We start from the raw sequence: 115,343 nt of genomic DNA on the forward strand, positions 1-115,343 counted from the left end.
GCAATCGATCGACGAATCCAGAGGTCATGTCGTTCGCCACCGACAGCGAGGTCGAGGCTGCACCGAAGCCGGCGCAGGTGAGTACGATTCCGGGGACCACATAGTTGACGTAGTCACCGCCAGGATCGAGCGCACCACCGAACACGAACGTGAACATAAGCATCAGGAGAACTGGCAGTGCAATCGCCATGAGCATTGATTCGACATCGCGGACTGCGTGGCGCAGGCTGCGCCCGATGAGGACGACTTCTGCGCTGGCCCCCGGCGCTCGGCTGCGGGTTCTGACTCGGTGCGGCTGGATAGGGGCCGAAGAAGGAGCTGGAGAGGCTTCATCGTTCGCAGCGATGGTCCGGTGGTCGGTCATGATGGTCCAATCTCAGTTGTGGGTCGATGGGAGGTGAAGCCCTGTGATGGGTGGGGGAGTCAGTGATCGGGTGCGGGAATCAGCGGTTGGGATTGTCATCGGTTGAGGTGAAGGCCAGAAAGACGTCGTCGAGGCTCGGGGTGCGGAGTGAGACGGAGGCCCCGGGGGAGGCGTCGAGGAGCGGAGTGAGCACTGCCGCGATCCCACGTACGGTTCCGTCTGTCGGTTCCTCTGCCACCGTCGAACCCTCCTCGTCGTGAACGGCGACGGTGTCCTCTCCGACTCGTGCCTTCAGCTGTGACGGCGTTCCCAGCCCCGTCAGCCGCCCTCGATCGAGCAGTCCGATCCGATCGGCTAAGGCATCGGCCTCTTCCAAATACTGTGTTGTCAGGAACACCGTGGTGCCTTCGGCAGACAGCCGTTCAATTTCGGCCCACAGCTCACGGCGTGAGCGGGTGTCGAGCCCCGTGGTCGGCTCGTCAAGGATGAGCACGTCGACGGGCACGACGAGACTGAGAGCGAGGTCGAGTCTGCGTCGCATTCCTCCCGAGAGCGATCCCACCCGACGATCCATGAATGAGTTCAAGCTCAGGCTTAAGGCGAGCTCTTCACTCCGCGCCTTCGCTGCGCGTCGGGAAAGACCGGAGAGCCGACCGAGAAGGACGAGGTTCTCTGCGGTCGAAAGGTAGGTGTCGACAGCCGCGGACTGCCCGGTGACGGCGAAGCGACGCTTCGCCTCGGCGGGATCGGTGCGCACATCGACTCCCATGACGTGCACTGCTCCGGAATCCGTGTTCTCGAGCGTCGTGAGAATGTTGATGACCGTGGTTTTGCCAGCGCCATTGGCGCCGAGCAGGGCGAAGACCTCACCTCTGTGTACGGAGAGGTCGAACTCCTGGAGAACGGTCTTGTGCCCGAATGACTTCGTCACCCCGGCGAACGTGATTGCTTCAGCTGCGCCGCCGACCTTCGCCTCAGCGGACACTGATCCGAGTCCCGGAGTCGAAGCTGGAGCCGAGGTCGATCCTGAGCCTGTGGAGTCCATGAGGTCTGCCTTTCGACGTGTAGAACATACTGTGTAGCACTTAAACTGTATATGACAGTAACACGCAATATATGCCATACACAATATAAGATGAAGAGATGGACAGTGAAGAACCGATTGAGCAGCTTCCGCGCGGAATCGCTTTGGCCTGGGGAGTGGCAGCAACGCCGCAGCGTGGGCCCAAGCGGGAGATGAGCGTTGAGAGAATCGTCGATGCTGCAATCGAGATCGCTGACCAGGAAGGCATCACCGCAGTCTCGATGTCTGCTGTGGCCAAACGTCTCGGATACACACCGATGTCGCTCTACCGCTATGTCAGCGCTAAAGACGACCTGCTGCTGCTCATGCAAGAGGAGGCCACAGGCCTGCCACCCGAGATCAGTGCTGAGGAACCTGCATGGCGAGCCAGACTTGAGGAACTCTACGAGGCACAGACGGAGGTCTATCGCCGCAAGTCATGGTTGCTGACAATGCCGATCACCGGCAGTCCGATCACTCCCAACAGTTCCGCATGGCTCGAGGCCAGTCTCGAAGCGCTGGATGCGACGTCACTGACCGAGGATGAGAAGATGGCCGCGTCTCTGCTGGTGACCGGGGCCGCACGCTGGAGGGGATCCATTCTTGCCGGATATCAGCAGCAGGGACGTGCGAAGGGCTTGAACGACGCCGAGGTGTCTGAGCAGGAATCTCGACTGTTCGACACGGTCATCACAGAAGATGGCTACCCGTTCCTACGTCGGGCTATTGACGCTGGAGTGTTCACCTCGGAATCTGACCCATTCGTCTTCGGCTTCGAGCGAGGACTGGACGGGCTTGCCGACTACATCGAGCTAGTCGGGCGTGAGCGCGCTGGGGAGGCGACCGATACTCATGAAGACACCGAGGCGGTAGGTTCTGCTGGTGAGGCGTCGGGGTCTGAGAGAGTCGCGGCTGAGGGGTCGGAGGATATTCCCGACGGCGACCCGACTGTCATGGCCGACAAGAAGTATCGCGACGCGCAGAAGGCGGTTAAGCAGGCACAGAAAGTCCTCGCAGAGGCGCGAAAGCGCGAACGTCAGACTCTTCGCGAGGCCAAGGAACGGGCTGCCAAACGGCGCTGACGGTGAATACACCGGTGGCGCCGGGCTGAGCCCGACGCCACCGAAGTTTGGAGCTATGCTGCTGCGCTTGGTTGCGAGATCTGTCAGTACCGAGGACCTGAAGGGTTCTTCACCGCGCGCTTGACCGAAGCGACCAGAGACTTGGCCGAACCGATCGCTGTGCCCGGAACCGGGTTGCCCTTCTTGAACAGGGGCAGGGCAATCAGAACGAGGATGATGGCAAGCACCGCGAGGATGCCGAAGACAATGAGGAAGCTTCCCCACCACGGCCAACCCAGTCCTTCGTGGAATGCTGCGGCCCCGGCGAAAATCACCATGAACGATGACAAGAACAAGAAGAACAGGGCGACGACGGCAAGCGCCGAACCGATGCCCAAGTTCTTCGCACCAGCGGTGGCCTCTGCCTTGGCCAGCGCAATTTCTTCCTCGGCGATCGCTTTGGAATCGTCGCCGATGCCTTTGATCAGTTCGCTGATCGACCTCTCAGCCATGAGTGCTCCTTATCGACAAAAACTTGGACAATCTTTCTTAAGAGTAGTCTGAACGTGCCTGGTGACCAAAGAGATACGGTCAGTAAAATGAGAAAAACCCGCCAGATGAATCCCGAACGGCTCACTTGGAGCATCCGTTCTCACCGGCGGGTTCGTCTCAGCGCAGGATCAGGACTTCGCCACCGATTCCTCGATCTGGTCCATGACCGAAGCGTCGGCCAGGGTTGAGGAGTCACCCACCTTGCGGTGCTCAGCAACGTCCTTGAGCAGACGACGCATGATCTTGCCTGATCGGGTCTTCGGCAGTTCGGACACGATGTGGACCTTCTTCGGCTTCGCGATCGGTCCGATGTCCTTGCCGACGTGCTGACGCAGCAGCTCAGACGTCTCAGGAGAGTCTTCGACATCGTTGCCCACGATGACGAACGCAACGACGGCCTGACCGGACGTATCGTCGGCGGCACCGACGACAGCCGCCTCGGCGACATAGGGGTGGGCAACCAAGGACGACTCGATCTCGGCCGTCGACAGACGGTGCCCGGACACGTTCATCACGTCATCGACCCGGCCGAGGAACCAGATGTCGCCATCCTCATCGCGCCTGGCACCATCCCCTGCGAAGTAGGTGTTCTCGAACCGTGACCAGTACGTTTCCTTGAAGCGCTCCGGATCGTTCCAGATACCGCGCAGCATGGACGGCCATGGTTGGCGAATGACGAGGAGTCCGCCTTCGGGTCCCGCTGGGCTGTTTCCCTCATCGTCGACGACGTCGACGGAGATGCCGGGGATCGGACGCTGCGAAGAGCCGGGCTTCGTCGACATGACGCCGGGAAGCGGAGCGATCATGTGTGCGCCGGTCTCGGTCTGCCACCAGGTGTCGACGATGGGGCAGCGCTCGCCGCCGACGACGCGGTGGTACCAGCGCCAGGCCTCGGGGTTGATCGGTTCGCCGACGCTGCCGAGCAGACGCAGGCTGGAGAGATCGTATTTGGCCGGAATCTCCTCGCCCCACTTCATGAACGTGCGGATCGCCGTCGGTGCGGCGTAGAGGATCGTGGCCTTGTACTTCTCGATGATCTCCCACCAGCGGCCCTGGTGCGGCGTGTCAGGCGTGCCCTCATAGACAATCTGAGTGACGCCGGCGGCCAGCGGGCCGTACGTGACGTAGGAGTGTCCGGTGACCCAGCCGACGTCGGCGGTGCACCAGAAGACGTCGGACTCGGGCTTGATGTCGAAGACGGCCTTCATCGAATACAGAACCTGGGTGAGGTAGCCGCCCGAGGTATGCAGAATGCCCTTCGGCTTACCTGTCGTTCCCGAGGTGTAGAGGACGAACAGCGGATTCTCGGAATCGAAGAATTCACATTCGTGCTCGGGGCTCGCCTTATCGACGGTCTCATGCCACCACTGATCACGGCCCTCGACCATCTCGACGTCCTGACCGGTGCGGCGGACGACGAGCACGGTTTCGACGGGAGTGTCTCCATGCGACAGGGCCTCGTCGACGGCGGGCTTGAGGCTGGTGGCCTTGGTGCGGCGGTAGCTGCCATCTGCAGTGATGACCACTCGTGCGTCGGCATCGATGATGCGTGAGCGCAGTGCATCGGCGGAGAAGCCGCCGAAGACGACAGAGTGGGCGGCGCCGAGGCGGGCGCAGGCCAACATCGAAATCATCGCTTCCGGGATCATGGGCAGATAGATCGCCACACGGTCTCCGGCCTTGATTCCGAGGTCGGTGAGCGTGTTGGCTGCCTTGGACACCTCGGCGAGAAGCTCCGCGTAGGTGAAGGACCGGGAGTCGCCGGGCTCCCCTTCGAAGTTGATGGCAACGCGATCACCATTGCCGGCGAGAACATGGCGGTCGAGGCAGTTGTAGGCCACATTGAGTTTGCCGCCGATGAACCACTTCGCGAAGGGCGGGTTGGTCCAGTCGAGCACTTCGCCGAAGTCTTCCTTCCAGTCGACGAGGTCTCGAGACTGCTCGGCCCAGAAGCTCAGGTAGTCGGCATCGGCACGGTCGTATTCGTCGGCCTTGACGTTGGCGGCAGCAACGAACTCTTCAGGCGGGGCAAAGGATTCGGTTTCTGCAGTGCTGTCGGTCATTTTTCCCTCCGGCTTCTTTGATGGATCGAAAATTCTAGTTGCACTGTATACCCGAGCCAGGGGCTCAGGTCACCGTCGTCCGTTCGATGAACGGTGGTGTTCGGGGGTAGCAATCACTCTGCGGGTGTGCTACAGAACACACTCTATGCATCGACCCAGAACAGGGGGAGGCGTTTTCGGTGATTCACTCTTATCTGACAGGCAGCACAGAAGGAGTGCGCAGGGGGTCCTGTTCTGCAAGGATGGGGTCGGAGTCTGTCAGGATGGAAACTAGACTGACACATGGTATTTGACGACCCTGTCCCCAAACGCGACTGGAGTAAGCGATGAGTTCGCCGCAGCACCCAACTGGATCAGGTCCACAGCAGTGGCATGATCCGCACTCGCAGAATCCCGGGCCGAACAACCAACCACCCTTCGGTCAGGGGCCGGCATATGGATCGGGCCCCGCATTCGGTGCAGGACCTGATCAGCATTCATCCGGACCCGGCGGGTACGGTGGCGGACCTGTTGGTTCGGGAGGACCAGGACCTTACGGTTCGGGCCCTGGTCCGCAGAACTCAGGACCAGGACCATACGGTTCGGGCCCCGGCCCACAGAACTCAGGACCGGGACAATACGGTTCAGCACCGGGTCAGTTCGGCTCCGCGGGTCCGGCAGCACAGAAGAGTCCTCGTACCGGTCCGGGACTGCTCGGGCCGCTGACGCTGCGTGATCTGTTTCTGCTCTTCGCCGGGCTTCTCTCGTTGGTCGTCCTCTTTGTGCCGTTCAAGTCAGACGGATTCCTTTCGTGGTCGCTGTGGCATTGGACCGTCGACTCAATGGGCACTCTGACATTCGACGTGTTCGGTATCTGGTTGATCGTGGCGGCGGTCTTCGTCAGCAAATTCGGCAATGGCGGACTCAAAGTGGGTTCGCTGAGTCTTGATCAGGCGATCTCGGTCCTGTCTGGCGCCGCATTCACCTTCGCTTTCGTCCACCTGTTGACCTCGGTCCAGTTCTGGCACGTCGGGGCATACCTCGCCTTCTTTGCAGCCCTGATCGCCTTCTTCGCAGGCGTATTCACGATGCTTCCCTTCTTCAACAAGGAATTCGCGATTCGTGATGAGGTTGCCGCGCACCCGAAGGCGCGCCCTGTGACCAAGCACGTACAGCATCCCGCTCCTGTGGCGAACATGCCCGGCGGACACAACGGCCCAGGCGGATTCGGCGCCCCTTATGGCAGCCAGCCCAACGGAGGCCAGCCCAATGGGGCTTTCGGTTCGCAGGGCCAGCCAGGAGCGCCTGCGCATCCAGGTCAGCCAGGTGGCCCGGGCCAGTTCGGTGGACAGAGCCAGTTCGGTCAGCCAGGTGGACCGGATCAGTTCGGACAGCCAGGCCAGCAGGGTCAGCCGGGACAGTTCGGTGCTTCCGGAGGCTCGGGGCCAGCAGATCAGTTCAACCAGCACAACCAGGTCGGCAGCGCCGGTCAGTTTGACGGAGCAGGTCAGCCCGGTGGACCGGGCCAGGTCGACGAATTCGGCCAGAATGGCCAGCCTGATGGCCAGGACCAGTTCGGCCAGCCCATCGGGTCTGAGCAGAACAGCCCTTATGCTCCACCAGAGGAACAGGCACAGGGATCGTCGTTCGAATCCGCACCGGGGGCAGGTGAATCGGCGGATCAGGCAGTGCAGAGCACCGGGTCAGGTCAGACCTACCTGGGCGCTCAGCACTCACAGGACCCGAAGCATACGCAGAGTGAACCGACGCAGACATTCGGCTTCGGCGCTCATCGTGAAGAATCCCCGTGGAGCAATGACGGTGAGACTGCAGTGCAGGCTCCTGTGCCTGCTGACAGCTCGGGCTCCAGCGATGCTCGTATCTCGAGCGACCCAAGTGATGCGAGCGCAGACAGTTCAAATGTCAACAGCTCAAATGCAGACAGCTCGAGTGCCACCGAGTCGAAGGTCGAGAGCGGCAATGACGATTCTTCGAATGCAGGCACGGCCGCAGCCGTTGCTGGTGCGGGTGCTGTCGGCATCGGGGCAGCCGCTGCCGGAGTCGCCTCAGCCCACTCGGATTCTGACAAGGGATCGGAATCTGACCGAGGTTCAGGTTCCGACCGAGTTTCCGACACCGATCGCGGTTCGGAATCCGATCGTGGATCGGATTCGGCACTGATCTCGGATTCAGAACGTCGTCGTGGACGCCACGCCGCGCCCAACGCGGACACCGACCCCGAGTCGGAAGGCGGACCGATTGCCAGCGGGGCCGACCGAACAGCGGGCGGCTCAGACCGCACGGTGAATGCTGACCGTGAGGACACCGTCGGCCGTGGCGATCGTGCACACAACGATTCAGGTGCAGCTGTGACTTCAGACCAGGATGACTCCTCGGCGCTGACCGGTGACGATTCCGTGACTCCTGCAGAGTCCAGCTCGTTCGCCTCGAAGGTCAACGCTCATGACTCGGACACCAATGTTCGTGCCTCTGACGGAGTTGCGCTCAAGCCTGACGATGACTCGGCTGACTCCGAAGTTTCGGCCAACTCGGCCAGCCCAGCCGACTCTGCGCACGATGATCGGTCCGAGGCACGCTCGGATGCCGATGACGTTCGCCGAAACGACTCCCGCGTTGATGGCTCCCGCCCCGGGGCAACCGATGACGACGCCACTGTCGTCAACGGTCCCGCTGCAACAGGCGCTGCTGAGTCCGGGTCGGAAAGAACTGCTCACCCGGAAGCCGACGAGCCGACGCAGTATGTGCCTGTGGCCAGCTACGGCAACAGGGACTCGGCGCCTGAGCAGGCGGAAGGCCGCGGCGGAGACAACGCACGGAACGCACCTTCGGCCCCTCAGTTCGGAGGCGGCAACGCCTCATCGAATGCTGTGTCGAACGACTCCGCGGTTGATGAAGATGAGACCGTCGTCCAGAGCGCGGTTCAGCCGGGCGGCAGCCCGGACGAACGTTCGGATCGCCGGGATGAGAATCAGAACGACTCCGGTCAGGATGGCTCCGACCGCGGCTCGGGCCAGAGTGTCATCCAGGCGTTCTGGTTCGCCGTTCCCGAACCGCGCGAAGCCGTTGACGCGACCACCGGTATGCCGGTGTTCACGATCTACCCCGGTGACTGGTTCCTCGGCCTCGAAGACAACGGTTCGTGGTTCAAGGTCCGCGACTCCGACGGTCGCGAAGGACTCCTGCGCAACACCGAAGGCGTCCAGCGAGGCTGAACCCACAACGGTCGACTCGTGCGCTCGGGCTGTGGACAACACTCCGAGCGCACGCCGTCCGACCAGCTGAGCTGATTCCCTCAGCCTGAGCCCGCAAGGGTTTTGAACAGGGGAGACGCTCACGCCGACCGAAAAGGGGCGGCTCCTGTGACTTAAGTGCACAGGAGCCGCCCCTTTTGCATTCTGTCCACAGGTTCCCCTCCGGCACTGTCCTCATCCCGGGCCGGATGTCCAGGCTGTCATCATGCAGGTAGCACTCATCACCGACCTCGGCGCCATCACCGACGAATGCGCACGAGTCGCCGAAAGCATCGGCATCTCCCTCAAGGTCCTGCCTCCCGACTCGGGCGGCTGGCAGAACGCGTCTCTCATTCTCCTGGGCGAGGATGTCCGCGAAGCTCCGGCCACGGACCATGCTGATCGCATTCTCGTCGTCCTTGACGGGGATGAACCCAGCTCGGCATGGAAACGAGCGGCCCACCTCGGCGTCGAACAGTTGGCAGTCCTGCCCTCCGCAGCGGAATGGCTGAGCGGCCGCATGATCGCAGCCGTCGAACCCCCGGTGGCACCCGGTGTCACCGTCGGAGTCGTCGCCGGATGTGGAGGGGCCGGTGCCTCGGTGCTCTCCTGCGCACTCGCTCGCCGCGCAGGACCAGATGTGAGCACGGTCCTCGTCGATGCCGATCCGCTGGGCGGAGGACTCGATCTGGTGTTGGGCGCCGAGCAGGTTCCCGGACCGCGCTGGGCCGATCTCAGCGCCTCACGCGGTCAACTTCGTCCCTCGACGCTGAGCCAGGCACTGCCTCGCCACGAGGGCCTGGCGATCCTGTCATGGGGGCGCGATGACATCCTCGAGCTCGATCCCGATGTCTTCGACGACTTCCTCGCCGCCGCCGGACAGGCCTTCGACCTCGTCATCGTCGACCTGCCACGACACGCCCCACCTCAGTGGACGCGCCGCTGCCATCACGTCCTCCTCGTCTCCCCGGCACGGGTCCGCTCCGCAGTCGCAGCATCCCAAGTCGCCAAACGTCTGTCCCAATCTCACCCCGACGTTCGTCTCGTCGTGCGCGATACCGGCGCCGGAGGCCTCGACGCCGAGCTGCTTGCCGATTCCATCGGACTCGATCTTGCTGGCAGCATCCGCGACGATCGCGGCCTGTCCGCAGCAGTCGATCGAGGAGAAGGCATCCCCGGCGGGGCACGACTGGGCAAGCTCGTCGACCGGCTTCTGGGGGAGTGGGTGGAATGAGCGAATGGCTCGACGCCTCGCTCGTGGCTGAGGTCCGCAAGACTCTGCTCGACAATCCTGGGCCCGTGACGACGGCAGCCGTCGCCGAGGCGGTCCAACGTACCGGTCGGGTGCTCGGTTCCAGCGCCCTCCTCGAACTCGTGAACAGGTTGTCCGCGCAGCTGTCCGGAGCTGGACCCCTCCAATCCGTGCTCGAAGTTGCTGACACCACTGACGTCTTCGTCAACGGTCCGCGAGAGATCTTCGCCGACGTCGGCACAGGGCCCAGGCTGCTCGACCTGTCCCTGGGCTCGGAAGACGAAGTGCGCTCGCTGGCCGTGCGTCTGGCGGCACTGGGCGGTCGGCGTCTCGACGATTCGAGTCCGTTCGTCGATGTCAGACTGCCCGACGGAGTACGCATGAATGCGATCGTGCCGCCCATCTCCGGAGACCACACGACGATCTCTTTCCGCGTTCCCCGCCACGCCGGCTTCACCTTCGAACAGCTGCGCACTGGCGGGTTCATCCCTGACGACGTCCACGAAATTCTCAGCACAGCGGTACGATCCCGTGCCAACATCCTCATCTCCGGCGGTACAGGAACCGGGAAGACGGTCCTCCTCGGCGCGCTTCTGGGTCTTGTCGATTCGGATCATCGCATCGTCATCGTCGAAGACTCCCGTGAACTCATCGTCGGACACTCCCACGTCGTCCAGCTCGCCGCCCGCCAGGCCAATGTCGAAGGCGGAGGCGAGGTGACACTGACCGACCTCGTGCGCAACGCCCTGCGGATGCGGCCGGACCGCCTCGTCGTGGGGGAGTGTCGAGGTGCCGAGGTCAGGGACATGCTCACGGCGCTGAACACCGGTCACGAGGGTGGCAGCGCCACGATCCACGCGAACACCGCTGAAGCTGTTCCCAGCCGTCTCGCGGCGCTGGGAGCACTGGCGAACATGAGCCCACAGGCCGTGTTCTCACAGTTCTCGACCGCCATAGACCTAGTCATCCACTTGCGACGGGTCGGCGCGGACCGAGGAATCACGGAACTGGCGATTCCCACCCGGGAGAGCAGCAGCGGAGTGACGATGGAGCCTGTGTGGGGTCGACCATCTCCGCTGTCCGAGGGGACTTTCAACCGTCGGGCCTTGAGTCGGTTCGAAGCCGTGCTCGAGCAGAAAGCCGCCTGATGGTCACCGTCATCGCAGTGCTCGTGGCGTTGAGCGTCATTCTCAGCGCACCGCTGGACCCGGCTTCGCGACTCCGGGATCTGCTCCGCACCCGCACCACCAGCAACGAGCCCCGCCGAGCTGGGCGGCGTGCCAAGGAAGATCCTGAGCAGGAGAAGCTGTGGGCCATCTCTGCGGTGGAGAACTGTGCACATCTGCTCAAGGTGGGAATGACTCCGCAGGCAGTGATGGCGACCCTGAGCAGGCAGAACGCGCAGCTGGCACCGATTTCGCGAGCGATCTCACTGGGCGAGGAACCCGGCCGAGCCATCGCCACCAGAGGAGCCGACCTGCCGGGCGCAGCCGCCGAGGTGTTCGCCGGCATGTCATCCGTGTGGACCGTGTCTGAACGATCCGGGGCACCCGCCGCCGACATGATTCTGCGCTATGCGCGGGCACAGCGCAGCGCTCTGGACGCCGATCGGGAGAGACACATTGCGATGGCCGGGCCCAAGGCGACAGTCCGAGTCCTCAGTTGGCTGCCGCTGATCGGCGTCGGTCTCGGTCTGCTCATAGGCGTCAAACCAGCAGAGCTGTTCTCAGGACTGCCCGGCCAGCTGAGCATCGGCGGCGGCATCGTTCTCTACCTCCTTGGACGCTGGTGGATGAGACGGATGATGGTACGAGCGGAGGCCTGATCGGCATGGTTGCACTCCTCGTGGGAGTCCTCATCGCATTCGGAGTTCTGCTGTGGTCGGGCAGATCCGATGGTCGGCTGCGGCGTCTGTTGGACGTGCCGGGACAGCGTCGGCGACATGGTGTTGAACTGTCCAAGGCGGAACTGCAGAGAGAATCTGGCGCCTCGCCGCGGGTGGTTGATGACCTGCTCGCCTTCGACCTTGATCTTGTGGCTATCTGCCTCACCTCCGGACTGCCGATCCCGGTCGCCCTGGCGTTGACCGCAGAGGCGACAGGGGACCGGTCGGGCCTGGGCCGGGCCGCACGGTCCATGACGATCGGAGGTCAGGAGCTCTCAGCTGATGACCGACTCCTGCCCGTCCTCGAGGTCTTCGAATTCTCCGAGCACACCGGAGTCGGGCCCGCCCCACTCATCGAGTCCGTCGCGAAGGAGCTGCGGGATTCCTCCCGTCGACGCAGGCAGGAAGCGGCTGCGGCTCTGGGCGTGAAACTCGTCGTGCCGCTCGGAGTCTGCATCCTTCCGGCCTTTCTGCTGCTCTCTGTCGTTCCCGTGGTCATATCACTGCTGTCGGACCTGACGACTGTGTTCTTCTGACCGATCCCGCCCTGCGTTCCGGTCGACTCAGGCATTTGCTGACTGAGCGTTCAGCCGGCCTTGGTAAAGTCGAGGAATGGCACCGGTTACGCCCTTCAATCAACTGTCCAACGTCGAACAAGCCGAAGAATACGCCGAAAACCTCTTCACAGGTCGACACGTACGGCTCCGTCCACTGCAGGAAGACGATCTTCCCTACCTTGAACAGTGGTGGTTCGACCCCTCGATCGTGGTCCTGCAGAATCACACTGTCCTTCCACGTCCCGAAGGCGGCGTCTCCGAACAGTTCTCACTGTGGAGCGCAAACAAGGACACCGACGCCGTCGGCTTCAGCATCGAGCTGCTCGAAACCGAGGAGTTCGTCGGCCACGTGACACTCTTCGCGCGGAGCTCGGTCAACCAGTCTGCCACCCTGGCAATCGTCCTCGGCCCGGAATTCCACGGTCGCGGCTACGGCTCCGATGCTGTGAGGCTGGGCATCAAGTACGGTTTCCTGCAGCTGGGACTCAATCGTATCGAGCTGCAGACCTGGGCATTCAACACCCGAGGCATCGCCTCCTACACCAAGGCCGGATTCGTCGAAGAAGGACGCCGTCGTGAGGCTGTCTTCTTCAACGGCCGCCGTCACGACGAGGTCATCATGGCGATCCTCAAGGAGGAGTGGGCCGGGCGAGGCTGACGCTCTGACCCACACGCTCGCGGTCTCATGGGCCGAGCAGGCTGCTTCGTGAGCCGTGCCGAGCCGAGAGCCGACTCGAGTGCGCAAGCCTGTTGATTTCGGCACCACTCGAGTGCGTTTGAGCTGTGGACGGTCACTGTCTATCCACAGCCCGATTGTCGACTCTCGACGTGGGTGTGCGTCTCATCCAACACTGAAACTCCCTTCGCAGACCGCGAATGGGGGCTTCAATGAGGAGGAGACTATGAGCATAGGAACAACGACGAAGGACTGCGACGGTCCGCCCTACCCGCAATGGGGTGAGGCACGCCGCGTCGACACCAAGGACATCGACTCGGATTCCGATACTGGTGCGGTTGACAGCAATGCTGAAGAACCGTTGCGCGGCGACGGGACTCCGGAACAGTGGGGCCCAGATGCGGGAGCGACGACCGCAGAGTATGCGATCACCACGCTTGCCGCCTGCGGGTTCGCCGCACTGTTGGTCGTCATCTTGAAGTCGGAACCGATCAAGGAACTCGTCACCGGCGTGATCCAGACGGCCCTCGGCCTCGGAGCCTGACATGACGACCGGATGCTCCTGTGAACCGCGACGATCGAAGCGGCACCGGGACGCGGGAACGGCCACCGCAGAGTTCGCCGTTGTCATGCCCGCCATCGTGCTTCTCATCGTCGTGCTTGCAGGGGCAGCCGCCGTCGGCTTCTCACAGCTGAGAGCCTTCGACGCAGCCAGATCTGCGGCCAGGGAGATCGCCCGCGGGGAACCACAGGCAGCGGTCGTCACCGAAGCCAAGAAGCACGCCGGGCAAGCCTCCGAGGTGTTGGTGCGCTCCGAGGGCGGATACTCGACGGTGACCGTGACCATCGAACTTCCCGCAGCGATCATCTTCCTCAACGAGGTCGAGGCGGCTGCAACGGCGCGAACAGAGGGAGACCGCTCCTCCACCAGTGAGGCTCAGAGCCTGCCTGCAGCAGGAGCCCTGTCGTGACGAACATCGTTGTCGGCCTGTGTTCAATGATCCTGGTCCTCGTCACCGCCATCGGCGGACTCAGCCAAGCCTTCGCCGCCCACAGCACCGCGCAGAGTGCGGCCGACCTTGCGGTGCTCGCGGCAGCCGACGCGGTTCGCGGACTTGCCACGGGCGAACCCTGCGACATCGCCAAGCAGGTCGCTCGGCGCAATGGTGCAGTCGTGAGCGACTGCCGAGCATCAATGTCAGAACAGAGCGCCTATGTTCAGGTCGAGGTTGAGATCCCAGGACCGCTGCCGAAAGTGAAGGAGAAGGCCGTGGCCGGGAAGTAGAACGGGCCGTCAGCTCCGAGGGAGAGCCTCAGCCCAGGACTGCTCTCAGCAGTCGCAGGGCCGCATCCTTCTCCAGGGGTTCATTGCCGTTGCCGCACTTCGGTGACTGCACGCACGAGGGACAGCCGTCGACACATTCGCACGCGGCGATCGCATCACGGGTCGCTGACAGCCACCCCTCGATGACCTCATATCCGCGCTCGGCGAATCCAGCCCCACCGGCCAGGCCGTCGTAGACGAAGACGGTGGCCATGCCGGTATCAGCGTGCAATGCGGTGGAGACACCGCCGATGTCCCACCGGTCACAGCCGGCGAACAGCGGCAGGAGACCGATCGAGGCATGCTCGGCCGCGTGAACGGCACCGGGCAGATCGGCGTGGATAATCTCAGCCTCGTCCAGCAGCGTCTGCGGAATCGTCCACCACACAGCCTTCGTCTGCAGATTGCGTTCGGGCAGATCGAGCTCGTGCTCGGCGATGATCGCACCACCGCGCTTGGCTCGCATCCGGTAGGCGATGACGTGGTCCTTGACGTCGACGGTTCCGCTGCACACAGTCACCCCAGAAGACAGAGTCCGCTGCTGATCGGTGTCAACAATGTCGATCTCGGTCTGTGACCTGGCCTGCGTCGTGTAGTCGACGTCGGTCCGCTCGACGAGCGCAACATGATCCTCGAGATCAAGCTCAAGGACAGTGAAGTCCGCGCCCTGATGTGTATAGACGGCCCCTGGGTGAGCGCCGGTGAAGGCCCCGGACTCGTCAACGGTTCCCAGCAGTGCACCGGTGCTGGCCTCGACGAGACGGAACTGACCGCCCCCGCTGCCACGGATATCGGACATGTCCGCCGCGGACGAGTCCTTCGCCCAGAACCACCCGGTGGGCCGGGCTCGCAGAAGCTTGCGTTCGACCAGGTCTGCGAGAACCTCGGTGGAGTTCTCGGGGAAGTGGACGAGATCCGATTGCTGCAACGGAACTTCCGCGGCCGCGGCGCACAGGTGCCCGCTCAGCACGTGCGGATTGCCGGGATGGATGACTCCCGCATCGACGGGAGCATCGAAGATGACCTCGGGATGGTTGACGACGTAGGTGTCCAGCGGGTCGTCACGGGCGATGAATACCGCCATCCACCGCTGTCCCGCACGCCCGGCCCGACCAGCCTGCTGCCACAGCGATGCCAGGGTTCCTGGCCACCCGGAGATGATGACGAGGTCGAGGCCGGAGATGTCGATCCCGAGCTCCAGTGCATTCGTCGACGCCACCGCCAACAGTCGACCTGAGCGCAGTGCGGACTCGAGCAGCCTGCGCTCCTCGGCGAGGTAGCCCCCGCGATAGGCCGCAACCTTGTCCTTCAGTGAGTCATCGACCTGGCCCACCTGGTCTCGGACCGTTGATGCCAGAGCCTCGGTGCCCCGGCGGGAGGCGATGAATGCGATCGACCGGTACCCGGCGCACATAGCGTCGGTGAGGATGTCAGCGGCTTCAACCAAACCGCTGCGGCGCTCGCCTCCAGGGGAGACCGGGGGCTCCCACAGTGCGAAGCTGCCCGAAGCGCGAGGAGAGGAATCCTGGCTCACCGCGTGGACGCTGCGTCCGGTGAGTTTGGAGAACGCCTGATCAGGGTTCGCCATCGTCGCGGAGGCCCCGATGACCACGGGATGAGCCCCATAGTGGGCGGCGATGCGCAGCAGGCGGCGCAGGATCAGTGCGACGTGGGAGCCGAAGACTCCGCGGTAGCGATGAGCTTCGTCGATGACGATGTAGCGCAGCGATTTGAAGAGCCGGGAGAAGCGTTCGTGCTGCGGCAGGATCCCGCGATGAAGCATGTCCGGATTGGTGAAGATGATGTTCGCATGCCGCCTGGCCCAGTCCTTCGACTCCTGCGAAGTATCCCCGTCATAGGTGGCCGGGCGCATGCCTTGGACGATGAGCTTCTCCAGATTCGCCAACTGGTCTGCCGCCAAAGCCTTGGTCGGTGCGATGTAGATCGCCGAGGAGGTGCGCAGCTTCGCTCGGGTGGCCTGAATGGATTCGAGGACCGGCAGCCAGAATCCCAGGGATTTCCCCGAGGCGGTCGGAGTGGCGATGACGACGTCGGAGCCTTCGCGCGCGGCCTGTGCGGCTTCGAGCTGGTGATCCCACAGCTGATCCACGCCGATGGCGTGGCAGGCATGTTTGAGTTCCTCGTCGATCCAGTCCGGCCAGGCCGACTCATGTTCGAAGCGCTGTGGAATATCGCGCACGTGGACGATCCGTTCATCCCTGGCACCGAATCCGGTGACGATGTCGAGAAGAGCAGAAGAGGCCATGGCCTCAATTATGGCGCAGTCGGGGTCATCGGGGTGCAGTCGTTAGGATTTGGGTGTGAGTGAACTAGACATGACCCTCGTGGCAGACCGTCTCTATCGGGCCGGATACACCGTGCCCCGACTGCGCCAATTGTGGGGCGAGCCCATCGCCTCGGCGGTGGTACGCAACAATGCGGCACCGGCGATCCACTACTGCCAGAAAGTGCTCAACTCCGCGGAGGCGCAGGAGCCATTCGACCAGAATCTGGCGGCCCTGGCCCTGCTCTTCCACTTCCATCGTGACGTCAGCAACGAAACCGCCCGTGCCGCTCTCGGCGACGATGCGTTCGACGTCGCCGTCGACCGGGGACTGCTCGTGGCCGGCACGCATGACGCCACCGACAAATATGAGGTCGCCGAGGTGGGGGATGCAGGATCCGTGTCCGCGCCGTTTGCGATCACTCCCTATGATCTGCCGGTCGGAGTTCCGCGCGGCTTTCGGCCCGGTGACGAGAATCTCTATCTGGTCAGCGACCACGGGACACTCATCAATCCCGATGTCCTCGACGGCGACTTCGTACTCGGACTCGGTGGGGCAGGACGCACCCTCGTATCACTGACACCTCGCGACCAGGTCAGTGTCTCCGCCGACATCGGCACCGGGTGCGGGATCCAGGCCCTGCTTCTGGCCCGCCACAGCGACCGCGTCATCGCCACCGACATCTCGGAACGGGCCCTGCACCTGACGGGGCTCAGCGCAGAACTCAACGGGGTGGGCAATATCGAACTCCGGGCGGGATCCATGCTCGAACCACTGCACGAACAAGTGGATCTGCTCGTATCCAACCCGCCCTTCGTCATCACCCCGCGCACCAACGTCACCACCTTCGAATACAGAGACGCAGGGATGACCGGCGACCGGCTGGTCCGGTCTCTATTCACTGCGATTCCCGACTCTCTCCAACCGGGCGGACGCTCAGTATGCCTCGGGAACTGGGAGACCACCTCGGCGAGGGAAGCAGGGCCAGAATCCTGGGTCATGGACCCGGACACCTCGGTGCTCGTCATCGAACGGGAGGGACTTGACCCCATCGCCTACGCGGAGACATGGATCCGCGATGGGGGCATCCCACGTGCCAGCGAGGAATGGAACGCTGCGACCGCAGCATGGATGGACGACTTCGCATCCCGAGATGTGAGCGAGGTCGTCTTCGGCTATGTCATCATGCATAAGCAGTCGGCCTCGGCTGAGGACGATCACGGCGACGAAGCTGCGCAGGCGACAGGTAACGATGTCCCAACGATTGCCGACCACGCGGGTGCCGGTGACTCTTCACCGTCGTCCTCAACGTTCAAGACCACGGTCAGGACCACCTCGGCGATTGCGAACAACCCGCACGGGCTCGGACAGTTCGTCGCCACCACGTTCGCGCTGAGGTCATGGCTGGCAACCGCCGGGGCCGAGGAGATCGCAAACACCGTATTCACCCGTTCCCCGGACCTCGTCGAGCACCGCCACCATGTGCCCGGAGAATCGGATCCGAGCTCGATCACCTTGGAGCAGGGGATCGGATTCGGGCAGGTCTTCGACCTCGACACCGCCCTGGCAGGATTCGTCTCCGTCGCCGACGGCAGCCTGAGCCTGAGGCAGACCGCGGTGGCTCTGGCCCAGCTGCTCGACGTCAATCCGACCGCGCTCGAAGACCAGCTCATCGCCCAGGTGAGGCAGCTCGTCGCCGCCGGTGCGCTGCTGCCCGTGAACGGTGGAAACCTGGAATAACGGTAGTATCGAAAACCGTTGCCGTTGAGGTTCACTGCATCAACCCGATGCAGGTAGAGCACGAACATCAGTGTTACATTGGGCCGGATCGTCCGTTTATTCGATCAACCGGCGCCGTGAGAGGAATGTGAAAGCGTGACCACAACCGAGAAGCAGCCCCGCCGTCTCGTCATCGTCGAGTCTCCGACGAAGGCGCGAACGATCGTTGGGTACCTCGGAGAGGGTTACGACGTTGAGGCGTCGGTCGGCCACATCCGCGACCTTCCCACCCCGTCCGAGCTCCCGGCAGACATGAAGAAGGGACCGTACGGCAAATTCGCCGTCGACGTCGACAACGACTTTGATCCCTACTACCGGGTCGACCCTGGCAAGAAGAAGAAGGTCACCGAACTCAAGCGCCTCCTCAAGGACGCCGACGAACTCTATCTCGCAACAGATGAGGACCGCGAAGGTGAGGCCATCGCCTGGCACCTTCTCGAGGTTCTCAAGCCGAAGATCCCCGTCAAGCGCATGGTCTTCCACGAGATCACTCCCGAGGCCATCGAACGGGCTCTGGAGAACACTCGTGAGATCGACACCGCTCTCGTCGACGCACAGGAGACCCGCCGCATCCTCGACCGCCTCTACGGCTACGAGATCTCGCCCGTCCTGTGGCGCAAGATCCGCGCCGGCCTCTCCGCCGGACGTGTCCAGTCTGTGGCAACCCGCCTCGTCGTCGAACGCGAACGCGAACGCATGGCCTTCGTCTCCGCCGACTACTGGGACCTCGATGTCGACCTGGGGCTGCCCGACGGCACCAGCCCGTTCGCAGCGAACCTTGCGACCCTTGACGGTGCTCGCGTGGCCTCCGGCCGTGACTTCAACGACAAGGGTGAGCTGAAGAACTCATCGGCCACCGTCGTCGACCAGGCCAGGGCTGAAGCATTGGCCACAGAGCTCAACGGCACCGCGAAGGACGCGCTGACGGTCACTGCCGTCGAGTCGAAGCCCTATTCGCGCAAGCCTGCGGCACCGTTCACGACCTCGACCCTGCAGCAGGAAGCCGGCCGTAAGCTGCGCATGAGTGCGCGTCAGGCCATGCGCACTGCCCAGTCGCTGTACGAACACGGTTACATCACCTATATGCGTACCGACTCCTCGGCGCTGTCGGGCCAGGCGATCTCCGCGGCACGGAAGCAGGTGACCGAACTCTACGGTCCCGAATTCGTTCCGCAGTCGCCTCGCACCTACTCGGGCAAGCAGAAGTCGGCGCAGGAGGCCCACGAGGCGATCCGTCCCTCCGGTGACTCCTTCCGCACCCCGGCCCAGGTCTCGAAGTCACTCAGCGGCGACGAGTTCCGTCTCTATGACCTGATCTGGAAGCGCACAGTCGCCAGCCAGATGGCCGACGCCAAGGGCAAGACCGCAACCATCAAGGTCCGTGCCGACCTCGCCGACGGCCACGAAGCCGGCTTCAGCGCCAGCGGCACCGTCATCACCTTCCGCGGATTCCTCGCCGCCTACGAAGAGGGCACCGACGCCGGACGCTACGACACGAAGTCCGGCGAATCACGCCTGCCGCAGGTCGACGAAGGACAGTCGCTGTCGGTGGTCAAGGCCGAAGCCGACGGTCACACGACAGCCCCACCACCGCGCTTCACGGAAGCCAGCCTGGTCAAGCAGCTCGAAGAGCTCGGCATCGGCCGTCCTTCGACCTACGCTGCCACGATCTCCGTCATCCAGGACCGCGGCTACGTCACCTCCCGCGGCAACGCCCTGGTGCCCAGCTGGTTGGCGTTCTCCGTGGTGCGACTCCTCGAGGAGCACTTCACCGGTCTCGTCGACTACGCCTTCACCGCCGATCTGGAATCCGAACTTGACCGGATCGCCATGGGCGAAGAAGATCGCAAGGCCTGGCTGGCCCGCTTCTACTTCGGCGACAAGTCTCAAGATCGCGATGGGCTCAAGGAAGTCGTCGATGACCTCGGCGACATCGATGCCCGCGAGGTCAACACCGTTCGCATCAGTGAAGGCGTGAACCTGCGCGTCGGCCGCTACGGTCCATACCTCGAAGTCCCGGCCTCCGAAGAGGGTGCAGACCCGAAGCGCGTATCTGTGCCTGAGGACTTGGCCCCGGACGAGTTGACTGCGGCCAAGGCCGCTGAACTCATCGAATCCCAGGGCGACGGTGACCGTGAACTGGGAGTCGATCCTGAGAGCGGACACACGATTGTGGCGAAGAACGGGCGTTTCGGCCCGTACGTCTCCGAGGTTCTGCCTGAGCCTGAAGAGAAGCCCAAGCGTGGGGCCAAGAAGCCGAAGCCACGCACCGGCTCCCTGTTCAAGTCCATGGACCTGAACTCGATCGACCTCGAGACTGCGCTGACTCTGCTCAGCCTGCCTCGCGTCGTCGGCCAGGACGAAGAGGGCACCGACATCACCGCTCAGAACGGCCGCTATGGTCCGTATCTGAAGAAGGGCACCGACTCACGGTCGCTGACCGAGGAAGATCAGATCTTCAACATCACCCTCGACGAGGCGCTGAAGATCTACGCCCAGCCGAAGCAGCGTGGTGGGCGTCAGGCAGCGGCACCGCTGAAGGAACTGGGCGAGGACCCCATTTCGAAGAAGCCGGTCGTGGTCAAGGACGGTCGCTTCGGCCCCTACGTCACCGATGGCGAGTTCAACGCAACCCTGCGCAAGGACGATTCGGTCGAGTCGATGGACATCAGCCGTGCCGCCGAGCTCCTCGCGGAGAAGCGTGCAAAGGGACCGGCAAAGAAGAAGGCGCCGGCTAAGAAGACTGCGGCTAAGAAGGCTCCTGCGAAGAAGTCGACCGCAGCCAAGACAAGCACAGCGAAGAAGACCACGGCGAAGGCTCCGGCTAAGACCGCTGCCAAGTCGACTGCTGCGAAGTCGACAACGGCGAAGAAGACGACTGCTAAGTCGACAACCGCGGCCAAGAAGTCCACGACTGCGAAGCCGAAGACTCCCTGAGGCCGGTGTCCCAGCTCTGAATCGAGGAACTTCTGGTTCGATTTCTCTACGGTGAATCGTTCCAAAAGTTCCTCGATCTTCGTTTTCCGCCGGGAACACCTGGCTTCAACGCCTGTCAGAGGCAAACAGCTTGAGAAATTGACAGCTTGTGGAATTGAGCGAGCTACGCGCCCGCCGACTCTGCTGCGAACGAGCGCAGCGCCTCACCATCGAGACGGAAGGTCTCCCATTCGTCCTGAGCCTTTGCACCCAGCGAACGGTAGAAGCCGATTGAGGGCTCGTTCCATTTGAGAACGCACCACTCGAGTCGAGTCAGACCCCGTTCCTGGCAGATCTGGGCCAAGTGACCCAGCAGCGCCTTGCCCGCCCCATTTCCGCGGTGATCGGGATCGACGAATAAGTCTTCGAGCCAGATCCCATTCTTCCCAGTCCAGGTGGAGAACGAGTGGAACCAGATCGCGATGCCGATGATCTGTCCGTCCACCTCGGCGACGAGGCCATAGGTGTTCGGATGCCCATCGGCGGGAAACATCACCGCAGCGAAATCGTCTTCGGTGGCCTCGACCGCATCGGGCTCCTTCTCATACACGGCCAGGGCTTGGACCAGCCGGAGGATGTCGGGCAGATCGTCCTTCGTCGCCTCGCGCACATTCATCGGGTCATCGTCTCCAATTGCTTCGGTGTCGCAGTACAGGGTCGCAGTGCAGGGGTCGTCATGGAGTAGGTGCCGTCACAGCACGTGGGTGCCGATCTTGTCGGGCAGCGCTGCGAGTTCGGCGGCTGTGGGCTCACCGGGCGTGTGCGGATCGGCGTGGGCATAGTAGGAGGCGAACGCCTCGGCGACGGTGTCGATCGTGACCTCGGGGTGGACTTCACTGATCGACCCACCAGTGGCCGGATCCCACTCGATGCCCAGGGCCGCCTCGACGTCGGTGAGGACGGAACGGATGGGATCGGGATCCTCGACGATCACGGATGAGGAGAACAGCCACGCGCCCGAGACCACTCGCTGTGCGGTTCCGATCGCCTTGATCCGACCGGCCACATTCACGCTGTGCTCACCGGGGCAGTACTCCCCAGGAATCTCGCCGAGGCGGGCGTCGACTCCGATGCCACGCAGAACCTCGACGTAGTCCTGCCCAAAGGCGGAGAACCTCGCCGTGGTGTCTTTGATGAACGCATCACTGGGTTCGATGTGATCGATGACCAGCGATCCCCGATGATAGGCGGCAGCTCGCCCGCCGAGGCTGCGCAGAGCTGGCGTGAAACCGTGATCCTTCGCCGCTTCGATTGCTGCGGGGAACCCGGGAAGGAACCGATCTCTGGCCCCGAAGGCCAACGTCGGTGCTGGCCTGTACATCCGCAGCGTTGCTCCTCGGGTGCCGTGCTTGACCGAGTCGAGGAGGACCCTGGCAAAGGCAAGTTCCTCGATCGGACCCAAGCCGGTCGTTGCTACTGCTGACATCGATGTTCGCGTTATGTGCACGCAATCAAGAGTAGAGGATCAGACATCGGTGAGAAGAGATCCGGTCTGTTCCAAGAGATATGTCAGTCGCGGCAGATATTGTAGGTCTGTGAGTATGTTGACGACTACAGGACATCGACTTCCCGGAGCCCCTGGCCGGTTGGTTGCCGAGACCGCAGCCTGGGGCGCATTGATCGTACTCGTGGCGATCAGCTATGTCGTGGCGGGCACCAGCGGTTTCTTCGCCACGATCGGCGGGCGAGCCTTCACCGCGATGGCCGACAGCCTGGCTGCGGGAGGCTTCGACAACCAGCTGGGAAGCCTGTCTCTTCTCATCGTCTTCGTCCTCGCCGGAGCCGGACTCTTCATCCCGCAGAAGATCTTGGCGAGCAAAGGGCCAGCCGTCCGCAAACTCGCCCTCAGCATCGCCGCTGTCGTTGAGGCCGGACTGCTCATCGTCCTCAGCCTTGCCCCGAGCGCCTGGCTGACCTGGGTTACCGCTCTGTTCCTGGGTGCCGTCGTCGGCCTGCTGATGAGCATCAACCCCTTCACCAACGAGAAGCCATGGCGTCGGGTCGGCATTCCCGCGGCACTCCTCGTCTTCGTCTCCTTCTCTTTCCAGATCATCGGCGGCTCTGCCGCAGGCACACAAGCGCTGGGCTGGACGAGCCTACTGGTGGGCATCGCCATGGCTGTCGGTGCCGTCATCATCTTCCTCACCCCCGAGCGAGCCCTCCACGCGGAATCGGCGACGACGGGCGCATTCCCTTCGATCAAGGCCCGCGTGGCCAGACCGGCCGCGAATATCGCGATGCCGTGGGTGTGCATCGCCCTCTTCGCGGTGCTGGGAACCACATTCATCCTGGCGCAGCCCACCGCCGTCGAGCACAGCTTCGGTCAAGCCGGATTCGCCTTCATGCTTGCGTCATGCCTGGTCGGGTGGGCCATCGGTTTCGAAATGGGCCCCACCTTCGCACCGGGTATGTCGAGGCCGCGCGTGTCTGCGTTCGCACTGACCGTATCGGGCATCCTGCTGATCGCCACGGGCGCGATCAATGAGCTCTCAGGCAAGGTCGTCCTGGCGGCTGTCATCGCCTTCCTCGTCGGAATCGGTGTGCGCTCACAGCCCTACAACTTCTCTCGTCGCATCGGCGCCGTCGGCGGTGCCGTGGTCGCCCTCATCCTCAACGCCCTCGACTTCGGCATCATCATCCCTGTCGGCTCCGCAATGGATTGGGCGCTGGCCCCCAGCGACGTTGCATTCGCAATCATGGGACTGGCCGCACTTGTCGCTGGAGTCATCGGACTCTTCATCTTCGACCCGCATGGTCTGCAGGGACTGTCCGTGGACATCGTGCACGGATTCCGTCCGCCCAGCGCCGCCGAGAACGGTGCGAACGACGGCATCGGAAACTCCGCGGAACGCCTCGGCGCCGGATTCTTCATCGCCATCGAAGGCGGCGACGGCTCGGGCAAGAGCACACAGATCAAACGGGTCTCACAGATCCTCGCCGACGAAGGTTACAGCGTTGAGGCGACCCGTGAACCGGGTGGAACCGAGCTCGGACGACAGATCCGTTCGGTGCTCTTCGATTCCGAGCCACCCAGCCCCCGGACCGAAGCACTGCTCTTCGCCGCAGACCGCGCCCACCACGTGGCCTCCTTGGTGGACCCGAGCCTCGACAGCGGCAACATCGTCATCACAGACCGGTACATCGATTCGACCATCGCCTACCAGGCCGCGGGCCGCAACTTCGACCCGAAGACCATTCTGGCGTTGAGCAAATGGGCGACTCAGGGGCTCGTTCCGCACCTGACCATCGTCCTCGACATCGATCCAGAGGTCTCGGCGACGCGGATGGGTAAGCGCGGCGAGAACAACTACCTCGATGAGGAGAACCAGCAATTCCACCAGCGGGTCCGCCAGACCTACCTGACTCGTGCCCACAAAGAGCCCGACCGCTACATCGTCCTCGATGCCTCGGTGTCCGAGGAAGACCTGACCGCTGAGATCCTCACCGCCATCCGCACCCGGCTGCCACGGCAGATGGGCGGCGCGTCTGCCGCTCCAGCAGGCACCGCCACCGCAGGTGCCGTCACCGGTGCCACCGGTGCTTCGACGGATACCACCGAAACTTCGCCCGACGCCGAGGTGGTCGAGAGTCATCCGTCCGAGGAAGCCGATGGTGCGGTGTCCAAGAAAGCCCGCGAAGCACAGTCATCAGACTCGGCTGCGAGCTCTGCACCTGCCGACGATGAGGACATCACGCCGGAGCCCGGGGTCCGATTCGTGCCGCTCACAGGCGAACGATTCATCCCGGAATCGGCCGGCCGTCGGGAATCCGAGGACCGTAATGACGGAGTGGAGACGGAACGAGTCGATCTCGGTGCCGATCTGCGAGAGTCCGACGAGGCAGACCCGACATCAGCCCAGCGGTCACCCCACAGCTCTACTCAGCGTCCAGACCAGCCGTCGGTCCGGGCCTCGGAAGACGCCCAGGCTGCCAGCGCCGAGCCCGAGGCAGAGACCGGGGTCGAGCACGAGACCGACGAGGAAGCCGCAACCACGGTTCTGCCGGCGCGTGGTTTCACCCCGAGCGCTGCTGCGGCACAGGCCCATGACAGCGGCGATTCGGACGACGGTGACGATGACAGTGATCCGACGGACGTGATCGAGACTCCGTCTTCCGAAGAAGCCCAGACTCGTGTCGTCAAGCAGGTCGAGACTCCCAACCAGGACGATTCCCGCCGGGACGACGAGGATGCCAAGACGACGGTCCTGCCCGTGCGCAATGCCCGGCAGATGAGTCGAGAGCGACTGCAGGCTCAGGCTGAAATCGAGCGTCAGGCACGGGAGCGGCTGCGCAAACAGCGAGAACGCAACCACCAGCGCTTCAACAACCCGGAAGGTCACTGAGTGAGCGTCTTCAACGAGCTCGTCGGGCAGGACGATGTCATCACCCAGCTCAAGCACGCCCTGTACTCACCGGGAGCGATGACCCACGCTTGGCTCTTCACCGGACCTCCCGGATCCGGGAGGTCAAACGCAGCTCGCGCCTTCGCCGCGGCTCTGATCTCCGGCGGCGAAGAACAGGGTGACGTCACGGCGCGTGTCCTCAAAGGCCACCACGAATCACTGACGATCATGTCGACTCAGAAGTCGGTCATCGCCATCGACGAGGTGCGGGAACTGGTGACGAGAGCACAGTCAGCCCCGGTCAACTCCCCATGGCGAGTCGTCATCATCGAAGACGCGGACCGGATGAGCGAACGCACGGCCAACGTCCTGCTCAAGGCGATCGAAGAGCCACCTCCGGCCACAGTGTGGCTGCTGTGCGCGCCGAGCCCCATCGACGTGCTCACCACGATCCGTTCCCGGTGCCGCCCCGTGCGTCTGCGTATCCCCTCCCGGGACGCGGTGGCGCAGCTCCTCATCGAACGCGACCATGTCGATCCTGACAGAGCGAAGTGGGCGGCGGCCGTAGCGCAGAACCACATCGGCCGGGCCAAATACATGGCCCTCAACGAGTCCGCCGATGAGGAACGCAGACAGATCCTCGCAATCCCGGGCAAACTGACCTCGGTCGGCGCGACGATCCGCCTGGCGGGCCGCATCGTCGACGAAGCAGCGGAGACCGCGAAGTCTCGGGTCGAGGAACGCAATGCCTCGGAGCGCAGCGATCTCATGGCGACCTTGGGCATCGAATCGGAGAAGTCCATTCCGCCCTCGGCGAGGTCTCAGATCAGAAAGCTCGAAGAGGAGCAGAAGCGCCGGTCAGTCCGGGCCCGCAACGACGAGCTCGACCGGATCTTCCTCGAGCTGATGAGCCTCTATCGCGATATCCTCATGTACCAGTTGGGCATCCGTGAGGGGTGGATCAACGCCGGCGAAGTCGACCTCATCTCCGAGCAGGCCAACAGGGACGGACCCGATACGACTCTGCTGCGGATCGACGCCATCACCGAGGCGAGACGACGACTGCAGACGAATATGTCTCCCGTGCTCATCGTCGAATCGGCGTTCGTGCTGCTGTCGAACCCCTGGCTGCTCGACGACCGTACCGGCGCGCTCTGAAGTTCAGTCCTCGGTCAGGCTGAGGTTCAGTCTTCGGCCAGGAGCTCGCCGACCAGAGCGGTGGTGAGCTCAACGCGGCGTGGGATCCACACCTGCAGGGCATGTTCGGTCCTGGCATGCGAACCGCCGCCGACCGTGCCCAGACCGTCAATGGTCGGTGTTCCGACTCCTGCGGTGAAGTTGCCGTCCGATCCGCCGCCGACAGCCACGGACCGCAGCGGCGGGTGCCCGAGGTGAGCGCTGAGTCGTTGAGCTCTGGCGTAGAGTCCCATCGCCATCTTCTCTTCCAGAGGGGCACGGTTAATCCCGCCTCTGACGTCGACCTTTGCTCCGGCCACGGTGGGGGAGAGGTCGCTGAGGATTGCGTCGATGCGTTCCTGCTCGGCCACCGAGGCAGCCCGGGAGTCGACGCCGACGACGGCCTTGGCCGGCACGGTGTTCGTCGTCGAACCACTGTGCATGACGGTCGGCACGACCGAGGTCCCCACCGACGGGTCATGCAGCGCAGCGATCTTCACGACCTGGTTGGCCACCTCGATCGTGGCGTTGATGCCCTTCTCCGGCTCCACCCCGGCATGGGCGGCCAAACCGGTGACTTCGAGGGAGTAGATGGCGACACCTTTGCGAGCGATCTTCACAGCTCCGTCAGGCGCACCGCTTTCGAAGACCAGCGCCGCCTTGGCACCGCGGGCCTCATCCTCGATGATCTGACGAGATCCGGGCGAGCCGAGCTCTTCGTCCCCGGTCATGAGGATACTGACACCATCGAGGTCCCCGCGCTGTTCGCGCAGCCGCGCCATCGCATAGAGTGCGATGAGCAGACCGCCCTTCATATCGTCGGCTCCGGGACCGCGCACGACACCATCGGCGACTGAATAGGGAAACTCACTCAAGGTGCCCGTCGGCCACACGGTGTCATGATGACCGATGAGCACGACCTTGCGGGGACCGGTCCCGAATCGCCACAGCACATGGGGATGCGAATCGGTTTCGATGATGTGCGGAGCCGCACCCAGCAGCCCGGTGCCGATCCGAGAGACCAGCTGAGCGCTGCGGGCCAGTGATTCGGGATCCTGGGAGAACGACTCACATTCGATGAGCGCCTTGAAATCGCTCATGAAATCCTTCGAGTCGAACTCGACCACGTGCGTCACCCTCTACTCTGTTGAAATGTCTGTTGTCACCAGGTTAACGGTTGAGCTGGGTCGAAACCGTCAGCGCACGGATCTTCACCCGTCTCGCCGAAGATCCCTCACCTCGGCGCCGGGAACATATCCAGCGGATGTGTAGGCGGCGACAGCAGCCGTATTCGCGCTGGGCGTCGCGACTGCCGCCGACGAGGATCCCAGCCGCTGCAAGCTTCGCGCCGCTGCGAACGCTATCGCCTTTCCATAGCCGTGGCCCTGCTGGTCACGGTCGACGGCCAGCGGTTCGATCAGCCCAGGTCGGTCCGGTCCTGCGGACCACACTGTGGTCGCTGCGACCGGCAGCCCGGAATCGTCATAGCCCAGCAGGCTCTGCGCCTGTGAGTAGAACGGGCCAGACATCATCTCGTTCCACCGCTCGACGAACCGCTGTCTGTCGTCTGCGGTGTAGGGCACACCACGGAACGCCGACCAGTGAATGGCGGTCCAGACCTCCGCATCGTCGGACTCGGCGATCTCCACTCGGATGCCGGGGTCCTCCACCGGCAGACTCAGATCTCGGCTCATCGTGGTCCAGGGCTCGTCCGCATCCCACCCGCGAGCCTGCAGACGATCACAGAGTCGGATTGCACCCCGAGCCTCGAGTACTGCCGCTCCCGGACCGAAGACTGCAGTGCTTGCCGCAATGACGTCGGATTCGATCTGTTGTGCCAAAGTGTCGTCATCGCTGAGGTCCGGGTCGATGGACAGGCGCAGAAGATCCTCACCATCAAGCAGGCCGATGGCGGCGATGTGCTCGCCGAATCGCCAGACTCGCAGGGCCTGCGCCGTTGGCTGCGCACCTCGGAGCGAATACCAGCCCAGGTCTCCTGTGTGGAGGTGGAGAGGGCCGGAATCGGACTGCCACGAATCGAGTACGGCACCGATCTCGGGAAGTTCTGCGGCCTGCGGGACGGACAGCGAAACGGTAGTCATGTGTCTCCTGAGCTGCGGAGGGAACGCACTGAGAAGTCCAGCATATGTGAGCTGCATAACGGAGTCTGGTTTCGGCCGTGCTCCTTTTGACCAGGAGTCCAGGTTTTGGCTAGAGTTAGCTCGGTTGCCGCCTTAGCTCAGTCGGTAGAGCGATTCACTCGTAATGAATAGGTCGCGAGTTCGATTCTCGCAGGCGGCTCGGCATGTCCCCCCTCACCAGGCTCAACGGCCTGGGGGAGGGGATTTTTTAATGCCTGAGAGCGCAAATAATGCGGTTACGATGCGCTTTGCAACCAATCATCGAGCACGCCGACAACGCCCGAAGGGCCAATATTGAGGCGCTGAACGTAGTGTTTCGCGGTCACACCAACCTCAGAATGCCCCAACTGCTGGGACGCATTGTCGAGCCCGTCGGCGCTATAGATCGCCGTCGCCACCGTCTTGCGAATCGTCTTCGGACTCACCCAATCGAGCTTCGCGATCTTCCGTACCTGACGGAAATGTGCACGGTAGTTCGACGGATCCCGCCACGTCCCAATCTCGGATGGAAAGATCGCCTCGGACTCTGCCCGGAACTCCCGGTCGTCGAACTGCCGGCGCAGCGCATCGACCGCGATCGCCGGGAGGTAGAGGACTCGCTTCGACGTTTCCGACTTCGGGGCCGGCTGGTAGATCATCCCTTCACCGTCAGCGCCCCGCGTCACCGTCCCCATCACGGAGACGGTGGGGAGGTCGGCGTCGAGGTCGACGTCGTGCCAACGGATGCCGAGGAGCTCGCCGGTGCGCACGCCGGTGCCGAGCATGACGTCGATGCTGTCGGCGATCTCGCGGCGGACGGGCTTGTTCGCGGTGACGGGTGTCGCTTCCCACGTTCGGGCCGCGGTGCGTAGTGCTTGCACTTCCTCGGCGGTCATTGCTCGTACTTCCTGCGGTCGCTCCTTCACGGTCGAGATCCCGAGCGCCGGGTTTGCTGTCAGTGCGTCAAGGCGCACGGCATCAGCGAATATCCTGCGGAGCACGGAGCGGGCCTGCTTCGCGGTCGCTTGGCCGTGAGCGTCACTGATACGCCCAATTCCTTTTTCGAGGCGTCCTGTGGTGCATTCTGTGAGTCTGAGCATTCCGAGCTCGTCCCGGATCCACCTCACCGCGGCGCGGTACGTGCGTACGGTCGATGCGGGTGGCTTCGATGATTCGCGCCACCGGGTGAACCATTCGTCAGCGAATGATCCGACTGTGGTGGCTCCGGACACTTCACCCGCGATTGCCTGTTCGCGTAGCTCGGTGAGGTGCTCGAGGAGTGCGTTGCGTGCTGCTTCCTTCGTGGCGCCGCCTCGGAACCTGGGCACGGTTTTGCCGTTCGCGAGACGGAATCGTGCGGTTGCACGATAGTCGCCGCGTGTTCCGGAGATGCTGATATTGCCCCATGCGCCCACGGGGATGGGTATGCGTGCCATTGGTTGTCTTTTCTATCCGTGCCTGCTGGTTCCGATGATGCGCAGCAACTGCTTCTCGTGTGGGTGGAGGAATCGCAGACGGTCTTCGAGCACCTCGGGTATGACATTAAGCTCGTCGGCCGCTTCATGGGCCGTGTGAGCCCATCGGAAGACGTCGACGAGATCGTCCCAGTCGATAAGCTTCCTGGCCGTCAGCCGGCGTGCTGATTGTTCTTCTTTCGGGTCGTCACAGTTCGTGTGCCCGAGGTCGATATGTGCTTGCTCGTGTTGGACTGCGCAGCGTCTCTCGACTTGCAGTAGGTCGGCGTCGAGCCAGATGGCGTTGTTGCCGTTCGTGGCGGCTATTCGTGTGTCGTTGAACTTGGTGCGGTGCAGGACAACGCCGTCCCCGCGCTCACGTAGTTCTCTCCATGGATGGTGCATGCCAGTGACCATATCGAGGGCCGCTGACACGACGGACGTGGTTAGTCGTCGTCTTGAGAGCCGTCGTCCGGATCCTGTGACCCTTCAGCGTCCTCGTCCTGTTTGTCCTTCTGCGTCTTCCCCCGGTTGGGTGCACGGTACGCAGCGGTGTCGCTTGCCGGCGGGGGAGGGACGAGGGAGTAGACGTTGTCGCCGTTGCCGTCGTTGAGGTCTTCGTGGTCGAGGTCTCCGCGAGCTCGGCCACCGAATGCACCGAGCTCGTCGTCCTCACCTGTTGCCGGACTCACTCCGGCGCGTGATGTGGGGGTGGCTTCTGCATCACCATCACCTGCCTTCTTCTGCCTGGCCATCACCCGCACAGCGCCTACGACAACCGACACGTCAGCGAGGAAGTCTCTGCAGCCTGGTACGACCTCGTAGTTGAGCAATTAGGTTCAGTGGTGGACCCCATCGCCTATCATGGCCTCATGGCTGCGGCACGTGAGATTTCTAAGTCTCGAGCAAAGAAGATCGGAAAGGTTCTCCGGCATGCTCCTGGAACAATGGAGGAAGTCGAAGACTATATGGCCGCAATTGATGACCTTGACGCTTATCGGGCATCTTTTCAAAGTCCTCTGGTGAGGATCAACAATGGTATTCGACACTACGCTCGGCAAGCTGGTGTGGAGGCTCGTGTCACTCAACGGCTGAAACGGCTACCTACTATCGTTGACAAATTGAGCCGTGTTGCCGGCCTCGATCTTTCTCGAATGCAGGACATTGGCGGCTGCCGAGCCGTGACTGAGGACATCCATGAACTCCAAAAGCTCCGCACCGTTCTAGAAAGAGCATGGGGCGCAGACATGCCCCGGCAGACTGACTACGTCGCCGAACCTCGTGAATCTGGGTACCGGGCAATCCACCTGGTAGTGAAGCGCGACGACAAGCCGATTGAGATCCAGCTTCGTTCGGCACAGATGCATTCCTGGGCTGAGTTCATCGAAGGTCTGTCTGGCGCTTTGGGGGAGAACTACAAACAGGACGGGTCGAGTGTGGTGCAGGACCTAGGGAAATCGCTGTCAGTAAGGTACCGTTGCGAAGAAGAGAGCCTGCCTGAGCCGGAAGGCTTGGACGCTACCATAAATCAACAACTCGCGGACGTAAACGCCGCACTTAAGGCCCACCGAACGAGGAGGGACAATTAGATGCCAAACGAAACTAGCTCGATCAATCACTTTTTGCTCGTATTCGACCATGCCAAAGACAGGCTAGTCGAGGTCAAGGAATTCGGGCACGACTCCGAGCTCGCAATGACGGAGTATGCCGCGAGAGAGCGAAAGTTCAAAGACTCGCATGCTATCGACATCGTTCTTGTTGGTTCTGATTCAATTGAAACGGTCAAGGTAACTCATGGCACCTACTTCAACGAGGAGCCAGAGGAACGTACTGCCGAAGACTTTCTGCGAGCTGTCCTCTGACAGCTTCACCAATGGCCCCGCTGGTTCATACCAGCGGGGCCATTTCGTGTCCGTGCCCCAGCGCACAATCACCCCATGACCGAATCGCACGTCCACTTCACTGGCAGCACACCGCACTACCAACACGTCCTCAACAGCCTCCCCGCCAGAGACCGCCCAGCCCGGGCAAAGATCCCCGTCCAAGCTCGTCTCGAATGGGAGCGGGACGGGGAGGAGTGGAAGGACGGTCACGCGCTGCGGTTGGATCCTGCGGGTCCGGCGATCTTCGTTGAGCTCTCGGACCCGCGGTGCAAGTTCACTGGTGTGTGGTTGCACCCTGACGATGTGTGGTGGCCGGGGAAACGATGATGCGCTTACGATGCGTTTTGGGCCGAAGTCGACGACCCGCGTCAACGCTGAGCGAACGGGCCGCGGTCAGGCATACACCCAGGTCAGACACATTGCCGCAGTCACGTCCAGTAATCCTCAGTCATCTACTGTCCGCAGGTTGCCAGAATGAATAGGTCGCGAGTTCGATTCTCGCAGGCGGCTCGGCAACGAACCCCTGTGCCCGGTGAGAATACATCGGACACAGGGGTTTTCTCGTACTTGTGATGGCCCTGCGGAACCGTTCGATGAGGTCTAGGACCGATCGATGAGAGTGCTGAACTTGCGGTCGAAGGCCCGTGTGGCTGCGAGACTACCGAAGAATGCTGCGGCAAGAGCGACCAGCAAGACAATGGCCGTCGGTACCGCTTCGGCAACCGACTGACTGTTTCCGCCGATGAGCACCCGGGCGTCGGCCCACAGGAAAGAGCGGTTCGGGTCGAGAAGGCCGGACACAGTGAACCAGATGGTTCCGCAGGCAATGACACCGATCGCAACCACGGCTCCGGGCACCACACCCAGGGTGTCGGTGACGGCGAGGACCACGATAGCCACAGTCAGGCAGATGAGGCCGAGTAAACCGATTATCGCGACCATTCGCAGGCCTGGGTACGCGCCGAGGCTGTCGACGATGGATCTCGTCGGCCAGATCGAACTGATCCCGGCCCCCAACGTCAGTGCCAGAGTTCCGGCGGTGGCCAGGCCGAGCTTCTGGGTCAGCAGTAGTCTTCGAGAGAACGGTCTCTGCGGTGACAGTGACCGCCATGGGCCGATGATGATGACCTGCAGCCCTGCTGCTCGGTTGACGACCACCGACGACAATGTCGCCAGGGTGACCGCAGCGAGTACGAGTGCACTGATGATGGCAGAGGTCGTGGCATGCATCGACGGCTGTGTCGCGTCGGGTTCGGCGGCAATAGGATCGGCACCACTGTTCACCGTGTCCAGTCCAGGAGTTGCAGCATTCGACGCGGGGCTGGCGTCGTCGGACGCCTCACTGAAATAGTCGACAGGTGGTGGCCCGCTGACATCCTCGACCTTGGTGGCGAAGGGCCTCTCGAAGGCACGTTCGGCCTCGTCCTGCGAATGTGAGCAGTCCTGGCTGCTGCCGGATTCGCACCCGAATTTCCGGGCCACGATGCGGATCTGCTCGGAGATATGCTCTTCGGCTTGGCGGATGACCTGGTCGCGATACTGGCTGAGGATGAACTTGTCTTCGTTGAGCGCCTGCGGACTTGCCAGGACCGTGATCTCATAGCGTGGGGCGTCGATATCGCCGCGATAGTAGGCCCTGATGTCGTCGATGACCTGAGGGGTGAGGTCTTTCGGCAAGATGACTGCGAGCACCGACGTCCCGTCCTCCACCTGAGCGAGGGCGGACTCGGGTGAGAGTTCGCGCTCAGTCGTGGAGAAATCAGGTGCAACCGCACCCTGCTCGAGTCGCGTGAAGAACTCATCGGAGAACGACAGGTAATCCGTCATTGCACTCTGGATCGCCGGCATCTCCTGCGGCTGATCGTGTGTGCCGACCGCAATTGAGAAGTTCGGCGGTGCGCCCGCAGGAGGTTGTGTTGTCGTCGGGGCAGGGGACGGTGTCGGACTTCTGTCGTCGGCTCCCGCCCGCTCGACAGCACCGAAGAGGGGCATAAGGACGGACAGTGCAATGACATACACGCATACCGAAGCGAAGATCGGCCAGAAGTACATTCTGCCGGTGCGTCCCCGAGACAGAATCGAGGTCACCGCAAAGAAGCGACGCATATCTCTTCCTCCTGCCCACCGACGATTCTCATCTGGTTGAGGTCAGCCTACTTCTTCTTCGGCGTGAACGACGTTGAGCGCAATGGAGCCGACAGGCAGGCCGAAGCCCAGGAACAATGCGAGGAGTTTCGACCTCCTGTGGGCACGCATCAGGCTCCCCGGTCCCACGGTCTGGTTTTCGTGTTGACCATCACAGTCAACTGGTATTGAATGGTGACGTGAATGTTACTGAACGATCGATCAGCCGCCGAGGTTGAACGGTCGTCATTGACGTAGCCACGGCCGAGGTCACCAGGGTGATCGTCGGCCGCTCCCTAGGACTGTGAGGAACAGATGAGCGAAGCGTACATCTACGACGCAGTGCGCACACCGCGCGGGAAGAACCGCGGTGGTGCCCTGCACAGCGTCAAGCCAATCGATCTCGTGACAGGGCTCATCGATGCCCTGCGCGAGCGCAATCCCGATCTCGACGACAAAGCGATCGACGACCTCGTCCTCGGCGTCGTCTCACCCGTGGGCGAACAGGGCGGCGACATCGCCCGCACCGCAGCCCTCGTGGCCGGACTCGACGAATCCGTCGCCGGCGTTCAGGTCAACCGTTTCTGCGCCTCCGGACTCGAAGCGGTCAACATCGCCGCACAGAAGGTCGGCAGCGGATTCGAGAACCTCGTCCTGGCCGGCGGCGTCGAATCGATGTCGCGCGTTCCCCTCGGCTCCGACGGAGGCGCATGGGCACAGGACCCGACGACGAACTTCGACACCTACTTCGTGCCCCAGGGCATCAGCGCCGATCTCATCGCGACCACCGAGGGATTCAGCCGCACCGATATCGACGAATTCGCCGAGGAGTCGCAGAAGCGCGCCGCCAACGCCTGGGAGAACGGCTACTTCGAGAAGTCGATCGTCCCCGTCAAAGACATCAACGGTGTGACCCTGCTCGACACCGATGAGCACATGCGTCCCGGTTCGACCGTCGAGTCGCTGGCGAAGCTGTCCCCGGCCTTCACCAAGGTCGCAGCGCAGGCAGGCTTCGACGAGGTTGCTCTCCAGAAGTACCACTGGGTCGAGGAGATCGACCACGTTCACACCGCAGCGAACTCCTCGGGAATCGTCGACGGGGCCAGCCTCGTCATCATCGGCGACGCCGAGGTGGGTCAGACGATGAATATGAAGCCGCGCGCTCGCATCGTCTCCACTGCCGTCACAGGATCCGAGCCGACCATCATGCTCACCGGTCCCACACCCGCGACGCAGAAGGCGCTGGACAAGGCCGGACTGACCGTCGAGGACATCGACCTGTTCGAACTCAACGAAGCCTTCGGTGCAGTGGTCCTGAAATGGATGAAGGACCTCAACATCCCGCATGACAAGGTCAACGTCAACGGCGGAGCCATCGCCATGGGCCACCCCCTGGGTGCCACCGGTGCCATGATCCTCGGCACCGTCCTCGACGAACTCGAACGTCGCGATCTCAAGCGTGGCCTCGTCACGTTGTGCATCGGCGGCGGAATGGGTATTGCGACGATCATCGAAAGGGTCTGACATGACGAACACTGAAACGACTTACTCCAAGTCCACTGACTCGGACGGAATCGTCACCGTCGTCCTCGACGACCCGGATTCCAAAGTCAACACGATGAACGACCATTTCAAGGATGCCTTCGAAGCATCGTGGACTGGCTCGAAGCAAACGTCGATGACATCACCGGCGTTGTGCTCACCTCGGCGAAGAAGACCTTCTTCGCAGGCGGAGACCTCAACAAGCTGCGCGCAGCCGACCCTGAGAACTCGGAAGCCGAAGCCGCACTGACCAACCACATGAAGGCGGTCATGCGCCGCCTCGAGACGCTGGGCAAGCCCGTCGTCGCAGCCATCAACGGCGCCGCACTCGGAGGTGGCCTCGAGGTTGCACTCGTCGCACATCACCGCATTGCAGCGGAGGACGTCTCCAGCCTGCGGGTCGGATTCCCCGAAGTCTCCTTGGGCCTCCTGCCCGGCGGTGGCGGTGTCGCCAGAGCTGTACGCCTCATGGGCATCCAGAATGCACTGCAGAAGGCCATCCTGCCGTCGACGAAGTTCAAGGCAGCCGAGGCTCTCAAGCTCGGCCTCATCGACGAACTCGCCCCCGTGGCCGAGCTCGAAGATCGTGCCAAGGACTGGATCAAGGCCAACCCCGAGGCGACTCAGCCCTGGGACGTCAAAGGCTTCAAGATCCCAGGCGGATCACCCACCTCACCGTCACTGGGCGCGATGCTGCCCGCGCTGCCGGCGCTCCTGCGTCGTCAGACCAAGGGCGCACCGATGCCCGCTCCGCGCGCGGCGATCGCTGCCGCCGTCGAGGGTGCCTACGTCGACATCGACACAGCACTGGCAGTCGAAACCCGCTACTTCGTCCACCTCACCCACACTCCGGTGGCGAAGAACATGATCAAGGCGTTCTTCTTCGACCTCGGACACATCAACTCCGGCGGCTCGCGACCCGATGGCATCGAACCGCGTCAGGTGAAGAAGCTCGGCGTCCTCGGTGCCGGAATGATGGGCGCCGCGATCGCCTACACCGCAGCCAAAGCCGGCATCGACGTCGTCCTCAAGGACGTCAAGATCGAAGCCGCGGACAAGGGCAAGGCCTATGCGCGCAAGCGTGAGGAATCAGCCCTGGCCAAGGGCAAGACGACGGCTGAGAAGAGCAAGGCCGTCCTCGACCGGATCACCCCGAGTGCTTCGGCTGATGACTTCGCCGGAGTCGACTTCGTCATCGAAGCCGTCTTCGAATCGGTGCCGCTGAAGCAGCAGGTGTTCCAGGAGATCCAGGATGTCGTCGACTCCGACGCAGTGCTCGGCTCCAACACCTCGACTCTGCCGATCACCGACCTGGCCACCGGGGTCAAGCGCGATTCCGATTTCATCGGCGTCCACTTCTTCTCGCCCGCGGACAAGATGCCCCTGGTCGAGATCATCCGTGGTGACAACACCTCAGATGAGACTCTGGCACGCACCTTCGACCTCGTGCAGCAGATCAAGAAGACCCCGATCGTCGTCACCGACTCCCGCGGATTCTTCACCTCCCGTGTGATCGGCACATTCATCGCCGAGGCGGTCGCCGCAGTCGGCGAGGGAGTGGAGCCGGCAACCGTGGAGCAGGCCGCACTGCAGGCCGGGTACCGACCGGTGCCCTGCAGCTGCTCGATGAGCTGACGCTGACTCTGTCGCAGAAGATTCGGAAGGAGACCGAAGAGGCCATCGAAGCCGCCGGAGGAAAGCGGGAGAGCCACCCCTCCGATGCGGTCTTCGACTGGATGGTCGAGGAGGCTAAGCGCACCGGCCGCAAGGACGGCGCCGGATTCTACGAATACGACGAGGACGGCAAACGCGGCAAGCTGTGGCCCGGCCTGCGGGAGAAGTACAACTCCGGCTCCGCCACCCAGCCCTTCACCGACCTGCAGGAGCGGATGCTCTTCGCCGAGGCGATCGAGACGATCAAATGCCTCGACGAGGGTGTGCTCACCTCGGTGCCGGATGCCAACATCGGATCGATCTTCGGCATCGGCTTCCCAGCGTGGACCGGTGGCGTGCTCCAGTACGTCAACCAGTACGAAGGCGGCCTGGCCAACTTCGTCGAACGTGCCAAGGAACTCGCCGCAACCTACGGTGACCGGTTCACTCCGCCGGCCTCACTCGTTGAGCGGGCGAAGTCGAACAACACCTACGAATAGGAACAACACCTACGAATAGGACCTGCCCGCAGGAATAGCTCGGCGGTCTTTCGGTGTTCATCAACTATCCACTGATGACTACCGGAAGGCCGCCGTTATGCGTGCAGCAGTCTATGACCAGTACACCGACGACTTCGGTGACATCACCGTTCGCGAGGTCGACGATCCGAAGGTCCCGCCGGCATCGGTGCTCATCGAGGTCCGTGCCGCCGGAGTGAACCCGGTCGACTGGAAGCTTGTGGGCGGTCACCTCGATGCGATCATGCCCGTCCAGTTCCCCGTCACCCCAGGCTGGGACGTGGCCGGAGTCGTCATCGGCCTCGGCGCGGACACCCCGGAATTCCAGATCGGCGACGAGGTCATCGCCTACGCCCGCAAAGACGTCCTCGGCGCCGGCACGTTCGCGCAGAAGGTGGCCGTGCCCGTCCACTCGGTGACCGCGAAGCCTAAGAGTCTGAGCTGGGAGCAGGCGGGTGGACTGCCTCTGGCAGGTGGCACCGCGCTGCGCACCCTCGAGGCACTGGGCGACATCAACGGCAAAACCGTACTCGTCCACGGAGCATCCGGGGGAGTGGGCAGCTTCGCGGTGCAGATCGCGAAGTCCTTCGGAGCCCGGGTCATCGGCACCGCCTCGGAGGCCAACCACGAATACCTGCGCGGCCTTGGAGCAGAGCCTGTGACCTATGGCGAAGGACTGGCCGACCGCGTCCTCGAGGTCGTGGGCGGCCCGGTCGATGGCGTCGTCGACTTCGTTGGAGAGGTGCTCGACACGACTCTTGCGGTGCTGGGGGACGGCGGGACACATGCCTCGGTCGCAGATCCTTCGGTGGCCGAGCACGGTGGCCGCTACATCTGGGTGCGCCCCTACGGTTCGCAGACCGCGCGAGTGGCCGAGCTCGTCGATTCAGGTGAGCTCACCGTCGAGGTGGCGCGCACCTTCAGCCTCGACGAGGTGCCCGAGGCCTTCAACACCAGCGCAACAGGACACACACGAGGAAAGCTCATCATCGTCCCCTGATGTTTCGTGCGGCTGGCTGAAGCGTCAGCCGATCCCCAGTGCTGCCCGAGCGGCGGCACGCAATTCGACCCCGACCACCTCGGCGCTTGAGTGCCTGGCCTGGTACGGGGTCGAATTGATCATGCCGAAGACCGCGTGCACACGCACCGTCGCCGCATCCAGCGACCAGTCCGGATTGGCCTGCGCCACGACCTCGGCCCAGTGACTGACATAGCTTCTCTGCAGGCGACGCACAGTGCGCCTCGATGCCTCGGGCAGTGCCGCAAGGTCCCGATCCTGAATCCGAATCAGCTCGGGCTCACTCATGGCGAAGGCGACATGGAAGTCGATGAGCTCGATGAGCGCCGAGGTGGCCCTGTCGTCCTCGTGGCGCGTGATGATCGCGTCCCCGCCCGAGTTCAGATACTCAGAGATTCCGACGAGGAGCTCTTCGAGGACGGCTTCCTTGGACTCGAAATGTCGATAGACCGCCGGTGCGGAGATCCCGGCGCCCTTGCCTAAGTCATCGAGGCGAACACCATGGAATCCGTGTCGGGCATAGAGGTTCTTCGCCACCGACAGCAGCTGTTCGCGACGTGCTGCCTTCGCCGCAGCGCGGGTGGTCCCGGCGGTTCCCGAATCAGCCGTCGTTGAGCGCGCAGGCGCCTTCGGCTCCATCTCCGTCACCTCATCTCCTTGGCTCGCACCCGGCTCGAAGTCCGTTCCATCGTGCGCATTGTCACATTGGGCTTTGAGCAGTATCATAGCAGTCAGTTAACCAATATTAACTGAAATGGGGAGTGGAATGAGAGCAGTGGGAACTGCGGTCAGTCCGGCAACGGGGCAGGCGAACGCCGAGGCCCATGCCGAACTCATCGCTGAACTCCGGGAACGGATCCAGGTCACGGCCCTGGGTGGATCCGAGAAGTCCAGGCAGCGCCACATCGACCGGGGCAAGCTGCTGCCACGCGAACGCGTCGAACACCTCCTGGACCCTGGTACGGCCTTCCTCGAGCTGTCTCCGCTGGCCGCCAACGATATGTACGACGATGCCAGCCCGGGAGCAGGAATCATCTCCGGCATCGGCCGCGTCAACGGACGCGAATGCGTCATCGTGGCCAACGACGCCACTGCCAAGGGTGGAACCTACTACCCGGTGACGGTCAAGAAGCACCTGCGCGCCCAGGAAGTGGCGAAGGAGAACAGCCTTCCCTGCATCTACCTCGTCGACTCGGGCGGCGCCAACCTGCCCAACCAGGACGACGTCTTCCCCGACCGCGAGCACTTCGGCCGGATCTTCTACAACCAGGCCACACTCTCGGCCGCAGGCATCCCGCAGCTCGCAGCCGTGCTCGGCTCCTGCACCGCGGGCGGTGCCTACGTGCCGGCAATGGCCGACGAATCGATCATCGTCAGCGAACAGGGCACAATCTTCCTCGGCGGCCCACCCCTGGTCAAGGCCGCTACTGGTGAGGAAGTCAGCGCAGAGGATCTCGGCGGTGGAGCACTCCACTCACGCGTCTCCGGCGTCACCGACCACCTCGCGGCCAATGACTCCCATGCCCTGGAGATCATGCGCGACATCGTCTCCACTCTCGGGCCCAAGCCCCAGCCCAACTGGGACGTCGTCGAAACTCGGGAGCCGCTGCACTCGCCGGAGGAACTCACCTCGGTCGTGCCCGTCGACTCACGCACGCCCTACGATGTCCACGAAGTCATCGCCCGCCTCGTCGATGGTTCGGAATTCCACGAATTCAAGGCCGAATACGGCACCAGCCTCATCACCGGCTTCGCCCACCTCGACGGACACCCGGTGGGGATCGTTGCGAACAACGGCATCCTCTTCGGCGAATCCGCGCAGAAGGGCGCCCACTTCATCGAACTCTGCGACCAGCGCAGCGTGCCGCTGGTCTTCCTGCAGAACATCTCCGGCTTCATGGTCGGACGCGACTACGAAGCAGGCGGCATCGCCAAGCACGGAGCGAAGATGGTCAACGCCGTCGCCACCGCCCGCGTTCCCAAATTCACCGTCGTCATCGGCGGCTCCTTCGGCGCCGGCAACTACTCCATGTGCGGCCGCGCCTACTCGCCCCGCTTCCTGTGGATGTGGCCCAACGCTCGCATCTCAGTCATGGGCGGCGAACAGGCAGCCAGCGTCCTCTCGACGGTCAAGCGCGACCAGATCGAAGGCCGCGGCGAGACCTGGAGCGCCGAAGAGGAAGACACTTTCAAACAGCCCGTCCGCGACCAGTACGAAGCTCAGGGCAACCCCTACTACTCGACGGCCAGGCTCTGGGACGACGGAATCATCGAACCCACCGACACCCGCCAGGTGCTGTCCCTGGCACTCGAACTCGCCCGTTTCGGACCGATGGAACGCCCGCTGAATGCCAGCGGCTACGGCGTTTTCAGAATGTGAGCTCATCCATGTTCAACACAGTACTCATCGCCAATCGCGGCGAAATCGCACTCCGCGTCATCCGCACCTGCCGTCGACTGGGCATCAGAACAGTCGCCGTCTACTCCGATGCCGACGCCCAGGCCGCACACGTCAAGGCCGCCGACACCGCCGTGCACCTGGGACCGGCCCAAGCCTCCGAGTCCTACCTGCGCATCGACAAGGTCATCGCCGCAGCCAAGACCACCGGCGCCGAGGCGATCCACCCCGGCTACGGATTCCTGTCCGAGAATGCCGACTTCTCCGACGCGTGTGAAGAAGCTGGCATCGTCTTCCTCGGCCCCGGCGCCGAAGCGATCCGGACCATGGGCGACAAGATCACGGCCAAGAATGCCGTCTCCCAGCGTGGAGTGCCTTTGGTGCCCGGCACCAAGGACGCGGCCATGTCGAACGAATCGCTGGTCACCGCGGCCGATGACATCGGCTTCCCGGTGCTCATCAAACCCTCCGCCGGTGGCGGCGGCAAGGGCATGCACGCGGTCTTCGAACCCTCTGAGCTGGCCACTGCTCTGGACACGGCCCGCCGTGAGGCCGCGAGCTCCTTCGGTGACGACACGCTGTTCCTCGAACGCCTCGTCGCGACCCCGCGTCACATCGAGGTCCAGGTCATGGCCGACGCACACGGAAATGTCATCCACCTCGGCGAACGAGAGTGCTCCCTGCAGCGCCGCCACCAGAAGGTCATCGAGGAAGCACCCTCGGCGCTGCTCGATGAGGCGACCAGGGCGCGTATCGGCCAGGCCGCCTGCGAGACCGCGAAGTCCGTGGGCTACCGCGGTGCCGGCACCGTCGAATTCATCGTCGGCGCCGACCGCCCCGACGAGTTCTTCTTCATGGAGATGAACACCCGGCTCCAGGTCGAACACCCGGTGACCGAGGAGGTCACCGGCATCGACCTCGTCGAACTCCAGCTGCGCGTCGGCGCCGGCGAGGAACTGCCGCTGAGCCAGGACGACATCACGATGACCGGGCACTCGATCGAGGCCCGCATCTACGCGGAGGACCCCTCTCGCGGATTCCTGCCCACCGGCGGCCGGGCACTTGACGTCGTCTTCCCGGAAGGCGAGGGCATCCGCATCGACGCCGGACTCGAAGCCGGTCAGACGATCGCCTCGGACTACGACCCGATGATCGCCAAGCTCATCGTCCATGCTCCCGACCGTGCCGCGGCGATCGCTCGTCTCGATGCCGCACTTGCGGCTTCGGCTGTACCCGGGATCGTGACGAACATCGATTTCCTGCGCACCCTGATGGGCCTCGACGAGGTGGTCTCGGGCAACCTCGATACCTCACTCATCGACCGCCTCGGCGAGGACCAGCTGGCACACGCACCCGGCGATCTCGACCGTCAGCTGGCTGCCACGGCCGTGCTCGTCACCGGCGGCCGTGCTGGAACCGAACTGACCGGAGCACTCACGGCAGCACACCTGCCGCAGAACTCGGCCACCGCCTCGGCGTGGGGGAGGCCCTCTGCCTGGCGGACCTCACGACCGGACTTCCGACCCAGCGTCGCGCTGACCTCCGGCGGGGAGAACGTCGACGTCGAAGCACAGGTCGATGACGTCACAATCGATGACGACGGCCTCTGGCACCTGACCATCGACGGTGTCCAGACCACCGCCCGGGTGTTCTCCGATGCCCGCGATCGCAGCATCTGGGTCAGCAGCGACCAGGGCGTCTACACGTTCACCCGTCCCCAGGCCGATACGTCCCTGACACCGGGGCTCGACGGCGCCGAGGTGCTCGCACCGATGCCCGGATCCGTCGTCGCGGTTCGGGTCGAGTCCGGAGACCACGTCGACCAGGGTGATCCGATCGTCGTCGTCGAGGCGATGAAGATGGAACACGTGCTCACCGCACCTGCGGCAGGCATCGTCACCGTCACCGCCGTCCAAGGCGCCCAGGTCGGACTCGACGAGGTGCTCGCCACCGTCGTCGACGAGGCCGCAGCCGAAGCCGCCGACTCAGCCGCCGCGGACACAGCCAACTAGGCAAACAGCCAACTGATCACGCAATCAACTGACCACTGGAAACTCACTGACCACGCATTCAGCGGGGAGGAAATCATGACAGCTTTCGTTCCGGGCATGCTGCCCGAAGAATACGAAGACCTGCGAGCCGGCGTCGCGAAGTTCGCCGACGAAGAGGTCGCACCCGTCTCAGCCGAACTCGACGCCAAGCACGAGTTCCCCTACGACCTCGTTGCGAAGATGGGCGAGATGGGACTCTTCGGCCTGCCCTTCGACGAAGAGTACGGCGGCATGGGCGGGGACTACTTCGCCCTGACCCTGGCCATCGAGGAGATCGCCCGCGTCAACCAGTCGCTGGCCATCACACTCGAAGCCGGCGTCTCCCTGGGCGCAATGCCGATCTACCGCTTCGGCACCGAAGAGCAGAAGCGCGAATGGCTGCCCAAACTCACCGACGCCTCCGGCCTGGGCGCTTTCGGTCTGACCGAACCCGAGGCAGGCTCGGACGCCGGAGGAACGAAGACCAAGGCCACGCTGGAGAACGGCACCTGGACGATCAACGGCAGCAAGTGCTTCATCACGAACTCCGGAACCGACATCACCCGCCTGGTCACCGCCACCGCCGTGACCGGAACCCGGACCTCGAAGTCGGGTCGCGAAGTTCCAGAGATCTCGACGATCATGATCCCCACCGGCACCCCCGGCTTCACCGCCGAACCGGCCTATGACAAGGTCGGCTGGAACTCCTCGGACACGCACCCGCTCACCTTCGACAACGTGCAGGTGCCCGAAGAGAACCTCCTCGGTGAACGCGGACGCGGCTACGCGAACTTCCTGCGCATCCTCGACGAGGGACGCATCGCCGTCGGCGCCCTGTCCGTCGGCGCTGCCCAGGGCTGTGTCGACGAATCCGTGAAGTACGCGAAGGAGCGCCAGGCCTTCGGTCAGCCGATCTCCGACTTCCAGGGCATCTCCTTCAAGATCGCCCGCATGGAAGCCCGCGTCGTCGCCGCCCGGTCGGCGTACTACCTCGCGGCTTCGCGGATGCTCGCCGGACTGCCGTTCAAGAAGGAAGCCGCCATTGCGAAGATGATCGCCGGCGAAGCAGCCATGGACAACGCCCGCGACGCCACACAGATCCACGGCGGCTACGGCTTCATGAACGAATACCTCGTCGCCCGCCACTACCGCGACTCGAAGATCCTCGAGGTCGGGGAGGGCACCACCGAGGTCCAGCTCATGCTCATCGCCCGCGAACTCGGGATCTGAGCTCACCGAGACCAGCACACCGCCCGCCGAGGTGGTTCCACGCTTCCGTACGGAAGTGCAGGGCCACCTCGGCGGGCGGTGCTGTCATCTGCTGGGAACAGGCTCAGTTAGTGTGGAACACAGAATCAGTCGAGGACAGAGAGGATGTACGTGGACTACAGCGTCGTGGCGTCGGTCCTGGGCGCGAGCTGGATCGTCATCGAATACGTGGTGAAGATCATCGCCGTCGGCGTCGTCCCCGAGGACCGCAGGCCCTCCTCGTCCTCGGCCTGGCTGCTGCTCATCCTGTTCGTCCCCATCGTCGGGATCCCGCTGTTCCTCATGCTCGGCAGCCCCTACATCAATCGGCGTCGGGCACGCATTCAGGCGCAGGCCGATGAGCTCATGCACGAGGGTGCCGACGACCTGCCCGACGTGCCCCCGTCGCTGCAGACTGCCCCCGGGTTCGTGTCGATCGCTCAGCTGGGGCGCAGGCTCACGGCTCTGCCGATGGTCACCGGCGACAGCCACGGTGTCACCAGCGACTACGAGGCCAGCATCAAGCGGATGTCAGAACTCGTCGATGAGGCGCGCGAATACGTGCACGTCGAGATCTACATCATGGCCTGGGATTCGACGACCGACGTCTTCTTCCGCGCACTCGAACGTGCCGCTGACCGGGGTGTGAAGGTCAGGGTCCTCTTCGACCACATCGGCTCGCGGAAGTATCCGGGATTCCACCGCCTCGGCAAGCGTCTGACCAAGGGCGGAATCGACTGGCACCTCATGCTGCCCTTCATCCCTTGGTGTGGGAAGGCCCGGCGCATTGACCTGCGCAACCACCGCAAGCTCCTCGTCGTCGACGGGAAGAAGGCGATGATGGGGTCCCAGAACATGATCGACTCCTCGTACCTGAAGAAGTCGAACGTGAAGATCGGCCGGGCCTGGCACGACATCATGGTCGAACTCTCCGGGCCCATCGTCGCCGCCGTCGAGGCCGTGTTCGCCACCGACTGGTACACCGAATGCGATGAGGCCTTGGGGATCAGGACCTATGATCGTGATGCCTACCTACCGGACGTGGGTGGGCAGACGAGCGCCATGCAGCTCGTTCCCTCGGGCCCGGGCTTCACCACCGAACCCAACCTCAAAGTCTTCACCTCGCTGATATACCTGGCGCAGAAGCGTCTGGCGATCGTCAGCCCGTACTTCGTGCCCGACGAGTCCCTGTTGGCCGCCGTCGTCACCGCCGCCGAGCGCGGCGTCGACGTCGAACTCTACGTCAGCGAACAGGCCGACCAGTTCATGGTCGACTTCGCCCAGGCCTCGTACTACCGGTCGCTGCTGGAAGTCGGAGTGCGGATCTTCCGCTACCCGAAGCCGCAGGTCCTGCACACCAAGTGCCTCATCGTCGACGATGAGTACGCGGTGATGGGCTCGTCGAACCTGGACATGCGCTCATTCGGCCTCAACTACGAGATCAGCCTGCTCACGACAGGCGGTGACCTCGTCCACGACATCGCCGAGGTGGTCGCCGAGTACCAGGCCGAGAGCAGTGAGCTCTCCCTCGACGAATGGGAGCAGCGACCCTACATCCGCCGCTACCTGGAGTCAGTCATGCGCCTGACTTCGTCACTGCAGTGAGTCGAGTTCGCTGAGGCGAGTTGGCTCGGTGTCCCGCGGGGCGCCTCAGGCGGAGCCGGTGGCGTCGGGTCCCAGTGAATCCCGCTGATCGAGGGGGACGTCGAGGAGGTCATGGACTCCGTTGACGATCTCGTTGGGGCGGAAGGGGAAATGGCGCACATCCTCGGCGGTGGAGATGCCTGAGAGAACGAGCACCGTGTGCATGCCTGCCTCCATTCCCGCAATGATGTCGGTGTCCATTCGGTCGCCGATCATTGCGGTGCTCACCGAGTGCGCGCCGATCTGATTGAGTGCAGAGCGGAACATCATCGGGTTCGGCTTGCCCACGACATAGGGGTCACGGTTCGTGGCCTTCGTGATGAGGGCGGCGATGGCGCCGGTGGCAGGGAGGACACCTTCAGGGCTGGGGCCGGTGGCGTCGGGGTTGGTCACGATGAAGCGCGAACCCCCCTGGATGAGGCGGATCGCCTTGGTGATCGCCTCGAAGGAGTAGGAATGGGTTTCGCCGACGACGACGAAGTCCGGATCCTTCTCGGTCATGATGAACCCCGCCTCGTGGATGGCGGTGGTCAGTCCCGCCTCACCGACGACATAGGCGGTGCCGTGCTCGACCTGGTTCGACAGGAAGTCTGCGGTGGCCATCGCCGAGGTCCAGATCTTCGACTCGGGAACGTCGAGGCCGTTCGAGCGGAGCCGAGCAGAGAGGTCTCGGGCGGTGTAGATCGAATTGTTCGTCAGCACCAGGTAGGGAATGTCGGCCTGACGCCACTGCGCGAGGAGCTCGGCCGCGCCGGGCAGGGGGTTGTTCTCCTTGACCAGGACACCGTCCATGTCGGTCAACCAGCATTCGATCGAGTCGCGGTCCATGTCTCTCCTGAAGATAGTCGGCGAGCCCTTACGGCTGTCTCCTAGCCTAGTCGGGTTTGAGCGAAAACCCTTGACAGCTCATCACACCGGCGTATTGTAGTAATCCCTTAATTAAGGAAGTGCTGAAATGAACTTGAATGCTCTGTTCGGTGCTCTGGCCGATCCGACCAGGCGGGCGATGGTCGATCGTCTGCGCGACGGTGACCTCAGCGCCGGAGACCTCGCCGAACCGCTGCCGATCAGCCGATCGGCGGTCTCACAGCATCTCAAGGTGCTCGAGGACGCGGGGCTGATCACCCGGGTCAAGAGCGCACAGCGACGAATCGTGCATCTCAACACTGGGCCGCTGTCGGCCGCAAACGAGTGGCTGATGGCAGCACACGAGGACTGGCAGCAGCGATTCGACAACCTCGACCAGGTATTGGCCGAGGAGAAATGATCGACTCAAGGAGGAGAACCATCATGAACCACAACAGCACAGCCGCCGACACCGCGCAGCCGACGACGGAGGAGCCCGGCTTCACCATCGTGAGAGACTTCGCCGCACCACGAGACCGTGTCTGGGAAGCCTGGACCAATCCCGATGTCATTGCCCGCTGGTTCCATCCGGAAACATTGGTCACGCCACGAGAGTCCGTCAGCGTCGACCTGCGCGTCGGCGGTCTCTACACCTACACCATGCGCATCGAGGAGACAGGACAGGAATTCCCCACCGCGGGCAAATACCTGGTAATCGACGCGCCTCACCGGCTCGACTTCACCTGGGGAAGTCCCGACGATGTCGACGACGCTCCGCAGGTCAGCGTCGTGTTCGAGGAGATCGATGCGAACACCACCCGGATGACGTTCGCTCTGACCGGCATTCCCAACGACTCCGGCTCCGACGCCAGCGCCTACGACGGCTGGAACTCCGCCTTCAACGTATTCGAGGCCGAGATCGCCAACTGAGATCGCCAACCGTGCTGCTCGGGTGAAATCGGCAGCTAAGCCGGCCGCAGGCAGTCAGGATCCCACGCAGGGACCCTGACTGCCTGCCGTCGGGCGGCAGACGATAAGCTCGCATCACGACAAGTGGTCAGAGACACACGTGACACAGAGGAGTGACGCATGAGTGAGCAGAAGGTCATCGAACAACGAGGTCTGTGGCTGGACGAGATGGAAGTCGGCGCGATCTACAAGCATGCACCGGGCCGGACCATCACCGAGGCGGACAACACCTGGTTCACCGCCGTGACCATGAATACGCAGGCCCTTCACCTCGACGCGGCCTTCGCAGCGACAGAGCCCTTCGGCCAGCGCCTCGTCAACTCGATGTTCACACTCTCCACCCTCATCGGCCTCTCGGTCACGCAGCTGACGCAGGGCACCATCGTCGGCAATCTCGGCTTCTCCGAGGTCGCCTTCCCGGCCCCGCTCTTCCATGGCGACACCCTGTATGCGGAGACGACGATCCTCGACAAACGCGCGTCGAAGTCCCGTCCCGGCCAGGGCATCGTGACCTTGGAACACCGCGGCTACAACCAGGACGGAACGCTCGTGGCCAAGGCCGTGCGCCAGACCATGATGTTCGACTCCAGCCACGCAGAGACAGCGCCCGAGACAGGAAAGTGAGCACGACGATGACATTGGAATTCAAACCGGCCTGGCTCTTCGTCCCCGGTGACCGCCCCGACCGCTACACAAAGGCCGCCGAACGCTCCGACATCGTCATCCTCGATCTCGAGGACGCCGTCAACGACGGTGACAAAGCCGCTGCCCGCGAGTCGATCATCGACTACCCCTTGGACCCCACCCGTACGGTGGTGCGCATCAATGCTCGAGATTCGGACCACCTCGGCGAGGATCTGGCGATGCTGGCGAAGACCGCCTACACGGCCGTCATGCTGCCGAAGGCCGAGCACGCCTCCGACCTCACGGTCCTCGCCGACTACCAGGTCATCGCCCTGATCGAGACGGCACTGGGTGCCGTCAACGTCGCCGAGATCGCCGCCGCTGCCAACGCCTACGCACTGATGTGGGGATCCGAAGACCTCATCGCCGACCTCGGCGGGGGATCCTCGCGCACCGCTGATGGCAGCTACCGCGACGTGGCCAAACACGTGCGCAACTCGACCCTCTTGGCCGCCCGCGCCCACGGCAAGTTCGCCCTCGACTCGATCTGGGCCGACATCCCGAACCTCGAGGGCCTGGCTGAGGAGGCCGAGGACGCCGTCCAGTCCGGTTTCAGCGGCAAGGTCTCCATCCACCCCAACCACGTCCCCGTCGTCCGCGATGCCTTCCGCCCCAGCGAAGAGCAGCTGACCTGGGCGAAGGCCGTGCTCGAACTCGCGAAGTCCGAGAAGGGTGCGTTTGCCTACGAGGGCAAGATGATCGACGCACCGCTGCTCAAGCACGCCGAGCTCATCGTCGCCCGCGACGTCTGATTGAGCTGACAGCGTCATGCCCATGAACGATGCCGATGCCCACGTCGCCGCCCAGATCCGCGCCGTCCTCGCCGCCGCTGAAGCAGGCGGGGGAGTGGCCCCGATCGTCGAAGCCGGCGATCCGATCCTGCGGCAGACCACCCGTCCCTTCGACGGGCAGGTCGACGACGCGGAACTGGCCCAACTCGCCGAGGTGATGCGGGCAACCATGCTCGCCGCACCTGGCGTGGGGTTGGCCGGGCCGCAGGTGGGCATCGGTCTGTCGATGTTCGTCGCAGAGGATCCCGGCAGCCTCGACCCGGAGACCGCCGAGGTGCGACAGCGGTCCCCGATGCCCCTGCGCGTCGTCCTCAACGCCGAATACACCCCCGCCACCTCGGAGAACGTCGCCTTCTTCGAAGGCTGCCTGTCGATCCCCGGCTACCAGGCGGTCGTCGCCCGGCCGCGCTCGATTGAGCTCACCGGCGTTGATCTCAACGGCACGCCCATCGCCGAGGTGGTCGCCGGATGGTCGGCACGCATCGTCGCCCACGAGACCGATCACCTCGACGGCATCATGTACCTCGACAAGGCAGAGATGCGATCCCTGTCGACGAACACCTCGGTGGCAAAATTCTGGAACCAACCCTCGACCCAGCAGGCGGCCAGCGAGCTCGGATTCACTCTGCCCAGTTCGATGCTCCTCTGAGACCGGAGAACTCGCCTTCCGGGGCGATTCCCATGATCGGCACAAGCAGCCATGTTTCGATTGACGCATGCATCTTCCCGATATCTCGCCTCGTCATCGCAGTCTTGTCCGTGCCATCGCCGTTGCCGGAACCAGTGCCCTCGCTCTGGTGCGCAGCCGTGACTTCGCGCCTGAACACGATCGTGCGGCCCGCTTGGGCAATGCGGTTGCCAATGCGGGGCTGACCTGGATCGTTGGAACGAAGGCCTTCGCGGGACCGCTCGACGGTGAGTTCGACTTGGGTGCAGTGTGGGGGCCTGGCGAGGAGGACGAAGGACAAGCCGTCCGGTACTCGACGGTGGACCCGAGGGAGCAGGCGGAGAAGGCTCAGTCCTTTCGCAATCTCACCACCGCGTTTGCCTCCGGTGCCTTCAGCTGGGCACTGTGGCACCCGACCCAGAACTTCGCCGATACGATTGACGCCAAATTTCCTACCGGTTTCGGGCGAGGACTGGGCGCAGCGGCCAGCGGCACGTTCGTCGCCGCTTGTGCGGCCCTCCTCGACAAGTTCGAGGAGCACGACCAGATCGAGGACCTGGAGTACGCTCCGGTCGAGATCGAACTGCCGGAGCATATCCGCGGAGCAGTCAATCAGCTGCTCGCACAGCCGCATCCGGTCTCTGCCGAAGCCGCCGATACGGCGCGAGCACAGTTCAAATCCGCACGATTCTTCGTGTGGGTGACCTATTCGCGCACACAGCATCCGGGCGATGAACCCATCACCCTGGATGCGCGGCAGCTCGCCGAACTGCTGCGCGACGAGGATGTCTCGAACATCGACGTCTACCCAGAGGCGTCGTCCGCACTGATCGTCCCGGCACAGCAGACTTACCCCGTCGTCGGCACCCAGGACGCAGATGCGTCGGCGCGACTGGAGCTCACGCTCGACATCGTCGATGGTCGTCTCAGCAGTCTCAATCTCTTCGGCACCGATGCCGACTCACCGCCCCGGACGACCGCCGAACTGTCGACTGCGGCGAAGTCAGGGACGCTGCATCCGCTCGGTCTCGGCGGTGACGGGGTCGGCTATTCGAGCAGTTTCGAGGTCGAGGATGAGGAATTCGACGACGGGCCACTGACTCTCGCCCAGTGGCCTGAGCCCAATCAGCTGACCTTCGTCGCTGACCGCACCAACTGCCACCACGAGCACCAGCAGCAGGCACCGGGTGCGGAAGCGGGAATAACTGGCACACATCATGGTTGTACGGAATATGAGTGAACTTCGTACCCTGACTCTGGGCGCCGGATGCTTCTGGTGCCTCGACGCCGTCTACCAGCGGACCACTGGAGTCACCTCGGTGATCTCCGGATACACCGGAGGCCATACGCCGAACCCGCACTACCGCGAAGTATGTTCCGGCACGTCTGGCCACGCCGAGGCGCTTCAGGTGACGTTCGATCCCGAGATCGTGCCCGAAAGCGTGATCCTGGGCCTCTTCTTCACCGGGCACGACCCCACGAGCCTCAACGCTCAGGGCTATGACGTCGGCACCCAGTACCGGTCGGCCATGTTCTACGCCGACGAGGAGGAGAAGGCGCGCTTCGAAGCCGCCATCGCCGAGGCACAGGGACTCTTCGAGGCTCCGATCGTCACGACCCTTGAGCCTTTGGGTGTCTTCCACACCGCCGAGGCTGTCCACCAGGACTTCTACACCGAGAACCGCAACAACGGGTACTGCCGTGTCATCATTGATCCGAAGCTGTCCCATGCACGGGAGGCGTTTGCGGAATGGGTGAGCTGAATGTCGAAGAAGGCGGGCAAGAAGAGGCGTCAGAAAGACGTCGGCGCCTGTGATGTGACGAGGGATCGCGTGCGCGCGCACTTCCTCGACGGCCAGACCGGCCCCTGGGCGAGGAAGCTGGGCGCAGAGCCGTCGGCGACGGACTCTGCGCCATCGACCGACGCTGAGGCTTCGGCATCCTCTTCATCAGAGACAGCGGCGTCGGCGGCGTCCCGTCCGGTGGGCCCGGACTATTCTGTGCCGAGTTCGATCGACATCGTCGCTGACCCCGTTCTGCACGCGATCTCCACTCGTCGGTCCATCTCGAAGCTCGGTCCGGAGACTCCCAACGACGCCGATCTGCGAGAACTCATCCATGCAGTCTCCTCGGTCGCCGACCACAAAGGGCTCAAGCCCTGGCGGTTCATCATCATCCGCGGACACGATCGGAACCGCCTCGGCGAGGCCCTCGACGAAGCAGGAAACGTCCAGCGCAAGACCGGTGAGATCAACGAGAAGCCGCTGCGGGCAGAACTCCTCTTGGCCCTCGTCGCCTCCCCACAGGACAACCCGAAGGTCCCCGAATGGGAACAGCACGCCACGGCCGCCGGGGCAGGTCACCTGCTCGAGCTTGCCCTGTGGCAGGCCGGCTGGGGCGTCATGTGGCGCAGCGGAAACCTCACCAACGAACCTGCCGTGCGCAGACTCCACCGACTGAAAGAGAGCGAACTGCTCATGGGCTGGCTCTACATCGGTGCGGTCCCCGAACGCTACCGACAGCGTCTGCCCAACAGCACTCGGCCGCTGCCGGACCCCGAGCAGTTCCTCGATACCCTGTGACAGACAACGATGACGCGCAGTTAGAACCGACTGCTTCCTCACGCAGACTCCCGAAGGAGATCTACGTCCTCGTCGCCGCGGCCTTCATCGTGGCGTTGGGCTACGGCATCATCGCCCCTGTGCTTCCGCAGTTCGCCGCGAGCTTCAACTTCGGAGTCACCGCCGCCACGATCGTCGTCTCCTCCTTCGCCTTCTTCCGGTTCGTCTTCTCACCCTCCTCCGGTCGCCTCGTCGACGCCTTCGGAGAACGCCGCATCTACATCTCCGGCCTCCTCATCGTCGCCGCCTCCACCGCGGCCGTCGCCTTCGCCCAAAGCTACTGGCAGCTGCTCGTCTTCCGCGGACTGGGTGGAATCGGGTCCACGATGTTCACCGTCTCCGCCATGGCCCTGATCATCCGGTTGGCACCGATCGACGCGAGAGCCAAGGCCTCGAGCACCTATGCCACGGCCTTCCTCGTCGGCAATATCGCCGGCCCCGTCCTCGGCGGAGCGATGGCCGGGTGGGGCATGCGCATCCCCTTCATCATCTACGCCGTCGGTCTCCTCATCGCCGCCATCGTGGTGCGCATCTTCCTCGCCTCCACTGCCTCGGAAGGCTCCTCGACCAAACTCGGTCGCGCTCGCCTGGAGGCGACGAAGGACGAGACGCAGATGGAGGTGATGACGTTCAAACAGGCGTGGGCCGACTCTGCCTACCGCGCTGCTCTGATCTCCGCGTTCGTCCAGGGCTGGTCGGCCATGGGCATCCGTGTGGCCATCTACCCGCTCTTCGCCATCCAAGCGCTGCGGGCAGACACCGCGGTCGCCGGTCTGGCGCTGACCATGTTCGCGATCGGCAACGCCTCAGCAGTCACCGTCGTCGGCAGATTCGCCGACACCTATGGGCGCAAACCCTTCATCCAATGGGGGCTGCTCGTCCTCGGTGTGAGCACCTCCGCCCTGGCGTTCACCGACTCGATCTGGCTGTTCTTCATCCTCTCCGTCGTCGCCGGCATCGGTTCGGGGCTGGCCAACCCCGCTCAGCAGGCCACGGTCGCCGATGTCATCGGCCGCGATCGCAAGGGCGGCCGTGTCCTGGCGAAGTATCAGATGGCCCTCGATGCGGGAGCCATCCTCGGACCCATCATCGCCGGAGTCGTCGTCGATCACTTCGACTACTCCTGGGCGTTCATGCTCACCGGAATCCTCGGTATCTTGGCCGCTGCCTACTGGTTCACAGGTCGTGAAACCCGGCCCCGCGTGGTGCGCAAAGCAGAGCAGAACGAGCGGATCGACGACGATCTGAGCTGAGTCTCACGGCACGCGTACACGCTGCTTATCAGCGCGCGGGTAATCAGTTCGTCTGCACAGGTACACGCTGCTCGTCGGCACGCAGGCACTCAGGGTCTGCTGACGTGATTTGGATAGTGTGAATCACTAGTATTGGTTCACGGAGCACCATCCCCCTGCAGTCGATCTCTGCGGGTGCACACCGACTAGAGAGTCACCACGTGAGTTTTCTGACCCGTTTGAGTCTGCGAAATCGTGCGCTCATTGCGCTCATTTCCGTCGTCGCCATCATCTTCGGCATCATCGGGGCGGGAGCTCTCAAACAGGAGCTCTTCCCCTCCCTCGAAAACCCCCAAGCCACGGTCACCTCCTCGTACGAGGGCGCAACCCCGGAGGCCGTCGAACAAGAGGTCACCGACCCCCTGGAAGGTGCGCTGACGGCGCTGCCAGAGGTCGAGGACATGACTTCGACGTCCTCGGCGGGCAGTTCCTCGATCACCGTGAGCACCAAGTACGGCGAGGACTCCGACGACGTCGTCAAGTCCCTCCAACGCGCGGTTTCGCAGGTCCAGGCCACGCTGCCCGAGGGTGTCGAACCCACCGTGAATACGGCCGGAACCGATGACATTCCCGTCCTCGCGCTGTCCGTGACCTCGGACGCCGATGAGGACAAGCTCGCCGCCAACCTCGAGGACATCGCCGAACCCGAGCTGAAGAAGGTCGACGGCGTCTCACAGGTCATGATCGCCGGTGCGAAGACCAAACAGGTCGAGGTCACGATCCGTCGTGACGACCTCGAAGACGAGGGAGCCAACCTCGACGAGATCGCCGGCATCCTCCAGTCCAACGGCATCCCCACCTCGGCGGGCGAGCTGAAGAGCGATGAGGGCACGGCACCGGTCGAGGTCGGAACCCGCATCCGCTCCGTCGATGCCATCAAGGATCTCGTCATCAGCGGCAAGGACGACCCGATCAAGCTCTCCGACGTCGCCGACGTCAAGATCGAGAACCAGCCCGTCGAATCGATTTCGCGCACCAACGGCCAGCCCTCGCTGTCGGTGTCGATCATGAAGGAATCCGACGCCAACACCGTCGACGTCTCCGCTGCCGTGTCCGAGAAGCTGCCCGAACTCGAGAAGTCGATGGGGGACAACACCGAGTTCGTCTCCGCCTTCGATCAGGCACCATTCATCGAACAGTCGATCCACGATCTGCTCGTCGAAGGCGGACTGGGACTGTTCTTCGCGGTCCTCGTCATCCTCGTGTTCCTGCTCTCGGTCCGCGCCACCATCATCACAGCGATCTCGATCCCGCTGTCTCTGCTCATCGCCATGGTCGGTCTGTGGATGGGCGGGGAGACCCTGAACATGCTGACCCTGGGTGCGCTGACGATCTCGGTCGGACGCGTCGTCGACGACTCGATCGTCGTCATCGAAGCCATCCGACGACGGCACGCCTCGGGCGGTGAGAAGTTCGCGAACATCCTTGCCGCCGTCTCCGAAGTCTCCGGCGCCATCACCGCATCGACCCTGACGACCGTTGCCGTGTTCCTGCCGCTGGCCTTCGTCTCCGGCCAGACCGGCGAGATGTTCCGCCCCTTCGCCCTGACCGCGACCATCGCCCTGCTCTCGAGCCTGTTCGTGGCACTGACCATTGTGCCCGTCCTCGCCTACTGGTTCCTGCGGCAACGTGAGGCCAAGGTCAAGCTCACCCGCGCGGAGAAGAAGGAGATCCGGCGCAGCCGCAAGGGGATGCTCTCCGAATGGCGCAGCGAGAAGAAGGCCGCAAAGAAGGCCTCCAAGAAGCAGGACATCCTCACCGCCGGCCGTCACGATGAGCCGAGCACCGAGGCGACCACTGCCGGTGCCGCCACCGCCTCGGCGGAGCCCCACTACGGTGCTACCGATGAGGAAGCAGACGAGGTCGATGAGCTTGCCGGCATGCATTCTCCGGTGACACGGCTGCAAAAGACCTACATGCCGGTCATCTCGTTCTCCACCAAACATCCTGTCGTGATGATCCTGGTCGCCGTCCTCCTCCTCATCGGGACGGGAGCGATGGTCCCGCAGCTGAAGACCGAGCTCTTCGGCGATACCGGTCAGGACAGTCTGCAGGTCTCGCAGACCTTCGACCCCGGCACCGATCTCGATGAGGCCTCGCAGCAGGCCGAGCCGGTCGAGAAGATCCTCGAGGACAACAGCGACGTCGAGTCCTATCAGCTCTCCGTCGGTGGAAGCACCTTCGGGTTCACTGACGACTCGTCGATCACCGGCACCTACATCATCACCTCCAAGTCGGGAGTCTCGGCGCAGTCGATCTCCGACGAGCTGCAGAAGGAGTTCGACGATCTCAGCGACGTCGGGCAGGTCGAGGTGCAGAGCCAGAGCTCGACGCCCGGAGCCCAGACGATCGACGTCACCCTTTCGGCCTCGGATGTCAAAGAGCTCGACGACGCCACCAAGACCGTCACCGACAAGCTCGAAGGCGTTCCCGGGACTCAGTCGGTGACCAGCGACCTCGAAGCCGTCCAGCCCGTCATCGAGGTCAAGGTCGATCATGAGAAGGCCGCCGAGGAGAACCTCACGGAGGCCTCGATCGGTCAGTACGTGCAGCGGGCGATGCACGGCCAGAACATCGGCGAAGTCGTCATCGACAACGTCTCTCACTCGGTGCTCCTCTTCGACCGCAACGCCGACACAGTCGATGAACTGCGCGTCCTCAAGATCCCCGGCAAACCGGAGGAGACGGCGCCCGCTGGTGGCGCTGCCGGTGCCGCTGGTGGAGCAGACGGTGGTGCCGGAGCTGCGGGCGGTGCCGGTGGAGCCGAAGGCGGCGCGGATGCGTCCGGCGGTGCTGGTGGTGCCGGTGGAGCCGGTGCCGGTGGTGACGCTGGCGCGGCCGGTGATCCGGGCGCCATGGCAGGTGCTCCGGCGCTGACGTCTGAGCCTCGGTTCATCGAACTCAGTGACGTCGCCGAGGTGAAAGAGGTCAAGACCGCACCGACGATCCGTCACACGGACTCGCAGCGTTCGACCACGGTATCGGTGACCCCTGCAGGCGATGACCTGGGAACGGTGTCGGCCGATGTGCAGTCGGCACTCAACGACGTTGATATCCCCGACTCGGTCAGCGTCGACACCGGCGGTGCCACGCAGGAGCAGAACGAAGCGTTCTCCCAGCTGGGACTTGCGATGCTCGCCGCGATCCTCATCGTGTTCGTCATTATGGTCGCCACGTTCAAGTCGCTGCTGCAGCCGCTGATCCTGCTGGTTTCGATTCCGTTCGCGGCCACCGGCTCCATCGCGCTGTCGCTGCTGACTGACACTCCGCTGGGTCTGACCTCGATGATCGGTCTGCTGATGCTCATCGGCATCGTGGTCACCAACGCGATCGTGCTCATCGACCTGATCAACCACTTCAGGGCTCGAGGCGTTGATCTGCGGTCGGCGATCGTCCACGGTGCCCGGTTGCGTTATCGTCCGATCCTGATGACCGCGGCAGCCACGATCTTCGCGCTCGTGCCGATGGCGCTGGGTCTGACCGGCGGGGGAGTGTTCATCTCGAAGCCGCTGGCGATCGTCGTCATCGGCGGCCTCATCAGCTCGACCCTGCTCACGCTCATCCTCGTGCCCGTCCTCTACCTCCTGCTCGAAGGAGCCAAGGAACGACGAGCGGAGAAGAAGCACGTGAAGAACATGGCCCGTGGCCAGGTGCTCGACGTCGCCGAGGCGAGAGCCGGGCAACGCTCGGACGCGACGGATCGTGCCCGCTCAGGCACACAGGCGGACACCACCGCCGAGGCAGGATCCGTGGCAGTGGCCGAACGTGACGAGTCAGCTTCGTCGGCTACGGACGCCGCCTCGGCCACGGACGGCTCAGCGTCGGACGCCTCGCCCGAGCGCCGCGACACGGGTGATGAACCGAAGCACTGATTCCACGCCCATTACAGTGGGATCCATGAGAAACGAGCTCGAACCACAGGAGAAGAAGCGCCTGTGGTTCGAGCTCGGTCTCGTTGCGGCACTCTCTCTGGGCCAATCCGCGGTCTATGCGATCGTTCGCTTGGTCGACATCACGACCAGGGGCCCGATCAGCGAAGCCCAGGCGAAGCTCAACACTTCGATGTCGCCACGGCCCGGCTTCGACCTCGTCTACCAGATCCTCGACATCGGATTCACTCTCGTGCCGGTGCTCCTGGCTCTCTACCTGTTGACCCGGGACACCGATGCACCGCCCCTGAGCACCCGGCTAGGCGTGAACGGTCAGCGAGCCAAGGACCTCGGTCGCGGAACACTCATCTTCACCATCATCGGCATCGGCACCCTCGGCGTCTACGCGGGCGGCAGGGCACTGGGGATCACCGCCGAGATCCAGCCGGCCAACCTCGGCGATCATTGGTGGACGATTCCCGTGCTCATCCTCGCCGCGGCGAAGAACGGCATCGTCGAAGAGGTCATCATCTTCGGCTTCGGTGCCGAACGCCTCCAGCGTCTGGGCTACGGGATGTGGCCGATCATCATCAGCCTGGCAGTCTTCCGAGCCAGCTACCACCTGTACCAGGGCATCGGGCCTTTCATCGGCAACGTCGCCATGGGCATCATCTTCGGGTGGTACTTCATGCGCCGAGGCAGACTGATGCCGCTGGTGTGGGCGCATTTCATCATCGACGCCGTTGGCTTCCTGGTGCCGGGGATCCTCACTCTCGTCGACGCCGGCTGAGCAGGAATTCTCTTCCAGGCGAGCGGGATCCTTTTAGGTACGTTTCGTTTGACGTAATGCACTGATGTTCGCGGGTTCATTTCCAGTTCACCAAGCGGTAGGGCTGGGGCCAAGTCATGGTGGAATTCTCGTTCGGGTGAGTTCCCCTTCGTGTGGCGAGGTGGGAATCGAAAGTCCCGATCCGAGGAGATAACCGAACCGATGGCACCCCTACGCGAACTTCTGCCCATGGCCGGACATGTCGTGGCAAGCGAAGCCCCGTCACCTGCGCACTCAAATGCGACAACGCGTGCAGCAAGGCAATCTGCAACACGTCATCGAACAGCTACTTCCGCGACATCGTGGGAACCCAGCTGACTCGACGGGCCGCGCTCGGTGCTTCAGCCGCCGGAGCCCTGGCGATCGCAGTGACGACGGCGCCCAGCCCCAGTGCCAGCAGCGCAGCAGCCAAGGGGAAGAGCCTCGCGTTCAAGGCCATCGACCCGGTGCACCACGAGGTCGACGAATTCATCGTCCCCAAGGGCTACTCCTGGCACCCCATCGTGCGGTGGGGCGACGCGCTCTTCCCCGACTCGGAACCCTTCGATCCGGAGAACCAGTCGGTCAAGAAGCAGCGCCGCCAGTTCGGGTACAACAACGACTTCCTCGAGATCCAGGTCGATCGCAGCGGAGACGGCAACCGGGCACTGCTCTTTGCCAACCATGAGTACAGCAACGATGCGATCATGTACCCCGACTCCATGGACGAGAAGACGAAGCGGGCGATCAGCCGCGAAGCACACGGACTCACCGTCGTCGAGCTTGAGCGCAGGAACGCGAAGACTCCGTGGAAGGTCGACGTCAACGGTGCGAACAACCGTCGCTTCCTCATCGGCACAGAATACGAGTTCACCGGGCCTGCCGCCGGTTCGGATCTGCTCCGGACGCGGGACTATCCCAAGGGTGACAAGGTCCAGGGCACCCTGGGCAACTGCTCCGGCGGCCTGACCCCGTGGGGAACGCTGGTCTCCGGTGAAGAGAACTTCAACTCCTACTTCAGGGCGCAGGGACAGTCGGACGCCGATAGGCGCTACGGACTGACCAATGACGCCTCGGCCTACGGGTGGGAAGACGATCTGCAGCGTTTCGACACGAACAAGTCCGGTTACGGCAACGAAGCGAACCGCTTCGGTTGGATCGTCGAAGTCGACCCACGGGATCCGGAATCGACTCCGCTCAAGCACACCAGCCTCGGCCGGTTCAAGCATGAGGGAGCCAACATCACGATCGCGGACTCCGGTCACGCGGTCGCCTACATGGGCGATGATGAGAAGTTCGACTACCTCTACAAGTTCGTGTCCAAGGGCAAGTACATCGAGGGTGATCTGTCCCATAACCTCACCCTCCTGTCCGAAGGCGATCTCTTCGTTGCGAAGTTCACCGGCAACTCACCGAAGAACGAGATCGACGGCAGCGGCGCAGTGCCTGCTGACGGAGAGTTCGACGGCAGCGGACAGTGGCTGCCGCTGATCAAGGACGGTACGTCCCAGGTCTCCGGAATGGCGATCGACGAGGTGCTCATCAACACCCGTCTGGCAGCGGACAAGGTCGGACCCACGAAGATGGACCGCTGTGAGGACGTCGAGCCGAACCCAGTCAACGGGAAGATCTACGTCGCCTGCACGAACAACTCGGACCGCGGCACCGACGGCAAGGCAGCAGCCGATGAGGCCAACCCACGGACCGAGAACCGTGACGGTCACATCGTGGAGCTGACCGAACGCGATGGCGACCACACTGGCACCGAATTCGACTGGACCCTGCTGATGGTCTGCGGCGATCCGAAGCAGGGTGACAAGACCTACTTCTCCGGCTTCCCCGTTGACCAGGTCTCACCGATCTCCTGCCCCGACAACGTCACCTTCGACAGCGCCGGCAATCTGTGGATCTCCACCGATGGCGCCCCCGATGGAATCGGGTACTGCGACGGACTGTTCAAGGTCACGATCGAAGGCAAGCAGAGGGGCCGCGTCGAGCAGTTCCTCTCCGTCCCGCGTGAGGGCGAGGTCTGCGGACCGCTGGTCCACGATGAGGACAAATCAGCCTTCGTCGCCGTCCAGCACCCAGGTGAGGACGGAAGCTGGGCCAACCAGCACTCACAGTTCCCGGACTTCGTCGATGCCACTGATGTCGACGCGGGAGTCGCCGCGATTCCGCGCCCATCCGTCGTCCAGGTCCTGCGCGGCAAGGGCAAGGACAACGGCAAACCGCCGAAGAAGGACAACAACGGCAATAACGGCAACAACGGGAATAACGGGAACGGCAACGGGAACAACGGCAACAATGGTCGGGGCAACGGCAACGGCAACGGCAACGGCAACGGCAACGGCAACGGACTCGGCCGGGGCAACTGACCTAAGCATCGAAGACTGCGCCAAGGTCTGATCTAAAGGTTCCAAAGCAGAAGAGCGGGCATTCGTACTGAATGCCCGCTCTTCGGCTGTCCGGCTACTTGTCGAAGCGGCGCAGCGCCCGCGCGAGCATGCGGTGGCCCTGGTCTTCGAATCGTTGGTCGCCAACCTGATATGCCCACACTGCGGTGCCGATGGCCTCTCGCAGGAGATAGATCAACCAGACTTCCTCATCCCGCGGGTCGGTCTCGTACCCTTCGATGAAGGCATCTTCCAGCAGGTTCGAGGTCGACCATTGCTGGGCAGCGAGCCGGCATAGGTCTGTTGCAGGCGGACGGTATTCGAAACGGCCGAAGTCGATCACACGCAGTCGCTCCTCATGGACCAACCAATTGCGAGGCTGCCAGTCACCATGAGTGGGTACGACGGCGACAGGTCGCGGCCGATAGTCTGTGAGCAGGATACGAGCACGGTGTGCTGTCAGCGGGTCAATCCTGTGTGACTGCCCCAGCAGGTTCAGAGACTTCTCTGTCGCTCGCCGTTCGTAGTCCGGGTCCATCACCGAGTCCATGCCGTGGAGAGCTCGCAGAGCTGCGCCCGCTTGCACATGAATGTCATAGTCAAACTCCACAGACGAGCCTTGAGCCAATCGGCCTTGGAGGTATGTGGTGATGAGGATGTTCTTGGACCGATCAGACGCGATCATGCGACTGGCCAAGCCGAGATCGACGAGCTGCTGAGTCGATGACTCATGGGCAGTGATCTCGCGGCCGATGTGATGATTGGTGGGTCCCGCGCATTTGACGACGAAGTCGGCGCCAGATGATCGTACGTGCAGAACGCTGGTGTCGATGAGGCCCCACGACATGTCTTCGACGAGTTCGAGGCCATCGAGATGCTCTTCGACGAAACACTGATGTGTTGTGCTCAGCGGTCCGTTCTCCCAGATGCTCACGGAATCAGTCTATCCATGCTGAAACGATCCCTGAGGCAGATTGCCGCTAGCCCGTGAAGACACCAGGAACTCTTTCAACAGGAAAGCACAGAGGGCATCACACCGCGTTGGTGTGATGCCCTCTGGACTGTGCGCCGCCGGTCGCCCGGCAACGCCTGCAACGGCGACTCAGATGGTGACGAGGCCGTTCTTCGCGGTCTCGAAGCTGACCGACATGATGCCGGGGGTGCCATGAGGTGATGACCAGTCGATGTGGATCTCCGGGATCGGCTTGGGATCCTGGGTCCCCAGCCAATCGCGCAGTCGGTCACGATCCCCGGCGATCTGCAGGGTATCGATGGCGACGTCGCCATTGGTCTTGTAGGACGAAGGGTGCTGAGACGAGTCGGCAGCCCACTTGATGAAGAACGGAAGCTGGGGGTCGGCGATGAGCCCCTTGATTCCGATCTGCAGCCACTTGAGTTCCAGACCTGATTCTGGGGTGCGGTTTCCGTCGACGGCCTTGCGTTCGAGACGGGTCTCCACTCCGGCGAGGTCATCGACCGAGACGCACCAGCCCATCCAGCCGCCGCCGAGCTCGGAACGAGCTCGGACTGCCTGGCCGAAGGGTGTTGACAGCGCGGCCGGGTGCTCCAAGGCTTCGACGACTTCGAGGTAATGACCGTTCGCGAGGGGGAAGATCAGATTTCTGGTACCGAATCGAGGATGCACGCCACCGTCGTAGGGAACCACACCGAGCTTCTCCGAGATTCTCTCGGCAGTCGCTTTGTACCCGTCTGGTTCGCTGGCGAAGGACACATGATCGAGTTTCATGTCTCGACAATCGCATAACCTGGCTCACACTTCTCATTAGGATCACCTAAGTAGTGCGTCACTCCAGGTGCGACAGCCGCGGGTCTGGTGAATGCAGAGACCGCCCGGACGATGACGTCCGGACGGTCTCTGAACTCGGGACGAGGGGATGCTTCACACCACCTCGGCGAGGGTGAACTCAGTGAGACTCTTTGAAGCGCTTGATCGAGGCCTCGACCTCAGCCTCGGCCTCGGCGCGGCCGACCCAGCTGGAGCCCTTGACGAACTTGCCGGGCTCAAGGTCCTTGTAGCGGGTGAAGAAGTGCTCGATCGAATCCAGGGTGAACTGGTCGACGTCGCCGATGTCCTGGTAGCTCTCCCACCGGGGGTCGCCAGCGGTGACGCCGAGGACCTTGTCGTCGCCGCCTGCTTCGTCTTCCATCTTGAACATGCCGATGGGGCGCACATCGATGAGGACGCCGGGGAACAGCGGTTCGGGCAGCAGGACGAGCACGTCGAGCGGGTCACCGTCGTTGCCCAGGGTGTCTTCGAAGAAGCCGTAGTCAGCGGGGTACTGCATCGAGGTGTAGAGGTAGCGGTCGAGCTTGACCCGACCGGTCTCGTGGTCGACCTCGTACTTGTTGCGCGATCCGCGCGGGATCTCGATTGTGGCCAAGAGTTCCATAGTGCTCCTTCAAGCTAGGGTTGCATCACTAGAATAGAGCTTACAAGTCCCCACGAACGACAACCACAACGGCTACGGCGAGGACGGCAGCAATGAGAATGAGGGCCCGCGCTTGAACCCGACCCCGGAGCGGAAGAAGTCGAAGCGGTCGAAGAAGGCCGTCGCCGGAATCACGGCAGGCAGCCTTGCTGTACTGCTGGCCGGAGTCGCGGCACTCGACGCCTACGACGTCTTCCCCGAACTCCCGGGAATACTCACCACCGAGCCTGCGATCGAGGTCCAGGACGTCCCCTCACCCCACGCTCAGGGCAAGGACGTGCCCGCACCCGCCTCGGCGCTCGATGATTCTGCACCGGTGCCCACGGCGATCCCAGACGAGGTGGACAAGGTCCTCTCCGACGCCAAGGTCAAGGGCTTCGGCATCGAGATCCGCGACGGTCTCAGCGATGACATTCTCTACGCGAAGAACGAGAACAAACCGCGCACCCCTGCCTCGGTGACGAAGGTCCTCACCGGTTCCGCAGCACTGCTGACGATCGGCGGCGAGAAGCGACTGTCCACGACCACACAGTTCGACCCGGCGACGTCGACGGTGACGCTGCAGGGCGGTGGTGACTCGCTGCTGGGCGCGGGGGAGTCCCAGCCAGGGGCCGTGAACGGTCACGCCGGACTGGCGACGCTGGCCCAGCAGACCGCGGAGTCGCTGAAGAGCCAGAACGTCGCCGAGGTGGCCCTTGACCTGGATACGTCCCGGTACTCGGGCAAGGACTTCAGTCCCGGCTGGGAGCGCGTCGACATCGCCAAGGGCGTGATCACCCCCATCCAGCCGCTGATGATCGACACCGGCTACGTCGGCAGCAAGGACAAAGAGTGGCGCGGGCGCAGCGAGCATCCGGCCAAGGACGCCTTCGCCGTGTTCACCAAGGAACTCAAGGCGGCCGGAATCACGGTCTCCAAGGATCCGCAGCCTGCCGATGCCACCGACGATGACGCGCAGACCGGCGATGAGGCGAAGCCCACCGAGCTGGCAGAGGTGGAGTCGGCCACGATCTCCGAGATCGTCGAATACGCCCTCGTGCACAGTGACAACGTCGTCGCCGAGGTCCTCGGCAACGAGGTCGCCATCGCTCAGGGCGAACCGGGCAGCCTCGAAGCCGGCCCGCAGGCTGTGCTCGACGCCCTGTCGGACACTGTGGACCTGGGCCAGACGCACCTCGAGGACACCTCGGGTCTGTCCTATGACAACCAGATCAGTCCGCATGATCTGACGACCATCCTGCAGGCCTCGGTCGTCGCCGATGATTCGCTCTCAGACCTCATCGCCGCGATGCCCGTGGGCGGGCTGACCGGTACGCTCACAGACAGATTCACCAAGGACAGGAACGCAGCCGGAGCCGTGCACGCGAAGACGGGAACACTGTCGACCGTGACCTCACTGGCAGGAGGGGTGCTTGATGCCGATGGACGCTATCTCGTCTTCACCCTGCAGATCGACGACGTGGACAAGGACAAAATATTGGAAGCCAGGAAGACCGTGGACGACATCGTCGCAGCACTCGCGAATTGCGGCTGCCGATGATCGTCGATGAGAAGTTCGCCGCCCGCACAGCCCGCGAACTCGTCCCCGCAGCACGTGTGCCCGACACCGATGAGCTCGATGAGCTGGTCGCCGGGCTCAAAGACAATGCGCTCACAGCCCAGGAACTCGTCGTCGACTCCTTCCTCCTCGACCCGGCCCATGCCGATGACGTGCGCACACGCCTGGGCGCCGGCTCCGTGCTCGTCCTGGACCAGATCGGCTGGATCAAGGCCAACGCCCAGTCGCTCAACGGAATGGTCGACGTCGACTCCCTGCCCGCACCCGTCGGCCCGGGAGCGGCGAAGGCCGCCGCCGTGGAGTTGGCGGGGGTGCTCTCGCTCCTGTCCACACGGGTGCTGGGCCAGTTCGATCCGTTCGCTGTGTCCACTGGCAGGCTGATGTTCGTGGCTCCTGCGGTCCTCATTGCCGAAGAGGCCATGAACGTGAACCCACGCGACTTCCGCATGTGGGTGGCCTTGCACGAGGCCACGCACCAGGTGCAGTTCGCGACCGCACCCTGGCTGCGCGAGCACATGCGCTCCCTGCTCTCCCAGGTCGTCGCGACCCCGCTCAAGGCCCCGGGCATCCGGGGACTAGCCGACGTGTTCTCCACCGTGGGCAAGATCGTCAAGGGCGATGCGAGCATGGTCGACCTGATCCAGGACGAGGGGATGCGCAGCGCCCTCGACGAGGCCTCGGCGATCCTCAGCCTCCTCGAAGGCCACGCCGACGTCGTCATGGATGAGGTCGGCATCGAAGTGATCCCCAGCGTGCGAAAGCTGCGCCGCAAATTCGAGGCCCGCAGGGACGCCGGGCAGGGCGGATTCCTGTCGAACCTGTTGGGCATGAACCTCAAACTCGCCCAGTACCGTGACGGTGCCGCCTTCGTCCGCGCCATCCGCAAAGAAGTCGGACAGACCGGCTTCTCCGTCATCTACGACAGCCCGGAGAACCTGCCGAAGAGCGAGGAGATCCACACCCCGAGCCTGTGGCTGGACCGTGTCCACGGCTGAGGGGCGACCACCTCGGCGGCCGAGCCTCGATCCGGCCAGCGGCACAATCCGCAACTGCGTCCGTGAGGCCCTGGCCCAAGTAGGTGACTCCCCACAGCAGCCAAGCGTCATCGTCGCTGTCTCCGGGGGAGCTGACTCGATGGCGCTGCTGCACGCCTGCGCCTTCCTCCACCGCCGCGGGGAGCTGCGCGCGCGTGCCGTGACCGTTGATCACGGGCTCCAGCCCACATCCGCCGAGGTGGCCCGACGGGTGATCTCGATCGCCGAATCCTGGGGTGTGCCCGCCGAGGTCTCCAGCGTGAACGTTGAGGCCGGCGTCGACGGTCTCGAGGCTGCCGCCCGGGAGGCCCGCTACGACGCTCTTGAGGCCGCACGGTCGGCAGATGGCGCAGATTGGGTGCTGACCGCGCATACCCGAAGCGACCAGGCGGAGACGGTGCTGCTGGGTCTCATGCGCGGTTCGGGCACGAGGTCGCTGGCCGGAATGGCTCTGCGCACCGGGCGGGTGGTCCGCCCCCTCCTCGATGTCGACCGAGCGAGCACCCTCGCCTCGTGTCGGGCTCAGAACATCGAGGTCTGGCACGATCCGATGAATGTCGATGACTCCTTCGCCCGGGTGCGCGCCCGCAGTCTGCTGGAGTCCCTGGAGGCCGATCTGGGCCAGCCGATCACCGCGAACCTGGCGCGCACCGCCGAGCTGTGCCGCGCCGATGCCGACTGCCTCGACGAACTCGCCGAGCCCTCAGCCGCCGCAGTGCGCGGACGCACCGAGGTGCCGTTGAGCGAGGTGGCGGACCTCGAGGATGCGCTGGCCTCCCGCGTCCTCCGCGAGTGGCTGATCTCCCTCGATGTACCCGCCCAGAGCTTCGGTGCCGCCCGCATCAGCGAACTGCTCGCCCTGATCCGCGATCCCGGATCACAGGGTCGCGCACACACCCGACTGTCGCTGCCCGGTGACACCGAGGTCATCATCACCGGCCAGGTCCTGCGCTTTCGACGCGAAGCGAAGGCCGACTGACCCCAGCTCCAGACCGCCTGAATCCAGCCACAGACCGGCTGCCTCAGGCTTCGGCGCCAACCAGTCGACCGTCGGTGGCCACGAGGCGACCGTCCTTGAAGACGTCACGATCGGCAGGGCAGTCCATGATCGCCGAGGTGACCGTGTCGGCGGGAACCAACATGAAGTCCGCCGGCGCACCGATGCCCAGACCAAAGCGGGCATCATCGACCAGTGCCGTTGCATCCGGTCGGGCACCGGCCATCACCTGAGCTCCACCGCGTGAGGCGATGTCGAGGCAGGCCTCGATGTCCTCATCCCGGCGGTGTCCATTGGTGAATGCCAGCTGCCAGGTCCGGCGCAGCAGGTCGCCGTCGCCGTAGGGGCTCCAGTAGTCGCGCTGTCCGTCCTCGCCGAGGCCGAGCGCTACCCGCTGCTCCCGCAGGCTGTGTTGCGGAAGCACGCCGCCCTGCGGTGCCACTGTCGTCAGAGAGATGCCTGCCTCGGCGACCAGCTCGATGATCCGTTCGACCTCCGGCTCGGGATTCGAACTCAGGGCGAAGGCATGGGAGATGGTCACCTGCCCGGCCAAGCCGAGGGCCTTCGTGCGGTTGGCGATCTCCTCAAAGGTGAAGATGCCCGCACTGCCGCGCTCATGCAGATGGATGTCGATGCCCTTGCCGTGCTTCTCGGCAAGTCCGAAGACCACGTCGAGATGTGCCACCGGATCGCGATCGTACTGGAGTGGGTCGAGTCCGCCGACCAGATCGGCACCTTCGCTCAAGGCCGCGTCGAGAAGATCCCTCACGCCCTTCTCCCGCACGATGCCTGCCTGCGGGAACGCCACGATCTGCGAGTCCAGGACCGTGGCATGATCGGCCAGCGCGTCGCGGACGCCGATGAAGCGCTCGAGCCCGCAGTCGGCATCGATCTGAGTGTGCGAACGGATGCGTGTGCCTCCGGAGGCGACGATCTTCGCGATCACGTAGGCGGCCTGGTCGCGGACGCTGCGCTCGCCGCTGCGCCAGTTCTCCCGGTCGTTCATGATGTAGCCGTGCAGAGTGCCGTCCGCCGTGTGGGGGCGGAAGGTCTGACCCATGCGGTTCGAATCGAGATGGGCATGGACGTCGCCGAGGCTGGGCAGCAGCGCCCGGCCGGCACCGTCGATCTCTCCCGCCGAGGTGGTCCCTGAGCTGTGCGGGGTGAACGAGGAGAAGCGCCCGTCCTTGATCTCGACATCGACGGCTTCGGCATCGGCGGTGCGGGGGAAGAGCCGCACATTTCTCAGAATGGTCATCATCGTCCTTCCATATCGGTGGGAACCCTCGGAGTCGGCGGGAACCTTGCTCTTCAAATGGTATACCGTATTCTTGTTTGGTCCGACCCTGCTTGGGCGACGATCCACCGAGTACGGCAGCGGACCCGAAGACCGAGTTCCCCGAGCGTCTGAAAGGATGAGGCAATGACCTCTCAGCCGGAACACAGTCATCGTACGGGGCGGGGCCTCGATGTACTGGCGCTCGCGGCCCTCATTCTCATCGCCTGCTCCCTGCGTCCGGCCGCCTCGTCGTTGGGCCCCGTCCTCTCCGAGGTCCAAGGTGCCTTCGCTCTGGCTGAATGGCAGACGGGGCTGCTCACTGCCCTTCCCGGGCTGATCTTCGCGATCTGCGGATTCATCGCCGTGCCCGTGCTCAAGAAGGTCGGACTGTTCGGATCACTGGTGATGACGTGCGTGCTCATCACAGTGGGCGTGGGAGCCGGGCTCTCGTCGACGGCTGGCTCAGCTTTGCCGGGCTGACCGTGGTCGCACTGGCCGGAATGTCCATCGGAAACGTCATCCTGCCCGTCTATGTGAAGACGCGCTTTCCCGACCGAACCAACCTCGGCGCCACCGCATTCACCGTCTCCCTGGGGCTGGGTGCAATGTTCCCCGCCTTCCTCACCGCCCCCATCACGGGCCACTTCGACAACTGGCGGGTGGGACTCGGCATCTGGGCCCTCGTACCGGCCTGCGCACTGGTCACCTGGATCATCCTCCGGGCCGCTCGATCTGTGCCCAGCCTCGATCGACCCGGTGGAGACGCACCTGAGGCGGCCCCACCTCGGCGGCACATCTTCACCTCTTCCAAGGCCAGGTACATGGCGATGTTCTTCGGTCTCCAGTCGGTCAACGCCTACGTCCAATTCGGGTGGCTGCCGCAGATCTACCGTGATGCGGGCCTCGACCCGGTGCTGGCCGGACTCATGCTCACGGTCGTCACCCTCGGCGGGATCCCCGGTGGATTCCTCGCCCCGCAGATCATCATGCGCAGCATCCTCCCGCGCTTCTTCCTCGTCAGCTTCGCACTCAGCGCCGTGTGCGGCTACCTCGGGCTGCTCCTCATTCCGACCACCATGCCCATCCTGTGGGCGATCCTCCTGGGCTACGGCGGATTCGCCTTCCCCGCCGCACTCGCCCTCATCACCGGCCGCACCCACGACGTGGCGATCACGGCGCGGACCTCGGCATTCGTGCAGTCCTCGGGCTACGTGCTGGCCGCGATCGGCCCCCTGGCCGTCGGCGGTCTGCTGGGACTCAGCGCCGGATGGACGGTGCCGCTGTGGTTCATGGTCGGTGTCTCCACGCTCATGGGCATCACCGGGTTCCTCGCCGCATCCCCGGGCACGGTCGACGACGAGCTGGTCCCGACAGGCACCCACGGAGTCACAACAGACCCTCGCGGTGGCATGCCGAGGCGGAAGTGAATCATAATGGAGACACACCCCACCCCAAGCGAGGAGAAACGACTGCAGTGGACATCAACGATCTCGGCAATGACATCGAAAAAGTGCTTGTCTCGGAAGAACAGATAGCCGCACGACTCGTTGAACTGGCAACCGCCATCGATGAAGACTACAAGGGCAAGGACATTCTCCTCGTCGGTGTCCTCAAAGGTGCCGTCATGGTCATGGCGGACCTGGCCCGTGCGATCCACTCGCCGGTCACCATGGACTGGATGGCCGTCTCCTCCTACGGTTCGGGAACCAAATCCTCCGGTGTCGTGCGCATCCTCAAGGACCTCGACACGGATCTCTCGGATCGCCACGTGCTCATCGTCGAGGACATCATCGACTCAGGCCTGACCCTGTCCTGGCTGGTCCAGAACCTGCGCTCACGTGGAGCAGCGACCGTCGAGATCTGCACGATGCTGCGGAAACCAGAAGCCGTCAAGGTCGACATCGACGTCAAGTACATCGGCTTCGATGTGCCCAACGAATTCGTCATCGGCTACGGACTCGACTACGCGGAGAAGTACCGCAACGTTCCGTTCGTCGCCACTCTGGCTCAGCACGTCTACAGCTGAACCCAACGCATGAGCGTTCCGCGCATTGGCTGAGAGCTCGCTGCACCCGGGAACAAAACCGGGTGCATTCGAGCTATGTCAGTGCGAGGTATTAGGCTGTGGGGGATGTTCCCAGGCAGCCTCGGTAGCCTGAACAGGTTGCCCACATCTTTTTCCTGAGAGGACTTATGGCCGAGTCGAATAAGCGTCGCCCACTGCTCAACAAGGCGACGAAAGGCCCATTGGTCTGGATCGTTCTGGCACTCCTCGTAGTGTCCATTGGTGCTCTGCTCTTCAGCCGAGTCGGATTCAGCCAGATCGACACCCAGAAAGGTCTCGAGCTTCTCCAAGACGACAAGGTCGAACAGGCGAAGATCGTCGACAAGGATCAGCGCGTCGACCTGACCCTCAAGGACGACCTCACCATCGACGACCAGGACTTCGGCAAGAAGGTCCAGTTCTTCTACGTGGAGCAGCGTGGAGAGCAGATCGTCAAGGCCGTGGACTCGGCCGAGCCCAGCAAGGGCTACACCGACGAGGTGCCCAAGCAGAGCTGGCTCATGTCCCTGCTGGGAACTCTGATCCCCTTCGTCATCATCTTCGTTGTCTTCTGGTTCCTCATCTCGCAGATGTCGGGCGGGAAGATGATGAACTTCGGCAAATCGAAGGCGAAGCTGGTCAACAAGGAGAATCCGGACGTCACCTTCAAGGACGTCGCCGGAGTCGACGAGGCTCTCGAAGAGCTCGAAGAGATCAAGGAGTTCCTGGCCGAACCGGAGAAGTTCAAAGCCGTCGGTGCCAAGATCCCCAAGGGTGTCCTCCTCTACGGTCAGCCCGGTACCGGTAAGACCCTGCTCGCGAAGGCTGTGGCCGGTGAAGCAGGCGTTCCCTTCTACTCGATCTCTGGTTCGGACTTCGTCGAAATGTACGTCGGTGTCGGCGCCTCACGTGTGCGCGACCTGTTCGAGCAGGCCAAGACCAACGCCCCCTGCATCATCTTCATCGATGAGATCGACGCCGTCGGCCGCCAGCGCGGTGCCGGCATGGGCGGCGGCCACGACGAGCGCGAGCAGACACTCAACCAGCTTCTGGTCGAAATGGACGGCTTCGACGTCAAGACCAACGTCATCCTCATCGCCGCGACCAACCGTCCCGACGTGCTCGACCCCGCACTTCTGCGCCCCGGCCGCTTCGACCGTCAGATCCCTGTCGAGGCCCCGGACATGAAGGGCCGTGAGCACATCCTCGAGGTCCACTCCGAAGGCAAACCGCTCGCGGACGATGTGGACCTGGGACAGATCGCCAAACGCACTCCCGGCTTCTCCGGTGCTGACCTGGCCAACGTCCTCAACGAGGCAGCCCTGCTGACCGCGCGTGAGAACTCGAAGGTCATCGACAACCGCATCCTCGATGAGGCCATCGACCGCGTCATCGCCGGACCGCAGAAGCGGACCCGTCTGATGAACGACAAAGAACGCCTCATCACCGCTTACCACGAGGGCGGACACGCCCTGGTGGCTGCGGCGATGAACCAGACTGACCCGGTCACCAAGGTCACGATCCTGCCTCGCGGTCGAGCCCTGGGCTACACAATGGTCATGCCGAGCGAGGACAAGTACTCCACGACCCGCAACGAACTCCTCGACCAGCTGGCCTACGCCATGGGCGGCCGAGTCGCCGAGGAAGTCGTCTTCCACGACCCCACCACCGGCGCCAGCAACGACATCGAGAAGGCGACGAACATCGCCCGCAAGATGGTCACCCAATACGGCATGAGCGACAAACTGGGCATGGTCAAGATCGGCGATGACCAGGGCGAACCATTTGCCGGACGCGGCTACGGCGGGGGAGACGAGTACGGTGACGCAACGCTGTCCTCGATCGACCGTGAGGTAAGAGAGATCATCGACGCAGCCCACGCCGACGCCTACTGGGCGCTGACGCACAACCGCGACGTTCTCGACGACCTCGCCTACCAGCTGCTCGAGCGAGAGACCCTCGATCAGGCGGCTTTGGCTGAGATCTTCACCCCCATCGTCAAGCGCCCCACACGCGATGTGTGGCTGGCCAACGATGAACGTCCGGTATCCGAACGCGGCCCGATCGATCCGCCGGCACCGCTCAGCGGCGACCGCAGCGGCAAGGGCCACGGCAACTCGGAAGTCGACACCACCGACGTACCGGGCGCCGGTCCGACGGGTGTGAACGGACCTCACGTTCCGCACAACCCCACGGGTCCGATCAACCCCAATGATCCGACCGGACCGACCGGTCCACACGGCGCACCCGGCACCGGTCCTGAGGGTCCGACGAATCCAGGTGGCCCGAACAATTCCGACGGCGGCAGGGAGAGCGGCTACTGATGTCTGAGCTCGAAGGGGTACCGGAGATCCTCGGTGAGGCGCCTGCCGGTACCGGCAACAAGGTCGATCAGGCGAGGATCGCCGCCGCAGTGCGTGAGATCCTCATCGCCGTCGGCGAGGATCCAGATCGTGAAGGTCTGGTCGAGACCCCGGACAGGGTCGCGCGTGCCTATGAAGAGGTCTTCGCCGGGCTCCACCGGGACCCAGCCGAGGTGCTGGGCGTAACGTTCGACATCAGTCACGAGGAGATGGTCCTCGTGCGCGACATCGACCTGTACTCGACGTGCGAACACCACCTGGTGCCGTTCCACGGAGTCGCTCACATCGGCTACATCCCGAGCAAGAACGGCAAGGTCACCGGGCTGTCCAAACTGGCACGGCTGGTTGAGATCTATGCTCGTCGGCCCCAGGTCCAGGAGCGGCTGACGACTCAGATCGCCGATGCGCTCGTCGAACACCTCGAGCCGCAGGGCGCGATCGTCGTCGTCGAGGCAGAACATCTGTGCATGACCATGCGAGGAGTCCGCAAGCCGGGCGCCTCGACCATCACCTCGGCGGTGCGCGGGCAGCTGCGCGAAACGGCATCCCGAGCAGAAGCCATGAGTCTGATCATCCGGAGATAGAGGTCGCACATGCCCACACCGGAACGCACGAAGATCATGGGCGTCCTCAACGTCACGCCCGACTCCTTCTCCGACGGCGGTCGCTACTTCGACCACGACGCCGCCATCGCCCACGGTTTTCAACTGCTGCACTCGGACGCAGACATCATCGATGTCGGAGGGGAGTCCACTCGCCCCGGCTCGGTTCGAGTCGATGAGGCGGAGGAGCTGCGCCGCGTCGTCCCAGTCATCAGAGAGCTGGCCGCTGCAGGTGCCGTCATCAGCGTCGACACCATGCGAGCCAAGGTCGCAGAGGCATCACTGGATGTCGGCGCCCACATCATCAACGACGTCTCCGCGGGGCTCTCCGATCCGACGATGCTGACCGTTGCCGCCGAGACCGCGGCCCCGGTCGTGCTCATGCACTGGCGAGGCTACCTCGACCGTGCATCGGCGTCCTTCCACTACGACGATGTCGTCGCCGAGGTGATCACGGAGCTGAAGACGAGAATCGACGAAGCGACGGCCGCGGGTGTGAAGCATGAGAACATCATCCTCGACCCGGGCCTGGGCTTCTCGAAGAACGCCGAACACAACTGGCAGATCCTCGGAGCCCTTGACGATTTTGCGGATCTGGATCATCGGCTCCTCGTCGCCGCCAGCCGCAAACGCTTCATCTCCACCCTGCTCTCACCGCAGGACCCGAAACTCGCCGAGGAGACGGCGAAGGATCAGGCCACGGCCGCGATCTCGGCCCTGTCGGCCAGGGCAGGAGCGTGGGCGGTGCGCGTCCACGAACCTTCCACCTCGGCGATCGCGGCCAAGGTCATTCACGCCGTGAACTCACATGCCCCGGCAGCCACTCCGGATGAGCGTACAGCTTCGGTTGAGCGTACAGCGGAGGGAGAGGCATGAGTCCCGATTCGGACCGCATCGAACTGCGCGGGCTGAGAGTGCGCGGCAACCACGGAGTCTTCGACTTCGAGAAGCGTGAGGGCCAGGACTTCGTCATCGACGTCACCCTGCACACCTCCATATCGCGGGCCGCGGCCACCGACGACATCGCCGACACCGTCCACTACGGCGAACTGGCCGAAGACGTCGCACACATCGTCGAAGACAACACCTTCGACCTCATCGAGACCCTGGCCGCCCGGATCGCCGAGCACTGCCTGAGCCTGGCCGAACATGTCGAGGTTGTCGTCCATAAGCCCGGAGCACCGATCCAGCGCAGCTTCAACGACGTCAGCGTCACCGTCGCCCGTTCTCGCGACACCATAGACGCCGCCGCGACCAACACAGTCGATGATGAGCCTGCAGGGACCGAGCCTGCCGAGACAGAGGCCTACCTCAATCTCGGGGCCAACCTCGGCGATGCGGCGGAAACACTCGAGCAAGCCGTTGCCGCACTCGATCGACATCCCAAGATCACCGTGCTCAGGCGATCCTCCCTGTATCGCACCGCACCCTGGGGCGGAGTCGACCAGAACGACTTCCTCAACCTGGGCATCATCGTGGCCACCAGCCTGCCCGCCCCACAACTCCTAGCCGTGGCACAGGGAATCGAAGTCGCCTGCGGCCGGACCCGGGAACTGCGCTGGGGACCCCGCACCCTCGACATCGACCTGATCCGCTTCGGCGCCGAGCAGGCAGAGCTCATCCTCGACACCGACTCCCTGACCCTGCCCCATCCACGCGCGCACGAACGTGCATTCGTCCTCGCACCATGGGCCGAGCTCGATGCGGCCGCAGAAATCCACACACCCACCGGTCCGCGACCGATCACCGCCGTCCTGAGCGAGCTGGGTGACCAGGAAATCACGCGGATCCCGGCCCCATAAGGGGCCAGGATTTGAGAGACTTGGAGCTATGCAGCGAACTTCGTCGGGGACTCTCGTCATCTGGGCCGTCATCGGCGCCGTGGTGGCGCCGACGGTCGACGTGCTGCTGGAGAGTCAGGGCTTCGCTCTGCCGGGGCTGCCCTGGTTCGCCATCATCGGTATGCTCATACTCGCTGCAGTCCTGCTGGTCCTGGGTTGGCCGATCAAGAAATGGAATGACGGTGACCGGACCAAGGAGATCGACCCTCTCCAAGCAGCCCGCGTAGCCGTCATGGCCAAGGCCAGTGCCCTGACAGGGGCCGGATTAGCCGGTTGGTATATGGGCAACGCCGCCTACTACTTCCTGTCCGCACCCGGCATCCGCAATGATTTGGCGGCAGGTATGCTTTTCGCTATGATCGCAGCCGCAGCATTGATGATCGTCGGCCTGATCGTCGAAGGCTTCTGCGAGCTGCCCCCTCAAGATCCCCCAGGAGCTGAAGCAGCATGAGCCGCGAATTCAACTATCTGTCCGGAACAGACGCCGACTTCAACCGGGTCAGTTCCAAATACGGACTCAAGGAGACGATCGCGACTCTGACGATGCTCGTCCCGATGATCATCGTGGCTCTCGTCTTCGCCATCATCTTCACCTCCGAAGTTCCATGGCTGCACGCGATCTGGGCCGGACTTGTGGCGTTCACCGTCTTCCTCATCGTCATCATCATCCGGCAGGCCAAAGCCATCGGCTATGCAGAAAGGGCTGATGACCTACTCATTCGGCGCGGAATCATGTTCCACAAGGCCACGGTCGTCCCGTACGGACGTCTGCAGTTCGTCGACGTGAATGCCGGCCCCATCGATCGCATGTTCGGCCTGGCCAGCGTCAAACTTCATACTGCCTCGGCGGCCACAGATGCCACCATTCCGGGATTGCCACGCGCCGAAGCCGATCGTCTGCGCGACAGCCTCGCCGGCCTGGGCCAGGCCAACTTGGCAGGGCTGTGAGCATGACCGAGGACGGACTCAACGGCCAAGCTCCCGAACCCACGGGTGATCCCGCAGCCGAACCCGCGAGGGAGTCGGCAGCTGAGCTCACAGTCCAGGACGCGGCGGCTACCGAGGTGTGGCACAGGGTCCATCCCCTGACACCGATTCTCGAAAGCTTCGCCGTGCTCGTAGGTATCTTCATCGCGGCCGCCTACGGTCTCCAGAACTTTGCGCAGACTGCCATCGAAAACCTGGCCAGGGGCGATGACATCGACATGGGATTCGCCGGTTGGCTGCGCACCCACCCCCTCGTCATCCTCGGCGGCGTCGGAGGGCTCGTGCTCATCCTCCTCATCACCGCACTCTTCAGCTGGTTGGCCTGGAGGGTGATGGGCTATCGGATCGATTCCGAGTCCATCTACTATCGGCGCGGTCTGCTGTCGAAGAAGCTGCGCAAAGCCAGGCTCGACCGCGTGCAGTCGATCGACCTGCAGCAGAAGCTGCTGCCCCGACTGCTGGGAATGGCGGAACTCGTCTTCGACGTCGCCGGAGGAACACACTCCAACATCTCCCTGAAGTACCTGTCGAAGAAGCGTGCCGAAGGACTGCGGGACGAGCTTCTCGCCGCTGTCCGCGAGAAGAAGCAAGGAGCTCACCAGGGGGAACGAACCCCGACCTCGGGAGGATCCGCCGCCGCGGTCCCTGGCACAGCTCCGGACGCAGTCGGTGCGCCCGCCGGAACTGAAGCCGGAGCACCCGGCGAGGCCGAAGCCACGGGTGCACCCGGCGATTCCGGTGCCGAGCCCGCAATCGATCGCAGCGTACCCGAACGTCGCGATGACAGCATCGGCGTACGCCTGAGCAAACGCCTCGGCTCACTGGCCGAAGGGGCCTCACAGGAGGCGGAGTCCAGCCTCAACGAACTTCTGGCTCCATACGATGTCTCCGCCGACGTCAGTGACGAAGGCGAGATCGTCCGCGTGCCCGTGCACCGGGTCGTGGTCTCATCGCTGTTGAAGTCAGAGACGATCATCTCGGTCTTGGTCGTCCTCATCGTCATCGCCGCAGCCATCGTTCTCCTGGCTATGGGGCTGACCGAGGCCTTCATCCCGATGCTCGTCGCAGTCATCCCCGGCCTCTTCGCTGCTTTCTCCGCCTTCAGGAAGAACCTTGACAACGCGAACTTCGTGGTCAAGCTGGGAGAGAACGGACTGGCCGTCAACCACGGGCTCGTCTCTACCTCCCGCAAGGTGATCCCACTGGATCGTCTGCAGGCCGTGTGCCTCCATCAGCCGTTGCTGTGGCGGTGGGCAGGCTGGTGGAAGGTCGAATACAACCTCGCCAGCGCCGGAGGCTCGGGCGAAACGAACATTCTGCTGCCCGTCGGCGACATCGATCAGGCACTGCTTATGGTCGGCCTCGCGCTCCCGGATCCGCAGATGCCAGACGAGCTCAGCGCCGCGTCCCTTGTGCGATCAGCCATGTACGACCGCAAGTCCGAGGACCCGCAGGCCGAAGCCGCAGAAGAGCTCTTCCACGGTCAGCCCCGTTCCTCCCGGCTCATCGACCCCTTGGTGTGGAAGCGGCGGGCCTATGTCGTGACCGGTTCCCTGCTCGTGCTGCGAATGGGTGTCCTTGACCGTCGAGTCGACTTCGTGCCGCATGTGCGCGTGCAGTCGATGAGCTATCAGCAGGGTCCGCTCATGCGCGCGCTGGGTCTGGGCACGGTCGCCGTGCACTCCACGGCTGGTCCCATCGACCCCCGCGTCACCCATCAGAGTGTCGACGAGGCGAAGCGGTTCTTCAGCGAGCACTCGAACCGGACGCGACTCGCGCGGCAGCGTTACGACGAGGAAGCCCGCAGGGCCAAGGAAGGCAGGCCATGAGCCACGCAGGAATGGGCCAGGACGGGGCCCCTCGTCTGGGGATCGGAATCATCGGCTGTGGGAAGGTCGGCGCGACCATCGGAGCTGCCTGGCGCGAAGCCGGTCATGCCATCATCGGTGTCAGTGCCACCTCGGCGACCAGCCTGCAATGGGCCGAGGAGATGCTGCCAGGAGTGCCCGTCCTGCCACCGGACGATGTCGCAGACCGTGCGGAGCTTCTGCTCCTGACTGTCCCCGATGATGAGATCGAATCCCTCGTCAGCGGCCTAGCGAAGGTGTCACGAATCCATTCGGGGCAGATCCTTGTTCACTGCTCGGGCCGGTACGGAACGGACGTCCTCGAAGCCGGGACCAGCCTCGGCGCTCTGCCGATCGCACTGCATCCATCGCTGTCTTTCACCGGTACCGCGGTCGATCTTCCACGCCTGCGGCAGTCGACGATCGCCGTCACCGCGCCTGCACCGATCCGTCCGGTGGGCCAGGCCCTCGTCGTCGAAATGGGCGCCGAGCCGATTGACGTGGCCGAGGCCGACCGTCCGCTCTACCATGCAGCCATCACCCACGCCTCCAACCACTCGATCACGATCATCAGCGAAGCGATGGAGATGCTCGCCGAGGCGGGAGTCAGCGACCCTTCACGTGTGCTCACAGCCCTCGTCGACGCGAGCGTGACGAACACCCTGCAGAACGGCCCGAAGGCCCTGACGGGACCTGTCAGCCGCGGAGACGTGGGCACGGTCTCCGCGCACCTGGCAGCGCTCAGTGAGTTCAGTCTCAACGTCTCCAGCCCCGCGGCACGCAACAGCTACATAGCGCTGGCCAGATCGACGACTGCCAAGGCGCTGAGCTTGGGACGGATCACGGAGTCGCAGGCGCAGGAGATCCTGTCCCGACTCGACTGAACGACGTGCTGGAACTGCTTGCCGGGTCCGGCGGTCGTTTTCGAATTCCCCCTGGGGCCGCGCTCACGGTAGCCTGGAGGGTATGGCAGATACCGAGTCGAACACGCCCGAAAACGCAGACCTTTCACCCGAGCATCTCGATCCCGAACAGATCCGGATCCGTAAGGAAAAGCGCCAGCGGCTCTTAGACTCCGACACCGATGCCTATCCGGTCGGAATTCCTCGCACGCACACCCTCGCCGAGGTTCATGCCGCGCATGACGGGCTGGAAGTCGGCGACGAGACCGAGGACATCGTCGGCGTCGTCGGCCGTGTCGTGTTCGTCCGGACAACGGGCAAACTCTGCTTCGTGACCCTGCAGTCGGGAGATGGGACGCGCCTTCAGGGCATGCTGTCTCTGCGTGAAGTGGGGGAGGAACGACTCGGCGACTTCAAGACCGACGTCGATCTGGGCGACTTCCTGTTCGTCCACGGCAAGGTCATCAAGTCCAAACGCGGCGAACTCTCGGTGCTTGCCGATTCCTGGTCGATGGCCAGCAAGGCGCTGCGTCCGCTGCCGGGACTGCACACCGAACTGGCCGAGGACACTCGTGTGCGTCAGCGCTACCTCGACCTGATCACCCGCGAAGACGCACGGAAGAACATGCTGGCCCGAGCAGAGGTCATGTCGTCCCTGCGTCGGACGTTCGCAGAACAGGAGTTCGTCGAGATCGAGACTCCGATGCTCCAGTTCATGCACGGTGGTGCTGCAGCACGTCCATTCAAGACACACATGAATGCCTATGACATCGATATGTTCCTGCGCATCGCGCCGGAGCTCTTCCTCAAACGGGCGATCGTCGGCGGCATCGAGAACGTCTTCGAGATCAATCGCAATTTCCGCAACGAAGGCGCCGACTCCACGCACTCACCTGAGTTCGCGATGCTCGAGGCCTACCAGTCCTACGGCGACTACCATTCGATCGCCGAACTGACGAAGACGCTGGTCCAGAACGCGGCTCAGGACGCCACCGGATCTCTCGTGGTGAAGTTGGGAGACGGTGAGGACTACGACTTCGGTGGTGACTGGCCTGTCGTCAGCATGTACGAGACCTTGTCCGCGGAATCCGGAGTCGAAGTCACCCCGGAGACCGGACTCGACGTCCTCGACAAGATCGCAGCCGATAACAACGTCGAACTGGGTGGAGTATTCCGCTCACATGGCAAATATGTCGAGGAACTGTGGGAGCACTTCTACCAGGACAAGCTGTGGATGCCGACATTCGTCACCGACTTCCCCGTCGACACCTCACCTCTGGTCCGTGAACACCGGACCAAGAAGGGCGTCGTGGAGAAGTGGGACCTCTATGTTCGCGGCTTCGAATTGGCCACAGGCTATTCCGAGCTCGTCGACCCTGTCATTCAGCGTGAACGGTTCGAGGCTCAGGCGGCCGACGCAGCGAAGGGTGATGAAGAGGCGATGGGGCTCGACGAGGAATTCCTCACCGCGATGGAACACGGAATGCCGCCGACCGGCGGTATGGGAATGGGGCTTGATCGTCTGCTCATGGCTTTGACCGGCCTGGGAATTCGAGAGACGATTCTCTTCCCATTCACGAAGCCAATTGCCACCGGTAATTCGGAAATGACTGAGGAAGGTTGAGCACATGATGGATCTGATGAAGGCACTATTGCCATCGATCTGTGTTGGTTTGCTGTTCTGGTACGTGATGAGAAACATCCTGCGTGCAGACCGGACAGAACGAGAGCAGATCGATAAATTCTATTCAGAGCATGAGGTTAGCGAATTAGGCGATAATCATGAATCAGATGTTAAGATGACTGCGACAAATACTTCTGATTATGAAAAGAGTGAACATGGCAAGGGAGATGCGACTCGTTCTCACGGATGATTTCGATGGCTCGGAGGCGTCGGAAACCGTTCGCTTCAGCCTCGACCAAGGTACCTACGAACTCGAACTGTCGACAGAGAATGCCGAAAAGCTCCGTGAAACTTTCGCCCCTTTCATCGCCAAGGCTCGTCGGGTAGCCAACCCGGGTGGCCGCGGACGTCGTGCAGGGGCCGGCTCCACCGCGGGTCCGAAGCGCGACACTGCCAAGATCCGCGAATGGGCACAGGCAAACGGTTACCAGCTGGGCGATCGCGGACGCATTCCGCTTGAAATCGTCCAGGCATATGAAGCTGCAGACAGCTGATCCGACTGAATCCAGTCGCCGCCGATAACTGAAGCGGTATAGCGAATCGATTGATTGCGACTGATTCGATAATCGCTTCCTGAAGGACCAACGGGTGAACCGTTGGTCCTTCAGTGTTTTCGCTTATGAGTTTCGCAACCCGGGCTTCCGGAGTCGGCGCCGGAATATCCGCCCCGCGGATGACGTTGGATTGGATGACCCCCCAGCACAGTTGTCGAATATGACGGTTGACTGCGATCAAGTTGTCACTTGATCGCCGACAGTAAAGTAAGACGATTTACTCAATTCCCGTCCGCGGTAATCTGTGTCCGCAGCAATTTATGGAGTATCTCGATTTCCCGTTGTGAAGTACGGAATCGACACACCTGGGCAACACGGAGAACCTGAATCTGCGCAGGACGGGGCGGCAGTATGTCGTGCAGAAGAGCGACGAAGGGGCGAACACCGAATTTCGCCCACAGCCAAACGGTTTCGGCTGATGGCGAAACGTGCAATAGATCGTGGCCAATGGTCGTTAGGCTCTAAAGAATAACAAGACCGAGGAGGGTGAATATGTTCGAGCGGTTCACTGACCGAGCACGCCGAGTGGTAGTGCTTGCCCAGGAAGAAGCCAAACTACTCAAACATAACTACATCGGAACCGAGCACATCCTGCTCGGCCTGATCCACGAGGGTGAGGGCCTGGCAGCCAAAGCACTCGAGGGAATGGACATCTCCCTTGAGCAGGTGCGCGACCAGGTCCAGGAGATCATCGGACAGGGGCAGCAGGCCCCGAGCGGGCACATCCCGTTCACCCCGCGTGCCAAGAAGGTCCTCGAGCTCAGCCTTCGTGAGGCGCTGCAGCTGGGACACAGCTACATCGGAACCGAGCACATCCTGCTCGGTCTGATCCGCGAGGGCGAAGGCGTTGCCGCACAGGTGCTCGTCAAGCTGGGCGCCGATCTGGGACGAGTCCGCCAGGAAGTCATCAAGCTTCTGTCGGGCTACCAGGGCAAGGAGCCCGTCTCCGCAGGTGGACGCGAGGAGGGAACCCCTTCCGGTTCGCTCGTCCTCGACCAGTTCGGAACGAACCTGACCGCAGCCGCCCGCGAAGGCAACCTCGATCCTGTCATCGGCCGGCACGAGCAGATGCAGCGCGTGATGCAGATCCTGTCGCGGCGGACCAAGAACAACCCTGTCCTCATCGGTGAACCCGGTGTCGGCAAGACCGCAGTGGTCGAAGGACTCGCCTTGGCGATCGTCAACGGCGAAGTTCCGGAGATTCTCGAGGACAAGCAGCTCTACACCTTGGACCTCGGTTCACTGGTGGCAGGCTCCCGCTACCGCGGTGACTTCGAGGAACGCCTGAAGAAGGTCCTCAAGGAGATCCGCACACGCGGCGACATCATCCTCTTCATCGACGAGATCCACACTCTGGTGGGTGCGGGTGCTGCTGAAGGTGCCATCGACGCTGCTTCGATTCTCAAGCCCATGCTGGCGCGAGGCGAGCTGCAGACGATCGGTGCGACAACTCTCGATGAGTACCGCAAGCACATCGAGAAGGACGCTGCTCTCGAACGTCGCTTCCAGCCGATTCAGGTTCCCGAACCATCGCTGGCGCATTCGATCGAGATCCTCAAGGGTCTGCGCGACAAGTACGAGGCGCACCACAAGGTCACGATCACGGAAGGTGCACTCTCGGCCGCCGTGAACATGTCGGATCGCTATGTCAACGACAGGTACCTGCCGGACAAGGCGATCGACCTCATCGACGAAGCAGGTGCCAAGCTGCGCATCTCGCGTCTGTCGGTGCCGCAGGAGATCCGCGACCTGGAGGAGCAGATCCTCGAGGCCCGTCACCGCAAGGAAGCCGCCATCGACGCTCAGGACTTTGAGCTCGCGGCGTCTGAGCGTGATGCAGAGATGAAGCTGCAGCAGGACAAGGACGAACAGACTGAAGCCTGGCGCAAGAGCGGCAAGGACACCTCTGCAGTCGTCGACGCGGAGCTGATCGCCGAGGTGCTGGCGGCAGCCACCGGTATTCCGATCTTCAAGCTCACCGAGGAAGAGTCCTCGCGTCTGCTGCGGATGGAAGACGAGCTGCACAAGCGCATCATCGGGCAGAACGACGCGGTCAAGTCGATCTCCCGTGCCATCCGGCGGACCCGTGCGGGTCTGAAGGATCCGAAGCGCCCCTCCGGCTCGTTCATCTTCGCTGGCCCCACCGGTGTCGGCAAAACCGAGCTGGCGAAGGCTCTGTCGGAGTTCCTGTTCGGTGATGAGGATTCGCTCATCAGCCTGGACATGTCGGAGTACTCGGAGAAGCACACCGTGTCGCGACTCTTCGGTTCTCCTCCCGGCTATGTGGGCTACGAAGAGGGCGGCCAACTGACGGAGAAGGTCCGTCGCAAACCGTTCTCAGTCGTCCTCTTCGACGAGGTGGAGAAGGCTCACTCGGATATCTTCAACTCGTTGCTGCAGATCCTCGAAGATGGCCGTCTGACCGACTCGCAGGGTCGTGAGGTGGACTTCAAGAACACCATCATCATCATGACCACCAACCTGGGTACTCGAGACATCTCGAGTGGCCTGCAGCTGGGCTTCCAGGTTGAGGGCAACACGAACAACAACTACGAGCGCATGAAGCAGAAGGTCAACGAGGAGCTCAAGCAGCACTTCCGCCCCGAGTTCCTCAACCGTGTCGATGACACTATCGTCTTCCCTCAGCTGAACAAGGAAGAGATTCTGCAGATCGTCGATCAGTTCTTGGCACGTCTGGACGCCCGTCTGGCCGATCAGGGCATGAAGGTCGACGTCAGCGATGCGGCCAAGAGTCTTCTGGCCGACCGTGGCTACGATCCGGTCTTGGGCGCTCGTCCGCTGCGTCGGACGATCCAGCTCGAGATCGAGGACCACCTGTCCGAGAAGATCCTGTTCAAGGAGATCGGCAGCGGTCAGACCATCAAGGTCGACGTCAAGGGAGAGGGCAAGGAAGCGGAATTCACGTTCGACGGCGTGGAGACCGAGAGCATTGCCGCCAGCGGTCCGGATGATTCCGGTTCCGGTGGAGAACTCGCTGGTGCCGGTTCGTCCGGTGGCAGCGGATCGGGAAGCTCCGTGTCCTGATCTCCTTCTAGAGTGCTGAAGAGGCCCGGGGACACAGCAGCAGCTGAGTTCCCGGGCTTTTTCATGCCCGCAGCCGATGGTGTTGAATGAAGATATGACCTCAGCCCCAGGCGACTTCGACCATGATCAGGTCTCCTCAGACCATCACTTCAACCATTCCCTGCCCGGCGGTCTCTACCTGCGCAGGGCGCGCACGAGCGACGTCAAAGGGATTGAGGCTTTGGTCGCACCGCTTGCTGAAGAGCGCATTCTGCTGGCCAAGGACACCGTCACCTATTTCGAGACCCTGCAGGAATTCTGGCTGGTGGTGGACCCACAGCCGGACGGAACCGAAGTTCTGGCCGGATGCGCGGCACTGCACATCATCTGGGCAGACCTTGCGGAGGCGCGCACCGTTGCCACCTCGCCGGCCTATCGGGGGCGTGGAGTGGGCAAGGCCCTCATCCGACAGCTCCTGGCAGACGCCGTGGCGATCGGCGTCGACAGGGTCTTCTGCCTGACCTTCGAGACCGGGTTCTTCGGTGCACTCGGATTCGAGCCGATCAAGGGCATCCCAGTCTCCCCAGAGGTCTACGTCGAACTCCTGCACTCCGCCGACGAAGGTGTGGCAGAATTCCTGGACCTGGCCCGCGTCAAACCCAATACCCTGGGCAACGCCCGGATGATCAAGTTCCTGTGAGGCTCACTGCTCATCGAACTTCGAGATGAACTCTTCGACGATGGAGACCGTATCCTCGGGCGCATCTGAGAGCACAGCGTGACCGATCCCATCGAGGACGTGGACATCGACTCCAGGGGCATGGCGGCGAAGCGTGCGCAGCGCGCGACGGGGAACGAACTGGCTGCTGCCTGCGATGATGACCTCCAACGGGACCGTGATGCCCGCCCAATCGTCGGCTCGCAGCTTTCTCGGCAGTGGGCTGCCCCGTTTGACGAAGTCCAGCGTCGAACTCAGCAGCAGATTCCTCATCGGCGGGGGCGGCAGCTCACCGTTCCTCACCCAGGCAAGGAAGTCCAGTGCTTCTTCTCGGCCGCCTCTCATCAGCCTGATCAGTCGGGCCCAAGCGCGCAGCGGTATCCCAGTGATCGCCCCCGGTGGATCGATAGCAGTGACACTCGCCAGACGATCGGGGGCATGAAGGGCCTGATTGAGCGCCGCCCACGCCCCGTATGAATAGCCGATCAGGTGCAGCGATTCCAGGCCCAAGCCGTCGATGACCTCGTCAAACCATTGGGAGACCAATTCTCCGTTGTTCATCGGGACCAGCTGAGTGCTGCGCCCAGCCTCCCAGATCGTGTCGACTGCAATGACGGTTCGCGTCTTCGACCACGGTGCGACGAGCTTCGTCCAACCGGCTATGGTGCTGTTCCCGCCCTGCAGGAGAATCAGTGGTGTTGAGCTCGACCCAGCGAAGGCAGTCTGCCTGGCAGGAGGGACGCTGGTGTAGGCAGTCGTGCCGAAGGAGGTTTCTATCGACGAATCGGTGTGTTCGGGCCACGACTCGAGTACGGTATTCAGCAGTTTAAGGAACCGTCCGCGTGCCTGTTCTGATCTGAATCGTCCCACTTCGCCGCGGTGGTCGGCTGAAGAGCCAGCCTGAGCGTCTCTGCCTCCATCAGACATGTTCGAAGTGTAGCAACCCGGCCTGCTGTGTCCTCAGCATTCAGTCCTCGACTGTCACGCGGGAAGGCGAAGCTTCCCGCCGTCCTGAGCGGCCAGACCATCTGAGATCAGATCGCCGATGAGACGGGAGACCCTGTCCGAATCAGCGCTGAGGTCTCGTACCTGTTCTAGCCTCGTCGACGTGTGCGAGGGCAGTGAGTCGAAGAGCTCGGGATCCATCTCGGCGGTGGACGCGGTGAAGAGATCCAATGGGAGACTGCCTCTATTGTCTCCGCCGTCGGCATTCTCATGCGCGGACTTGAGCACATCCATGATGGCTCCGCGCAGCTGTCTGTCTGTGCCGGCCCATTTCTGGGTCTTCGCCTTCACCGTCGAGGTAGGACATCCTGCCTTCTGCCAGGCGCAGATGTCATTGAGCGGGCAGGCCTCGCATAGCGGATTTCGGGCCGTGCACACGAGTGCTCCGAACTCCATGACCCCGGCGTTCCACTTCTCGTGCTCTGTCTCCGGGACGAACTGGTCGGCCCACTTCGTCTCTGCACGACTCGGAGAAGGCGTGGGACGATCACGACCTGCGAAGAGACGGATGAGAACGCGACGTACGTTCGTGTCGAGCACGGTAGTGCGCTCTCCGTGGGCGAAGGATGCCACCGCTGCTGCGGTATAGGAGCCGATGCCGGGGAGTTGTTCGAGCTCATTGGCGGTCTGCGGCACCTGCCCGTCGAGTTCTTCGGTGATGACACGTGCGGCCTCCTGGAGTCGCAGTGCCCTCCTTGGGTAACCGAGACGGTCCCAACGGTGGAGAACCTCAGCGGTGGGTGCCTGTGCCAGATCTGCGGGTGTCGGCCACTTCTGCATCCACTCGCGCCAGCGAGGTTCGACCCGGGATACAGGGGTCTGCTGCGACATGATCTCACTGACGAGGACGGCCCACGCAGTGGTGTCGGCATCTCTCCAGGGAAGGGGACGGGCCGCGGTCTCGAACCAGGTGATGATCGTCTCGCGAACCCGGTTGATGTCCGCGGTGGCTACCGCCGGGAACGGGGAATCAGAGCGCGAAGGTCTCGATTCGGCAGAGGCTCGGTGTGTCATTTGGATGCTCAAACGCTTCGGCCTAGGCTCAAAGCGATGACTCCTTCCAATCGTGGTTCGCAGCCGAAGAACGGTGCCAGGCAGCCCCGCCAGTCTAGCGGGAAGCTGCCGGCACACGTGTACCGTCGGCGTCGCTACGTGCTGCTGGCGGCCAGCCTTGTGGTCGTCGCTCTGCTGGTGCTTGGGGTTGTCGGAATCGTCAAAGGACTCGGCGGCGGCGATGAGAAGGATTCTGCTGCCGAGGAGACTTCGTCTGCGAGCGAGACGACGGCAGCACCGGTCCCAGATGAGAAGGCCGCAAGCGGGAAGTGTCCTGAGGAGAAGGTCGGGCTCAAGGCCGAGGTCGACAAGAAGAGCTTCAAAGAAGACGCCAAGCCCAAGTTCGAAATGGTCATCGAGAACAACCACACGGCCACCTGCCTGATCGAGGTCGGCACCAAGGATCAGGAGTTCCTGGTCGAGAAGAACGGCGATGTCGTCTGGTCGTCGAAGTTCTGCGCCGCCGATGAGGACGAGAACGCTGAAGTCTCGACCGAGTTCGCGCCCGAATCGGAGAAGACCGCACAACTCGAATGGAACCGGGTGCAGGTGGACAAGAACTGCAACCGGACGAACAAGGAATTCGGCGCCGGAGACTATGAGCTCATCGTCAAACTCGGCGATGAGGAGAGCAAACCGGCGAAATTCGAACTTGAAAAGGACGCTGCCACCAAGGCCAAAGAGAAGAAAGAGGCCGAGGATAAGAAGGCAGAAGACGAGAAGTCCGAATCGCCGGATGAGACGCCCTCCGACGATAAGTCACCAGACGAGTAGAACCCTGGTTGCTGGCCAGAGATAACTGATCTGCTGACGGGGCTGTGCCGCTCAAGTCAGCGCGCAGGCTCTTAGGGCAGCTCGCAAATTCTCAGGTCAGCTTGCAGGTCAGCTCGCGGGTTCTCAGGCTCCGCGGTAGGAGCCGACACCCCAGGAATTGCCGTCATGGTCGCGGAAGTCGAACTCCCGACCGCCGTGAGGTTGCGTTTCCACCGGTCGGACGATCGCATGGCCCAAGTCGATGATCTCTTCGTAGAGGCGGTCCACTTCGCGTTCGGTGTCGACGACGACGTAGACGGAGTTCCCGCCGACACTGTCGAGGGCTGATCCATCATTGCGGACGGACCCGAACATGAACCCGCCGGTCTCGCCCAGCGCATATTCGGCATGGACGATGATCTCCGGGTCAGCTTCGTCCCTGATGATGAGCCGCTCTGTGAATCCGAGCGTGACCAGCAGAGCGGTCGTCGCGGTCGCGTCTGTAGTCCTCATTGCGGGAAAAACTGTCGTGGTCATGCTTCCAGGATGCGCTATTTTCGCGCAGATGTCCCGGAATTGTCACTGATTGCTTCCCAAAAGGATCTCGACGGCTTCCGAAACGTGTTCGCATTCTTTGACTCGCATCCCCTGTGGAGTGGAGACATTGCGCAGTGCGCCATGGGCAACGATCGCATGGGTGATGCCCAGGCGGGAGGCCTCATTGAGCCTTTGGCCCAGGTTGGGAACATTGCGAATCTCGCCCGAGAGGCTGATCTCTCCGATCGCTACGAATTTCGCGGCCATCGGCTTTCCGATCGCGGCTGAGGCCAGCGAGAGACAGATTGCCAAGTCGCTGGCAGGTTCCGCCAGTTTCGCCCCGCCGACGGTGGCGGTGAAGACATCGGACTTGGCCAGGCTGATGTTCCCGATCTTCTGGCTGAGGACGGCGAGCATCATGGCCACGCGGGAGGAATCGACGCCGGAGACCGACCTGCGTGACTGTCCGCCAGCGGATTCGGTGATCAGCGACTGCACCTCGACCAAAAGCGGACGTTTGCCCTCCTGCGTCACAGTCAGACATGTCCCCGGAGGATTGCTGCCGCTGCGGGAGAGGAAGAGACCCGATGGGTCTTCGAGGCTCTTGATGCCGTTCTCCTCCATATCGAAGCAGCCGACGTCATCGGTGGGGCCGAACCGGTTCTTCACAGCTCGCAGCAGGCGCAGGCGAGAATGCCGCTCTCCTTCAAAGGTGCACACAACGTCGACGAGGTGCTCGAGGAGCCGGGGCCCGGCGATGGTGCCGTCCTTCGTGATGTGACCGACGAGCACGGTCGGCAGCGACCGGGCCTTCGCCTCGCGAATGAGGGCGGCGGCCACTTCTCTGACCTGCGTGACGCCACCGGGCACACCGTCGATCTCGGAGGATGCGAGAGTCTGGATCGAGTCGACGACGAGCATGTCGGGCGACTCCGCCTCGATCATTCCCAGCACCGCGCCCAAGTCTGTCTCCGCAGCCAGCAGCAGGGTGTCCTCGAGTGCGTTGATGCGTTCGGCGCGCAGTCGCACCTGACCGGCTGATTCTTCGCCTGTGACATAGAGGACCTTGGATCCGAACTTGGCGACGCGTGCCGCCACATCAAGCAGCAACGTCGATTTGCCGACGCCCGGTTCACCGGAGAGGAGAACGACGGCGCCGGGGACGATGCCACCGCCGAGGACACGGTCGAATTCGCTGACGTAGGTGGTCGTGGCCTGAGCCAGAGTGGAGTCGATCTGGTTGATCGACTTTGCCCCGCTGGATTTCTTGACCTTCGTCTTCACCGATGTCTTCCCGGCGCCCTTCTCCTCGAGCGTGCCCCAGGCTTGGCATTCGGGGCAGCGCCCCAGCCATTTGACGGTCGAATAGCCGCATTCGGTGCAGGTGAAAGTCATAGGACAATTCTGGCACGGTGCACTGACACGGATGGGGTGCAGGCACAGACGTCACGGCCGGGCCACAGGAGCCGATCTCGGGTGCCGTCGCTGTTGACCCGTTGATCGAGGCGATCGTCCAATAGAAATCGGGCACTCAACGATCTCTGTCGTTGGGAGCCCGATTGCATGTGGAGACGGGGATCAGTCCAGCGTGGTGAGGATCCTGGGCCCGTCCTCGGTGATGGCGATCGTGTTCTCTGAATGCGCGCCGTTCGAGCCGTCGGCCAAACGCAGGGTCCAGCCGTCTTTGTCGACGGAGAGCTGCTTCGAGGTGAATGACCACCAGGGTTCGATCGCGAGTGTCAGACCGGGCTTGAGCACCAGTCCACGTCCGCCCTTACCGCGGTTGGCCACGTGCGGATCCTCGTGCATCGTGTGTCCCAAGCCGTGCCCGCCGAAGTCGAGATTGACAGGAATGCGCTGTTCATCGGCGACATCGCCGATGGCCTTCGAAATATCGCCGAGGCGATTGCCCGGCTGTGCGGCCGAAATTCCGGCCTCCAGCCCTGCCCAGGTGGAGTCGATGAGGCGCTGATCCTCGTCGCTGCCGTTGCCGACGACGACGGAGCGCGCAGCATCGGCGACCCAGCCGTCGATGGACACAGCGAAGTCCAAGGTGAGCAGGTCGCCGTCCTTCATCACGTAGTCGTGGGGCTTGCCGTGGAGGACCCCATCATTGACGGAGAGGCAGATGACGTTGCGGAAGGGGCCTTCACCGAAGGAAGGGGCATAGTCCCAATAACAGGACTCGGCGCCGGCCTCTTCGATGAGCTTTCGTGCGCGCTTCTCCAGATGCATGATGTTCATGCCCGGTTCCGCGAGCTCAGACAATTCGGCCAGTGTCTTCGCGACGAATCGGCCGGTGACCGCCATCTTGTCGATCTCGGCGGGTGTCTTCAGCTCAATCACAGGTATTCTCCTTCAGTCGTCACGGGCTCAATCGCAACTTTAGTCGTTTGAGGTTCGCCTGCTGCCACCGCCCCGGACCGTCGCCGGTGAAACCCCGAATTCCCGCTTGAACACTCGGCTGAAGTGCGATGCGTCGTTGAAGCCCCAGCGGAAGGCAATATCGGTCACTGTGGTCGACTCCGATGCTCCCTCCAGTTCGCGGCGGCAGCGTTCTAGGCGCTGCTCGCGCACCCACCGCGCCACCGATGTCCCTGCCTCGGCGAAGACCAGCTGCAGAGTGCGGACGGAAACCGCATTGGCAGCGGCGATGGAAGGGACGGACATCTGCCGGTCATCGAGCCTCTCCAGAATGTACTGCTGTACCGCGGCGAGCAAGGAGCTGCGCTGACTCTGCGTCGTCCCCATCGCGGGAGCCAGAGAGACGTCGAGAAGGTCGATGAGCCCATTGACAGTCCGGTTCACCGCATCGTCGTTGAGCAGCTCCATCTCGTTTGCCAGGCTCCGCATCTGACCGGCGGCGATGGACAGTGCACCACGACCGGGCTTCGCGGAGATCGGACGGCTGCTTCCGAGCCGTGACGAGACGGACTGCGGGATGAGCGCTTCGGGAACGAGGAGGGAGATCTGCCGGTGCGAGCCATCGGTCTGGAACATGCCCTGCAGGTCATCGTCCCAGACGAAGAGATCACCCGGCTCGATCGTGAATTGCTGATCTCGGTACGAACACATCATCCGTCCGCTGAGCTGCAGCTGAATCCCCACGACGCCCTCGCCCTCGCTGGGGCCGTCTCGACGACCGGCGAATTCCGCACAGCGCACGTCGGCGACCTGGACTCGCCTGGTCCCACGGAAGCGGATTCGGGCAGCGTAGTCCTGCTTGATCGGCGATGACAGATCCCAAGCCAAATGCGTCGCCCGCATCTTCTCCGCCCAGCTGGTGAACCTGTCGTTCGCCGTCAGGGAATCCGTCGACCACGTCTGCATCTCGGACATGAAGTGTCTCCTTCCGCGTTCCGCGCCGATCCAGTGTGTCGATCCACGGAAGAACGGCGCTCTCCACCAGTCTGGGCCGGGCTGCACAGACTGACAAGACCGAATGCGCGAATGGTCATGCGCAGCCCCGATCGGCCGACCTAGGGTGTGTGCAAGATCATACAGCGGCCCGTGCACGGCAGACCGGCACGGCTCGGGAGATCCAACGCCTCGAGCATAGCTGGCTCTGATCAAACACACTCGTCGAAGGAGACATCATGGCTGAGACCACCGAACATGTAGACGTCCTGATCATCGGCGCCGGACTTTCCGGCATCGGTGCGGCCGCCCACCTCGTGCGGGAGTGCCCGGACAAGAAGTACGCGGTGTTGGAGGCCCGAGAAGCCATCGGAGGCACCTGGGACCTGTTCCGATATCCAGGCATCCGCTCGGACTCCGACATGTTCACGTTCGGGTACTCATTCAAACCGTGGAAGGACGCGAAGGCGATTTCGGACGGAGCGGCGATCCGACGATATGTCGAAGAGACCGCTGACGAGTACGGGGTCACACGTCACATCCGTTTCGGCCACCGTGTGCTGTCTGCGAGCTGGTCCACAGCCGATGGGCGTTGGAAGGTGACCGCAGAGCGCACTGACACCGCGCAGACGGTCGTCTTCACCGCCTCGTGGGTCATGGGGGCCACCGGCTACTACTCCTATGACGAGGGTTACAGACCGTCGTTCGACGGGGAGCAGGACTTCGCCGGAGAGGTCATCCATCCCCAGGACTGGCCAGAGGACCTCGACTACTCAGGCAGAAGGATCGCCGTGATCGGCAGCGGGGCCACCGCAGTCACGCTGGTTCCGAACCTCGCCGAGACGGCTGAGCACGTCACCATGGTCCAGCGCACCCCGACATACATCGCATCCGTGCCCGCCGTGGATTCCGCAGCGAAAGTGCTTCGTCGCATCCTGCCCGATTCTCTCTCGTATTCGATTCTGCGCTGGAAGAACATGCTGAGTCTGCAGTTGCAGTACTCCATGAGTCGCAGAAAGCCGAACCTGGTGCGGTCCAAGATCCGCAAGGAGACGATTCGACGCCTGCCCGCCGGTTTCGACGTCGATACTCACTTCAATCCGCCCTATGACCCGTGGGACCAGCGGCTGTGTGCAGTACCCGACGGTGATCTGTTCGAGGCGCTGAGTGCAGGCAGCGCATCGATATCGACCGGCAGCATCCGCAGATTCACTGAGAACGGAGTCGAACTCGATTCCGGTGAGCAGGTGGATGCCGACATCATCGTCACAGCCACCGGACTCAACCTCCGGTGGCTGGGCGGTATGGAGGTCATCGTCGATGGCGAGTCGGTCACTCTCGGCGACCGATTCGCCTACAAGGGAATGATGATATCGGGTGTGCCCAACCTGAGCATGGTCACCGGTTACACGAATAACTCGTGGACGCTCAAGGCCGACCTGGTCAGCCGCTACGCCTGCAGGCTGCTGCGGCATCTGGACGACAACGGCTATGAGAGCGCCACCCCGCGCACGCCGGTCGGCGAGTCGTCCAAGCCATTCCTCGACCTGGACGCAGGCTACATTCGCCGAGGTGTGTCCGAGATGGCCAAACAGGGCTCGCATCTGCCGTGGAGACTGCACCAGAACTACATCAAGGACATCCGAGTGCTCAGCGGCCGCCACCTCGATGACGGAGTCATGGTCTTCGGCCGCCGGGAATCTCAGAGAGGATCGGAGGCGAAGCTGGTATCGACCGATGGGCTGCGCGCGCCCTCCACGCAACAGGTGTCGGTGGAGGGGAGGTCGGTGCGCTACCGCGATGAGGGAGAGGGTACCCCCGTGGTCATGGTGCACGGCATCGGCCGCAGCCTCGAGGATTGGATGGAACAGCACGAACTGCTCCACGGGCGTGGATTCCGACTCATCAGCGTAGACCTGCCCGGCTTCGGCGAAACCGAACCGCTGAGCGAGAAGTACTCTCTGGAGGTTCTGGGCCGCTTCCTCGGCTCCTTCCTCACCGAGATCGGCGTGGATGAGCCGGCACATCTCGTCGGCAACTCACTCGGTGGTGCGGTATCCATGCAATTTGCGGTGCAATCACCGCGACGAGTGCGCAGTCTTGCACTCGTCGACAGTGCGGGATTCGGTCGTGAAGTCGCACTGCCGGTTCGCCTGATGTCTATCCGGCCTCTGGGCAGACTGCTCCGTTCGAATCCCAGCCCGGCCTCGGCTCGGCAGCTCGAGCTCAGCCTCTTCCACGATCCTGCGATGGTGACCGATGAACGGGTGAATCTGGGATTCCGCTACGCCGTCCAACCACACGCGACTCGTGTATTCCTCGACACCGCCGCCGCGCTCGGATCGATTCGCGGAGCACACCCGGGGTGGCGCAGAGAACTGATCGGTGCCCTCGCAGCACAGGGCACGCCCACCCTCGTCGTCTGGGGCGACAAGGACACCATCTTCCCCTTCGCCCACCTCGCCTCCGCCAACCGACTTCTGCCGCATGCGCGCACGCTCAGGTTCCACGATGCCGGACATATGCCGCAGATCGAGAAATCCGAAGAGTTCGCCGAGGCGGTCACGGACTTCTGGGCTGTCGAGACGTCCGAGCTCGAGCAGGCCGTCTGGATCGGAGGGAACAGCTCATGACACAGCTTCAGAACCTAGGGCTGGGATCCTGGCCGCGCCGCCGCGCCGCGCTCAGCCCCGATCATGTGGCCATCGAGTTCGAGGAAACCTCACGTACCTACGCCCAACTGGCCGACCGCGTCGAGAAGCTCTCGGGATGGCTCGCCGACAGCGGCGTCCGCGCAGGAGACCGGGTCGCCTATTGGGGCGGCAACCACCCGGCACTGCTGGAGACCCTGTTCGCCGCGACCCGTCTCGGCGCGGTGGCCGTTCTGATCAACGCCCGGTTGACGGGAACTGAAGCGGAATTCATTCTGCGCGACAGCGGCGCAACCGCGCTGTTCTTCGGCCGCGAGCAGGCAGAAGACGTTCTAGAGGCAGCCGAACACGTCGGCGTCGAACTCCTGGTCGACGTCGACAACTCGGGGAGAGCGCGGGACTACTCGGGCACCTCCTCGCCGAATGAGGTTGCCGAAGTGAACAGCGGCCTCGACGACCCTGCGGTCATCCTCTACACCTCGGGAACCACCGGCCGACCGAAGGGTGCAGTCCTCACACACGGGAACATCCTCTTCAATGACATCAATGTCCTCATCGAGAACGACATCCGACCCGACGAAGTCTGCCTTGCCGCAGCTCCGCTCTTCCACATCGCGGGTCTCAACGGTCTCGTGCTGCCCACCTTCCTCAAAGGCGGAACCATCGTGGTGCACCGGAACGTGGAGGCGGAGCGAATCCTCGCTGAGGTGCAGAACAGGGGAATCACCAGTATGTTCGCGGTTCCGGCGATGCTCGACGCGCTCTCCGCTCATTCGAGCTTCGACGGAACCGATCTCTCTACCCTGCGCACCATCGTGGTCGGCGGAGCTCCGGTGCCCGCTCGCACCTTGCAGGCGTGGACGGAGAGGAACGTGTCCGTGCAACAGGGATATGGACTGACCGAAACCTCGCCGGCAGTGCTCAAGCTCTCGGCCGAAGACGGCATTCGCAAGGTCGGATCTGCAGGAAAGCCGCAGTTCTTCGTCGACGTGCGCCTCACGGCCTCGAACGGAGCCCCGGCCGCGATCGGGGAAGTCGGGGAGATCCAGACAGTCGGACCCAACGTCATGCACGAATACTGGCAGAGGCCGGAGGCAACAGCCGAGGCGTTTTCAGGCGGGTGGTTTCGCACCGGTGACGCCGCCGTCGAAGACGACGACGGCTACTACTGGATCCGCGACCGGTACAAGGACATGTACGTCTCAGGCGGGGAGAACATCTATCCGGCAGAGGTCGAATCCGCGCTGATGGACATCCCGGGCATCGTCGAAGCTGCCGTCATCGGAGTCTCTGATGACAGATGGGGTGAGGTGGGCAGGGCATTCATCGTCCTTGAGGGCGACGCCGAACTCGAAGCGGCCGACGTCCGCACCGCCCTCGGCTCGAGCCTGTCGCGCTTCAAGATCCCTAAACAGATCCAGGTCATCGATCGGCTGCCTCGCACCACGACCGGCAAACTCATCAAGATCGAGCTGCGCGAGCTCATATGAGGCATCGAGCAACCTCGGCATCAATCACATCATCGAAAGGCAGCAATCATGCAGAAACTGACAGTCCTCGGTACCGGCGTTCTCGGGTCCCAGATCGCATTTCAGGCCGCTTACCATGGCAAAGACGTCGTGGCCTACGATCTCGATGCGGAGGCCGTGGCTGCGCTTCCCGCACGCTGGGACTACCTCAGACCTCTCTATCTGCGCGATCTGCCTGACGCGACGGAAGACAGGCTGGAGCAGGCCGTCGCCCGGATCAGCGCCTCGAATGATCTGGCAGCTGCCCTCGAGGATGCCGATCTCGTCATCGAAGCAGTGCCGGAGGTGCTGGAGATCAAACGAGACATGTGGGCGAAGGTCGGCGCACTGGCACCGGAGAAGACAGTCTTCGCAACGAATTCATCGACGCTCATGCCCAGCGACATCGCTGACGCCACCGGTCGTCCAGCCAAATTTCTAGCGCTGCATTTCAGCAATGAGATCTGGCGTCAGAACATCGGTGAGGTCATGGGCCACCCAGGGGCTGCGACAGAATCCGTGACCGCAGTGGCCGATTTCGCCGAAGAGATCGGAATGGTCCCAGTGGTGCTCAAGAAGGAGCAGCCCGGCTACATCGTGAACTCACTGCTGGTTCCATTCATGTCGGCTGCGGCCCGACTCTACGTCCGTGGGATCGCAGATCCCGGGGTCATCGATTCGACCTGGCGCACGGCGACGGGCTCGCCGTTCGGACCGTTCGAAATCAACGACATCGTCGGCATGGAGACCCCATACAACCTCAACTCACGCAGCGAGGACCCTGAACTCCGCGAGTTCGCCGACATCCTCAAGCGCGACTTCATAGACACAGGACGACTTGGGAGGGCTGTCGGTCGTGGTTTCTATAACTACGGTCCCGATGGCTCGATTCAGAGCAGCTGAGGCGCAGCAGGGCAGCAGGTGGTCCGGTTCACCGCATTCGACAGTTCAACAGCGAAACAGAAAGTGAAACTCATGGGAAGCACTGATTTTGATGCCATCGTCATCGGAGCCGGATCGGCAGGATCTGTGATCGCGCGTCGTCTCGTGGACGCCGGTCAGAAGGTGGCGGTCATAGAGGCCGGGGGCCATGACACCAATCCGGTCATCGGCAATGTTGCCGAGGCGGGGGCGCTGTGGCGCGGACCGGAGGACTGGGACTACACCACCACTGAACAGGTTGGCTGCGGGGGCCGTGAGCTGCGCTTGCCGCGGGGGAAGGTGATGGGCGGTTCACATGCCCTGAATGCCACCATCTGGGTCCGCGGTGCCGAACAGGACTTCAACACCTGGGCCTATATGGGCTGTCCCGGTTGGGGGTGGGACGACGTATTGCCGGTCTTCAAAGCCATCGAGAATTTCGACGGTGGTGATTCGGCGACCAGGGGTACGTCAGGACTGTTGGACGTCGTCGGAGAGTTCCCGATGAATCCGGTGCAGAAATCGATCCTGAAGGGCGCCCAGGAGATCGGCCTCGAGCTCAACGAGGACTACAACTCCGGAGATGTCGAAGGCGTGTCCAAGATGCAGCTGAACGTCCGCGACGGGAAGCGATTCAACACCTGGCATGCATATCTCAAGCCCGTAGCCGATCGTGAGAATCTGACCATCCTGACTGAAACGCATGTACGGCGTCTGCTGGTCGAGGAGGGCAGAGCCGTCGGCGTGATCGTGGAACAGGAGGGGATCGAAAAGACGTTCCGGGCGGCTGAGACGATCCTCACCGCTGGAGCGATCGGCACCCCCGAACTGCTGCTGCGTTCGGGCATCGGCCCTGCCGCCGAGCTGCTGGACATCGGAGTCGAGACCGTCCACGACCTGCCGGGAGTCGGGAAGAACCTGCACGATCACCTTCTCTCGCCTGTCATCTTCGGGACTCAGAAACCGGTTCCTACGCCGGAGGTTGCTGCAGCTGAGACACACCTGTTCTGGAAGAGCTCACCGGACCTCGCGGTTCCCGATACCCAGCCGATCAACTTCTCGCTTCCGATGTACTTCCTCGATTCGATGTCGGGACCGGACAACGGGTTCTCCCTCGTAGCCGGGATCGTCCGTCCATTCAGTCGTGGTGAGATCAGACTCTCGGGACCGAACCCGGAGGATCCGCTGCTCATCGACCTCGGCGCACTATCGGATCAGTCCGATGTCGACGCATTGGTCGCCTCGGTGCGGCAGTGCCGAGAGATCGGCAGAACGAAGAGTCTGGCCGAATGGGGGCCGACGGAGATCTATCCCGGACCGGACGTGTCCGATGATGACGCGGATCTGGAGCAGTACGTGCGAGACACCGCGGTGACCTACCATCATCAGGTCGGGACGAGCCGAATGGGACTTGACGCCATGGCCGTCGTTGATCCGCGCAGTTTCGAAGTGCACGGACTTTCGGGAGTGCGTATCGCCGATGCCTCGATCATTCCCCTCATTCCTACCGGCAACACGAATGCACCGACGATCATGATCGCCGAACGGGCAGCGGCGGTCATCATCGACCAGCTCAAGGAAAGAGTCTGACACGTGCGACGGTTCCGCAGCTGATCCCATATATTGCAAGGAAGCTTGTTTCCAGGTAGGTTCCGCACCATGAGAGATATCGTCTTCGCTGTCATCCTCGGCAATGCCTTCGGAATGTCAATGATGTCCGGAGCGCAGGCCTTCGATGAGGGCTCTGACTCGTGGATACTTCAGCTCATCGTCTTCCCTCTCGCCGCTGCAGCCGGAATCGTGTCGCTGCTCCTCAAGCAAAGAAAACGGGCGTCGGCCCAAGGCCGACACCCGAATTCCCACGACACTGATCAAGAGCCAGAACAGCCTCGCTGACTATTGCGCCAACTCATCGGAATGTTTGCGCTGCGCCAAACTTCTGCGGCGATAGTCGAGCCAGACGAGCGATCCGAGAATCGGTAAGGCGATGATGAATACTGCCCACGCCAGCTTGGTGGGCGCATCGACTTTCGACTGAGCCAGCGACACCAATGACCAAATTGCCAGACCGATGACGACGAGGAGGACCGCGGTCCAGGCGAAGTCGTACCAAGCGGGGAGCAGCGGAGTCTCAGACATGTCAGCAGACTATCTCATCTGACAAGTGACCTTCAGAGGAACTCCACACCCTGGGCCAGCGGGAGCTCACCCGAATAGTTGACGGTGTTCGTGGCCTGCCGCATGTAGGCCTTCCACGAGTCGGTGCCGGATTCGCGGCCGCCGCCGGTCTCCTTCTCGCCACCGAAGGCCCCGCCGATCTCCGCACCGGAGGTGCCGATATTGACGTTGGCGATGCCGCAGTCGGATCGGGACAGGAATTTCTCCGACTCGGCCAGCTCCGAGGTGAAGATCGCCGAGGACAGGCCCTGCGGCACTCCGTTGTGGATCTCAAGTGCTTCGTCGAGATCGGAGTAGGTGACGACGTAGAGGATCGGAGCGAAGGTCTCCGACTCCATCACCGAGGTTTGGGTGGGCATCCGCACGACCGCCGGCTCCACATAGTGTGCATCGGGTCGTTCGTCGTCGAGGACGCGAGCACCGCCGGTCAGGACGGTGCCGCCCTCGGACTCGGCCTGCTTGAGTGCCGCCTGCATCGCCTCATAGGAGCCCTCATTGATGAGCGGTCCCACCAGCACGCCGTCCTCGGTGGGAGACCCGATGCTCAGCGTCTTGTAGGCCGCGACGATCTTGTCCACGAAGTCATCGGCGATGGACTCGTGGACGATGAGGCGGCGCAGGGTTGTGCAGCGCTGACCGGCCGTACCCGCAGCCGCGAAGACTACGCCCCGCAGCGCCAGGTCGATGTCGGCACTCGGGGCCACGATCGCACCATTGTTGCCGCCGAGTTCCAACAGAACCCGGCCGAAGCGTTCGGCCACGACCGGACCGACCTCACGGCCCATGCGCACCGAACCGGTGGCAGAGACCAGAGCCACTCGCTCATCGCGGACCATGGCATCGCCGATGTCCCGGCCGCCGACGAGGACAGGGACGAGTCCTTCCGGAGCCCCCACCTCGGCGGCGGCACGAGCCAGCAGGGACTGCGCGCCCAGGGCTGCGAGCACCGCGTTCTCCGACGGCTTCCACACCACGGCGTCCCCGGCGACCAGGGCCAAGGCCGTATTCCAGGAATACACGGCGACGGGGAAGTTGAAGGCGGAGATGACACCGACGACCCCGAGCGGATGCCAGGTCTCCATGAGTCGGTGACCGGGGCGCTCACTGGGCATGGTCTTGCCCCACAGCTGACGGGACTGGCCGAGTGCGAACTCGCAGATGTCGATCATCTCCTGCACCTCACCGGCGGCCTCGGACGGGGTCTTGCCCGCCTCGACCGTGATGATCTTCGCGAGGTCCTCCTTGTGCTCGCCCAGCAGCTGTCCCCAGCGCTGGACCAGCTGACCGCGCACGGGTGCAGGGACATCTCGCCAGGCGGCGAACGCTTCGGCGGCTGCGCCGATCTTCTCCGAGGCGGATTCCTTGGTGTCCGCGGCCAGTGTGCCCAGGCTCTGCCCGGTGATGGGGGAGCGGGCAGGCAGGCTCGCTGCGGCGGAGGACCCGGCGGTGAGCACGGAGGTGTCGACCCCGCAGGCTTTGAGGCCGCCGGTGAGCAGGTCGGTGATGGTCTGGTCGGTGGGCAATGCGGTCATTGCAGTCCTTTCGCTGGTGCTCCTGGTGAGCGGGAATCTGATGATGTGCGTAAGTCACGGTCGATGGGAGTGAGCAACGGTCGATGGGAAGGGGGTGCGGGGCGTCAGACGATGTTGAGCTCCTTGCGCAGTCCCGAGGTGGCAAACCGACGTTTGTCCAGGCCGGAGACGTCGACGAAGGGCTGATGGCCGGTCATGAGGTCGGCGACGACCTCCCCGACGGCCGGTCCCATGAGGAATCCGTGGCCCGAGAACCCGCAGGCGTAGAAGAAACCGGAGAGCTCCTCGGCCTCACCGATGAGCGCATTGTGATCCGGGGTCATTTCATAGAGTCCCGCCCAACCGCGTTTGGCCTCGACATTGCCCAGGGCAGGAGCACGGGTTTCGATGAGTTCGGCCAAAGTGGGCAGCCAGTCCGGGTTGCGCTTGTCATCGAAGTCCCACACATCGGCCTCGTCCGGGCAGCCGAAAAGCAAGCCGGGACCCTCTGGATGCACGTAGAAGCTCGTGCTGAAGTCGATGGTGAAAGGCATGCGCGCCAAATCGATGCCCAGAGCCGCCTCATCCACGGGCTCGCTGACCATGATCTCGCGGCGCAGCGGCCTGACCGGCAGATCAACCCCGGCCGCCTCGCCGATGAGTCCGGACCAGGCACCGGCGGCACACACGACCTGCGCACACTCGATCCTGCCCTTGCTCGTGGTCACCGCGGTGACCCTGCGGGAGCCTGCACCCTCGGACGATTCGAACCCGGTCACCTCGCAGTTCTTGAGCACCTGCACGCCCAGGCCGCGTGCGGCGCTGACATATCCGGACACCACGGCCTCGGGCGTGCAATGCCCATCGCCGGGGTTGAAGGCCCCAGCAACGATGCCCTCTGTGTCGATGTACGGAGCCAGCTCGGCCACCTCGGCGACGGTGAGCATCCGGGAATCCAGGCCCATGCGCTGCTGGAGTGCGACGTTGGCCGCGAAGGTTTCGGCATCGGCGGCGGAGTCGAGGAGGAACAGGTAGCCGTTGCTCACCAGATCGATGTCGACACCGAACTCGGTTTCGAAGTTGCGCAGCACCTCGAGGCTGCGCGTGGCCAGGGCGATGTTGACCTCATCGGAGAATTGGCAACGCACCCCGCCGGCGGCCTTCGACGTCGAGCCCGAGCCGGGGACGTTGCGCTCGACGAGAACGATGTCCTTCGCGCCGTGTTTGGCCAGGTGGTAGGCGATGGATGCTCCCATGACTCCGGCGCCGATGATGACCACCTCGGCGCTCGCCGGGGCTGTTGCTGTCGGTGATGTGCTCTCCAACTTCCACCTCTTTCGTCTCCTGCCGCAGCGACCGTCCTTGGTCGCCGCTGCAGTGGGGACGCCGACGTCGATGTCGGCGGAATGCGGCTCACTGCCCATTGTGGTTCCCGTCACGTTTAAGGACAAGAGTGAGTATATGAAAACTGTTTTTAGGAAACGTGAAAAGAGCTATGCTGTCGCCATGGGATGGACCTTGGGACAGCTGCGCACATTCGTCACCGTGGCCGAACTCGGGTCCATGACCAGGGCCGCGGAACAGCTGGGCTACAGCATCGGCGCGGTCTCCCAGCACATGAGTGCCCTGCGTCGGGCCGTCGGCTCCGAACTCTTCCTGCGCCGAGGCAGGGGGATGATCCTCGCCGAGGCTGGCCGGACGCTGCTTCCACGTGCCCGCAGCATCCTCGCCGCTCAGAAGCAGGCAGAGATGGCGATGCTGGGCAGGGATTTCCGCAGCGAGGCCATCGTCACGCTCGGCGTCTTCGGCTCCGCCTCGACCAGGGCGCTACCGTCGATCGTCAGAGCACTTGGCCAACGGCACCCACACATCGAGGTCCGAGCCCGCGAGATCAACGTCGAGACGATGTCGGCGGCCGTCATCGACGGAGCCATCGATCTGGGCATCGGTATCAACTATCCGGCCGTGCCCCTGCCGCCCATGCGGGGGCTGAGCTGGAGAACCGTCGCCAGCGAGGACTTCGGCATCGTCGTGCCCGCGGGTGCACCGCAGCTCACACCACAGGACCTGGCCGAAGCGGATTGGATCCTGCCGCCGGCCGAAGAGCTCTTCGGGCGAGCGATGCGACTGGCCACCTCGGCGCTGGGCATTGCCGCCAAGGAGACCCACATCGTCACCGACACCGCGGTCGCGCTCGCCCTGGCCGGGACGGGACTCGGCCTGACGCTGGCGACTCCGATCATGATGTCCCTGGGCGGGCCTGACGTCGATCTGCATCCCATCGCCGAGGCGGGCGGCCGGGAGATCATCGTGCTGACATCCCCGGACCCGGCAGATCCGGTCGCCGCCGTCGCCGAGGTGGTGGCCGAGGTCTTTCGTCCTAGGATGGGGCCATGAGCTTCGATCATCAGTGGAACCGCATCCGTGAGACCAACCCCGACCACTCCGCGAACTACGCCGAGAGGTGGCGCAACCTCGCTGCCTCGGGTCACGACATCGGGGGAGAGGCGCGGTTCGTCAATGCGATGGCGCCGCGTGGGGCGCGCATCCTCGATGCCGGCTGCGGAACCGGTCGGGCCGGTGGTCTGCTCATCAATGAGGGCCACACCGTCTACGGTGTCGATCTCGACGAGTTCCTCATCTCTGTCGCCGAGGAGGACTTCCCGAGCGGTGAATGGCACACCGGCGACCTGGCCGAATTCGATTTCGCTGGCGCAGGCATCAATGACATCGACGTGGCGTTCTGCGCCGGCAACGTCCTGTCCTTCCTCGACCCGGCCTCACGTCGCCAGACCTTGTCGAACATCAAATCGACGCTGAAGCCCGGTGGACGCTTCGTTGCCGGCTTCGGAGCCGGCCGCGGCTATGACTTCGCAGACTTCATCGACGATGTGAAGTCGACCGGCATGCTCGTCAACCTCAAGCTGGCCACCTGGGAGCTCCACCCCTTCGAACCAGACAGCGGATTCCTCGTCCTCATCGCCGAGCGCGTGTGAGAGATGCGGCGAATATGATTTGCTGGAACAGACAGAGCCAATTCGAGATGAAGTGAGGTCAGCATGATTTTCATCGTTGTGAAGTATGACGTGAAGCCCGAAAGCGTCGAGAAGTTCCCCGAAGCGGTGCGCACCTTCACCGAGGCGACACGGTCGGAGCCGGGCAACCTGTGGTTCGAATGGTCCAAGAGCCTGGAGAAGGACAACGAGTTCGTCCTCGTCGAAGCATTCACCGACGAAGGGGCAGAACCTCACGTCAAGAGCGATCACTTCGCCGCCGGACTCGAAGCCATGCGCCCCCACCTGGCATCGACGCCGAAGATCATCTCGCGCAAGATCGACGGCGAAGGCTGGGACGAAATGGGCGAACTCCAGATCGACTGATCGGCACCTTCCTCTCACCGCCTGCATTGCGACGACCCTGTTGAAATGGGTCTGGGTTGCCTAGACTTCTCCCATGGCAACCAAAGCGATGAATGTGCAGGCGATCGAGAAAGCCCTCGGCGAACCCTGGGCTGACACTCGGGCCCGCCTCGAAGCGGCTGGGGGAGCGTCGGCGAGTCACAAGGAACTCGCCGACGCCCTCTACCCGCAGTTCGACGGGGTCGTAGAAAAACACGGGTGGTGGGTCCAAGGCGCGGTCGTGGCCTATGAGCAGGAGATCGGCAGACGTGTGCCGGGCCAGCGCGCCGACGGAACCTTCGACGTCGCAGTCTCGCGCACCGTGACCGGTACGCGAGACGATGTCATCACCCGCTTCGCCTTCCTCATCGACGAGGGAACGCTGGCAGGCGTGGCTCTCGACGGTGAGGCGCGCACCTCGACGACTGAGAAGCGTTCCTTCTGGCGGGCGAATCTCGAGGACGGAACCAAGTTCGAGGCCGCGGCCGAACCGAAGGACGAAGGCAGGACGATGCTGGTGCTCACCGCGTCGAAGCTGCCCAGCACCGAGGCCCTCGAGGAGCGGCGAGCCGCGCTCAAGGAGCTCCTCGGGCAGCTCTGAGTATGCGATCGCCTGTGGCTGGCGGGACCTTCAGTGCCTCAGCCGCCGACGATCGGATTCCACGTACCGAACGCATGCGCGGCCACGATCGCGAGAACGCAGACGGCCACTGACACCGTCACAGCCACACCATCCCCGGCGCCGAAGGTCGAGCGCCTGCGCCAGGTCCGTCCGGGACGACCGAACGCCCTGCCCTCCATGGCCATGGCCAAAGTGGTACCGCGTCGGATCGACTGCACCAGCAGCACGAAGATACCGGCGAAGAGACTCCCCGTGCGCCGCACGATCGAACCCCCGGCGAGGCCCCTGGCCCGTCTGGCCATCGCCAAAGTCTGCCATTCGCTGACAAGCAGCCCGAGCAGTCGGCTCGCCGCGAGCACCGAGACGACGACCACCTCGGGCAGGTGCAGCCGCTGGATGAGCACATCCGCGAGGTCACGAGGATCAATGGTGGAGGCCAGGACGATGAGCGGAATAGCCAAGGCCAAGGCACGCAGGAAGATCGCGGCCGCTGCCTCGAGAGAACCCGTCGTCATCAGGACCGGACCGAGGTCGATGACCACCGCACCGGTCTTCTCTGCCAGAATCGCCGTGCCCCACGCCGCCAGAAGTGCGCCGAGAGGCAGGAACCACAGACGCTTGAGTGCAGCTATCAGGTCCAGCCCCGTCGTCGGCAGTGCGAGCAGGCAGAACCCCAGGACGACTCCCGCCGAGACCATGTCGATGCTCAACAGTGTTCCGACCATGAGGATGAGCGCCACAGCGATCTTCGTCAGCGGATTGCATCTGACCAGTGCCGTGGTGCGCACCAAGGGAATGAGCTGGCCGGGATCATGCACCGCGACCTCGGTGCCCGTGGCAACTGTGGCTCGCCCAGCCGGATCGGTGTGCTCGATCGCGTGCTCACGCAATTCGCTCACCTGCCTTCGTCCTCCGACTCAACTCGACCCGCCTGGCCCCGATGGCGTCGAGGAACGCATGGTCGTGGCTGACCGCGACCACGGCGGACCCGCGGGCAAGGACGTCGATGAACTGCTCGACCAGACCGGCCCAGGTCAGGGCATCCTGGCCGAACGTCGGTTCGTCGACGACGAGCACCTGCGGCCGCGGCGCCATCATGGCAGCCACCGACAGGCGACGCTTCTCACCGCCCGAGAGGCCCTGTGGATGGGCCTCGGCGAGCTTCTCAAGTCCCAGCACCTCGAGGAGTTCGGCGACGCGATCGTCGACCTCGGCACTCGACCATCCGGCCAGCCGCGGTCCCAAGGCCAGCTCCTCGGTCACACTCGAGCGCAGGAACTGATGTTCGGGTTCCTGGAACACCATCCCGATGCGAGGAGCCAGAAACGCTGAGGGCCACCGGAAGGGTCGGGCATGCTTGGCACCATCCCGCAGATTACCGACAGCTCTCACCTCTCCCTCGAATTCCCGGATGAGGCCGGCCAGGGTCAGCGCCAAGGTCGACTTGCCGGCCCCGTTGGCGCCGACGATGCCCAGGGCCTCACCGGACCGAACGGACAGATCGAGGCCGGTCGCCGCGGGAACCTTCGCGCCGGGGCGAGCCACACTGAGGCACTCAGTCGTCAGCACGACCTCGCCGTCGGGGTGGGGGAGCGGTTCCGCACCAGGCTGCACCGCAGGGTTGGAGGGTCCGGCCGTCTCCGGCACCCAGATCCCACACTCAACCAGCACCTCGGCGAGCGCAGGATCACCGAAGACCGACCTCGGCGGACCCTGGGCAAGCAGGCCCGCTGGGCCGAGGACGATCACGGTGTCCACGTGATCGAGCCACAGTCCGACCCGGTGTTCGACGATGACCATCGTCGCCGAGGTAGCCGCCTGGGTCTCGAGGACAGCATCCCGAACGGAGGCGGCGGAGTCCGGATCGATATTGGCCGTCGGCTCATCGAGGATGATCACCTGCGGTGCCATCGCGTGGATTCCTGCCAGCGCCAGACGCTGCTTCTGTCCTCCGGACAGTGCAGCGGTGGGATGGTCGTGGGGGAGACCCAGGCCCATTGCCGCAAGGGAAGTTGGAATGCGAGCGGCGATGACGTCGGCGGGCAGGCCCAGATTCTCCATGCCGAAGGCGACATCATCACCGACCCGGGAGAAGATCACCTGCGAATCGGGGTCCTGGAGGACCAGCCCGGTCTCACCTCGGCGCGGATCCGGTGGACGGTCACCGATGAGAAGCTGACCATCTGCCTCACCCGACTCGGCAGGCAGAACTCCGGCGGTCGCATGCAGGAGGGTGGTCTTACCTGCCCCGGACGGGCCGAGCAGAAGCACCTTCTCACCTGCTGCGATGTCCAGATCGAGGGGACCGACCGCGGGTTCATCACGGTCGGCATGGCGCCACGAGAACCCGCGGGCGCGAATCGGCAGGGCCATCAGCGCGCTCGGCCGGAGGCGAAGGCGCTCAGGGCCCCGGTCTTCGCGATCGCCCGGTAGGCGAACCAGGCGCCGATGCCGGAGATGACGATGCCGGAGATGATCGCGCACACGGCATAGGCAGCCTGGTAGCCGAACTGCCATTCGGCGTTGTACATGATGTTCTCGCTCACGGACATGAACGCGGCGGCCAGCAGCCCGGCCAAGCTCGTGACCCACAGGGTGAACCTGCGATAGCCGAAGGCCGCGAAGATGAGTTCGGCGCCGAGGCCTTGGATGAGTCCGGAGAGCAGAACGGTGGCTCCGAAGTGAGAGCCCAGCACCGCCTCGACGATGGCGGCGATCATTTCGCACAGCAGAGCGGCACCGGGTTTGCGGATAATGGCACCGGCCAGAGGGCCGGCGAGGACCCAGAGGCCGGCGATGAGGCCGATCGATGGAGGGAAGGCCTGGAACCCGAGTTCGAGGACCTTCCAGCTCAGGGCCAGGACCCAGAAGATGAGTCCGACGCCGATTCCCAGCACGGCGGTGACAACGTAGTCGACGACCCGCCACTGCTTCGTCGCCGGTACCTGGGAATAGTGGGGCGCGGTCTTCACAGCGGAATCCGGCGCAGTCATTTCTGGCATAGTGCCTCCTCATATCAAGGAGGGGTAGAAGAGTCTCGACTTCCTTCGGCGGTGCTAGCCGCATCAGGTTCGAGGGTCTGCAGCTTCATCTGCACTCTCAGCGCCCCTTTCGGCGCTCCCCTGTCGTGAGAACCACTGTACCCCAGTCGACGCGCAGAGCTCGTTACGGAAAGTTCACCTGCCGTTGACTCGGCGGTCGCACGTCGGCGGCGGAGCTTTCATTACCGACGGGTAGGAATATTCGGGTGAAAGCACAACACCTGAGATCTCCGATGAGTATTCTGTCCGTTTCGGCACTGCTGGCGGCTCTCGTCGCAGTACCTGTCCCTGCGCATGCCGGGCTCACACCTGCCGAGCCCACGCAATCGCCCTCGACCTCGCCCTCGACGCAGCCAGAGGCGGACGAGGAGTCCGCGATCTCCGATGTGGTGCTGCAGGTCGGGGCGGATGAGAGCGCTCGCAACCTGTCATGGATGAGCGAGAACTCCGGTGAGGGCGAGGTCCGCTGGGCTAAAACCTCGGAGCTTGAGGGCTCGGCTCTGCCCGAGGATGCCCATAGCGCCGAGACCAGCGACTCGGGCCTGTCGACCGATCTCAAGCGCCACTACAATCATGCGAGCATGACCGGTCTGGAGCCGGACACCGAATACTCCTACCAGGTCGGCAGCGAAGAGGATGGCTACTCAGCCGTGGCGCAGTTCGACACGGGTGGTTCCGGCGGCGACAGCGAATTCCTTGTCTTCGGTGACCCGCAGGTCGGTGCCGGCGGCGGGCAGCCTGATGACGCGACTGGTTGGGACAGGACCTTGAACTCGGGGCTGGAGACCGCGCAGGATCCGCGGTTCTTCTTCTCTCTGGGCGATCAGGTGAACTCAGCAGGTGACCAGGGGCAGTACGAGCAGTACCTGGCTCCGGAGGCGACTCAGGAAGTTCCGCAGGCGACGACGATCGGCAACCATGATGTCGCTTCGAAGTCCTATGAGCAGCACTTCAACCGCCCGAACGTGAGCAGCGACCACGGTGAAGGCGGACTCGTTGCGTCCGGCGGTGACTACTGGTTCATCGATTCGGGGGTTCTGTTCATCAATATCAACTCGAATGACTCCGACACCGACGAGCATGCGGAGTTCATCGATGAGGTCGTGGCCGAGCACGGGGACGAGGCGCGCTGGACGGTCCTCGGGTTCCACCATTCCATCTATTCGACCGCGACCCACAACAGCGACCTCGACGTGAAGCGGCTGCGTGAGGCGATTCCACCGGTGGCTGCGCGCAACGACATCGATCTCGTGGTGTCCGGTCACGACCACATCTACAACCGGACCTTCCTCATGGATGCCGAAGGCAAGAAGGTCGAGTCTTCCGATGCCGGTCTCGAGCAGGAGAAGGAGGAAGGGCAGACGATGTACCTGACTCTGACCTCGTCCTCGGGATCGAAATTCTACGACTATGTTCCGGGTCTGGATTGGGAGGCCAAGAGCGTCCACAACGACATCCCGGCCTTCACCCGAGTGCGGGTCAGCGACGAAGCGCTGCGCGCGACGACCTACGAGGTCCCAGCAGAAGGCGCGCAGCAGGCTGAAGCACAGGCGGCGTCCGAGAAGATCGACGATGTCGAGATCACCCGCTCCGGCGATGACGCACCCGAGCCGGGAACCGACGCCGGAGCAGACGCTGACGCAGAAGACGCTGCAGCAAGCTCCGACGGTTCCTCGGCAGACGCCGACAGTGCTTCGGCGGACGCGGATGGTGCTTCAGCCGAAGCGGACAGCGTGTCAGCTGAAGCCGACGGCGCGTCACCGGAGGCCGACGGCACTGATTCAAGCGACGGCTCGAACAGTGCGGATGCGGGCACCAGCTCGGACGGAGCTGAGTCCGACTCGGACTCGGACTCGGAACGTGCCGATTCTGACGCTGCGACTGCCGGCACGACTGACAACGACGGCACGACTGAGGCTGAAGGTACGACTGACAACGACGGCACAACCGAATCCGACGGCGCAGACGCGAACGCCGCCTCCGCTGCCCCCGCCGACTCCGGCACAACCTCGGCGAACTCAGATTCAGCTGCGGACGGCGGCGATCTGCCGCGCACCGGTACTCAGCTCGGACTGCCGATCGGCCTCGGTGCGGGCGCAGTCATCATCGGGGCCGTGCTGCTGCTCGTGTCCAAACGTCGCCGCAGCCTGCGCTGACGCAGCCGGCGCTGAGCCACTCTGCGCTGACGCGCTCGGCTCAGCTCGGAACGACCATGACCGGGCCATCGGCATGATGGAGGACTCCGCGTGACACCGAACCCAGAAGTGCACTTCTGACTGCTCCTCGCCCGCGAGTGCCGAGGACGGTCAGCTGTGCGGTCTTCGTGGCTTCGAGGAGTTCCTCGACAGGGTCGCCGATGGGCACCTCGGCACTCACCAGCAGGTCGGGGAACTGCTGGGCCACTGCCGCGACTTCGGCCTCGAGCGCTGTCTCGAGTTGCTTCTTCCTTCGTCCGGAGACCTCGGCGCTCAGCTCGAGTTCGGGGTACCAGTAGAGCCACTCGTCTCCGGCCGGGAGGACGGAGACGATGTCGAGTGCGGCATTTCGCGAGTTGGCGACTTCGGCAGCGGTGAACATCGCCAGTCGCCCAGCGTCTGAGCCGTCGACTGCGACGACCACGCGCGCACCGTCCGGCTCCGTGCGGTGGTCCGGGACGACGATCGTCGGGCAGTGGGAATGGGCGGACAGTGCCGTAGACACCGAGCCGAGAATTCGGCCCATGAATCCGCCCCGGCCTCTGGCTCCCACGACCACGGTCCGGGCGTGGGCGCTCAGATCCCTCAGCACCCCGGCTGCGTCGCCCTGATCGGCCCGGTAGGAGACCTTGCCCGCATGGTCTCGCAGGAGTCCGGCTGCCTCGCCGAGGCGCTTCTCGACCGCCCGAAGTGCCGCTTCCTCCTCGTTCTCCTCCGGCATTGATGCGATGTTCGGATAGATCATCGCGGGAACGGTATAAGCGGCGACGACGGTGAGAGGGGCTTTGCGACGCGTGGCCTCGGCTGCTCCGTATTCGAGGGCGCGCGCGGCGAGTTCGGAGCCGTCGTAGCCGACGAGGATTCCGAGGTTGGTCGATGTCTGGTCAGCGGAGCGGTTCTCGGCAGTCATGGCAGACCTCCCGTGGGGCCGACTGTACCCGGACGAGGACGATGGCCCCGTCATCAGAACCGTCCTCGTGGACTCAGTCTACCAAGGTTCTTCTACGGAATGTAGAAAACCTTTCAGATCGCGAAGCCCATATGAGCCAGCGCGTAGCGGAGGATGTGCTCCTGGCCGTGGCACATCTCGCCGACGATGTCGGAGCGCAGCGTCTCCTCCGGTGTCAGCCAATCGAGGCTCAGCGCATCCGCGCGAGGAGTGCACTCGCCGCGGACTTCGAGGATGAAGCACATTGAGATCGCATGCTGGCGGGGATCGTGGAGGAGTGACGAGCCTTCGGTGGGAAAGTACTCGGCGATGTGGAACGGTGCGATCGCAGGTGGGATGACTGGCAGTGCCATCGGTCCGAGGTCATTCTCCGCATGGCGCATCAGCGCCGAGCGGATGCTCTCGTGGAAGCGGATCCGCCCGCCGACGACCTCTCGCCCCAGCGTTCCGTCGTCCAGGCTGCGCAGCAGGAGGCCGATTCGCTCGACGTCTCCCGATTCGCCCACTCGTACGGGGATCGCATTGACATAGGGGATTGGCAGTCGCCGTCGCAGCTGAGCGAACTCGGCATCGTCGAACCAGTTCTCGTCGAAGTCCAGAGCAGTGCGCGTCATGGATCAATTGTGGCACAGTTCACTGGCGGCTCAGCCTGACAGGCAACAGTGACGCAGATCACTCTCGTTGGTATTATTGAGAGTATGGTCTTCGCGAATGCAGGCACCCTTGGGGTTCGACCCGGACAGCGTGACGCCCTGGTTGAGCATCTGACCGTGCGCAGCGATCATCTGTCTCGCGTCGGCTGTCTCAGCTACGAGGTCGGCGTCAACGATGAGCAGCCGGACACCGTCTTCGTCGTCGAGCTGTGGGAGAGTGCCGAGGCGCATCGGGCCTCGCTGGAACTCCCTGAGGTGCAGGCCTCGATTGCAGCCGCCCGCCCCATGCTGTCGGGAGAGTTCGGTGGATTCCACTTCGACGTCATCGGATCCCCACTCCGTGACTGAGCGTTCCGTGACTGAGCGTTCCGCAAGTACTTCACGACTGAGTCCTCGCACCGGAACCTCCTGGAATCACTGCCCTCCACCGCGACTGTCCAGCCGAATTTCGGTAGGCGGGACCGGGTGGTGGGATCGAGGTTCCTTCGGGTAAAGTATCTTGATGTCGAGATAAAATTCTGACCAGACCGTGACAGAGAAGTGACGTAGCCTACAGTTGTGTCAGCCACTCTCAGACCTGAACGGTCAAGGACGTTTGAAGGGGTTAACCATGATCGATCATGAAGTCCGCACGTACAAGAGCTCAGAGAACCTGGCTCGTGAAGACCAACTCGCCTGGAAGATCGCCGAGGTCGCCTCAGACCCGACTCCAGTGGATTCAGAGGTCACCGAAATGGTGATCAACCGCGTCATCGACAACGCCTCGGTAGCCGCAGCTTCGGTGCGCCGCTCGGCCCCGCTGCACGCTCGGGAACAAGCACAGACCCACCCCTACTCACCCGGAGCCACAGTCTTCGGTCTGCCACTTGGTGAGCACTTCTCCCCGGAATGGGCAGCCTGGGCCAACGGGGTCGCCGTTCGCGAACTCGACTTCCATGACACCTTCCTCGCCGCCGAGTACTCACACCCCGGCGACAACATCCCACCTGTCCTCGCAGTCGCCCAGCACAAGGGAATCAGCGGCAAGGACCTCATCAACGGCATCGCCACCGGCTACGAGATCCAGGTCGACCTGGTCAAGGGAATGTGCCTGCACGAGCACAAGATCGACCACGTCGCCCACCTCGGCCCATCGGCAGCAGCCGGCATCGGCGCCATGCTCGGCCTCGACACCGAGGTCACCTTCCAGGCCATCCAGCAGGCCCTGCACGTGACCACCGCGACCCGCCAGTCCCGCAAGGGCGAGATCTCCTCGTGGAAGGCACACGCTCCTGCGTTCGCCGGCAAGATGGCCGTCGAGTCCGTCGACCGCGCCATGCGCGGCGAGGGCGCACCCAACCCGATCTACGAAGGTGAAGACGGCTTCATCGCCTGGATCCTCTCCGGCCCCGAGGCCCGCTACACCATCCCTCTGCCCGGTGCAGGCGAGGCCAAGCGCGCGATCCTCGACACCTACACCAAGGAGCACTCCGCCGAATACCAGGCGCAGGCGCTCATCGACCTCGCCCGCAAGCTCGGCGGCGAGATCGAGGACCTGACGAAGATCAAGCGCATCGTCATCCACACCTCGCACCACACGCACAACGTCATCGGCACCGGCGCGAACGATCCGCAGAAGATGGATCCCAAGGCCAGCCGCGAGACCCTTGATCACTCGATCATGTACATCTTCGCTGTGGCCATGGAGGATCAGGGCTGGCACCACGAGCACTCCTACGCACCCGAGCGTGCCGGACGTCCCGAGACAGTCAAGCTGTGGCACAAGATCGAGACCACCGAAGACAAGGAATGGACTCGCCGCTACCACTCGACCGATCCCAACGAGAAGGCCTTCGGTGGCCGCGTGGAGATCGAATTCGAAGACGGCTCGACCCTGGTCGATGAGATCGCCGTGGCCGACGCGCACCCCTTCGGTGCCCGTCCCTTCGCCCGTGCGAACTACATCGAGAAGTTCAAGACCCTGTCCGAGGGCATCCTCACCGGTGCCGAGCAGACTCGCTTCATCGACCTGGCCGAGAACCTCGAGAACCTCGACGCCAAGGGCGTGGCCGAACTCAGCTTCACCGTTGACGGCCTCGAGCACACCGGCTCGAAGGGCATCTTCTGATGTTGGGGGCAACCACAACGCCGGCTGAGCGCCGCGCGAAGTTCCGTGAGCTCCTCGCCGGTGACCAGATCGTCCAGTTCCCCGGAGCCATCAATCCGATCAACGCTCAGATCATCGAGCAGACCGGATTCGAGGGCGTCTACATCTCCGGAGGTGCCTTCTCCGCGGCCATGGGCCTGCCCGACATCGGTCTCACCACCCTCACCGAGGTGGCCGATCACGGACGCAACATCGCCCGGGTGACGAACCTGCCGACCTTCATCGATGCCGACACCGGCTGGGGTGAAGCCATGAACGTGGCCCGCACCATCCAGGAATTCGAAGACGCCGGAATTTCGGGGATGCACCTCGAAGACCAGGTCAACCCGAAGCGCTGCGGCCACCTCGACGGCAAAGAGGTTGTCACCGCTGCTGAGATGTCCAAGCGCATCAAGGCCGCCGTCAAGGGCCGTCGGGATGAGAACTTCGTCATCAGTGCCCGCACCGACTCCCGCGCAGGCGAAGGTCTGGACGCGGCGATCGACCGCGCGAAGGCCTACGTCGACGCCGGAGCGGACCTGATCTTCCCCGAAGCCATGCGGGACCTCGGCGAATTCGAGAAATTCGCCAGCAGCGTGGATGTTCCGATTCTGGCGAACATGACAGAATTCGGAAAGAGCGAACTGTTCACGACCGAGCAGTTGGCGAACGTCGGAGTCAAAGTCGTGATCTACCCGGTCACAACTCTGCGTCTCGCCATGGGTGCGATCAAATCGGGCCTGCAGACCATTCGCGACCAGGGCACACAGGTGGACCTGCTCGAGGGAATGCAGACCCGTGCGGACCTGTACGACACGATCGACTACGCTGCGTACAACGATTTTGACGCGGCCGTATTCAACTTTTCACAGGAGGGTCACCAGTGACCGAAGAAATCAAGAAGGGCCTCGCCGGCGTCGTCGTCGACACCACGGCCGTTTCGAAGGTAGTCCAGGAAACGAACTCGCTCACCTACCGCGGCTACCCCGTGCAGGAGCTCGCAGCCAACTGCAGCTTCGAGGAAGTCGCCTATCTGATCTGGAACAGCGAACTGCCGACCAAGGCTCAGCTCGAGGAATTCCAGGCCCGCGAGCGTGGGCAGCGCGGAATCGACGACAAGCTCGTCCAGCTCATCCTCGATCTGCCCAAGGACTGCCACCCGATGCACGTGGTGCAGACCGCGGTGTCCTACCTCGGCGCCGTCGATCCTGATGCTGATGTCGAAGGCGAAGAGGCCAACCTGGCCAAGGCTGAGCGTCTCTACGCACAGCTGCCGACGATCGTGGCCATCGACCACCGTCGCCGCCACGGCCTCGACCCGGTCGCGCCGACGAAGGACCTCGGCTACGCCGCGAACTTCTTCAAGATGGTCTTCGACGAGGTTCCCGACGAGGCAGTCGTGCGCTGCTTCGACATCTCGATGATCCTCTACGCGGAGCACTCGTTCAACGCCTCGACGTTCACCACCCGCGTCATCACCTCGACGACGGCTGACCTGTACTCGGCAGTCGCCGGCGGCGTCGGCGCCCTCAAGGGACCCCTCCACGGCGGTGCCAATGAGGCCGTCATGGCGATGCTCGAAGAGGTCGGCACTGCCGACAAGGCATCGGTGTGGATCGACGATGCGTTGGCGAAGAAGGCCAAGATCATGGGCTTCGGACACCGTGTCTACAAGAACGGCGACTCGCGCGTGCCCACCATGCGCAAGGCCTTCGAGAACATGGTCGAGGCCAAGGGCGCAACCGATCTCCTCGATCTCTACAACGCCTTCGAAGAGGACTTCGTGGGTCGTAAGGGCATCTACCCGAACCTCGACTACCCGTCAGGCCCGGCTTACCACCTGA

The 115,343-nt window shown here is 63.3% G+C and carries 103 protein-coding genes, 1 tRNA gene, 1 pseudogene and 1 riboswitch (2 of these 106 running past the window's edge); of the genes and pseudogenes, 72 read left to right on the forward strand and 33 right to left on the reverse strand.

Going from position 1 to position 115,343, the window contains the following annotated elements; genetic code table 11:
* Together PGC08_RS05045 and PGC08_RS05050 are read right to left on the reverse strand one after the other, a co-directional pair.
* Positions 1-364, reverse strand: partial view of an ABC transporter permease gene (locus PGC08_RS05045; protein ID WP_271709661.1) — the 5' portion only. It extends 491 nt beyond the left edge of the window; the window shows 364 of its 855 coding nt (coding positions 1-364); its start codon is at positions 362-364; its stop codon lies beyond the left edge, outside the window.
* A 79-nt stretch (positions 365-443) separates the two neighbouring features.
* The gene (locus PGC08_RS05050) at positions 444-1,409 is read right to left on the reverse strand and encodes an ABC transporter ATP-binding protein (RefSeq protein ID WP_096160259.1); all 966 of its coding nucleotides are present in this window, start codon (positions 1,407-1,409) and stop codon (positions 444-446) included.
* Between the two features lie 98 nt (positions 1,410-1,507).
* Between PGC08_RS05050 and PGC08_RS05055 the strand changes: the two genes are divergently transcribed.
* Positions 1,508-2,509 (forward strand): TetR family transcriptional regulator, encoded by a 1,002-nt coding sequence (locus PGC08_RS05055; protein WP_271709662.1) that lies wholly within the window; start codon positions 1,508-1,510, stop codon positions 2,507-2,509.
* A gap of 83 nt (positions 2,510-2,592) precedes the next feature.
* Here PGC08_RS05055 and PGC08_RS05060 read toward each other — a convergent pair whose 3' ends face one another.
* Both PGC08_RS05060 and acs read right to left on the reverse strand, forming a co-directional pair.
* On the reverse strand, positions 2,593-3,000 hold the full coding sequence (locus PGC08_RS05060; protein WP_009883350.1) for a phage holin family protein: 408 nt from the start codon (positions 2,998-3,000) through the stop codon (positions 2,593-2,595).
* A 168-nt stretch (positions 3,001-3,168) separates the two neighbouring features.
* Positions 3,169-5,103 carry an acetate--CoA ligase gene (gene acs, locus PGC08_RS05065; RefSeq protein ID WP_193069717.1) on the reverse strand — a complete coding sequence of 645 codons (1,935 nt, stop codon included), beginning with the start codon at positions 5,101-5,103 and terminating at the stop codon, positions 3,169-3,171.
* Between the two features lie 821 nt (positions 5,104-5,924).
* Between acs and PGC08_RS05070 the strand changes: the two genes are divergently transcribed.
* From PGC08_RS05070 to PGC08_RS05110, 9 genes are all read left to right on the forward strand, one after another.
* On the forward strand, positions 5,925-8,315 hold the full coding sequence (locus PGC08_RS05070) for a hypothetical protein (protein WP_096160256.1): 2,391 nt from the start codon (positions 5,925-5,927) through the stop codon (positions 8,313-8,315).
* A 244-nt stretch (positions 8,316-8,559) separates the two neighbouring features.
* The gene (ssd, locus tag PGC08_RS05075; RefSeq protein WP_069599643.1) at positions 8,560-9,567 is read left to right on the forward strand and encodes a septum site-determining protein Ssd; all 1,008 of its coding nucleotides are present in this window, start codon (positions 8,560-8,562) and stop codon (positions 9,565-9,567) included.
* Positions 9,564-10,733, forward strand: a complete 1,170-nt coding sequence (locus tag PGC08_RS05080) for a TadA family conjugal transfer-associated ATPase (protein ID WP_009883355.1) — start codon at positions 9,564-9,566, stop codon at positions 10,731-10,733. Before ssd ends, PGC08_RS05080 begins: the two co-directional genes overlap by 4 nt.
* Positions 10,733-11,410 carry a type II secretion system F family protein gene (locus PGC08_RS05085; protein WP_271709663.1) on the forward strand — a complete coding sequence of 226 codons (678 nt, stop codon included), beginning with the start codon at positions 10,733-10,735 and terminating at the stop codon, positions 11,408-11,410. The genes PGC08_RS05080 and PGC08_RS05085 overlap by 1 nt, the downstream gene beginning before the upstream one ends.
* A 5-nt stretch (positions 11,411-11,415) precedes the next feature.
* Complete coding sequence (locus tag PGC08_RS05090; protein ID WP_271709664.1) at positions 11,416-12,006, forward strand: type II secretion system F family protein; 591 nt, start codon at positions 11,416-11,418, stop codon at positions 12,004-12,006.
* A 76-nt stretch (positions 12,007-12,082) separates the two neighbouring features.
* Positions 12,083-12,685, forward strand: coding sequence for a GNAT family N-acetyltransferase (locus PGC08_RS05095; protein WP_096146620.1), 603 nt, complete (start codon positions 12,083-12,085; stop codon positions 12,683-12,685).
* 244 nt (positions 12,686-12,929) lie between these two features.
* A complete protein-coding gene (locus PGC08_RS05100) occupies positions 12,930-13,247 on the forward strand; it encodes a DUF4244 domain-containing protein (RefSeq protein WP_009883359.1) in 318 nt (105 codons plus the stop codon).
* A gap of 1 nt (position 13,248) precedes the next feature.
* A complete protein-coding gene (locus PGC08_RS05105) occupies positions 13,249-13,674 on the forward strand; it encodes a TadE family protein (RefSeq protein WP_009883360.1) in 426 nt (141 codons plus the stop codon).
* Complete coding sequence (locus PGC08_RS05110) at positions 13,671-13,988, forward strand: Rv3654c family TadE-like protein (protein ID WP_009883361.1); 318 nt, start codon at positions 13,671-13,673, stop codon at positions 13,986-13,988. The genes PGC08_RS05105 and PGC08_RS05110 overlap by 4 nt, the downstream gene beginning before the upstream one ends.
* A 28-nt stretch (positions 13,989-14,016) precedes the next feature.
* Here PGC08_RS05110 and PGC08_RS05115 read toward each other — a convergent pair whose 3' ends face one another.
* Positions 14,017-16,293, reverse strand: a complete 2,277-nt coding sequence (locus PGC08_RS05115; RefSeq protein ID WP_271709665.1) for a DEAD/DEAH box helicase — start codon at positions 16,291-16,293, stop codon at positions 14,017-14,019.
* 55 nt (positions 16,294-16,348) lie between these two features.
* On the opposite strand from PGC08_RS05115, the gene PGC08_RS05120 reads away from it, so the two are divergent.
* Complete coding sequence (locus PGC08_RS05120) at positions 16,349-18,052, forward strand: class I SAM-dependent methyltransferase (protein ID WP_271709666.1); 1,704 nt, start codon at positions 16,349-16,351, stop codon at positions 18,050-18,052.
* A gap of 135 nt (positions 18,053-18,187) precedes the next feature.
* Positions 18,188-21,028 (forward strand): type I DNA topoisomerase, encoded by a 2,841-nt coding sequence (topA, locus tag PGC08_RS05125; protein ID WP_096160249.1) that lies wholly within the window; start codon positions 18,188-18,190, stop codon positions 21,026-21,028.
* Between the two features lie 163 nt (positions 21,029-21,191).
* Here topA and PGC08_RS05130 read toward each other — a convergent pair whose 3' ends face one another.
* Together PGC08_RS05130 and PGC08_RS05135 are read right to left on the reverse strand one after the other, a co-directional pair.
* Positions 21,192-21,683 carry a GNAT family N-acetyltransferase gene (locus PGC08_RS05130; protein ID WP_096168514.1) on the reverse strand — a complete coding sequence of 164 codons (492 nt, stop codon included), beginning with the start codon at positions 21,681-21,683 and terminating at the stop codon, positions 21,192-21,194.
* A 75-nt stretch (positions 21,684-21,758) separates the two neighbouring features.
* On the reverse strand, positions 21,759-22,493 hold the full coding sequence (locus tag PGC08_RS05135) for a lipoate--protein ligase family protein (RefSeq protein WP_035278779.1): 735 nt from the start codon (positions 22,491-22,493) through the stop codon (positions 21,759-21,761).
* A 115-nt stretch (positions 22,494-22,608) separates the two neighbouring features.
* Between PGC08_RS05135 and tmk the strand changes: the two genes are divergently transcribed.
* Both tmk and PGC08_RS05145 read left to right on the forward strand, forming a co-directional pair.
* The gene (gene tmk / locus PGC08_RS05140; RefSeq protein WP_271709667.1) at positions 22,609-25,410 is read left to right on the forward strand and encodes a dTMP kinase; all 2,802 of its coding nucleotides are present in this window, start codon (positions 22,609-22,611) and stop codon (positions 25,408-25,410) included.
* A complete protein-coding gene (locus PGC08_RS05145) occupies positions 25,411-26,568 on the forward strand; it encodes a DNA polymerase III subunit delta' (protein WP_009883369.1) in 1,158 nt (385 codons plus the stop codon). It begins immediately after the preceding gene.
* Positions 26,569-26,594: 26 nt separating this feature from the next.
* On the opposite strand, the gene PGC08_RS05150 is transcribed toward PGC08_RS05145, so the two are convergent.
* The gene (locus PGC08_RS05150; protein ID WP_069601283.1) at positions 26,595-27,686 is read right to left on the reverse strand and encodes a M20/M25/M40 family metallo-hydrolase; all 1,092 of its coding nucleotides are present in this window, start codon (positions 27,684-27,686) and stop codon (positions 26,595-26,597) included.
* A gap of 111 nt (positions 27,687-27,797) precedes the next feature.
* Complete coding sequence (locus PGC08_RS05155) at positions 27,798-28,688, reverse strand: GNAT family N-acetyltransferase (protein ID WP_096146625.1); 891 nt, start codon at positions 28,686-28,688, stop codon at positions 27,798-27,800.
* A 126-nt stretch (positions 28,689-28,814) separates the two neighbouring features.
* Between PGC08_RS05155 and PGC08_RS05160 the strand changes: the two genes are divergently transcribed.
* Positions 28,815-28,887 (forward strand) — tRNA-Thr (locus PGC08_RS05160).
* 76 nt (positions 28,888-28,963) lie between these two features.
* Here PGC08_RS05160 and PGC08_RS05165 read toward each other — a convergent pair.
* The 3 genes from PGC08_RS05165 to PGC08_RS05175 are packed head-to-tail and all read right to left on the reverse strand — an operon-like array spanning position 28,964 to position 30,945.
* Positions 28,964-30,142, reverse strand: a complete 1,179-nt coding sequence (locus PGC08_RS05165) for a site-specific integrase (protein WP_271709668.1) — start codon at positions 30,140-30,142, stop codon at positions 28,964-28,966.
* A gap of 12 nt (positions 30,143-30,154) precedes the next feature.
* Complete coding sequence (locus PGC08_RS05170) at positions 30,155-30,565, reverse strand: ImmA/IrrE family metallo-endopeptidase (RefSeq protein WP_271709669.1); 411 nt, start codon at positions 30,563-30,565, stop codon at positions 30,155-30,157.
* 41 nt (positions 30,566-30,606) lie between these two features.
* Positions 30,607-30,945, reverse strand: coding sequence for a hypothetical protein (locus PGC08_RS05175; RefSeq protein ID WP_271709670.1), 339 nt, complete (start codon positions 30,943-30,945; stop codon positions 30,607-30,609).
* Between the two features lie 87 nt (positions 30,946-31,032).
* Here PGC08_RS05175 and PGC08_RS05180 point away from each other — a divergent pair, with 87 nt between their 5' ends.
* From PGC08_RS05180 to PGC08_RS05190, 3 genes are all read left to right on the forward strand, one after another.
* A complete protein-coding gene (locus tag PGC08_RS05180) occupies positions 31,033-31,749 on the forward strand; it encodes a RelA/SpoT domain-containing protein (RefSeq protein ID WP_271709671.1) in 717 nt (238 codons plus the stop codon).
* A complete protein-coding gene (locus tag PGC08_RS05185; RefSeq protein WP_271709672.1) occupies positions 31,750-32,022 on the forward strand; it encodes a hypothetical protein in 273 nt (90 codons plus the stop codon).
* A gap of 75 nt (positions 32,023-32,097) precedes the next feature.
* Positions 32,098-32,370 carry a hypothetical protein gene (locus tag PGC08_RS05190; RefSeq protein ID WP_271709673.1) on the forward strand — a complete coding sequence of 91 codons (273 nt, stop codon included), beginning with the start codon at positions 32,098-32,100 and terminating at the stop codon, positions 32,368-32,370.
* 273 nt (positions 32,371-32,643) lie between these two features.
* On the opposite strand, the gene PGC08_RS05195 is transcribed toward PGC08_RS05190, so the two are convergent.
* Positions 32,644-34,149, reverse strand: a complete 1,506-nt coding sequence (locus PGC08_RS05195; RefSeq protein WP_009883372.1) for a hypothetical protein — start codon at positions 34,147-34,149, stop codon at positions 32,644-32,646.
* Positions 34,150-34,482: 333 nt separating this feature from the next.
* On the opposite strand from PGC08_RS05195, the gene PGC08_RS05200 reads away from it, so the two are divergent.
* From PGC08_RS05200 to PGC08_RS05215, 4 genes and pseudogenes are all read left to right on the forward strand, one after another.
* A complete protein-coding gene (locus PGC08_RS05200; RefSeq protein WP_069599665.1) occupies positions 34,483-35,691 on the forward strand; it encodes an acetyl-CoA C-acetyltransferase in 1,209 nt (402 codons plus the stop codon).
* A gap of 171 nt (positions 35,692-35,862) precedes the next feature.
* Positions 35,863-37,442 (forward strand): annotated as a pseudogene (locus PGC08_RS05205) (3-hydroxyacyl-CoA dehydrogenase NAD-binding domain-containing protein); the annotation flags it as partial.
* A 3-nt stretch (positions 37,443-37,445) separates the two neighbouring features.
* Positions 37,446-37,862, forward strand: a complete 417-nt coding sequence (locus PGC08_RS05210; protein ID WP_271710094.1) for a hypothetical protein — start codon at positions 37,446-37,448, stop codon at positions 37,860-37,862.
* Between the two features lie 97 nt (positions 37,863-37,959).
* Positions 37,960-38,880 (forward strand): NADP-dependent oxidoreductase, encoded by a 921-nt coding sequence (locus PGC08_RS05215; RefSeq protein WP_009883375.1) that lies wholly within the window; start codon positions 37,960-37,962, stop codon positions 38,878-38,880.
* A gap of 24 nt (positions 38,881-38,904) precedes the next feature.
* On the opposite strand, the gene PGC08_RS05220 is transcribed toward PGC08_RS05215, so the two are convergent.
* A complete protein-coding gene (locus PGC08_RS05220) occupies positions 38,905-39,537 on the reverse strand; it encodes a TetR/AcrR family transcriptional regulator (RefSeq protein WP_009883376.1) in 633 nt (210 codons plus the stop codon).
* A 127-nt stretch (positions 39,538-39,664) separates the two neighbouring features.
* Between PGC08_RS05220 and PGC08_RS05225 the strand changes: the two genes are divergently transcribed.
* From PGC08_RS05225 to cls, 4 genes are all read left to right on the forward strand, one after another.
* Positions 39,665-41,278: a carboxyl transferase domain-containing protein gene (locus PGC08_RS05225; RefSeq protein ID WP_271709674.1), complete on the forward strand. Its 1,614-nt coding sequence runs from the start codon at positions 39,665-39,667 to the stop codon at positions 41,276-41,278.
* A gap of 8 nt (positions 41,279-41,286) precedes the next feature.
* Positions 41,287-43,308, forward strand: coding sequence for an acetyl-CoA carboxylase biotin carboxylase subunit (locus PGC08_RS05230; protein ID WP_271709675.1), 2,022 nt, complete (start codon positions 41,287-41,289; stop codon positions 43,306-43,308).
* 75 nt (positions 43,309-43,383) lie between these two features.
* On the forward strand, positions 43,384-44,556 hold the full coding sequence (locus PGC08_RS05235) for an acyl-CoA dehydrogenase family protein (protein WP_271709676.1): 1,173 nt from the start codon (positions 43,384-43,386) through the stop codon (positions 44,554-44,556).
* 144 nt (positions 44,557-44,700) lie between these two features.
* Entirely contained in the window at positions 44,701-46,179 is a 1,479-nt protein-coding gene (gene cls, locus PGC08_RS05240) for a cardiolipin synthase (protein WP_069599669.1), read from the forward strand.
* A gap of 45 nt (positions 46,180-46,224) precedes the next feature.
* On the opposite strand, the gene PGC08_RS05245 is transcribed toward cls, so the two are convergent.
* Positions 46,225-47,046 carry an HAD-IIA family hydrolase gene (locus tag PGC08_RS05245; protein ID WP_009883381.1) on the reverse strand — a complete coding sequence of 274 codons (822 nt, stop codon included), beginning with the start codon at positions 47,044-47,046 and terminating at the stop codon, positions 46,225-46,227.
* Between the two features lie 127 nt (positions 47,047-47,173).
* On the opposite strand from PGC08_RS05245, the gene PGC08_RS05250 reads away from it, so the two are divergent.
* From PGC08_RS05250 to PGC08_RS05305, 12 genes are all read left to right on the forward strand, one after another.
* Positions 47,174-47,485 (forward strand): ArsR/SmtB family transcription factor, encoded by a 312-nt coding sequence (locus PGC08_RS05250; protein ID WP_009883382.1) that lies wholly within the window; start codon positions 47,174-47,176, stop codon positions 47,483-47,485.
* 23 nt (positions 47,486-47,508) lie between these two features.
* Entirely contained in the window at positions 47,509-47,994 is a 486-nt protein-coding gene (locus tag PGC08_RS05255; protein WP_069601286.1) for an SRPBCC family protein, read from the forward strand.
* Positions 47,995-48,153: 159 nt separating this feature from the next.
* Complete coding sequence (locus tag PGC08_RS05260) at positions 48,154-48,657, forward strand: MaoC family dehydratase (protein ID WP_096162158.1); 504 nt, start codon at positions 48,154-48,156, stop codon at positions 48,655-48,657.
* Between the two features lie 8 nt (positions 48,658-48,665).
* Positions 48,666-49,469, forward strand: coding sequence for an HpcH/HpaI aldolase/citrate lyase family protein (locus tag PGC08_RS05265; protein WP_096160400.1), 804 nt, complete (start codon positions 48,666-48,668; stop codon positions 49,467-49,469).
* A 22-nt stretch (positions 49,470-49,491) separates the two neighbouring features.
* Complete coding sequence (locus PGC08_RS05270; RefSeq protein ID WP_009883386.1) at positions 49,492-50,157, forward strand: peptide deformylase; 666 nt, start codon at positions 49,492-49,494, stop codon at positions 50,155-50,157.
* A gap of 67 nt (positions 50,158-50,224) precedes the next feature.
* Positions 50,225-51,415, forward strand: a complete 1,191-nt coding sequence (locus PGC08_RS05275; RefSeq protein WP_271709677.1) for a hypothetical protein — start codon at positions 50,225-50,227, stop codon at positions 51,413-51,415.
* Complete coding sequence (msrA, locus tag PGC08_RS05280; protein WP_009883388.1) at positions 51,408-51,938, forward strand: peptide-methionine (S)-S-oxide reductase MsrA; 531 nt, start codon at positions 51,408-51,410, stop codon at positions 51,936-51,938. Before PGC08_RS05275 ends, msrA begins: the two co-directional genes overlap by 8 nt.
* A complete protein-coding gene (locus PGC08_RS05285; RefSeq protein ID WP_180959243.1) occupies positions 51,939-52,757 on the forward strand; it encodes a nitroreductase family protein in 819 nt (272 codons plus the stop codon).
* Positions 52,754-54,049 (forward strand): MFS transporter, encoded by a 1,296-nt coding sequence (locus tag PGC08_RS05290; RefSeq protein WP_009883390.1) that lies wholly within the window; start codon positions 52,754-52,756, stop codon positions 54,047-54,049. Before PGC08_RS05285 ends, PGC08_RS05290 begins: the two co-directional genes overlap by 4 nt.
* Positions 54,050-54,249: 200 nt before the next feature.
* Positions 54,250-57,960 (forward strand): efflux RND transporter permease subunit, encoded by a 3,711-nt coding sequence (locus tag PGC08_RS05295; RefSeq protein ID WP_271709678.1) that lies wholly within the window; start codon positions 54,250-54,252, stop codon positions 57,958-57,960.
* A gap of 25 nt (positions 57,961-57,985) precedes the next feature.
* The gene (locus PGC08_RS05300) at positions 57,986-58,747 is read left to right on the forward strand and encodes a CPBP family intramembrane glutamic endopeptidase (RefSeq protein ID WP_271709679.1); all 762 of its coding nucleotides are present in this window, start codon (positions 57,986-57,988) and stop codon (positions 58,745-58,747) included.
* Positions 58,748-59,088: 341 nt separating this feature from the next.
* Positions 59,089-61,140 carry a PhoX family protein gene (locus PGC08_RS05305; protein WP_442868154.1) on the forward strand — a complete coding sequence of 684 codons (2,052 nt, stop codon included), beginning with the start codon at positions 59,089-59,091 and terminating at the stop codon, positions 61,138-61,140.
* A gap of 94 nt (positions 61,141-61,234) precedes the next feature.
* Here the strand turns inward: PGC08_RS05305 and PGC08_RS05310 are convergent, their stop codons facing one another.
* From PGC08_RS05310 to PGC08_RS05320, 3 genes are all read right to left on the reverse strand, one after another.
* Positions 61,235-62,092, reverse strand: coding sequence for a phosphotransferase (locus PGC08_RS05310; RefSeq protein WP_271709680.1), 858 nt, complete (start codon positions 62,090-62,092; stop codon positions 61,235-61,237).
* Between the two features lie 168 nt (positions 62,093-62,260).
* Positions 62,261-62,905, reverse strand: a complete 645-nt coding sequence (locus PGC08_RS05315; RefSeq protein WP_096160238.1) for a VOC family protein — start codon at positions 62,903-62,905, stop codon at positions 62,261-62,263.
* Between the two features lie 178 nt (positions 62,906-63,083).
* Positions 63,084-63,569: an inorganic diphosphatase gene (locus PGC08_RS05320; protein ID WP_009883395.1), complete on the reverse strand. Its 486-nt coding sequence runs from the start codon at positions 63,567-63,569 to the stop codon at positions 63,084-63,086.
* Positions 63,570-63,681: 112 nt separating this feature from the next.
* Here PGC08_RS05320 and dacB point away from each other — a divergent pair, with 112 nt between their 5' ends.
* From dacB to tilS, 3 genes are read left to right on the forward strand one after another with little or no spacing between them, the layout of a single operon-like run.
* Positions 63,682-65,148 carry a D-alanyl-D-alanine carboxypeptidase/D-alanyl-D-alanine endopeptidase gene (dacB, locus tag PGC08_RS05325; protein ID WP_101639216.1) on the forward strand — a complete coding sequence of 489 codons (1,467 nt, stop codon included), beginning with the start codon at positions 63,682-63,684 and terminating at the stop codon, positions 65,146-65,148.
* A complete protein-coding gene (locus tag PGC08_RS05330; protein WP_096160398.1) occupies positions 65,145-66,161 on the forward strand; it encodes a zinc-dependent metalloprotease in 1,017 nt (338 codons plus the stop codon). Before dacB ends, PGC08_RS05330 begins: the two co-directional genes overlap by 4 nt.
* Positions 66,148-67,179, forward strand: a complete 1,032-nt coding sequence (gene tilS, locus PGC08_RS05335; RefSeq protein WP_029417078.1) for a tRNA lysidine(34) synthetase TilS — start codon at positions 66,148-66,150, stop codon at positions 67,177-67,179. Before PGC08_RS05330 ends, tilS begins: the two co-directional genes overlap by 14 nt.
* Before the next feature lie 43 nt (positions 67,180-67,222).
* On the opposite strand, the gene PGC08_RS05340 is transcribed toward tilS, so the two are convergent.
* A complete protein-coding gene (locus PGC08_RS05340; RefSeq protein ID WP_226825674.1) occupies positions 67,223-68,458 on the reverse strand; it encodes an amidohydrolase family protein in 1,236 nt (411 codons plus the stop codon).
* A gap of 162 nt (positions 68,459-68,620) precedes the next feature.
* Between PGC08_RS05340 and PGC08_RS05345 the strand changes: the two genes are divergently transcribed.
* From PGC08_RS05345 to PGC08_RS05420, 16 genes are all read left to right on the forward strand, one after another.
* Positions 68,621-68,956: a hypothetical protein gene (locus PGC08_RS05345; protein WP_271709681.1), complete on the forward strand. Its 336-nt coding sequence runs from the start codon at positions 68,621-68,623 to the stop codon at positions 68,954-68,956.
* Positions 68,887-69,903, forward strand: a complete 1,017-nt coding sequence (locus tag PGC08_RS05350; protein WP_271709682.1) for an MFS transporter — start codon at positions 68,887-68,889, stop codon at positions 69,901-69,903. The genes PGC08_RS05345 and PGC08_RS05350 overlap by 70 nt, the downstream gene beginning before the upstream one ends.
* Before the next feature lie 47 nt (positions 69,904-69,950).
* Positions 69,951-70,502 (forward strand): hypoxanthine phosphoribosyltransferase, encoded by a 552-nt coding sequence (gene hpt, locus PGC08_RS05355; RefSeq protein ID WP_009883401.1) that lies wholly within the window; start codon positions 69,951-69,953, stop codon positions 70,500-70,502.
* A gap of 167 nt (positions 70,503-70,669) precedes the next feature.
* Entirely contained in the window at positions 70,670-72,844 is a 2,175-nt protein-coding gene (gene ftsH / locus PGC08_RS05360; RefSeq protein WP_009883402.1) for an ATP-dependent zinc metalloprotease FtsH, read from the forward strand.
* Positions 72,844-73,467 carry a GTP cyclohydrolase I FolE gene (gene folE, locus PGC08_RS05365; protein ID WP_271709683.1) on the forward strand — a complete coding sequence of 208 codons (624 nt, stop codon included), beginning with the start codon at positions 72,844-72,846 and terminating at the stop codon, positions 73,465-73,467. The genes ftsH and folE overlap by 1 nt, the downstream gene beginning before the upstream one ends.
* A 9-nt stretch (positions 73,468-73,476) precedes the next feature.
* Positions 73,477-74,361: a dihydropteroate synthase gene (folP, locus tag PGC08_RS05370; protein WP_271709684.1), complete on the forward strand. Its 885-nt coding sequence runs from the start codon at positions 73,477-73,479 to the stop codon at positions 74,359-74,361.
* Positions 74,358-75,287, forward strand: a complete 930-nt coding sequence (gene folK, locus PGC08_RS05375; protein ID WP_271709685.1) for a 2-amino-4-hydroxy-6-hydroxymethyldihydropteridine diphosphokinase — start codon at positions 74,358-74,360, stop codon at positions 75,285-75,287. Before folP ends, folK begins: the two co-directional genes overlap by 4 nt.
* A gap of 28 nt (positions 75,288-75,315) precedes the next feature.
* Positions 75,316-75,777, forward strand: a complete 462-nt coding sequence (locus tag PGC08_RS05380) for a DUF3180 domain-containing protein (RefSeq protein WP_143922057.1) — start codon at positions 75,316-75,318, stop codon at positions 75,775-75,777.
* The gene (locus tag PGC08_RS05385; RefSeq protein WP_271709686.1) at positions 75,774-76,274 is read left to right on the forward strand and encodes a PH domain-containing protein; all 501 of its coding nucleotides are present in this window, start codon (positions 75,774-75,776) and stop codon (positions 76,272-76,274) included. Before PGC08_RS05380 ends, PGC08_RS05385 begins: the two co-directional genes overlap by 4 nt.
* A gap of 2 nt (positions 76,275-76,276) precedes the next feature.
* Positions 76,277-78,142 (forward strand): PH domain-containing protein, encoded by a 1,866-nt coding sequence (locus PGC08_RS05390; RefSeq protein WP_271709687.1) that lies wholly within the window; start codon positions 76,277-76,279, stop codon positions 78,140-78,142.
* Positions 78,139-79,044 (forward strand): Rossmann-like and DUF2520 domain-containing protein, encoded by a 906-nt coding sequence (locus PGC08_RS05395; RefSeq protein ID WP_271709688.1) that lies wholly within the window; start codon positions 78,139-78,141, stop codon positions 79,042-79,044. The genes PGC08_RS05390 and PGC08_RS05395 overlap by 4 nt, the downstream gene beginning before the upstream one ends.
* Before the next feature lie 82 nt (positions 79,045-79,126).
* Positions 79,127-80,686, forward strand: coding sequence for a lysine--tRNA ligase (gene lysS / locus PGC08_RS05400; RefSeq protein WP_271709689.1), 1,560 nt, complete (start codon positions 79,127-79,129; stop codon positions 80,684-80,686).
* Between the two features lie 4 nt (positions 80,687-80,690).
* Entirely contained in the window at positions 80,691-80,936 is a 246-nt protein-coding gene (locus PGC08_RS05405) for a hypothetical protein (RefSeq protein WP_271709690.1), read from the forward strand.
* The gene (locus PGC08_RS05410) at positions 80,902-81,240 is read left to right on the forward strand and encodes a histone-like nucleoid-structuring protein Lsr2 (protein ID WP_143922051.1); all 339 of its coding nucleotides are present in this window, start codon (positions 80,902-80,904) and stop codon (positions 81,238-81,240) included. Before PGC08_RS05405 ends, PGC08_RS05410 begins: the two co-directional genes overlap by 35 nt.
* Before the next feature lie 552 nt (positions 81,241-81,792).
* On the forward strand, positions 81,793-84,345 hold the full coding sequence (locus PGC08_RS05415) for an ATP-dependent Clp protease ATP-binding subunit (RefSeq protein WP_271709691.1): 2,553 nt from the start codon (positions 81,793-81,795) through the stop codon (positions 84,343-84,345).
* Positions 84,346-84,439: 94 nt separating this feature from the next.
* Positions 84,440-85,024: an amino-acid N-acetyltransferase gene (locus PGC08_RS05420; RefSeq protein ID WP_271709692.1), complete on the forward strand. Its 585-nt coding sequence runs from the start codon at positions 84,440-84,442 to the stop codon at positions 85,022-85,024.
* A gap of 3 nt (positions 85,025-85,027) precedes the next feature.
* Here PGC08_RS05420 and PGC08_RS05425 read toward each other — a convergent pair whose 3' ends face one another.
* Together PGC08_RS05425 and PGC08_RS05430 are read right to left on the reverse strand one after the other, a co-directional pair.
* Positions 85,028-85,969, reverse strand: a complete 942-nt coding sequence (locus PGC08_RS05425) for an alpha/beta fold hydrolase (protein ID WP_271709693.1) — start codon at positions 85,967-85,969, stop codon at positions 85,028-85,030.
* Between the two features lie 54 nt (positions 85,970-86,023).
* Positions 86,024-87,061, reverse strand: a complete 1,038-nt coding sequence (locus tag PGC08_RS05430; protein ID WP_101557274.1) for an A/G-specific adenine glycosylase — start codon at positions 87,059-87,061, stop codon at positions 86,024-86,026.
* Positions 87,062-87,097: 36 nt separating this feature from the next.
* Here PGC08_RS05430 and PGC08_RS05435 point away from each other — a divergent pair, with 36 nt between their 5' ends.
* A complete protein-coding gene (locus tag PGC08_RS05435) occupies positions 87,098-87,874 on the forward strand; it encodes a hypothetical protein (protein WP_257949067.1) in 777 nt (258 codons plus the stop codon).
* 123 nt (positions 87,875-87,997) lie between these two features.
* On the opposite strand, the gene PGC08_RS05440 is transcribed toward PGC08_RS05435, so the two are convergent.
* The 4 genes from PGC08_RS05440 to PGC08_RS05455 all read right to left on the reverse strand — a co-directional run bounded on the left by PGC08_RS05440 (position 87,998) and on the right by PGC08_RS05455 (position 91,729).
* A complete protein-coding gene (locus PGC08_RS05440) occupies positions 87,998-88,390 on the reverse strand; it encodes a VOC family protein (protein ID WP_257949069.1) in 393 nt (130 codons plus the stop codon).
* Between the two features lie 42 nt (positions 88,391-88,432).
* Positions 88,433-89,785 carry a DNA repair protein RadA gene (gene radA / locus PGC08_RS05445; RefSeq protein WP_271709694.1) on the reverse strand — a complete coding sequence of 451 codons (1,353 nt, stop codon included), beginning with the start codon at positions 89,783-89,785 and terminating at the stop codon, positions 88,433-88,435.
* Positions 89,786-89,968: 183 nt separating this feature from the next.
* Positions 89,969-90,736: a type I methionyl aminopeptidase gene (gene map / locus PGC08_RS05450; RefSeq protein WP_271709695.1), complete on the reverse strand. Its 768-nt coding sequence runs from the start codon at positions 90,734-90,736 to the stop codon at positions 89,969-89,971.
* 39 nt (positions 90,737-90,775) lie between these two features.
* A complete protein-coding gene (locus PGC08_RS05455) occupies positions 90,776-91,729 on the reverse strand; it encodes a helix-turn-helix domain-containing protein (protein WP_271709696.1) in 954 nt (317 codons plus the stop codon).
* Between the two features lie 257 nt (positions 91,730-91,986).
* Here PGC08_RS05455 and PGC08_RS05460 point away from each other — a divergent pair, with 257 nt between their 5' ends.
* The 5 genes from PGC08_RS05460 (at position 91,987) to PGC08_RS05480 (ending at position 98,723) form a co-directional block, all read left to right on the forward strand.
* Positions 91,987-94,380: an alpha/beta fold hydrolase gene (locus PGC08_RS05460; RefSeq protein WP_271709697.1), complete on the forward strand. Its 2,394-nt coding sequence runs from the start codon at positions 91,987-91,989 to the stop codon at positions 94,378-94,380.
* Positions 94,377-95,888 carry an acyl-CoA synthetase gene (locus PGC08_RS05465; RefSeq protein ID WP_271709698.1) on the forward strand — a complete coding sequence of 504 codons (1,512 nt, stop codon included), beginning with the start codon at positions 94,377-94,379 and terminating at the stop codon, positions 95,886-95,888. The genes PGC08_RS05460 and PGC08_RS05465 overlap by 4 nt, the downstream gene beginning before the upstream one ends.
* 48 nt (positions 95,889-95,936) lie before the next feature.
* The gene (locus tag PGC08_RS05470) at positions 95,937-96,809 is read left to right on the forward strand and encodes a 3-hydroxyacyl-CoA dehydrogenase (protein ID WP_271709699.1); all 873 of its coding nucleotides are present in this window, start codon (positions 95,937-95,939) and stop codon (positions 96,807-96,809) included.
* 72 nt (positions 96,810-96,881) lie between these two features.
* Positions 96,882-98,417 (forward strand): GMC family oxidoreductase, encoded by a 1,536-nt coding sequence (locus PGC08_RS05475; protein WP_271709700.1) that lies wholly within the window; start codon positions 96,882-96,884, stop codon positions 98,415-98,417.
* 69 nt (positions 98,418-98,486) lie between these two features.
* Positions 98,487-98,723, forward strand: a complete 237-nt coding sequence (locus PGC08_RS05480; RefSeq protein WP_271709701.1) for a hypothetical protein — start codon at positions 98,487-98,489, stop codon at positions 98,721-98,723.
* Here PGC08_RS05480 and PGC08_RS05485 read toward each other — a convergent pair whose 3' ends face one another.
* The 3 genes from PGC08_RS05485 to PGC08_RS05495 form a co-directional block, all read right to left on the reverse strand.
* Positions 98,724-98,966: a PLD nuclease N-terminal domain-containing protein gene (locus PGC08_RS05485; RefSeq protein WP_235352340.1), complete on the reverse strand. Its 243-nt coding sequence runs from the start codon at positions 98,964-98,966 to the stop codon at positions 98,724-98,726.
* A gap of 32 nt (positions 98,967-98,998) precedes the next feature.
* On the reverse strand, positions 98,999-100,537 hold the full coding sequence (amaB, locus tag PGC08_RS05490; protein WP_096160228.1) for an L-piperidine-6-carboxylate dehydrogenase: 1,539 nt from the start codon (positions 100,535-100,537) through the stop codon (positions 98,999-99,001).
* A 104-nt stretch (positions 100,538-100,641) separates the two neighbouring features.
* A complete protein-coding gene (locus tag PGC08_RS05495; protein ID WP_271709702.1) occupies positions 100,642-101,955 on the reverse strand; it encodes an NAD(P)/FAD-dependent oxidoreductase in 1,314 nt (437 codons plus the stop codon).
* Between the two features lie 22 nt (positions 101,956-101,977).
* Between PGC08_RS05495 and PGC08_RS05500 the strand changes: the two genes are divergently transcribed.
* The 4 genes from PGC08_RS05500 to PGC08_RS05515 all read left to right on the forward strand — a co-directional run bounded on the left by PGC08_RS05500 (position 101,978) and on the right by PGC08_RS05515 (position 104,515).
* Positions 101,978-102,913, forward strand: coding sequence for a LysR family transcriptional regulator (locus tag PGC08_RS05500; RefSeq protein ID WP_271709703.1), 936 nt, complete (start codon positions 101,978-101,980; stop codon positions 102,911-102,913).
* A complete protein-coding gene (locus tag PGC08_RS05505; protein WP_009884283.1) occupies positions 102,910-103,512 on the forward strand; it encodes a class I SAM-dependent methyltransferase in 603 nt (200 codons plus the stop codon). Before PGC08_RS05500 ends, PGC08_RS05505 begins: the two co-directional genes overlap by 4 nt.
* Positions 103,513-103,575: 63 nt before the next feature.
* The gene (locus PGC08_RS05510; protein ID WP_096158394.1) at positions 103,576-103,896 is read left to right on the forward strand and encodes a putative quinol monooxygenase; all 321 of its coding nucleotides are present in this window, start codon (positions 103,576-103,578) and stop codon (positions 103,894-103,896) included.
* A gap of 73 nt (positions 103,897-103,969) precedes the next feature.
* Complete coding sequence (locus PGC08_RS05515) at positions 103,970-104,515, forward strand: hypothetical protein (RefSeq protein ID WP_096167099.1); 546 nt, start codon at positions 103,970-103,972, stop codon at positions 104,513-104,515.
* A 38-nt stretch (positions 104,516-104,553) separates the two neighbouring features.
* Here the strand turns inward: PGC08_RS05515 and PGC08_RS05520 are convergent, their stop codons facing one another.
* From PGC08_RS05520 to PGC08_RS05530, 3 genes are read right to left on the reverse strand one after another with little or no spacing between them, the layout of a single operon-like run.
* Positions 104,554-105,435 carry an energy-coupling factor transporter transmembrane component T family protein gene (locus PGC08_RS05520; RefSeq protein ID WP_271709704.1) on the reverse strand — a complete coding sequence of 294 codons (882 nt, stop codon included), beginning with the start codon at positions 105,433-105,435 and terminating at the stop codon, positions 104,554-104,556.
* Complete coding sequence (locus tag PGC08_RS05525) at positions 105,419-106,909, reverse strand: ABC transporter ATP-binding protein (RefSeq protein WP_271709705.1); 1,491 nt, start codon at positions 106,907-106,909, stop codon at positions 105,419-105,421. Before PGC08_RS05525 ends, PGC08_RS05520 begins: the two co-directional genes overlap by 17 nt.
* The gene (locus tag PGC08_RS05530) at positions 106,909-107,529 is read right to left on the reverse strand and encodes an ECF transporter S component (protein ID WP_271710041.1); all 621 of its coding nucleotides are present in this window, start codon (positions 107,527-107,529) and stop codon (positions 106,909-106,911) included. Before PGC08_RS05530 ends, PGC08_RS05525 begins: the two co-directional genes overlap by 1 nt.
* Before the next feature lie 32 nt (positions 107,530-107,561).
* A riboswitch (TPP riboswitch) is annotated at positions 107,562-107,670 on the reverse strand.
* A gap of 140 nt (positions 107,671-107,810) precedes the next feature.
* Between PGC08_RS05530 and PGC08_RS05535 the strand changes: the two genes are divergently transcribed.
* Positions 107,811-109,733, forward strand: coding sequence for an FN3 domain-containing metallophosphoesterase family protein (locus PGC08_RS05535; protein ID WP_125187834.1), 1,923 nt, complete (start codon positions 107,811-107,813; stop codon positions 109,731-109,733).
* A gap of 40 nt (positions 109,734-109,773) precedes the next feature.
* Here PGC08_RS05535 and PGC08_RS05540 read toward each other — a convergent pair whose 3' ends face one another.
* Both PGC08_RS05540 and PGC08_RS05545 read right to left on the reverse strand, forming a co-directional pair.
* Complete coding sequence (locus PGC08_RS05540) at positions 109,774-110,682, reverse strand: universal stress protein (protein WP_271709706.1); 909 nt, start codon at positions 110,680-110,682, stop codon at positions 109,774-109,776.
* A 113-nt stretch (positions 110,683-110,795) separates the two neighbouring features.
* Positions 110,796-111,335: a DUF4916 domain-containing protein gene (locus PGC08_RS05545; protein ID WP_009882948.1), complete on the reverse strand. Its 540-nt coding sequence runs from the start codon at positions 111,333-111,335 to the stop codon at positions 110,796-110,798.
* Between the two features lie 84 nt (positions 111,336-111,419).
* Here PGC08_RS05545 and PGC08_RS05550 point away from each other — a divergent pair, with 84 nt between their 5' ends.
* From PGC08_RS05550 to PGC08_RS05565, 4 genes are all read left to right on the forward strand, one after another.
* Complete coding sequence (locus PGC08_RS05550; RefSeq protein ID WP_114384621.1) at positions 111,420-111,722, forward strand: putative quinol monooxygenase; 303 nt, start codon at positions 111,420-111,422, stop codon at positions 111,720-111,722.
* A 262-nt stretch (positions 111,723-111,984) separates the two neighbouring features.
* On the forward strand, positions 111,985-113,481 hold the full coding sequence (locus tag PGC08_RS05555) for an MmgE/PrpD family protein (protein WP_009882946.1): 1,497 nt from the start codon (positions 111,985-111,987) through the stop codon (positions 113,479-113,481).
* The gene (prpB, locus tag PGC08_RS05560; protein ID WP_009882945.1) at positions 113,481-114,386 is read left to right on the forward strand and encodes a methylisocitrate lyase; all 906 of its coding nucleotides are present in this window, start codon (positions 113,481-113,483) and stop codon (positions 114,384-114,386) included. The genes PGC08_RS05555 and prpB overlap by 1 nt, the downstream gene beginning before the upstream one ends.
* Positions 114,383-115,343, forward strand: the 5' portion of a protein-coding gene (locus PGC08_RS05565; RefSeq protein WP_271709707.1) for a bifunctional 2-methylcitrate synthase/citrate synthase. It continues 161 nt past the right edge of the window; the window shows 961 of its 1,122 coding nt (coding positions 1-961); it begins with the start codon at positions 114,383-114,385; its stop codon lies off the right edge, out of view. The genes prpB and PGC08_RS05565 overlap by 4 nt, the downstream gene beginning before the upstream one ends.

The organism is Brevibacterium sp. BDJS002 (genome assembly GCF_028201555.1).
In the GTDB taxonomy this organism is placed as follows: domain Bacteria; phylum Actinomycetota; class Actinomycetes; order Actinomycetales; family Brevibacteriaceae; genus Brevibacterium; species Brevibacterium aurantiacum.

What these genes read in the sequence shown, in the direction of transcription:
- PGC08_RS05050 (WP_096160259.1), bottom strand. Translation starts at nt 1,409, where the DNA reads ATGGACTCCACAGGCTCAGGATCGACCTCGGCTCCAGCTTCGACTCCG.
- PGC08_RS05055 (WP_271709662.1), top strand. Translation starts at nt 1,508, where the DNA reads ATGGACAGTGAAGAACCGATTGAGCAGCTTCCGCGCGGAATCGCTTTG.
- PGC08_RS05060 (WP_009883350.1), bottom strand. Translation starts at nt 3,000, where the DNA reads ATGGCTGAGAGGTCGATCAGCGAACTGATCAAAGGCATCGGCGACGAT.
- acs (WP_193069717.1), bottom strand. Translation starts at nt 5,103, where the DNA reads ATGACCGACAGCACTGCAGAAACCGAATCCTTTGCCCCGCCTGAAGAG.
- PGC08_RS05070 (WP_096160256.1), top strand. Translation starts at nt 5,925, where the DNA reads ATGGGCACTCTGACATTCGACGTGTTCGGTATCTGGTTGATCGTGGCG.
- ssd (WP_069599643.1), top strand. Translation starts at nt 8,560, where the DNA reads ATGCAGGTAGCACTCATCACCGACCTCGGCGCCATCACCGACGAATGC.
- PGC08_RS05080 (WP_009883355.1), top strand. Translation starts at nt 9,564, where the DNA reads ATGAGCGAATGGCTCGACGCCTCGCTCGTGGCTGAGGTCCGCAAGACT.
- PGC08_RS05085 (WP_271709663.1), top strand. Translation starts at nt 10,733, where the DNA reads ATGGTCACCGTCATCGCAGTGCTCGTGGCGTTGAGCGTCATTCTCAGC.
- PGC08_RS05090 (WP_271709664.1), top strand. Translation starts at nt 11,416, where the DNA reads ATGGTTGCACTCCTCGTGGGAGTCCTCATCGCATTCGGAGTTCTGCTG.
- PGC08_RS05095 (WP_096146620.1), top strand. Translation starts at nt 12,083, where the DNA reads ATGGCACCGGTTACGCCCTTCAATCAACTGTCCAACGTCGAACAAGCC.
- PGC08_RS05100 (WP_009883359.1), top strand. Translation starts at nt 12,930, where the DNA reads ATGAGCATAGGAACAACGACGAAGGACTGCGACGGTCCGCCCTACCCG.
- PGC08_RS05105 (WP_009883360.1), top strand. Translation starts at nt 13,249, where the DNA reads ATGACGACCGGATGCTCCTGTGAACCGCGACGATCGAAGCGGCACCGG.
- PGC08_RS05115 (WP_271709665.1), bottom strand. Translation starts at nt 16,293, where the DNA reads ATGGCCTCTTCTGCTCTTCTCGACATCGTCACCGGATTCGGTGCCAGG.
- PGC08_RS05130 (WP_096168514.1), bottom strand. Translation starts at nt 21,683, where the DNA reads ATGAATGTGCGCGAGGCGACGAAGGACGATCTGCCCGACATCCTCCGG.
- PGC08_RS05135 (WP_035278779.1), bottom strand. Translation starts at nt 22,493, where the DNA reads ATGTCAGCAGTAGCAACGACCGGCTTGGGTCCGATCGAGGAACTTGCC.
- tmk (WP_271709667.1), top strand. Translation starts at nt 22,609, where the DNA reads ATGTTGACGACTACAGGACATCGACTTCCCGGAGCCCCTGGCCGGTTG.
- PGC08_RS05150 (WP_069601283.1), bottom strand. Translation starts at nt 27,686, where the DNA reads ATGAGCGATTTCAAGGCGCTCATCGAATGTGAGTCGTTCTCCCAGGAT.
- PGC08_RS05155 (WP_096146625.1), bottom strand. Translation starts at nt 28,688, where the DNA reads ATGACTACCGTTTCGCTGTCCGTCCCGCAGGCCGCAGAACTTCCCGAG.
- PGC08_RS05165 (WP_271709668.1), bottom strand. Translation starts at nt 30,142, where the DNA reads ATGGCACGCATACCCATCCCCGTGGGCGCATGGGGCAATATCAGCATC.
- PGC08_RS05170 (WP_271709669.1), bottom strand. Translation starts at nt 30,565, where the DNA reads ATGCACCATCCATGGAGAGAACTACGTGAGCGCGGGGACGGCGTTGTC.
- PGC08_RS05180 (WP_271709671.1), top strand. Translation starts at nt 31,033, where the DNA reads ATGGCTGCGGCACGTGAGATTTCTAAGTCTCGAGCAAAGAAGATCGGA.
- PGC08_RS05185 (WP_271709672.1), top strand. Translation starts at nt 31,750, where the DNA reads ATGCCAAACGAAACTAGCTCGATCAATCACTTTTTGCTCGTATTCGAC.
- PGC08_RS05190 (WP_271709673.1), top strand. Translation starts at nt 32,098, where the DNA reads ATGACCGAATCGCACGTCCACTTCACTGGCAGCACACCGCACTACCAA.
- PGC08_RS05195 (WP_009883372.1), bottom strand. Translation starts at nt 34,149, where the DNA reads ATGCGTCGCTTCTTTGCGGTGACCTCGATTCTGTCTCGGGGACGCACC.
- PGC08_RS05200 (WP_069599665.1), top strand. Translation starts at nt 34,483, where the DNA reads ATGAGCGAAGCGTACATCTACGACGCAGTGCGCACACCGCGCGGGAAG.
- PGC08_RS05210 (WP_271710094.1), top strand. Translation starts at nt 37,446, where the DNA reads ATGGTCGAGGAGGCTAAGCGCACCGGCCGCAAGGACGGCGCCGGATTC.
- PGC08_RS05215 (WP_009883375.1), top strand. Translation starts at nt 37,960, where the DNA reads ATGCGTGCAGCAGTCTATGACCAGTACACCGACGACTTCGGTGACATC.
- PGC08_RS05220 (WP_009883376.1), bottom strand. Translation starts at nt 39,537, where the DNA reads ATGGAGCCGAAGGCGCCTGCGCGCTCAACGACGGCTGATTCGGGAACC.
- PGC08_RS05225 (WP_271709674.1), top strand. Translation starts at nt 39,665, where the DNA reads ATGAGAGCAGTGGGAACTGCGGTCAGTCCGGCAACGGGGCAGGCGAAC.
- PGC08_RS05230 (WP_271709675.1), top strand. Translation starts at nt 41,287, where the DNA reads ATGTTCAACACAGTACTCATCGCCAATCGCGGCGAAATCGCACTCCGC.
- PGC08_RS05235 (WP_271709676.1), top strand. Translation starts at nt 43,384, where the DNA reads ATGACAGCTTTCGTTCCGGGCATGCTGCCCGAAGAATACGAAGACCTG.
- cls (WP_069599669.1), top strand. Translation starts at nt 44,701, where the DNA reads ATGTACGTGGACTACAGCGTCGTGGCGTCGGTCCTGGGCGCGAGCTGG.
- PGC08_RS05245 (WP_009883381.1), bottom strand. Translation starts at nt 47,046, where the DNA reads ATGGACCGCGACTCGATCGAATGCTGGTTGACCGACATGGACGGTGTC.
- PGC08_RS05250 (WP_009883382.1), top strand. Translation starts at nt 47,174, where the DNA reads ATGAACTTGAATGCTCTGTTCGGTGCTCTGGCCGATCCGACCAGGCGG.
- PGC08_RS05255 (WP_069601286.1), top strand. Translation starts at nt 47,509, where the DNA reads ATGAACCACAACAGCACAGCCGCCGACACCGCGCAGCCGACGACGGAG.
- PGC08_RS05260 (WP_096162158.1), top strand. Translation starts at nt 48,154, where the DNA reads ATGAGTGAGCAGAAGGTCATCGAACAACGAGGTCTGTGGCTGGACGAG.
- PGC08_RS05265 (WP_096160400.1), top strand. Translation starts at nt 48,666, where the DNA reads ATGACATTGGAATTCAAACCGGCCTGGCTCTTCGTCCCCGGTGACCGC.
- PGC08_RS05270 (WP_009883386.1), top strand. Translation starts at nt 49,492, where the DNA reads ATGAACGATGCCGATGCCCACGTCGCCGCCCAGATCCGCGCCGTCCTC.
- PGC08_RS05275 (WP_271709677.1), top strand. Translation starts at nt 50,225, where the DNA reads ATGCATCTTCCCGATATCTCGCCTCGTCATCGCAGTCTTGTCCGTGCC.
- msrA (WP_009883388.1), top strand. Translation starts at nt 51,408, where the DNA reads ATGAGTGAACTTCGTACCCTGACTCTGGGCGCCGGATGCTTCTGGTGC.
- PGC08_RS05285 (WP_180959243.1), top strand. Translation starts at nt 51,939, where the DNA reads ATGTCGAAGAAGGCGGGCAAGAAGAGGCGTCAGAAAGACGTCGGCGCC.
- PGC08_RS05300 (WP_271709679.1), top strand. Translation starts at nt 57,986, where the DNA reads ATGAGAAACGAGCTCGAACCACAGGAGAAGAAGCGCCTGTGGTTCGAG.
- PGC08_RS05315 (WP_096160238.1), bottom strand. Translation starts at nt 62,905, where the DNA reads ATGAAACTCGATCATGTGTCCTTCGCCAGCGAACCAGACGGGTACAAA.
- PGC08_RS05320 (WP_009883395.1), bottom strand. Translation starts at nt 63,569, where the DNA reads ATGGAACTCTTGGCCACAATCGAGATCCCGCGCGGATCGCGCAACAAG.
- PGC08_RS05330 (WP_096160398.1), top strand. Translation starts at nt 65,145, where the DNA reads ATGATCGTCGATGAGAAGTTCGCCGCCCGCACAGCCCGCGAACTCGTC.
- PGC08_RS05340 (WP_226825674.1), bottom strand. Translation starts at nt 68,458, where the DNA reads ATGATGACCATTCTGAGAAATGTGCGGCTCTTCCCCCGCACCGCCGAT.
- PGC08_RS05345 (WP_271709681.1), top strand. Translation starts at nt 68,621, where the DNA reads ATGACCTCTCAGCCGGAACACAGTCATCGTACGGGGCGGGGCCTCGAT.
- ftsH (WP_009883402.1), top strand. Translation starts at nt 70,670, where the DNA reads ATGGCCGAGTCGAATAAGCGTCGCCCACTGCTCAACAAGGCGACGAAA.
- folE (WP_271709683.1), top strand. Translation starts at nt 72,844, where the DNA reads ATGTCTGAGCTCGAAGGGGTACCGGAGATCCTCGGTGAGGCGCCTGCC.
- folP (WP_271709684.1), top strand. Translation starts at nt 73,477, where the DNA reads ATGCCCACACCGGAACGCACGAAGATCATGGGCGTCCTCAACGTCACG.
- folK (WP_271709685.1), top strand. Translation starts at nt 74,358, where the DNA reads ATGAGTCCCGATTCGGACCGCATCGAACTGCGCGGGCTGAGAGTGCGC.
- PGC08_RS05380 (WP_143922057.1), top strand. Translation starts at nt 75,316, where the DNA reads ATGCAGCGAACTTCGTCGGGGACTCTCGTCATCTGGGCCGTCATCGGC.
- PGC08_RS05385 (WP_271709686.1), top strand. Translation starts at nt 75,774, where the DNA reads ATGAGCCGCGAATTCAACTATCTGTCCGGAACAGACGCCGACTTCAAC.
- PGC08_RS05390 (WP_271709687.1), top strand. Translation starts at nt 76,277, where the DNA reads ATGACCGAGGACGGACTCAACGGCCAAGCTCCCGAACCCACGGGTGAT.
- PGC08_RS05395 (WP_271709688.1), top strand. Translation starts at nt 78,139, where the DNA reads ATGAGCCACGCAGGAATGGGCCAGGACGGGGCCCCTCGTCTGGGGATC.
- lysS (WP_271709689.1), top strand. Translation starts at nt 79,127, where the DNA reads ATGGCAGATACCGAGTCGAACACGCCCGAAAACGCAGACCTTTCACCC.
- PGC08_RS05405 (WP_271709690.1), top strand. Translation starts at nt 80,691, where the DNA reads ATGATGGATCTGATGAAGGCACTATTGCCATCGATCTGTGTTGGTTTG.
- PGC08_RS05410 (WP_143922051.1), top strand. Translation starts at nt 80,902, where the DNA reads ATGGCAAGGGAGATGCGACTCGTTCTCACGGATGATTTCGATGGCTCG.
- PGC08_RS05415 (WP_271709691.1), top strand. Translation starts at nt 81,793, where the DNA reads ATGTTCGAGCGGTTCACTGACCGAGCACGCCGAGTGGTAGTGCTTGCC.
- PGC08_RS05420 (WP_271709692.1), top strand. Translation starts at nt 84,440, where the DNA reads ATGACCTCAGCCCCAGGCGACTTCGACCATGATCAGGTCTCCTCAGAC.
- PGC08_RS05425 (WP_271709693.1), bottom strand. Translation starts at nt 85,969, where the DNA reads ATGTCTGATGGAGGCAGAGACGCTCAGGCTGGCTCTTCAGCCGACCAC.
- PGC08_RS05430 (WP_101557274.1), bottom strand. Translation starts at nt 87,061, where the DNA reads ATGACACACCGAGCCTCTGCCGAATCGAGACCTTCGCGCTCTGATTCC.
- PGC08_RS05435 (WP_257949067.1), top strand. Translation starts at nt 87,098, where the DNA reads ATGACTCCTTCCAATCGTGGTTCGCAGCCGAAGAACGGTGCCAGGCAG.
- PGC08_RS05440 (WP_257949069.1), bottom strand. Translation starts at nt 88,390, where the DNA reads ATGACCACGACAGTTTTTCCCGCAATGAGGACTACAGACGCGACCGCG.
- radA (WP_271709694.1), bottom strand. Translation starts at nt 89,785, where the DNA reads ATGACTTTCACCTGCACCGAATGCGGCTATTCGACCGTCAAATGGCTG.
- PGC08_RS05455 (WP_271709696.1), bottom strand. Translation starts at nt 91,729, where the DNA reads ATGTCCGAGATGCAGACGTGGTCGACGGATTCCCTGACGGCGAACGAC.
- PGC08_RS05460 (WP_271709697.1), top strand. Translation starts at nt 91,987, where the DNA reads ATGGCTGAGACCACCGAACATGTAGACGTCCTGATCATCGGCGCCGGA.
- PGC08_RS05465 (WP_271709698.1), top strand. Translation starts at nt 94,377, where the DNA reads ATGACACAGCTTCAGAACCTAGGGCTGGGATCCTGGCCGCGCCGCCGC.
- PGC08_RS05470 (WP_271709699.1), top strand. Translation starts at nt 95,937, where the DNA reads ATGCAGAAACTGACAGTCCTCGGTACCGGCGTTCTCGGGTCCCAGATC.
- PGC08_RS05475 (WP_271709700.1), top strand. Translation starts at nt 96,882, where the DNA reads ATGGGAAGCACTGATTTTGATGCCATCGTCATCGGAGCCGGATCGGCA.
- PGC08_RS05480 (WP_271709701.1), top strand. Translation starts at nt 98,487, where the DNA reads ATGAGAGATATCGTCTTCGCTGTCATCCTCGGCAATGCCTTCGGAATG.
- PGC08_RS05485 (WP_235352340.1), bottom strand. Translation starts at nt 98,966, where the DNA reads ATGTCTGAGACTCCGCTGCTCCCCGCTTGGTACGACTTCGCCTGGACC.
- amaB (WP_096160228.1), bottom strand. Translation starts at nt 100,537, where the DNA reads ATGACCGCATTGCCCACCGACCAGACCATCACCGACCTGCTCACCGGC.
- PGC08_RS05500 (WP_271709703.1), top strand. Translation starts at nt 101,978, where the DNA reads ATGAAAACTGTTTTTAGGAAACGTGAAAAGAGCTATGCTGTCGCCATG.
- PGC08_RS05505 (WP_009884283.1), top strand. Translation starts at nt 102,910, where the DNA reads ATGAGCTTCGATCATCAGTGGAACCGCATCCGTGAGACCAACCCCGAC.
- PGC08_RS05510 (WP_096158394.1), top strand. Translation starts at nt 103,576, where the DNA reads ATGATTTTCATCGTTGTGAAGTATGACGTGAAGCCCGAAAGCGTCGAG.
- PGC08_RS05515 (WP_096167099.1), top strand. Translation starts at nt 103,970, where the DNA reads ATGGCAACCAAAGCGATGAATGTGCAGGCGATCGAGAAAGCCCTCGGC.
- PGC08_RS05525 (WP_271709705.1), bottom strand. Translation starts at nt 106,909, where the DNA reads ATGGCCCTGCCGATTCGCGCCCGCGGGTTCTCGTGGCGCCATGCCGAC.
- PGC08_RS05530 (WP_271710041.1), bottom strand. Translation starts at nt 107,529, where the DNA reads ATGACTGCGCCGGATTCCGCTGTGAAGACCGCGCCCCACTATTCCCAG.
- PGC08_RS05535 (WP_125187834.1), top strand. Translation starts at nt 107,811, where the DNA reads ATGAGTATTCTGTCCGTTTCGGCACTGCTGGCGGCTCTCGTCGCAGTA.
- PGC08_RS05540 (WP_271709706.1), bottom strand. Translation starts at nt 110,682, where the DNA reads ATGACTGCCGAGAACCGCTCCGCTGACCAGACATCGACCAACCTCGGA.
- PGC08_RS05545 (WP_009882948.1), bottom strand. Translation starts at nt 111,335, where the DNA reads ATGACGCGCACTGCTCTGGACTTCGACGAGAACTGGTTCGACGATGCC.
- PGC08_RS05550 (WP_114384621.1), top strand. Translation starts at nt 111,420, where the DNA reads ATGGTCTTCGCGAATGCAGGCACCCTTGGGGTTCGACCCGGACAGCGT.
- PGC08_RS05555 (WP_009882946.1), top strand. Translation starts at nt 111,985, where the DNA reads ATGATCGATCATGAAGTCCGCACGTACAAGAGCTCAGAGAACCTGGCT.
- prpB (WP_009882945.1), top strand. Translation starts at nt 113,481, where the DNA reads ATGTTGGGGGCAACCACAACGCCGGCTGAGCGCCGCGCGAAGTTCCGT.